At 69.7% G+C, this 115,343-nt stretch carries 97 protein-coding genes and 2 pseudogenes (2 of these 99 running past the window's edge); 38 read left to right on the top strand and 61 right to left on the bottom strand.

The features are described from left to right. From AOM45_RS22295 to AOM45_RS22285, 3 genes are all read left to right on the top strand, one after another. Positions 1-811: the 3' portion of a heparan-alpha-glucosaminide N-acetyltransferase domain-containing protein gene (locus tag AOM45_RS22295; RefSeq protein ID WP_035909001.1), read on the top strand. Its footprint begins 410 nt before the window's first position; 811 of the gene's 1,221 nt are visible here — the last part of the coding sequence; the start codon falls outside the window, past its left edge; it ends in the stop codon at positions 809-811. A 126-nt stretch (positions 812-937) separates the two neighbouring features. Further along, positions 938-1,597, top strand: a complete 660-nt coding sequence (locus AOM45_RS22290) for a response regulator (protein WP_030465343.1) — start codon at positions 938-940, stop codon at positions 1,595-1,597. Next, positions 1,594-2,700, top strand: coding sequence for a sensor histidine kinase (locus AOM45_RS22285; RefSeq protein ID WP_030465342.1), 1,107 nt, complete (start codon positions 1,594-1,596; stop codon positions 2,698-2,700). Before AOM45_RS22290 ends, AOM45_RS22285 begins: the two co-directional genes overlap by 4 nt. On the opposite strand, the gene AOM45_RS22280 is transcribed toward AOM45_RS22285, so the two are convergent. Then, complete coding sequence (locus AOM45_RS22280; protein WP_051782775.1) at positions 2,697-4,154, bottom strand: amidase; 1,458 nt, start codon at positions 4,152-4,154, stop codon at positions 2,697-2,699. The genes AOM45_RS22285 and AOM45_RS22280 overlap by 4 nt on opposite strands. Further along, the gene (locus AOM45_RS22275; RefSeq protein WP_081901830.1) at positions 4,151-5,635 is read right to left on the bottom strand and encodes an APC family permease; all 1,485 of its coding nucleotides are present in this window, start codon (positions 5,633-5,635) and stop codon (positions 4,151-4,153) included. Before AOM45_RS22275 ends, AOM45_RS22280 begins: the two co-directional genes overlap by 4 nt. 178 nt (positions 5,636-5,813) lie before the next feature. Here AOM45_RS22275 and AOM45_RS22270 point away from each other — a divergent pair, with 178 nt between their 5' ends. The 3 genes from AOM45_RS22270 to AOM45_RS49725 all read left to right on the top strand — a co-directional run bounded on the left by AOM45_RS22270 (position 5,814) and on the right by AOM45_RS49725 (position 9,618). Then, the gene (locus tag AOM45_RS22270) at positions 5,814-6,584 is read left to right on the top strand and encodes an SDR family NAD(P)-dependent oxidoreductase (protein WP_030465339.1); all 771 of its coding nucleotides are present in this window, start codon (positions 5,814-5,816) and stop codon (positions 6,582-6,584) included. Between the two features lie 69 nt (positions 6,585-6,653). Continuing rightward, positions 6,654-7,295: a TetR/AcrR family transcriptional regulator gene (locus AOM45_RS22265; protein ID WP_030465338.1), complete on the top strand. Its 642-nt coding sequence runs from the start codon at positions 6,654-6,656 to the stop codon at positions 7,293-7,295. A 22-nt stretch (positions 7,296-7,317) separates the two neighbouring features. Further along, a complete protein-coding gene (locus AOM45_RS49725; protein WP_051782773.1) occupies positions 7,318-9,618 on the top strand; it encodes an aminotransferase class III-fold pyridoxal phosphate-dependent enzyme in 2,301 nt (766 codons plus the stop codon). Between the two features lie 10 nt (positions 9,619-9,628). On the opposite strand, the gene AOM45_RS22255 is transcribed toward AOM45_RS49725, so the two are convergent. From AOM45_RS22255 to AOM45_RS22225, 7 genes are all read right to left on the bottom strand, one after another. After that, the gene (locus AOM45_RS22255; RefSeq protein WP_156093572.1) at positions 9,629-10,945 is read right to left on the bottom strand and encodes a hypothetical protein; all 1,317 of its coding nucleotides are present in this window, start codon (positions 10,943-10,945) and stop codon (positions 9,629-9,631) included. 32 nt (positions 10,946-10,977) lie between these two features. Continuing rightward, complete coding sequence (locus AOM45_RS22250) at positions 10,978-11,568, bottom strand: dihydrofolate reductase family protein (protein ID WP_030465335.1); 591 nt, start codon at positions 11,566-11,568, stop codon at positions 10,978-10,980. A 116-nt stretch (positions 11,569-11,684) separates the two neighbouring features. Beyond that, complete coding sequence (locus AOM45_RS22245; protein WP_030465334.1) at positions 11,685-12,122, bottom strand: hypothetical protein; 438 nt, start codon at positions 12,120-12,122, stop codon at positions 11,685-11,687. Positions 12,123-12,440: 318 nt separating this feature from the next. Then, entirely contained in the window at positions 12,441-13,298 is an 858-nt protein-coding gene (locus AOM45_RS22240; RefSeq protein ID WP_030465333.1) for a DUF2339 domain-containing protein, read from the bottom strand. Positions 13,299-13,476: 178 nt separating this feature from the next. Beyond that, entirely contained in the window at positions 13,477-14,085 is a 609-nt protein-coding gene (locus AOM45_RS22235; protein ID WP_030465332.1) for a DUF4360 domain-containing protein, read from the bottom strand. A gap of 442 nt (positions 14,086-14,527) precedes the next feature. Next, the gene (locus tag AOM45_RS22230; RefSeq protein ID WP_030465331.1) at positions 14,528-15,580 is read right to left on the bottom strand and encodes a hypothetical protein; all 1,053 of its coding nucleotides are present in this window, start codon (positions 15,578-15,580) and stop codon (positions 14,528-14,530) included. Then, positions 15,577-16,080, bottom strand: coding sequence for a SigE family RNA polymerase sigma factor (locus AOM45_RS22225; RefSeq protein WP_030465330.1), 504 nt, complete (start codon positions 16,078-16,080; stop codon positions 15,577-15,579). The genes AOM45_RS22230 and AOM45_RS22225 overlap by 4 nt, the downstream gene beginning before the upstream one ends. A gap of 122 nt (positions 16,081-16,202) precedes the next feature. Between AOM45_RS22225 and AOM45_RS22220 the strand changes: the two genes are divergently transcribed. Next, a complete protein-coding gene (locus AOM45_RS22220; protein WP_030465329.1) occupies positions 16,203-19,754 on the top strand; it encodes a S8 family serine peptidase in 3,552 nt (1,183 codons plus the stop codon). Positions 19,755-19,812: 58 nt separating this feature from the next. Here AOM45_RS22220 and AOM45_RS22215 read toward each other — a convergent pair whose 3' ends face one another. The 3 genes from AOM45_RS22215 to AOM45_RS22205 form a co-directional block, all read right to left on the bottom strand. Then, positions 19,813-20,325: a hypothetical protein gene (locus AOM45_RS22215; protein WP_156093570.1), complete on the bottom strand. Its 513-nt coding sequence runs from the start codon at positions 20,323-20,325 to the stop codon at positions 19,813-19,815. A 61-nt stretch (positions 20,326-20,386) separates the two neighbouring features. Beyond that, complete coding sequence (locus AOM45_RS22210; RefSeq protein ID WP_156093569.1) at positions 20,387-20,947, bottom strand: hypothetical protein; 561 nt, start codon at positions 20,945-20,947, stop codon at positions 20,387-20,389. Positions 20,948-20,959: 12 nt separating this feature from the next. After that, positions 20,960-21,529 carry a hypothetical protein gene (locus AOM45_RS22205; RefSeq protein WP_030465326.1) on the bottom strand — a complete coding sequence of 190 codons (570 nt, stop codon included), beginning with the start codon at positions 21,527-21,529 and terminating at the stop codon, positions 20,960-20,962. Between the two features lie 344 nt (positions 21,530-21,873). On the opposite strand from AOM45_RS22205, the gene AOM45_RS22200 reads away from it, so the two are divergent. Continuing rightward, positions 21,874-22,851: a peptidoglycan-binding domain-containing protein gene (locus AOM45_RS22200; protein WP_156093568.1), complete on the top strand. Its 978-nt coding sequence runs from the start codon at positions 21,874-21,876 to the stop codon at positions 22,849-22,851. Positions 22,852-22,894: 43 nt separating this feature from the next. On the opposite strand, the gene AOM45_RS22195 is transcribed toward AOM45_RS22200, so the two are convergent. Then, on the bottom strand, positions 22,895-24,430 hold the full coding sequence (locus tag AOM45_RS22195) for a GH25 family lysozyme (RefSeq protein ID WP_051782771.1): 1,536 nt from the start codon (positions 24,428-24,430) through the stop codon (positions 22,895-22,897). Between the two features lie 30 nt (positions 24,431-24,460). Then, positions 24,461-25,900: an FG-GAP-like repeat-containing protein gene (locus AOM45_RS22190; RefSeq protein ID WP_030465325.1), complete on the bottom strand. Its 1,440-nt coding sequence runs from the start codon at positions 25,898-25,900 to the stop codon at positions 24,461-24,463. A gap of 179 nt (positions 25,901-26,079) precedes the next feature. Here AOM45_RS22190 and AOM45_RS22185 point away from each other — a divergent pair, with 179 nt between their 5' ends. Together AOM45_RS22185 and AOM45_RS22180 are read left to right on the top strand one after the other, a co-directional pair. Continuing rightward, positions 26,080-29,151 (top strand): AfsR/SARP family transcriptional regulator, encoded by a 3,072-nt coding sequence (locus AOM45_RS22185; protein ID WP_030465324.1) that lies wholly within the window; start codon positions 26,080-26,082, stop codon positions 29,149-29,151. 80 nt (positions 29,152-29,231) lie between these two features. Further along, a complete protein-coding gene (locus AOM45_RS22180) occupies positions 29,232-29,765 on the top strand; it encodes a M15 family metallopeptidase domain-containing protein (protein ID WP_030465323.1) in 534 nt (177 codons plus the stop codon). A gap of 4 nt (positions 29,766-29,769) precedes the next feature. Here the strand turns inward: AOM45_RS22180 and AOM45_RS22175 are convergent, their stop codons facing one another. Continuing rightward, positions 29,770-31,563 carry an ABC transporter ATP-binding protein gene (locus AOM45_RS22175; RefSeq protein WP_236703796.1) on the bottom strand — a complete coding sequence of 598 codons (1,794 nt, stop codon included), beginning with the start codon at positions 31,561-31,563 and terminating at the stop codon, positions 29,770-29,772. Between the two features lie 120 nt (positions 31,564-31,683). On the opposite strand from AOM45_RS22175, the pseudogene AOM45_RS53835 reads away from it, so the two are divergent. Then, positions 31,684-31,941: pseudogene (locus tag AOM45_RS53835) on the top strand (antibiotic biosynthesis monooxygenase family protein); the annotation flags it as partial. A 97-nt stretch (positions 31,942-32,038) separates the two neighbouring features. Then, positions 32,039-32,653, top strand: a pseudogene (locus tag AOM45_RS52955) (ferritin-like domain-containing protein); the annotation flags it as partial. 513 nt (positions 32,654-33,166) lie between these two features. On the opposite strand, the gene AOM45_RS22165 reads toward AOM45_RS52955, so the two are convergent. From AOM45_RS22165 to AOM45_RS22130, 8 genes are all read right to left on the bottom strand, one after another. Then, complete coding sequence (locus AOM45_RS22165) at positions 33,167-37,102, bottom strand: family 43 glycosylhydrolase (protein WP_051782770.1); 3,936 nt, start codon at positions 37,100-37,102, stop codon at positions 33,167-33,169. A 473-nt stretch (positions 37,103-37,575) separates the two neighbouring features. Further along, positions 37,576-37,851, bottom strand: coding sequence for a LuxR C-terminal-related transcriptional regulator (locus AOM45_RS22160; RefSeq protein ID WP_081901828.1), 276 nt, complete (start codon positions 37,849-37,851; stop codon positions 37,576-37,578). Between the two features lie 101 nt (positions 37,852-37,952). Then, the gene (locus AOM45_RS22155; RefSeq protein ID WP_051782769.1) at positions 37,953-39,167 is read right to left on the bottom strand and encodes an ROK family transcriptional regulator; all 1,215 of its coding nucleotides are present in this window, start codon (positions 39,165-39,167) and stop codon (positions 37,953-37,955) included. Between the two features lie 45 nt (positions 39,168-39,212). Beyond that, the gene (locus AOM45_RS22150) at positions 39,213-40,220 is read right to left on the bottom strand and encodes a sugar phosphate isomerase/epimerase family protein (RefSeq protein ID WP_030465317.1); all 1,008 of its coding nucleotides are present in this window, start codon (positions 40,218-40,220) and stop codon (positions 39,213-39,215) included. Between the two features lie 13 nt (positions 40,221-40,233). Then, positions 40,234-41,370, bottom strand: coding sequence for a Gfo/Idh/MocA family protein (locus tag AOM45_RS22145; RefSeq protein ID WP_174517924.1), 1,137 nt, complete (start codon positions 41,368-41,370; stop codon positions 40,234-40,236). A 35-nt stretch (positions 41,371-41,405) separates the two neighbouring features. Then, complete coding sequence (locus AOM45_RS22140) at positions 41,406-42,428, bottom strand: substrate-binding domain-containing protein (RefSeq protein ID WP_030465315.1); 1,023 nt, start codon at positions 42,426-42,428, stop codon at positions 41,406-41,408. A gap of 13 nt (positions 42,429-42,441) precedes the next feature. After that, positions 42,442-43,467 (bottom strand): ABC transporter permease, encoded by a 1,026-nt coding sequence (locus tag AOM45_RS22135; RefSeq protein ID WP_030465314.1) that lies wholly within the window; start codon positions 43,465-43,467, stop codon positions 42,442-42,444. Further along, positions 43,464-44,972, bottom strand: a complete 1,509-nt coding sequence (locus AOM45_RS22130) for a sugar ABC transporter ATP-binding protein (protein ID WP_030465313.1) — start codon at positions 44,970-44,972, stop codon at positions 43,464-43,466. The genes AOM45_RS22135 and AOM45_RS22130 overlap by 4 nt, the downstream gene beginning before the upstream one ends. Positions 44,973-45,532: 560 nt before the next feature. Between AOM45_RS22130 and tatA the strand changes: the two genes are divergently transcribed. Further along, the gene (gene tatA, locus AOM45_RS22125) at positions 45,533-45,796 is read left to right on the top strand and encodes a Sec-independent protein translocase subunit TatA (protein ID WP_030465312.1); all 264 of its coding nucleotides are present in this window, start codon (positions 45,533-45,535) and stop codon (positions 45,794-45,796) included. Between the two features lie 10 nt (positions 45,797-45,806). On the opposite strand, the gene AOM45_RS22120 is transcribed toward tatA, so the two are convergent. Next, positions 45,807-46,094 (bottom strand): DUF3040 domain-containing protein, encoded by a 288-nt coding sequence (locus AOM45_RS22120; RefSeq protein WP_051782768.1) that lies wholly within the window; start codon positions 46,092-46,094, stop codon positions 45,807-45,809. A gap of 220 nt (positions 46,095-46,314) precedes the next feature. Continuing rightward, a complete protein-coding gene (gene xynC / locus AOM45_RS22115) occupies positions 46,315-47,574 on the bottom strand; it encodes a glucuronoarabinoxylan endo-1,4-beta-xylanase XynC (protein WP_030465310.1) in 1,260 nt (419 codons plus the stop codon). Between the two features lie 468 nt (positions 47,575-48,042). On the opposite strand from xynC, the gene AOM45_RS22110 reads away from it, so the two are divergent. Next, positions 48,043-48,783: a ribonuclease activity regulator RraA gene (locus tag AOM45_RS22110; RefSeq protein ID WP_030465309.1), complete on the top strand. Its 741-nt coding sequence runs from the start codon at positions 48,043-48,045 to the stop codon at positions 48,781-48,783. A gap of 50 nt (positions 48,784-48,833) precedes the next feature. Here the strand turns inward: AOM45_RS22110 and AOM45_RS22105 are convergent, their stop codons facing one another. The 3 genes from AOM45_RS22105 to AOM45_RS22095 form a co-directional block, all read right to left on the bottom strand. Continuing rightward, complete coding sequence (locus tag AOM45_RS22105) at positions 48,834-50,843, bottom strand: ABC transporter permease (RefSeq protein WP_030465308.1); 2,010 nt, start codon at positions 50,841-50,843, stop codon at positions 48,834-48,836. Beyond that, positions 50,840-52,264 carry an extracellular solute-binding protein gene (locus AOM45_RS22100; protein WP_030465307.1) on the bottom strand — a complete coding sequence of 475 codons (1,425 nt, stop codon included), beginning with the start codon at positions 52,262-52,264 and terminating at the stop codon, positions 50,840-50,842. The genes AOM45_RS22105 and AOM45_RS22100 overlap by 4 nt, the downstream gene beginning before the upstream one ends. A gap of 138 nt (positions 52,265-52,402) precedes the next feature. Beyond that, positions 52,403-53,134, bottom strand: a complete 732-nt coding sequence (locus AOM45_RS22095) for a FadR/GntR family transcriptional regulator (RefSeq protein WP_236703795.1) — start codon at positions 53,132-53,134, stop codon at positions 52,403-52,405. A gap of 74 nt (positions 53,135-53,208) precedes the next feature. Between AOM45_RS22095 and AOM45_RS22090 the strand changes: the two genes are divergently transcribed. The 3 genes from AOM45_RS22090 to AOM45_RS22080 all read left to right on the top strand — a co-directional run bounded on the left by AOM45_RS22090 (position 53,209) and on the right by AOM45_RS22080 (position 56,176). Next, positions 53,209-54,366 carry a mandelate racemase/muconate lactonizing enzyme family protein gene (locus tag AOM45_RS22090; protein ID WP_030465305.1) on the top strand — a complete coding sequence of 386 codons (1,158 nt, stop codon included), beginning with the start codon at positions 53,209-53,211 and terminating at the stop codon, positions 54,364-54,366. A 176-nt stretch (positions 54,367-54,542) separates the two neighbouring features. Beyond that, positions 54,543-54,932 (top strand): YciI family protein, encoded by a 390-nt coding sequence (locus AOM45_RS22085; RefSeq protein ID WP_030465304.1) that lies wholly within the window; start codon positions 54,543-54,545, stop codon positions 54,930-54,932. Next, positions 54,932-56,176: an RNA polymerase sigma factor gene (locus tag AOM45_RS22080; RefSeq protein WP_030465303.1), complete on the top strand. Its 1,245-nt coding sequence runs from the start codon at positions 54,932-54,934 to the stop codon at positions 56,174-56,176. The genes AOM45_RS22085 and AOM45_RS22080 overlap by 1 nt, the downstream gene beginning before the upstream one ends. Here the strand turns inward: AOM45_RS22080 and AOM45_RS22075 are convergent. The 3 genes from AOM45_RS22075 to AOM45_RS22065 form a co-directional block, all read right to left on the bottom strand. Further along, positions 56,154-56,825 carry a DUF4166 domain-containing protein gene (locus tag AOM45_RS22075; protein WP_030465302.1) on the bottom strand — a complete coding sequence of 224 codons (672 nt, stop codon included), beginning with the start codon at positions 56,823-56,825 and terminating at the stop codon, positions 56,154-56,156. The genes AOM45_RS22080 and AOM45_RS22075 overlap by 23 nt on opposite strands. Next, positions 56,822-57,532: a hypothetical protein gene (locus AOM45_RS22070; RefSeq protein WP_030465301.1), complete on the bottom strand. Its 711-nt coding sequence runs from the start codon at positions 57,530-57,532 to the stop codon at positions 56,822-56,824. Before AOM45_RS22070 ends, AOM45_RS22075 begins: the two co-directional genes overlap by 4 nt. Positions 57,533-57,604: 72 nt before the next feature. Beyond that, positions 57,605-58,240 (bottom strand): TetR/AcrR family transcriptional regulator, encoded by a 636-nt coding sequence (locus AOM45_RS22065; protein WP_030465300.1) that lies wholly within the window; start codon positions 58,238-58,240, stop codon positions 57,605-57,607. Positions 58,241-58,358: 118 nt separating this feature from the next. Between AOM45_RS22065 and AOM45_RS22060 the strand changes: the two genes are divergently transcribed. Further along, the gene (locus AOM45_RS22060) at positions 58,359-59,105 is read left to right on the top strand and encodes a GH12 family glycosyl hydrolase domain-containing protein (RefSeq protein WP_030465299.1); all 747 of its coding nucleotides are present in this window, start codon (positions 58,359-58,361) and stop codon (positions 59,103-59,105) included. Between the two features lie 63 nt (positions 59,106-59,168). Here the strand turns inward: AOM45_RS22060 and AOM45_RS22055 are convergent, their stop codons facing one another. Both AOM45_RS22055 and AOM45_RS22050 read right to left on the bottom strand, forming a co-directional pair. Continuing rightward, a complete protein-coding gene (locus tag AOM45_RS22055) occupies positions 59,169-60,332 on the bottom strand; it encodes a cellulose-binding domain-containing protein (protein WP_030465298.1) in 1,164 nt (387 codons plus the stop codon). 19 nt (positions 60,333-60,351) lie between these two features. Further along, positions 60,352-64,002 (bottom strand): glycoside hydrolase family 3 C-terminal domain-containing protein, encoded by a 3,651-nt coding sequence (locus AOM45_RS22050; protein WP_030465297.1) that lies wholly within the window; start codon positions 64,000-64,002, stop codon positions 60,352-60,354. Positions 64,003-64,158: 156 nt separating this feature from the next. On the opposite strand from AOM45_RS22050, the gene AOM45_RS22045 reads away from it, so the two are divergent. Next, positions 64,159-65,361, top strand: coding sequence for an ROK family transcriptional regulator (locus tag AOM45_RS22045; RefSeq protein ID WP_063756962.1), 1,203 nt, complete (start codon positions 64,159-64,161; stop codon positions 65,359-65,361). Between the two features lie 214 nt (positions 65,362-65,575). Here the strand turns inward: AOM45_RS22045 and AOM45_RS22040 are convergent, their stop codons facing one another. From AOM45_RS22040 to AOM45_RS22030, 3 genes are all read right to left on the bottom strand, one after another. Continuing rightward, complete coding sequence (locus AOM45_RS22040) at positions 65,576-66,343, bottom strand: DinB family protein (RefSeq protein ID WP_030465295.1); 768 nt, start codon at positions 66,341-66,343, stop codon at positions 65,576-65,578. A 338-nt stretch (positions 66,344-66,681) separates the two neighbouring features. After that, on the bottom strand, positions 66,682-68,046 hold the full coding sequence (locus AOM45_RS49715; protein ID WP_162185603.1) for a hypothetical protein: 1,365 nt from the start codon (positions 68,044-68,046) through the stop codon (positions 66,682-66,684). 114 nt (positions 68,047-68,160) lie between these two features. After that, positions 68,161-68,754: a PadR family transcriptional regulator gene (locus AOM45_RS22030; RefSeq protein WP_030465293.1), complete on the bottom strand. Its 594-nt coding sequence runs from the start codon at positions 68,752-68,754 to the stop codon at positions 68,161-68,163. 83 nt (positions 68,755-68,837) lie between these two features. On the opposite strand from AOM45_RS22030, the gene AOM45_RS53520 reads away from it, so the two are divergent. The 6 genes from AOM45_RS53520 to AOM45_RS22005 all read left to right on the top strand — a co-directional run bounded on the left by AOM45_RS53520 (position 68,838) and on the right by AOM45_RS22005 (position 72,933). Continuing rightward, positions 68,838-68,963 carry a hypothetical protein gene (locus tag AOM45_RS53520; RefSeq protein WP_269083655.1) on the top strand — a complete coding sequence of 42 codons (126 nt, stop codon included), beginning with the start codon at positions 68,838-68,840 and terminating at the stop codon, positions 68,961-68,963. Further along, complete coding sequence (locus AOM45_RS22025) at positions 68,960-69,781, top strand: SGNH/GDSL hydrolase family protein (RefSeq protein WP_051782765.1); 822 nt, start codon at positions 68,960-68,962, stop codon at positions 69,779-69,781. Before AOM45_RS53520 ends, AOM45_RS22025 begins: the two co-directional genes overlap by 4 nt. A 202-nt stretch (positions 69,782-69,983) precedes the next feature. After that, on the top strand, positions 69,984-70,466 hold the full coding sequence (locus AOM45_RS22020; RefSeq protein ID WP_201780039.1) for a hypothetical protein: 483 nt from the start codon (positions 69,984-69,986) through the stop codon (positions 70,464-70,466). A 259-nt stretch (positions 70,467-70,725) separates the two neighbouring features. After that, the gene (locus AOM45_RS22015) at positions 70,726-71,385 is read left to right on the top strand and encodes a helix-turn-helix transcriptional regulator (protein ID WP_030465290.1); all 660 of its coding nucleotides are present in this window, start codon (positions 70,726-70,728) and stop codon (positions 71,383-71,385) included. A 32-nt stretch (positions 71,386-71,417) separates the two neighbouring features. Next, on the top strand, positions 71,418-71,939 hold the full coding sequence (locus tag AOM45_RS22010; protein ID WP_081901825.1) for a DUF3291 domain-containing protein: 522 nt from the start codon (positions 71,418-71,420) through the stop codon (positions 71,937-71,939). Between the two features lie 235 nt (positions 71,940-72,174). After that, on the top strand, positions 72,175-72,933 hold the full coding sequence (locus tag AOM45_RS22005; RefSeq protein WP_174517921.1) for a Rossmann-fold NAD(P)-binding domain-containing protein: 759 nt from the start codon (positions 72,175-72,177) through the stop codon (positions 72,931-72,933). A 130-nt stretch (positions 72,934-73,063) separates the two neighbouring features. Here AOM45_RS22005 and AOM45_RS22000 read toward each other — a convergent pair whose 3' ends face one another. From AOM45_RS22000 to AOM45_RS21990, 3 genes are all read right to left on the bottom strand, one after another. Beyond that, complete coding sequence (locus AOM45_RS22000) at positions 73,064-74,509, bottom strand: hypothetical protein (protein WP_030465287.1); 1,446 nt, start codon at positions 74,507-74,509, stop codon at positions 73,064-73,066. A gap of 92 nt (positions 74,510-74,601) precedes the next feature. Then, the gene (locus tag AOM45_RS21995; RefSeq protein ID WP_030465286.1) at positions 74,602-76,743 is read right to left on the bottom strand and encodes a DEAD/DEAH box helicase; all 2,142 of its coding nucleotides are present in this window, start codon (positions 76,741-76,743) and stop codon (positions 74,602-74,604) included. A 45-nt stretch (positions 76,744-76,788) separates the two neighbouring features. Continuing rightward, the gene (locus AOM45_RS21990; protein WP_030465285.1) at positions 76,789-77,391 is read right to left on the bottom strand and encodes a TetR/AcrR family transcriptional regulator; all 603 of its coding nucleotides are present in this window, start codon (positions 77,389-77,391) and stop codon (positions 76,789-76,791) included. A gap of 74 nt (positions 77,392-77,465) precedes the next feature. On the opposite strand from AOM45_RS21990, the gene AOM45_RS21985 reads away from it, so the two are divergent. The 3 genes from AOM45_RS21985 to AOM45_RS21975 all read left to right on the top strand — a co-directional run bounded on the left by AOM45_RS21985 (position 77,466) and on the right by AOM45_RS21975 (position 80,977). Next, on the top strand, positions 77,466-78,347 hold the full coding sequence (locus AOM45_RS21985; protein WP_236703801.1) for an alpha/beta fold hydrolase: 882 nt from the start codon (positions 77,466-77,468) through the stop codon (positions 78,345-78,347). Between the two features lie 63 nt (positions 78,348-78,410). Continuing rightward, on the top strand, positions 78,411-78,971 hold the full coding sequence (locus tag AOM45_RS21980; protein WP_030465283.1) for a TetR/AcrR family transcriptional regulator: 561 nt from the start codon (positions 78,411-78,413) through the stop codon (positions 78,969-78,971). An 11-nt stretch (positions 78,972-78,982) separates the two neighbouring features. Continuing rightward, positions 78,983-80,977, top strand: coding sequence for an ABC transporter ATP-binding protein (locus AOM45_RS21975; protein WP_156093578.1), 1,995 nt, complete (start codon positions 78,983-78,985; stop codon positions 80,975-80,977). Here AOM45_RS21975 and AOM45_RS21970 read toward each other — a convergent pair. The 7 genes from AOM45_RS21970 to AOM45_RS21940 form a co-directional block, all read right to left on the bottom strand. Then, positions 80,941-82,266 carry an alpha/beta hydrolase domain-containing protein gene (locus AOM45_RS21970; RefSeq protein ID WP_030465281.1) on the bottom strand — a complete coding sequence of 442 codons (1,326 nt, stop codon included), beginning with the start codon at positions 82,264-82,266 and terminating at the stop codon, positions 80,941-80,943. The two genes, AOM45_RS21975 and AOM45_RS21970, sit on opposite strands and share 37 nt — an antisense overlap. Before the next feature lie 23 nt (positions 82,267-82,289). After that, on the bottom strand, positions 82,290-83,066 hold the full coding sequence (locus tag AOM45_RS21965; RefSeq protein ID WP_030465280.1) for an ATP-binding cassette domain-containing protein: 777 nt from the start codon (positions 83,064-83,066) through the stop codon (positions 82,290-82,292). Continuing rightward, positions 83,063-83,923 (bottom strand): ABC transporter ATP-binding protein, encoded by an 861-nt coding sequence (locus AOM45_RS21960; RefSeq protein WP_051782764.1) that lies wholly within the window; start codon positions 83,921-83,923, stop codon positions 83,063-83,065. The genes AOM45_RS21965 and AOM45_RS21960 overlap by 4 nt, the downstream gene beginning before the upstream one ends. 9 nt (positions 83,924-83,932) lie before the next feature. Next, positions 83,933-84,874: an ABC transporter permease gene (locus AOM45_RS21955; protein WP_030465278.1), complete on the bottom strand. Its 942-nt coding sequence runs from the start codon at positions 84,872-84,874 to the stop codon at positions 83,933-83,935. Positions 84,875-84,881: 7 nt separating this feature from the next. Continuing rightward, positions 84,882-85,712 carry an ABC transporter permease gene (locus AOM45_RS21950; RefSeq protein ID WP_030465277.1) on the bottom strand — a complete coding sequence of 277 codons (831 nt, stop codon included), beginning with the start codon at positions 85,710-85,712 and terminating at the stop codon, positions 84,882-84,884. Between the two features lie 24 nt (positions 85,713-85,736). Continuing rightward, positions 85,737-87,284: an ABC transporter substrate-binding protein gene (locus tag AOM45_RS21945; RefSeq protein ID WP_030465276.1), complete on the bottom strand. Its 1,548-nt coding sequence runs from the start codon at positions 87,282-87,284 to the stop codon at positions 85,737-85,739. A 95-nt stretch (positions 87,285-87,379) separates the two neighbouring features. Beyond that, positions 87,380-88,486, bottom strand: a complete 1,107-nt coding sequence (locus tag AOM45_RS21940; RefSeq protein ID WP_030465275.1) for an ArsR/SmtB family transcription factor — start codon at positions 88,484-88,486, stop codon at positions 87,380-87,382. Positions 88,487-88,752: 266 nt separating this feature from the next. Between AOM45_RS21940 and AOM45_RS21935 the strand changes: the two genes are divergently transcribed. Next, entirely contained in the window at positions 88,753-89,592 is an 840-nt protein-coding gene (locus AOM45_RS21935) for an SDR family oxidoreductase (protein ID WP_030465274.1), read from the top strand. Here the strand turns inward: AOM45_RS21935 and AOM45_RS21930 are convergent. Next, positions 89,543-90,895, bottom strand: a complete 1,353-nt coding sequence (locus AOM45_RS21930; protein WP_030465273.1) for an alpha/beta hydrolase — start codon at positions 90,893-90,895, stop codon at positions 89,543-89,545. The genes AOM45_RS21935 and AOM45_RS21930 overlap by 50 nt on opposite strands. A 176-nt stretch (positions 90,896-91,071) precedes the next feature. On the opposite strand from AOM45_RS21930, the gene AOM45_RS21925 reads away from it, so the two are divergent. Further along, the gene (locus tag AOM45_RS21925; protein ID WP_081901824.1) at positions 91,072-93,336 is read left to right on the top strand and encodes a PQQ-dependent sugar dehydrogenase; all 2,265 of its coding nucleotides are present in this window, start codon (positions 91,072-91,074) and stop codon (positions 93,334-93,336) included. On the opposite strand, the gene AOM45_RS21920 is transcribed toward AOM45_RS21925, so the two are convergent. Genes AOM45_RS21920 through AOM45_RS21895 form a run of 6 tightly spaced genes read right to left on the bottom strand, consistent with a single transcriptional unit; the run spans position 93,321 to position 98,451 of the window. After that, positions 93,321-94,514 carry a cation:proton antiporter gene (locus AOM45_RS21920; RefSeq protein ID WP_030465271.1) on the bottom strand — a complete coding sequence of 398 codons (1,194 nt, stop codon included), beginning with the start codon at positions 94,512-94,514 and terminating at the stop codon, positions 93,321-93,323. The two genes, AOM45_RS21925 and AOM45_RS21920, sit on opposite strands and share 16 nt — an antisense overlap. A gap of 31 nt (positions 94,515-94,545) precedes the next feature. Next, on the bottom strand, positions 94,546-94,776 hold the full coding sequence (locus tag AOM45_RS21915) for an anti-sigma factor family protein (RefSeq protein WP_030465270.1): 231 nt from the start codon (positions 94,774-94,776) through the stop codon (positions 94,546-94,548). Further along, complete coding sequence (locus tag AOM45_RS21910; protein WP_030465269.1) at positions 94,773-95,375, bottom strand: RNA polymerase sigma factor; 603 nt, start codon at positions 95,373-95,375, stop codon at positions 94,773-94,775. The genes AOM45_RS21915 and AOM45_RS21910 overlap by 4 nt, the downstream gene beginning before the upstream one ends. Positions 95,376-95,385: 10 nt before the next feature. After that, complete coding sequence (locus tag AOM45_RS21905) at positions 95,386-96,090, bottom strand: flavodoxin family protein (protein ID WP_030465268.1); 705 nt, start codon at positions 96,088-96,090, stop codon at positions 95,386-95,388. Next, positions 96,087-96,515: an SRPBCC family protein gene (locus AOM45_RS21900; protein WP_030465267.1), complete on the bottom strand. Its 429-nt coding sequence runs from the start codon at positions 96,513-96,515 to the stop codon at positions 96,087-96,089. Before AOM45_RS21900 ends, AOM45_RS21905 begins: the two co-directional genes overlap by 4 nt. A 13-nt stretch (positions 96,516-96,528) precedes the next feature. Continuing rightward, positions 96,529-98,451, bottom strand: a complete 1,923-nt coding sequence (locus AOM45_RS21895; protein ID WP_030465266.1) for a thiamine pyrophosphate-binding protein — start codon at positions 98,449-98,451, stop codon at positions 96,529-96,531. A 75-nt stretch (positions 98,452-98,526) separates the two neighbouring features. Between AOM45_RS21895 and AOM45_RS21890 the strand changes: the two genes are divergently transcribed. Further along, complete coding sequence (locus AOM45_RS21890) at positions 98,527-99,132, top strand: hypothetical protein (RefSeq protein WP_030465265.1); 606 nt, start codon at positions 98,527-98,529, stop codon at positions 99,130-99,132. Positions 99,133-99,245: 113 nt separating this feature from the next. Here the strand turns inward: AOM45_RS21890 and paaK are convergent, their stop codons facing one another. Further along, on the bottom strand, positions 99,246-100,544 hold the full coding sequence (gene paaK, locus AOM45_RS21885) for a phenylacetate--CoA ligase PaaK (protein WP_030465264.1): 1,299 nt from the start codon (positions 100,542-100,544) through the stop codon (positions 99,246-99,248). Positions 100,545-100,617: 73 nt separating this feature from the next. Further along, complete coding sequence (locus tag AOM45_RS21880) at positions 100,618-100,881, bottom strand: UBP-type zinc finger domain-containing protein (protein ID WP_236703794.1); 264 nt, start codon at positions 100,879-100,881, stop codon at positions 100,618-100,620. 56 nt (positions 100,882-100,937) lie between these two features. Between AOM45_RS21880 and AOM45_RS21875 the strand changes: the two genes are divergently transcribed. From AOM45_RS21875 to AOM45_RS51025, 3 genes are all read left to right on the top strand, one after another. Next, positions 100,938-102,605, top strand: coding sequence for an NAD(P)/FAD-dependent oxidoreductase (locus AOM45_RS21875; RefSeq protein WP_030465262.1), 1,668 nt, complete (start codon positions 100,938-100,940; stop codon positions 102,603-102,605). Next, positions 102,605-104,017: an ATP-binding protein gene (locus AOM45_RS21870; protein WP_030465261.1), complete on the top strand. Its 1,413-nt coding sequence runs from the start codon at positions 102,605-102,607 to the stop codon at positions 104,015-104,017. The genes AOM45_RS21875 and AOM45_RS21870 overlap by 1 nt, the downstream gene beginning before the upstream one ends. A 92-nt stretch (positions 104,018-104,109) precedes the next feature. Further along, on the top strand, positions 104,110-104,424 hold the full coding sequence (locus AOM45_RS51025) for a hypothetical protein (RefSeq protein WP_156093565.1): 315 nt from the start codon (positions 104,110-104,112) through the stop codon (positions 104,422-104,424). A 48-nt stretch (positions 104,425-104,472) separates the two neighbouring features. Here AOM45_RS51025 and AOM45_RS21865 read toward each other — a convergent pair whose 3' ends face one another. From AOM45_RS21865 to AOM45_RS21855, 4 genes are all read right to left on the bottom strand, one after another. Beyond that, complete coding sequence (locus AOM45_RS21865) at positions 104,473-105,681, bottom strand: cytochrome P450 (protein ID WP_030465260.1); 1,209 nt, start codon at positions 105,679-105,681, stop codon at positions 104,473-104,475. Positions 105,682-105,744: 63 nt separating this feature from the next. Next, the gene (locus AOM45_RS54105; protein ID WP_459178533.1) at positions 105,745-105,834 is read right to left on the bottom strand and encodes a hyalucidin A family RiPP precursor; all 90 of its coding nucleotides are present in this window, start codon (positions 105,832-105,834) and stop codon (positions 105,745-105,747) included. 15 nt (positions 105,835-105,849) lie between these two features. Then, the gene (locus tag AOM45_RS21860; protein WP_236703793.1) at positions 105,850-106,773 is read right to left on the bottom strand and encodes a cytochrome P450; all 924 of its coding nucleotides are present in this window, start codon (positions 106,771-106,773) and stop codon (positions 105,850-105,852) included. Between the two features lie 353 nt (positions 106,774-107,126). Continuing rightward, a complete protein-coding gene (locus AOM45_RS21855) occupies positions 107,127-108,146 on the bottom strand; it encodes an Lrp/AsnC family transcriptional regulator (protein ID WP_030465258.1) in 1,020 nt (339 codons plus the stop codon). Positions 108,147-108,256: 110 nt separating this feature from the next. On the opposite strand from AOM45_RS21855, the gene AOM45_RS21850 reads away from it, so the two are divergent. Beyond that, entirely contained in the window at positions 108,257-109,801 is a 1,545-nt protein-coding gene (locus AOM45_RS21850; RefSeq protein ID WP_030465257.1) for an AbgT family transporter, read from the top strand. Next, entirely contained in the window at positions 109,798-110,946 is a 1,149-nt protein-coding gene (locus AOM45_RS21845; protein WP_030465256.1) for a M20 family metallopeptidase, read from the top strand. The genes AOM45_RS21850 and AOM45_RS21845 overlap by 4 nt, the downstream gene beginning before the upstream one ends. On the opposite strand, the gene AOM45_RS21840 is transcribed toward AOM45_RS21845, so the two are convergent. Together AOM45_RS21840 and AOM45_RS21835 are read right to left on the bottom strand one after the other, a co-directional pair. After that, positions 110,939-112,411, bottom strand: a complete 1,473-nt coding sequence (locus AOM45_RS21840) for an amidase (RefSeq protein WP_030465255.1) — start codon at positions 112,409-112,411, stop codon at positions 110,939-110,941. The two genes, AOM45_RS21845 and AOM45_RS21840, sit on opposite strands and share 8 nt — an antisense overlap. Positions 112,412-112,430: 19 nt before the next feature. Continuing rightward, positions 112,431-113,345: a patatin-like phospholipase family protein gene (locus AOM45_RS21835; RefSeq protein ID WP_030465254.1), complete on the bottom strand. Its 915-nt coding sequence runs from the start codon at positions 113,343-113,345 to the stop codon at positions 112,431-112,433. Positions 113,346-113,568: 223 nt separating this feature from the next. On the opposite strand from AOM45_RS21835, the gene AOM45_RS21830 reads away from it, so the two are divergent. Both AOM45_RS21830 and AOM45_RS21825 read left to right on the top strand, forming a co-directional pair. Then, entirely contained in the window at positions 113,569-115,179 is a 1,611-nt protein-coding gene (locus AOM45_RS21830) for an ABC-F family ATP-binding cassette domain-containing protein (protein ID WP_030465253.1), read from the top strand. Further along, positions 115,172-115,343, top strand: the start of a protein-coding gene (locus AOM45_RS21825; RefSeq protein ID WP_030465252.1) for an ABC-F family ATP-binding cassette domain-containing protein. The gene runs 1,406 nt beyond the window's last position; the window shows 172 of its 1,578 coding nt (coding positions 1-172); the start codon lies at positions 115,172-115,174; the stop codon falls past the right edge of the window. Before AOM45_RS21830 ends, AOM45_RS21825 begins: the two co-directional genes overlap by 8 nt.

The following is a 115,343-nucleotide window of genomic DNA, read 5'->3' as shown; positions in this document are numbered from 1 at the left end:
GCTGGCCTTCGGCCTCAAGGTCCTGATCACCGAACCCGCCAGGGCTGCCGCGAAGGCCTACGACCCGCTCGCCCAGCTCGGCGGCGCGGGGCTGCTGGACCTCACGCTCACCGGCTTCTACCCCGCGATCCCCTGGATGGCCTTCATCATCGCCGGCATGGCGCTGGGCAGGCTCGACGTGACCTCCAGCGCCGTGCGCAAGCGGCTGGCCGTGTTCGGACCCGCCCTCGCCGTGTTCGCCTACGGCACCTCCTGGCTGCTGGCCCAGCTGATCGACGGCGTCCGCGAGGCCGCGGAGATGCAGAGCGCCAGGGGCCCCGGCTCGGGCTCCGGCATGGGCAAGGGACCGAAGGACATCGGCGCCATGGGTGACATGGGTTCCATGCCGCCCAACACCACCGGATCGGGCTGGTCGCTGCTGACCTCGGGCCCGCACAGCGGAATGCCGTTCGACGTCATCGGCTGCATCGGCGTCGCGATCACCGTGATCGTGCTCGCGATGATGGCCATCGACCGCCTGCCTCTGTTGCAGCGCCTGGCCGCACCGATCATCGCCGTGGGCACCATGTCCCTGACCGCCTACGTCGGCCACTTCCTGCTGTCGTCGCAGATGTCTGGAGCGTCCGGAGCCCCCGGGGACTCCATGACCGGCGTGACGGCCGGGTCCGAGGCCCAGGCGTCCTGGACGCCGGTGCTCATGTTCATCTTCGGCGCCATGGCCTTCGCCTTCATCTGGTCCCGCTTCTTCCGCAGGGGACCGCTGGAGTACCTGCTCAACCTCGCCACCAAGCCGGCGAAGTTCATCCGCTGAAACCCCGGCCGACCGGCTGGTCACAACCTTCCGGTCGGCCGGGCTTCACCCGCCAGTACCCGGATGGCGCTGCCGCACCGGTCTCGGCGAGACTGCACGCGTGCAGGATCCACAAAGGAGCGTTACATGATCCGGGTGGTCGTCGTGGACGACGAGGAGCTCGTGCGGACCGGTTTCCGCCTCATCCTCCAGTCGGCTGGAGACATCGAGGTCGTGGCGACACCCACCGGAGCGCAGGCGGTGCGCGAGATCAGTCTGCTCAAGCCCGACCTCGTGCTGCTGGACATCCGGATGCCGGACGTGGACGGCCTGACGATCCTGCGTCAGTTGCAGGGTCTCAAGCCGCCGCCCGTCGTGGCCATGCTGACGACGTTCGACTCGGACGAGTACATCGCCATGGCACTGCGGTCGGGTGCGGCCGGGTTCATCCTCAAGGACACCGGGCCCGAGCAGCTCGCGCAGATGGTGCGCACGCTCGTCAGCGGCGGTGTGGTGCTCTCCCCCAAGGTCACCCGCACCGTCGTCGACGGCTACCTCGGTTCCGGCGCGGGCTCGGCGGCCACCGAACAGGTCGAGCTGCTGACCGAACGCGAACGGGCCGTGCTCGTGCTGATCGCCGAAGGACTGTCCAACACCGACATCGGCGCCCGGATCCACGTCAGCGTCGGCACGGTGAAGGACCACGTCAGCGCCATCCTCACCAAACTGCGCGTGGGCAGCAGGGTGCAGGCGGCCCTCGTCGCGCAGCGGGCCGGACTGCTCGACGACACCGGAGAGTCGCGGTGAGCTCCAGCCGGTTCGTCGACGCAGGGGTGCTGGCGGTCGCCGTGGCAGAGGGAGTGCTGACCACGATCGCCGAGGGCACCCCGTACGGGGTCGTCACGATGGCGGTCGCCGTGCTCGCCCTCCTGGTGCGCGAGCGCTGGCCGCTGGCCGTCCTGCTGGCGACCTTGCCGGCGGTGCTGTTCCCCGGCACGATCGTTCCGGCGATCGTCGCCCTCTACGTGGTCTCGAGCCGCTGTCGTGACTCGTGGCTGCTCGCGGGGTGCGGGCTTCTCGCGACGGCCGGTTTCGTCTTCCCGATGTCGGAGTTCGCCCCGTCGATCTGGTATTTTCACACGCTGCTCGGCGTCATCTACGCCGCGATGACCGCGATCGCACCGATCCTCCTCGGACAGTTCCTGCTGTCCCGGCGCGAGCTGGCCCTGCGGCTGGAGGAGGTCAAGGAAGCGAGGGAACACGAACGGCGGCTCGACGCCGAGGCGATCCTGGCCCGCGAACGCAACCAGCTCGCCCGCGAGATGCACGACGTCGTCTCCCACCAGGTGAGCCTGATCGCGGTGCAGGCGACCGCGCTCATGGTCAGCACCCAGGACCCGAACGCCAAGCAGGCAGCCGGGAACGTGCGCCAGCTGTCGGTGAACACGCTCGACGAGCTGCGTCACATGGTCAACCTGCTGCGCGCCTCCGGGACACCGGCGACCGAGCTCACCCCGCAGCCCACGCTGACCGATCTCGAACGCCTCATCGGCAACAGCGCGATCGACGCACGGATGGTCGGCACCGCACCCGACGGTCTCGAACCACCCGTGCAGCGGGCCATCTACCGCACGATCCAGGAAGCGCTCACCAACGTGCGCAAGCACGCCCCCGGCGCCAGCGCCACCATCGAGATCAGCCACGACGACACCGATCTCACCGTCACCGTCACCAACACCCGGCCCACCAGGCCGAACCTCGCCCTGCCCAGTGCACGGCACGGGCTCGTCGGACTGCAGGAGCGCGCCACCCTGCTGGGCGGGAAGCTCCACACCGGACCGATGCCCGACGGTGGCTTCCAGCTGCGGCTGCGGCTGCCGCTCACGGCAGTCGGCACCGCGCACGTCTAACGCACGTGCACCGGGTCGACGGGGGTGATGACGCCGGCACGGTCCTCGATCGCTTGCGCGGCGTCCAGAATCCAGCTCTCCCGGAAACGACCGCCGATGATCTGAACCGAGCCCGGCAGTCCCCCGGCGACTCCGGTCGGAACGGTCGCCGCGGGCAGACCCAGGCAGGGCACGAAGGTCATGGGCCATTGTGCCCAGAGGAGCTGACTCGCTCGTTCGAGCGAAGCGAAGTCCGCGCCGTGTTCCGGCGCACGGGCCGCCGAGAACGGTGTCAGGAGCAGGGAGACGTCGGTGAAACGGGTTTCCATCACCGACAGGATCTCGTTGCGCCGGGTGTGGCCGCGCAGGAAGGTCTCCAAGGTCGCGTTGGGTCCCCAGGCGGCGTCCTCGACGGCGAAGTTGTACTCCATGGCCTGGCGGAGGTCCGCGCCGCCGAGCGCCACCATCTCGGCCGCACCGAGGCGGAGTTCTTCGAAGAGGAGAAGAAGCCAGAGCCGATGCGCCTCGAGGATCTCCGGGATGTTCACCTCGACCGTCCGGTAGCCCGCCTCCTCCAGCCACCGTGCCGCGTCGTCCACCGCGCGCAGGTTCTCCTGGCAGGTCTCGACACCGGGTATCTCGCGGACCACTCCGACCTTGGTCCCCGGCGGCAGAGCCGGTTCGTCCTGGTAGCCGATCGGCAACGATGCCGGGTCGCGCGGGTCGTGCACGGACATCGCTCGCAGAGCGATCCTCAAGTCCTCGACGTGCCTTGCGATTGGGCCTTCCACCGCCATGACGGTCTCCGCGATGGACGGGGCGTGGCTCACGAGCGACGGCGCGGACCACTTCGGGACACGTCCCGCGGTGGGGCGGATTCCGGTGACACCGCAGACCGCCGCGGGGTAGCGGATCGAACCACCGATGTCGTTCGCGTGAGCGATCGGAACGATCCCGGCCGCGACCGCCGCGGCGGCGCCTCCACTCGAGCCTCCCGGCGTGTGGTCCGCGGTCCACGGGTTCAGCGTCCGCCCGAACAGTTCGTTCTCCGAGAACCAGCGCAGGCCCCAGGCGGGCAGGTTGCTGCGCCCGACGAACACCGCTCCGCTCGAACGCAGAGCCGCCACCGGGGACGCGTCCTCCTCGGCCACGTTTCCGGCGCCTTCGACGATTCCGCACGTGGTGGCGTGACCGGCCTGGTCGGTGTTGTCCTTGATGGAGACGGGAACACCGTGCAGAAGTGCGGTGCGGTCCGCCTGCGGGCGGGCGTCGAGTTCGCGTGCCGTGGCCAGCGCTTCCTCCGCCGACACGCTGATCAGCGCGTTGATCCGGCCGTTCACGTCGTCGCAGCGTTCCAGGTGCGCTGTCGCCACTTCGGTCGCGCTGACGTCGCCGCGCCGCATCGCATCGCGAAGCGATGTCGCCGACCACCGCCAGAGGTCGCTCGGCATCTCGTCCCGGGTGCGACTCGTCACTGGTCATCTCCTTGTGCGTCTTCGTTGTCACGCGCGAGCAGTGCGATCGTCCTCGGCCGGACTCTCCGCAGCACGAGACCTCCGACCAGACCGAGGACGAGCACCGCGGGAACCACCGCCACGAGGGCGTCGTTGATCTCCTTCGGTGCGCCGGTGAGCACGTCGAGGTGCCGGACCACGACGTAGACGACCCAGGACATCAGGACGGCGGCGATCACCGAGCTGGCGATGAAGAAGGTGCGTCGCGCGATCGCCCGGCGACGCAGGAAGAACGCCACCGCGGCCGCGGCCGCCAGCCCCTGCAACACGATGATGCCGATGACGCCCGGCGTGTTCACCTTGATCAGCAGGTCCTTGAACGGATCGAGGCCCGCCAGCGCGAAGGCGATCACGACCGTCAGGGCGAGCACGCTCTGCACCGCGCCCGCGAACGCCGGGCTCCCCGCCCGGTTCGTGCGCGCGAACACCGTTGGCAGCGCACCACTTTCCGCCATGCCGAAGACGTAACGGTTGATGGCGTTGTGGAACGCGAGCTGGGCCGCGTAGACGCTGGTGACGATGAGGACGTACATCGCGTGCTCGGCCCACGGGCCGACGTACTCGCGAATGGTCACGAAGAACAGCGCGGAGCCCGCCTTCCCCGCGGCGGCCTGGACGTCGGCCTGCCCGAGTGCCTGCACCACGGTCCAGGAGATGAAGCAGTAGAAGAGAGCCATGAACGCGACCGCGATGTACGTCGCCCGCGGGATCGTGCGCGCGGGGTCACGTGCCTCCGCGCGGTACAACGCCGTCGACTCGAAACCCATGAACGCCGCGAAGCAGATCCCGAGGACCGCCAGCACGCCGCCCTGGAAGACGTTGCCCGGATCGAACGACGCGACACCGAGGCCCTGAGCGCCGCCCCTGACGACGACGGCGATCGCCATGACCGCCAGGATCGCGGTTTCCAGGCTGATCAGCACGACGAGCACCTTCGTGCCGACGTCGATCCCGAGTGCTCCCAGCACGAACACGGCCACGACCGCGATCACCGCGATCGCCCACCACGGAACACTCACGCCGAAGATGTTGTCGAGCGCCGCACTGGCCTGGGTGCCCAGAAGACCGTAGGTCCCGATCTGGAGCAGGTTGTAGGACACGATCGCGAGCACGGCGGCGGCGAACCCCGCGGTTCCGCCGAACGCGTGTCCGATGTAGACGAAGAAGCCGCCCGTCCGCCTGATCTGTGCCGCCATCGCGGTGAACCCGATCGCGAAGACGATCAGGACCACGCCGGCCAGCAGGTACGCGCCCGGCACGCCGACTCCCCCGATGGCCAGCGCGATGGGGGCGACGCCGGCCATGACCGTCAGCGGCGCGGCCGCGGAGACGACGGTCGCCGTCACGCCGACGGTACCGATCGCGTTCGCCCGCAGGGTGGCCGAGCCCGACGGCGACGGTGATGGATCCGAACTCGACGAGGTGGAGAGGTGTGCAGACATGGCGACCTCGATGCGGTAACCGGATGTAGTTCGTCGAGGATGGCTGTGCACTGCATCACAGTCAAGAGGTTTGTACGAAAATCGGCGGACCGCAGGTGCCCTGTACACCTTGTGGAAGTGCCATGATCTCGTGCACGATTCGTACGAACGTACGGGAATGCGGGAGAGGCAGGTGCGCATGAGGCCAGACAGCCGACCGGTGGCCGTCGTCACCGGCGCGGGCAGCGAGGACGGGATCGGCTTCGCCTGCGCCCGTCTGCTGGCCGAGGACCACGCGGTGGTGATCGCATCGACCACAGATCGCATCCACGAGCGCGTTCGGCAACTGGGCGGCGAACGGGCGGGCGTCGTGGGCTTCGTCGGCGACCTGACCGTCTCCGCGACCGCCGGCGCCCTGATCGCCCTCACCGTCCGGACTTTCGGGAGGATCGACGTCCTGGTGAACAACGCCGGCATGACGGCGGTCTCCGGCGCCGAGCAAGCAGCGCCGGTCGTGTCCACCACGGACGACGACTGGCGCGCGGCCATCTCGCGGAATCTGGACACGACCTTCTTCGTCACGCGGGCCGCGGTTCCCCTCCTCACGGACGGCGTCGGGCGGATCGTCAACACGGCGTCGGTGTCAGGACCTCTGATGGCCTATGCGAACGACGCCGCGTACCACTCGGCGAAGGCCGCCGTCATCGGACTGACCAGATCCACCGCCATCGACGTCGCATCCCGGGGCATCACCTGCAACGCGGTCGCCCCCGGCTGGATCGCGACAGCCGCTTCGACGGCCCACGAGGTGTCCATGGGCAAGGCGACGCCGATGGGTCGCCCTGGCACACCGGAGGAGGTCGCCGCGGTCGTCCGGTTCCTCGCCTCGCCCTCCGCGTCCTATCTGACGGGCCAGATGATCGTGGTCGACGGCGCCAACTCGATCGCGGAGGAACGAGGCGCGCGCTGACAGATCCGCGGAATTCCGAACAGCCCGGCTGTTTGCGCCCAAGATCACCGTAAGGGAAAGTGCACCAGCATGACGGGTACCGAAGATCTCCCCGATGACGTCAAGGGCATGCCTCCGAGCCGCAAGGGAGCCAAGCGCAAGACCGAGATCATCGACGCGGCGCTTCGCATCATCGGCAGAGACGGCATCCTGGCCGTGTCGATGAGAGCGGTGGCGGTCGAGGCGGCGGTACCGCTGGGAACCGTGACCTACTACTTCAGCAACAAGGAAGAGCTGATCGAAGCAGGCTTCCAGCGACACACGCAACGCGAGACCACGCGCATCGTCACCGCGATCGCACGCCTGGGCACGCTCACGCGGGCCGACGCTGCTCGCGGGCTGGCCGACTTCGTCATCGAGGGCCTGACCGAATACCGCGAACAACTGATCACCGAGTACCAGTTCCTGAACGCGTCGGTGCGGCGTGAGAATCTGCAGCGAGCGTCGACCGCGTGGTTGCAGACGCTGGCAGCGCACCTGGAGGAAAGACTCACCGCGTTTTCCTCGTCGATCCCGAAAACCGACGCGAAACTGATCCTCTCCGTGATCTCGGGCCTCGAGGTGGACAACCTGATCGCTCCGCTGGGGCCCGCGGACGAACGCGCCATTCGCGCGGTGATGGAAAGACTTTTCCAAGGCTTGGGGCAACTCTGGTCCCAGAACGAGGACTAGCCGACTCGGATTCGAGGTTCTGATGGAGAAAATCCTGCAAGCGAGCCGGCCGCGGTTGTCGCCGAGTGACGCCGCCGCGCTGCTCGGCGAGCTGTTCGGGGTCGCCGCGGACGACGCGCGGGATCTCGGCAGCGAGCGGGACCAGGCGTTCCTCGTGCTGTCCGCCGGGAGCCCGGTGAGCGTGCTCAAGGTGTCGAACCCCGCGGAGGATCCCGAAGTACTCGACATGGAGGCCGCCGCGGCGCTGCACGTGCACCGGATGGACCCTGCGCTCGGAGTGGCGCTGCCGTGGGCGGTTCCGGGAGCCCCCGACACCTGCCGTGCCGCGTGGAGCGACGGCGAGAACGTGTGCTGGGTGCGCGCGTACGACGTCCTTCCTGGCCAGGGACGGGTCAGCGCGACGACACTCGACGACCGCGCGTTGCGCGCCTGGGGCAGCACGTCGGCCCGGCTGGGCCGGGCCCTGCGCGGGTTCACACACCCGAAGGCGCACCGCACCATGCTCTGGGACGTCCAGCACACCGCCCGCACGCGGGAGCTGCTCGGGCACATCCCGGACGCCGACCGGCGGGCCACCGTGGAGCGGGTCATCGACCGGTTCGAGGAGGTCGTCGCCCCGGCGTGGCCGCGACTGCGTGCTCAGGTCGTGCACTGCGACTTCACCGTGGACAACGCGCTGACCGCCGCCGACGGCACGGTCACCGGGATCGTGGACTTCGGCGACATGAGCCACGCCACGCTGCTCACCGATCTGGCGTCGCTGCTGGAGTCCCTGGTGTCCGGACGGTCCGGCGCGGAGATGTTCCGCGCCGCCAGGCTCGTGCTCGACGGCTACGAGCAGGTGACCCCGCTGGAGCCGGAGGAGGTCGACCTGATCGCGGAGGTCTGGGCGGCCAGGGCGGCGCTGAACATCGTGATCAGCGAGTGGCGGGTGGCGCAGGGGCTCGAGGACCCGGTCTTCGCGAGGCGCTACAACGATCCCGCCGCGGCGACGATCGCGAGCCTGGAGGCGGTCGGCTGGGACGAGGCCCGCCGCCGGTTGGGAGGGCGCCGGGTCGAGGCTCCCACCGCCGGGTTGGCGCGGCGGCGTGATGCCGTCTTCGGCCCGGCCGCCGAGCCGCTGTCGTACCGCGAGCCGTTGCACGTCGCGTCGGCGCAGGGGGTGTGGATCACCGACATCGCCGGTCGGCGCTACCTGGACTGCTACAACAACGTGCCGTGCGTTGGCCACGCCCATCCGCGGGTGACGGCCGCGATCTCCCGGCAGGTGCGCCGGATCAACACCCACACCCGTTACCTGTCCGAGCCCGCCGTCGAACTGGCCGAGCGACTGGTCGCGTCGTGCCCGCCCGGCCTGGACACCGTGCTGCTGGTGAACTCGGGGTCGGAGGCCAACGACCTCGCCTGGCGCCTCGCTCGCGCCGCGACCGGCCGTGACGGGGCGCTGTGCACCGACTTCGCGTACCACGGCCTCACCGAGGCAGTGGCCGCCGTCTCCCCCGAGGTGTGGCTCGACGGGCGCGGCCCCGACCACGTGGAGACCTGGACGCCGCCCGACCCGTACCGCGGCACGGCGCTCGGCGAGGAGTCGTTCGAGGCGGCTCTGGAACGGCTGGGGGCACGAGGGCACGAGCCGGCAGCCGTCTACCTGGACCCTCTGCTCACCAGTGACGGCGTGGCCGATCTCGACCCGGCGTACGTCCGCGCGCTGCACCGCCGGGCGAAGGCGGCCGGTGCGCTGTGGATCGCCGACGAGGTGCAGTCCGGCCACGGGCGCACGGGCGAGACGCTGTGGGCGTTCTCCCGCTTCGGGATCGAACCGGACTTCGTCACGCTCGGCAAACCGATGGGCAACGGGCATCCGGTCGCGGCCGTGATCACCCGCAGCGACATCGTGCGGGCCACCGTCGGCCAGACCCTCATCTTCAGCACCTTCGGCGGCAACCCGGTCGCAGCAGCCGCAGCCCTGGCGGTGCTCGACGTCATCGACGACGAACGCGTGCTCGACCGGGTCCGCCACACCGGCGAGACCCTGCGCGCCGCGTTGCGGGAACTGGCAGGCCGCCACCCGGCGATCGGCGACGTCCGGGGAGTCGGACTCGCGGCCGGCGTCGAGATCGTGCATCCCGGCGGCACCCGGCCCGACCGCGCGACAGCGGTCACCGTCCGCGACGGCCTGCGCGACCGCGGCGTGCTCGTCGGAACGACCGGGAGGGCCGGCAACGTGCTGAAGATCCGGCCACCGCTCGCCTTCACCGACCGGGAAGTGCCGGTGTTCATCGACGCGCTCGACGCCACTCTCGCCGCGCAGCCAGGTCGGTAGGGACCGTCGCTCACTTCCCGGTTGTCAGCACATCGGCAGCTTTCTCCAGGACGGCGACGATCTCGTCGGCACGCAGCCGTACAGTGCCTTCGCGGTCGCCGACGCCGTCGATCCGGGTGCGCAGCCGGTACTGGACCGTGTTGTTCCGGTGCAACTCCGCCACCAGGTCGTCGGTGGTGGGACCCCAGTGCGCGAAGTCCGGCGACTGCCCTGCTCGGCAGGCGGCGGCGTTCACCCGCAGCGAGTGCGCGAACTGCGGCACGTACACCGTGTTGTCGAACGGTGTGGCGATGGCGCCGTCCAGCCACAGCGTGCAGGTGCGCAGTTGTGACCCGTCCGGGTCTGCCGGTCCGATCTCGAACGCCAGGCGTGACCGCTCTCCGATCAGGAGATCCGTTGCGCACCAACGCGAAACGTCGATGTCGAAGTCGAGCGCCGCGGTCACCGCGTCCAGCGTGGTCGCGGTCGCGTTCTCGTCGAGCGTGACCGGCTCTGGCAGATCGGCGAACCCCAGGTGTTCCAGTGTGGTGCGCAGGTTCGGGTAGTCGGGTGGCTGGTCGGTGTACACGCCGATGTTGCGCAGCGTCGGCACGTGCAGCCGGTCCGCACCAGATAGCCGGGTGCCCGCGAGGTAGAACCACGCGGACCTGTGATGGGGCGCTGCGTGGTCGGCAGGCCCCAGCTCGACGGCGAAGCTCTCGCGGTCGCCGTAGACCCCGGCGGTCCGCGTGGCGAATGCGCCGAGCAGCTCGTCGGCCAGGGCGCGCCACGCCGCCGGGTCCTTGCTCGTGACCTGCGCGAACCGGCTGTCGACCGAGATGTCGGCGCCCTGCCCGGCCAGCCCGAGCAGACCGTTCGCACTGTGGTAGCGCACCAGGTACTCCTCGTCGAGCATCCCGCGGTGCAACGCGGCCAGCGAGCGCGGGGTGATCGGCAGCAGCCGGAGCGCCACGGCGGCGTCGATCCGTTCGCCCCAGTGCCCCGAGCCTTCGAGCACCGCGGCCACCTCGGCCACGTACTCGTCGTCGGCGGTCAGCTCGCACAACACCTGCGCGGTGCGCACCCGGAACACGCCGCCGGCCAGGGGAAGAGCGGACCGCAGCAACGCGGCCGTGTCCGACGGCGCACGGCCGAGGCGGGCCAGCGCACCCAGCGACTCGACCGCGACGTGATCGTGCTCGCCGACCCCGGCCCGCAACATCCGTTCCGCGCGCTCCGGCTCGCGCTCGTGTTCGGCGATCAGCGCGCCGACGTCGGCGCCTTCGTGCCACACCAGGTACGGATCCCCGAACACCGCGCCCCGGAAATCACCCCACGCATCAGCCACCGCGTGAGGCTAACCGGGTCGCCGGACGATCTTCATGACTGTTCCCCGTCTCGACGGACCACGCGGTAGCGCAGATGCGTGACGTCTCGGCCTTCGAGCCGGCGCACGAGTTCCAGTTCGACGTGCCCGTGGCCGGCCGGCTCGAACAACCGCCGTCCACCACCCAGCAGCACGGGAACGACGTGCAGCTCGAGTTCGTCGAGCTGACCCGCTGCCAGCAACGCCTGCGCCGCACCCGCGCCGTGCACCATCACGGCCCGACCTCCCGCAGCTTCACGGGCCTCGGCGGCACACGCGTTGACGTCGGTGTAGAACTTCGCGCTGCCCGGCGGCTCGTCGGCCGGGTCGACGTGGTGCGTGAGCACGTGGATCGGCACCCCGTCGTGGTGGTCGCCCTGCCACCGACCAGCAAGCTCGAACGTGCGCCGTCCGGAGATCAGGGCACCGGTCGCCAGGGCCTCGGCGTACACCTGCCCGTTGACGCCCTCGGACATCCGGTCGTCGAGCCAGTTGAACAGCCGCCCTCCGTCGCGGCCGAGCTCCTGGCCCGGCCGGTCGTCCGGTCCGGCGATGTACCCGTCGACCGACATGGACATGTACAGCCGCAGTGGTGTCCTGGTCATCTTCGATTCCTTTCCTCCGGCCACCCTCACCCCCACGTCGATCGCGCGACACCGGATTCGACAACGAGGGAGTGCGGCCTTCAGTCCGAATGCCGACCACCGTCCTGAAAGGACTGTCAGCCCTCGGGCGGTGGCGCGAACACGAGTGGCCAGTCGTCCTCGTCGAGCCGGTCGAGCGGAGTCAGGTACACGAGGGTCGCGCCGGGCAGGGTGTCGCGGGTGGTCGTACCGGTCACCCTCAGCACCCGCACCGCGTCGGGGTCGTGGCGCGAGCGTTCCTTGAACAGGGTCAGGTCGACGTCGTCGAAGTGCCGGAGCATCGCCTCGTAGACCATGATGTCGACGGTCAGGTCACCGTTCTCCAGCTGACTTTCCGCCCAGGCGTCCGTCCGCAGGATGTAGGCGACCTCGTCTTCTTCGTCCACGTAACAGAATTCGCCGATCTTCGCGACGGCCCGCTCACCAGGCGAGCCCTCGGGATCGATGACGACGGCGAGGACCACCCTGTCCGGCTCGTTCGGATCGAGCCCGTCACGCAGCACAACCTCAGGCATGGGCAGGAAATCTACCGCTCGATCCGATGCCCGGGAGAAGGGCCGCCGGATTCGCGGGTCGCTCCCGAGGGCGCCGTTCGACGTCGATCGTCGAATGCACGTCGTGCGGGTCAACGCTCGGCGAACTGCGCATTGCCTGGTTGGTCGAGGCGGTCGCGGATGGCGACACCGGTGTCGACGAGGGGCTGCCCGCAGATGTCCGTGATCCGGATGTCGGACCCGCAGCCCGCATCCACAATGGAGTGTCGTTCGCCTGGCCTTGCGGCCATCACCAGCCGATTCGATCCGTTCGACGCCGCCGGAGTCGAACGGGCGGGTTCACGCCCGTACGCTGGCCGGCGTCGCGAGATCCTCGTGCCGCGAGTCGGCCGAGTAGTGGGCGACCGCGATCGCCCCGGTGATCGCCAGCACGAACCCGACGGTCGCGGCGTTCACGAAACCGTCGCGGACGTGGTCGTCGAGGTAGACCAGTCCGACGAACGACGACAGCGTCGTGTTGGTGGTGAACATGATCGCGGTGACCCCGGTCGGGCCGCCCTTCTGCAACGCCATCGCGAACAGCACCGCGGCGGCGAGTCCGTTGAGGACCATGGCCCAGACCGCTGGTTCCAGGACGACTCGCCACAGGGCGTCCGGCAGTTCGAACGTCCGCGCCGAGATGCCGACGACGCTGTAGGCGACACCGGCACCGAACGCCAGTGCCACGGTCGCCCAGACGTGGTGGTGGCGCCTGGCGTAGACGGCGATCGCCCCCACCGGAACCACCATGCCCACGAGGATCCACCGCCACTGCGGTGGCAGTGCCTGCGCGGGCCCCGGCTCCGCGGACACGCCCAGCAGGACCAGACCGGCCGCGCCGACCACCAGCGCACCCCATCCCGGTGCACGGAGGCGGTGGCCCATGAACGCGCTGATCGCGGCGGTCACGCCGACGCTGAACGCGAGCATCGACTGGACGAGGAACAACGGCAACCGGTGCAACGCGGCAGCCGCCAAAGCGAATCCCAGCAGATCCACACCGAGCCCGAGGAAGTACAACCACTGCCGGCGCAGAGCGATGAGATCGAGAGACCTTCCGCCGTACGCGCCCGCACGCCGGACACCCATGGACTCCAGGATCGATCCACTGCCCGACGCCAGGGTCGCCAGCACGGCGAGGAGGTAACCCAGTGCCATTCGTCCATTGTGTCAGCCGGTGTCCGTGGCACTGTCAACGTCCCCGGTGCAGGGCGCCTGATCGACAGGTGCCACGGCCCGCTGAGACCGTCTGACCAGGGGCGACTCGACGGGCTCCCACCTCGGCGCAGGGCTCGGAGCCACCACGGCTCCGAGCCCTGCGACCAGAGTTTTCCGCTTACGGGCAACGCTTCCAGGAGAAGTAGTAGTCCGTCTTGGCGTGGCCGTCGAGCGAGTCCATCGCCATGAAGCTGGCCTTCTTCGGATCCGACGTGCCCACGTTGACCCGCAGCTCGGTGTTGATGTTGAGGTTTCTGTTCACGCCACACGGCGGGTAGATGATCGGCGAGCCCACGTCCGTGGCCTGCCACTCGTCAGCCACCGGGCCCTGCCAGCTGTGACTGCGGTAGCCCGTGTCCGCCATGCCCTGGAAGTAGTAGGTGGACCTCAGGGAACTGGTGGCACCGCGTTCGAGGTGCAGGTAGCCGGCGTAGTCGACCTTCGAAATGCCGTAGACGAAGCCCTCCGGCGCGTTCACCCTGACACTCAGCTGGCAGTTCTTCCGGAAGTCCGTCGGCGTGGCACCGGGGCCGACCTTGGCCGCGTAGCTGCTGAAGACCACGTGGAACGCGGAGTTGTCCGGGGACACCGACACCGTGGTCGTGCCCCTGGGGCAGCCGCTTCCGTTGATCGTGTCGATGGTGACCGCGCCGGGTGGCGGGACGTCGGCCTGGGGGAGGACGACGGTGGACATCGCCATGGCCGCGGCGACAATCGCGTGGATCATTGGACACCTTCCGGCTCGTACGCTGGGCAGCGGCGGTGAAGATGTACCCAACCCGATGACGGCGGCTTGGTGGGTTTCCTGCCGCCTTGCGATTACCTGACGATCGGCCCTCGCCCGCCCTGTTCAGCCGGGTGAACCGGTGCGCCTGGATTTGTGCTTGGTGAAGGCGGTGGCCGGACGCCCCGGGATCAGGGGGTGTTTCTGCGGCAGGACGGCGTTGCGTCCGCGTTTCGGCGCCGACCGTCTGGTTGTCGCCCATCGTCTCGCCGGTGCCGATCGCGGACAGCTTCACGACGGTGGTCGCACCGGCTGCCCTGGCCTTTTGCGTGCTCGGCACCGGCGCTGCCCGGGGTGAACCCCGGGCAGCGCCGGTAGCGCCGCAGCTACACCCCGGAACCTGTACCCCCAGTGGTGAACGGCAACAGGTTCTGGTTGTCCCCTGTTACTGCGACAGGACCAGCCGGTTGGCGATGTCGTACAGCTCGGCCTGCGGCACCCGGCCGGCGATGATGATCGGGACTCCGTCGACCGCGTCGAGGACCCACAGCTGGTGGTAGCCGTTCTCGTCGACGTAGCGCGTCTCGTGGCCCTGCACGGGTTGTCCCGGTGCGCCGGTCGGGACGTTGGCGCCGACACCGCTGTTGACGAAGATCGTCGGCTGCACGGTGCACGTGCCCAGCCGGTAGCTCGTCATCATCTTCGGGTCGGACGGGCCCTGTTCGACGTCGAAGGCGCAGATCCGCAGCCCGTTGGGCAGCTCGCGCAGGCCGTACCTCGGGGTGACGGTCGTCGTGCCGGGGAACTGGACGTTCTCCGCGATCCGCCGGCCGGCCTCGACCAGTTGCTGTGCGGGCGCTGTGCTGCCGGGCGCGGCGTTCACGTTCACGTACATCGAACCGCCGTCGGGGTGTGCCACGTACAGCTCGTAGCCACCTGGCCCGGTGGACACCGAGCTCTCGACCCCGGGCTGCCCGTTGATCGTCACGGACTGGCCAGGGCCCGACTTGAACGTCGCCCGGTCCGCCGACACCATCCGCATCTGCTGGACGTCGACCTCCAGGACCTGGTTGTTGGCCGTGACGGTCAGCATGTACTCACCGCCGTACAGCGGCACGTCCGGCTTGTCCGCGCTGAACCCGACGTTGACCCGGTGCACGCGGTAGGCGACCGAGCCCGGTGGGAGCCAGCCAAGCGAGTAGGGCATCTTCAGGCCCGCCGCGGCCGGTGCGGTGGTGGTCGGGGCCTGGCTGCTCTGAGACCCGTTGGCGGGGGCGGCGATCTGGGCGTGCTCCGCGGGACCCGCCCGGTTCAGCACCACGGCGGTGACCGCTCCGAGGGTCAGCACGGTGGCTCCGGCGGCGACCGCGAACGGGCGGCTCAGCCCGGAGCGCCTGCTGTCGATGCGCCGTCGTGCCGCGGCGAGCACCGCGTCGCTGTCGGGCGCGTCGTGCTCACGCGCCACGAAGGTGTCCTTGATCAGGTTCTCGATGTTCATCCCGTCTCCCTGGCTTCCGCCATCTGCTCGATGGCCAAGCCGTTTCGCAGTGCCGCCAATGCCTTGTGGGCGTGTGCCCGGACGGTGGACTGGGCGCAGCCGAGCAGCTCGGCGATCTCCGGATCGGGCAGCTGCTCGTAGTACCGCAGCACCATCACGGCCCGCTGGCGCTTGGGCAGCCGCGCCAAGCGCTGCCACATGTCATCGCGCGCGGCGTGATCCGTTGCGAAATCGTCCGCCCGTGCCTCGTCGGGAACGTCACCCGACGCGATCACACGCGCAGACCAGCTATGTCGCCAGGACAGGTAACCGTTGGTCACCATCCTCAGCACGTACCGGTCGGGGTGATCCGCGCCGCTGATCCGTGACCAGTGCCGGTACACCTTGACCAGCACGTCCTGCACCAGATCAGCCGCCTGCTCTCGCTCGCCGGTGAGCATCGTGGCGTACCGCAGCAGCCGCGGTAGTTGCGCACGGGCGAAGTCGTCGTAGTCAGCCATCACCCTTGAAGACTCGCGTCGACGGCGCTCCGTTTACCGGCTTCGGCGAATAAACAGATTGATCCACTCAACGAGTCGTAGAGGTGAGGGGAACCACCAGCCGACGTCACTAGGGGCGATCTGTGCACAAACGCAGTTTCATCCACGCGGCGGTCTTCGCCGTGGTGGCCACCGGTGTCGCCGTCTCACCGGCAGCCGCGCAACCACCCGCGCCCGCGCCGGCCGAGGCGCCCAGGACGGTCACGCTGATCACCGGCGACAAGGTGACCGTGACCAGGAAGGACGGTTCCTGGGACGCGAAGATCCAACCGGCTGCCCGGCTCGGGCCGGCGCGGTTCATCAAGTCCGTCAGCGACAAGGGCGTCACGGTGATCCCGTCGGTCGCCGAGCCGCTGATCAGAGCAGGCAAACTGGATCGCAAGCTGTTCGACGTGACCGGTCTGATCGACCTGGGCTACGACGACGCCCACACGCCCGAGATCCCGCTGCTGGTCGAGTCCGCGGGCGCCAGGACGCTCGGCAAGATCACCCGTGAGCTGCCTTCGGTGCAGCTCTCCGCGGTGGCGACGCCGAAGGACAGGGCCGCGGAACTGTTCGGCAAGGCCGACGTGGGCAAGATCTGGCTCAACGGCAAGGTTCATCCATCTCTGGATGTGAGCGTGCCGCAGGTCGGCGCGCCGGCCGCCTGGCAGGCCGGGCACACCGGCGCGGGTGCGACCGTCGCGGTCCTCGACACCGGCTACGACCCGAAACACCCTGAGCTGGCCGGGATCGTGAAGGGCGAGAAGGACTTCACCGGCGAAGGCATCGTCGACAAGGTGGGGCACGGCACGCACGTGGCCTCGACCGTCGCCGGCCGGGGCGCCAAGTACACCGGCGTCGCCAGGGGCGCGGACCTGCTGATCGGCAAGGTCTGCCAGACCGGTGGCTGCCGGCTCGACGCGATCCTCGCGGGCATGCAGTGGGCCGCGGACAGCGGCGCCAAGGTCGTGAACATGAGCTTGGGTGGCGGGCCCGGCGACGGCGTCAGCGACCCGGTGGAGATCGCGCTCAACCGGCTCTCGGCCGAGAAGGGCACGTTGTTCGTGGTCGCGGCGGGCAACTACGGCCAGCGAACGCCGGTGTCCAGCCCGGCGTCCGCGGACGCCGCGCTCGCCGTGGCCAGCGTTAGCAAGCAGGACCGCTACAGCCTGTTCTCGCAGCCCGGACCGCGGTTCAAGGACTACGCCGTCAAACCGGACATCGCCGCGCCCGGCGAGGACATCGTGGCCGCACGGGCCGAGGGCACGCTCGCCGACCGCGTTGTCGACGAGCTCCACGCGCGGCTGAGCGGCACCTCCATGGCGACACCGCACGTGGCCGGTGCCGCGGCGATCCTGGCCGCACAGCACCCGGACTGGACCGGCCAGCGGATCAAGGCCGCGCTGATGGGCAGCGCGACCCCGATCGACGCCACGATCTACCAGCAGGGCGCCGGCCGGCTCGACGTCGGCAGGGCGTCCAGGCAGACGATCATCCCCAGCACGGGCAGCCTGAGCCTCGGTTTCGTGCGGTGGCCGCACAACCAGCCAGCGCTGACCAAGCAGATCACGTACAGCAACACGGGCGGCGCACCGGTTTCGCTGCGGCTGAGCGTGGACGTCCCGGCGTTCCGCACGAACGTCGACGAGGTCACGGTGCCGGCCAACGGTGAGGCCACCGTGTCGGTCACCTTCGACCACGCCGCGGCGCAGATCGGCGTCTACGGCGGCAGACTCGTCGCCAAGAGCGGCGACACGGTGATCCAGACGCCGGTCGGCGCGTACAAGGAACCGGAGAGCTACGACCTGACGACGAAGCTGATCGACCAGAACGGCGCCGCGCCGGCCGACGGCCTGCTGGCGAGCGCGATGTGGGTTCCGCTGGGCACCGGCCAGGACGATTTCGACCTGATGGGCAACAACAGCACCGTGCGGCTGCCCGCGGGCCGGTACGCCGTGCTGGGCACGATCCAGACCACGGCGCCCGGTCAGCCTCTGCCGACCAGCACCAGGGTGGCCGACCCGGAGGTCGACCTGCACAAGGACACCGTGGTCACGCTGGACGCCAGGAACGGCAAGAAGGTCACCGTGCAGACCGACGAGAAGGAAGCCCGCCCGATCTCCTGGACGAACGGGATGGTCGTCGACACCGGAGCACGTGGAGTCGGCTACTACAGCATGTCGGACTTCAACGACTACACCGTGCCCACCACCAAGCACACCAAGGAGTTCCGGTACTTCGACCGGATGAAGCTCGAACGGCCGCAGGTCCGGCTGACGGTCGACGAGCCCGAGTCGTTCGAGATCCCGGTGCAGTGGCTACCGGGCTCACCGCAGACGACCGACACCCGCGCACTGTCCGCTGTGGACGTTGGACACGCCACCCCCGCCGAGATCGCCGCGGCCGACCTCAAGGGCAAACTCGCGGTGTTCACCCTGGGCGACGGGGAAAGCCTCGAGTTCAGCCCGCGGGCACGGGCGATCGCCGAGGCGGGCGCGAACGCCGCGCTGTTCCACTTCTCCGGCAGCCCCGTGCGATTGACGGAAGCGCCACCACTGCCGTTGACGTACACGTTCAGCCCGGACGGCGCCCGGCTGGCGAAGTTGCCGAACGCGTCCGTGACGCTGACGGGCCTGCCGGTGAGCCCGTACCGGTACGAGCTGGTGTTCCCCAGCTACGGGGACGTTCCGGCGAACGTGACCTACCGGCCGCGCAACAGCGACCTGGCCACGGTGAAGACGACCTACCGTGCGCCGGTGGACGGTGTCGGCTACGCGGCGATGTTCGCCACCGACGGGAAGTACGAGCTGGAGGGCGCGTTGGAGTCGACGCCGACTCCGCTTCCCCGTGAGCGGACCGAGTACTTCTCTCCGGCGACGTGGGCGAACTCCGTGAGCGTGATCGCAGGCGGTGCCGCGCAGCAGTACGAGGCCGCCAAGCGGACCTTCAAGGCCGGGCAGAAGGCCACTGTGGACTGGGGCAAGGCCGTGATCGGGCCGGGTCTCACCGGGTCGGTGGGCTTCTTCTCGCCCGAGCCGCACCTGGCGTACCGCGCGGGAGAGAAGGTCAACGTCCATCTGCCGCTGTTCTCCGACTCGGCCGGCCACTCCGGGTTCCCCGACTCCGGTGACACCGGCGACACCGTGCTCTACCACGACGGCGAGGAGATCGCCCGCAGCGGACAACCCGGCAGCGGACAGTTCACGGTGCCCGCGGGCGCGGCGAACTACCGTCTCACCGCCGAGGCGAGCCGGAGCAACCAGGGATGGCCACTGTCCACGAAGGTCAGTGCGGAATGGGGCTTCCGGTCCGAGCACGCGACCGCCGCCACTGCCCTGCCGCTGCTGTCGATCGGTTTCGATCCCAAGCTCGACCTGACGAACCACGCGCCCCGCAACGCGTTGTTCCCGGTACCGCTGCGCGTCGACCGGCAGCCGGGCGCACAGGGCGGCAAGGCCGAGCCGAAGCAGGTCGAGGTGTCCCACGACGACGGGCAGACGTGGCAGCGGGTGCCGGTGCTGCACGTGAGCGGCACCTGGCTGGCGGCCATCCGGAACCCGGCGTCCGGGTTCGTGTCGCTGCGCGCGAACGCGGCGGACCAGGACGGCAACACGGTGACCCAGACGATCATCAGGGCCTACCGGGTGAAGTGACGCCAACGGCAGCCGGCCCGCGCCCTTCTCGGGCGCGGGCCGGCCGCGGACTGGTTGGTCAGCAGGCGAGGGAGATCCTCGGTGACTTGCCGGCCAGCGTGAGCGGGGAGCCGACGTAGCCGGCCTTGGTGAAGATGGCGACCCCGGCGCTCCGGTAGACGGCCGTGGTCCCCGGGCACGGAGTGGTCACGTCGTGGTTGAGCGCGGTGACCTTGGGCAGTCCCTTCCAGGAGTCGGGGCCGAGGGCGCCGTTGATCTCGATGGCGACCCCGACCTCGATCGTGTCCAGAACGCCGTCACACGACACCTTGATGTCGGCGCGAACCTTCCCGCCGGTGACGTACGGATTGGTGACGGATCCGCCGCAGGTGATGACCTCCTGCGCCCCGAACGACGCACCGGCGGTTCTGGTCAGGGTCACCGTGAACGACTCCGCACCGGCGGCCCCGGCAGCGGTGAGCGGAACCGACGGCCGGTCGGCGGCGGCGGCCGGGCCCGCCGCCAACACCGTCCCGGCGGCACACGCCACCGCCAGGACAACGGCGGAGAGGACTGTCCGAACACGCGGCATTGTTTTACCTCCAACTGTTGGGGTGCAAGGAATTCCGGTGCCGGTCGCGCAGGGCGGCGTGCTACGTCCGGCGAATGGGGTCGGTGTAGAAATCGCCCACCTGGTTGGTGCCACCGGTGAGCGCCACCTCGACGTGCAGGACCGTGTAGTAGGGCGCGCCGAACGCCATGGACTCGAGGCTCGTCGCCGAGCACGACCGGTTCGTCGCCCTTCCCGAGCAGGACTCCTGACCGACTTCCCGCCCGAAGTCCCAGGGGGTGTAGATGCCCTGGTAGACGCGCACGTTCATGAGGAGCATGAAGATGTCCGGCGCGGGGAGGCTGGGGTTGGCGCGGCTGCGGCAGTCCAGGTTCCAGGTGGCGGTGACCTTGTAGTTGGCGTCGATCGACGCCGGCCAGGCCACACTCACGTAGCAGAACGACTGCGGTGGCGTCGCCTGGATCACCGCGTTCGCGACCGAGGTCCCGTTCTGCAGGACGAGCACCGCCGAGCCGGTGCGGAAGCCGGTGCCCGCGAGCCCTCCCGGTGCTGCGGTGGCGGAGGGAACCGCGGTCAGTGCCAGCGCCGCGGCCAGTGCCGCGAGCAGCGTGAGAGGTCGCTGGAACAAGCGTGTTCGATGCATTGTCGTCCTTCCTCAGCAGCTCAGGAACGGATCCGGCCGGGTGGTGCCGAACCAGCCCCAGTCGGTGAGCGGGCTCCCGGCGTAGAAGGTCGCCTCGACGTACACGACCCCGTACCAGTAGGCCGGGAAGCAGGGAGCGAGCGTGTGGGAGAGGCCCTCCATCACGAGGGTCGAACTGTCCCCGCCGCGAAGGGGGATGTTCTCCGCCTTGTTGGCGAGCGTCCAGTTGTCGCCCTCGCTGAACCGGTAGTAGAGGTAGAGGTGCGCGAGGCCGCTCCTCCACCTGCCGTTGCACCGCATCTTGAGTCCGAAGTTGACAGTCGGCTTCGGGCTCCAGGTGGGCTTCCAGCCGTCGACGCCGCACACGACCTGGTCGTCGGGCACGTTGTTCAGCCCTCGGGCCGACGGACCGCTCGCGCCGAACCTCGTGGCCCGGAGCCCTTCCTGCGTAATCGCCGATCCCGGAGGGCTGATCGCGACGAGGTCCGCCGTCGCCGCGCCCACCGGTGGTGACACGGCGATCGACGCAGCCGCGACCAGGAAGGCGGCAAGGGCCCTGACGATGACGCGTCCACGTCTCATGGGAGTTCCTTTCTGTTCTGACGCTTCGCCGCGGGCATCAGCGTGGCCGCGCGCTTCCGCACGGCCACACCACGTTCTGCGAATCCGCTGATCAGCGGCGACGGGGCGGGCGACGCCGAGGTACGACGACCCGGCGCGCCTTCACCCGAATGAAGCAACGCACTGGTCGTTACGTTCCACCATTCGCGAACGATGCCCGGAGTAGACGGCGTTGTCGGGTTCGAGTTCGGAAGGGCGGAACTGTGGCGCTCGAGTCGGCACGATTCAGAGGCGACCCGGTGCTGGAGCGGATCGCGAGGAACGATACGTCCGCGTTCCTCCGCTTCGGTGCGAAGGGTGAGCACGTGCGGAAGGTCCAGTTCGCGCTCATCGACCTCGGGTTCGGCATCCCCGACGGCGCGACCGGCAACTTCCTCCAGCAGACCAGCGCGGCCGTCGTCGCCTACAAGACGTCGCGCGGTCTGACGCCGAACGATCCGGTGGCCGGCGTCGGGACGATCACCACGCTGGACCGTGAATGGGCAATGCCTTTTGCCGACCGGGACGAGTGGCTGTCCTGGCAGACCCGGCTGATCCCCGAGTTCAACTTCACCAGGGCGGACGAGCTCGCCCGCAGACGGTCAGGCCGGGGATCCGTGCTGAACCCGTTGTCCGCCTGGTTGCCGTCCGCCTTCCGCGACGGGATCTTCACCGCGTTGACGGCGCTGCTGGACCCGGCCGGCTCGCCGCTGGGACAGTTCACCCCCGCGGCGTCGTGGGGTGCGAGTCCGCTGGACACGTACCACTGCCACGTCGTGATCGACACGGCGAACGTGGGACCGGCCTGGCAGGGGTTCCAGGGGTTCGCGCGGGCGATCGACAACCGGGCGGACACGATGATGCGGCAAGCCGATCAGGCCGGTCCGCGGGGAACGCCGGCGTGGACGGCGGCCTATCGCGCGCTCCTCCTGGCGCCGGGCGACCCCAGCTTCACCCAGCGCATCGCCAACCTGCTGAACGACATCACGCAGGAGTCGAAGAACACCGGGGTTCCGGTCAAGCTCCTCTGGCACACGTTCGAACACGCTGCCTGGCGCCCGGTCGAGATCGGTTCGAACGATCCGCGCCGGGCTTGGCTGAACGTCGTCACGCCTGCGGCGGGGCCCGTCACGCAGTGGCCGTTCCCGGTGACGGATGTGGCGTTCGCCGCCAACGTCGCCCAGCTCGCCGGGCTGGCCGTCATCGTGGACAAGCCCGGGACGGTCACCGTGGCAGCACCGACGCGAACAGAAGCAGTCGCGCTCGCGGGCCTCGACCAGAAACGGATCGACGACGCGACCTGAGGCCGTGGGACTCGCGCGTCCCACTGCCTCCGGGGCAGAGCTCTCAGACGAACTGCTCCCAGCCCGCGCCGATCTGTGTGCCCGATCCGTACGGCGTGGAGTTGTTGCCGCCGTTGACATACAGCCACAACGTGCCGTCCGGGCGGGTGGCCACCAGGTCGGCGCGCGCGTCACCGGTGACGTCGCCGGCCAGGACCCGGTCGAACTGCTCCCAGGACACCCCGATCTGCGTGCCCGTGGAGTACGGTGCCGTGTCGCTTCCACCGTTGGTGTAGAGCCAGAGCGTGCCGTTGGGGAGGCTGCCGACCAGGTCGGCACGGGAGTCGCCGGTCACGTCGGCGAGCGCGAGGTGCCGGAACTGCTCCCAGCCGACCCCGATCTGGGTGCCCGACGTGTACGGCGCGGAGTTGCTGCCGCCGTTGAGGTACAGCCACAACGTGCCGTCCGGGCGGGAGGCGACGAGGTCCGCTCTGCCGTCACCGGTCACGTCGCCGAGGACGACGTGGCGGAACTGCTGCCAAGCCACGCCGATCTGGGTGCCGGTGCCGTACGGCGAAGTGTCGCTTCCGCCGTTGGTGTAGAGCCACAGCGTGCCGTCCTGACGTGCCGCCACGACGTCGGCTCTGCGGTCGCCGGTCACGTCACCGGCCAGGAACCACAGGAACTGCTGCCAGCTCACGCCGACCTGCGTGCCGCTGCTGTACGGCGCGGAGTTGTTGCCGCCGTTGAGATACATCCACAGCGTCCCGTCGGGGCGGCGCGCCACCAGTTCGGCCCGGCCGTCGCCGGTCACGTCGCCTGCGGTCACACCACTCGCGGTGCCTCCTCCGGCCAGTGCGGCGAGCTGCGCGACTGATCCCTTGAAGACCATGGAGTCGTGCGCCGCACCGCGTTTGCACGCGTCGATGTCGTACTGCCAGAACGTCCAGTTGGTGCCCCAGCCCGGCACCGACGGCGGCGTCGAGTTGCAGCTGGAGATGTCCAGCGGGTACCCGGCGAAGGCGGTGCTGCTGCCTGTGCACGGGTTCCACCAGTTGACGTTGGTGTAGATCATCGGTGTGCGGCCGATGCGTGCCTGGACCGTGGTCAGGAAGGTGCTGATCCAGGTGCGCATCTGGCTCTGGGAAAGGCCGTAGCAGTCGGGCGTGCCGGCCAGGTAGGGCCATTCCAGGTCGAGGAACGGCGGCAGCGTCCTGCCGTCCGCGGTCCACTGGAGGTTGTTCACGAAGTGGTTGGCCTGGCCGGCCGGGTTGCCGAGGTCGGGCCGGCCGAAGGCGTAGGCGCCCACGTAGAGACCGGCGGCCTTGGCCTCCCTGTTGTCCTGGTTGAAGTACGGGTTGACGTAGCTCGTGCCCTCGGTGGCCTTGACGAAGGCGAACTCCTCCCCCGCTGCCCGTCGGCCGGCCCAGTTGATGGTCTTGCCCCCGTCGTGGTCGTGGCTGGAGACGTCGATGCCGTTGACCGTGTAGCCGGGCGGAAGGGCGGCGACGTCGATGGTGCCGGCGTTCGCCTGGGTGGCGAGGAGCAGCTGGGCCACGAGAGTGAGTGCCAGGACGACGAGTGACGTGTGGGTGCGCATGACGGTTCTCCCTGTGTCTCGGTGCGGGGATCAGGCGAACTGTTCCCAGCCGCCGCCGATCAGGGATCCGCTGCTGTACGGCGAGGTGTTGCTGCCGCCGTTGACGTACTGCCACAGGGTGCCGTCCGGCTTGGTGGCGATGATGTCGTCGCGGCCGTCGCCGTTGGTGTCGCCGAGCAGCACGCGGTTGAACGACTCCCAGCCGACGCCGACCAAGATGCCGCTGCTGTACGGCGAGGTGTTGCTGCCCCCGTTGACGTACAGCGACAGCGTGCCGTCCGGCTTGACACCGAGAACGTCCGCGCGACCGTCACCGGTCACGTCGCCGGCCTCGACCGAGCTGAACGACTCCCACCCGGTGCCGATCAGGGATCCGGTGCCGTACGGCGAAGTGTTGCTGCCGCCGTTGGTGTACAGCAAGAGCGTGCCGTCCGGCTTGGCGGCGACCAGGTCCGCGCGGCCGTCACCGGTCACGTCGCCCAGGGTCACGTCGGTGAACTGCTGCCACGCAGACCCGATCACGATGCCCCAGTCGTAGGGCGAGGTGTTGTTGCCGTTGTTGGTGTACAGCAACAACGTGCCGTCGGGCTTCGCGGTGACGATGTCGGCGCGACGGTCGCCGGTGACGTCGCCGGCCACGAACCACGCGAACTGCTCCCACCCGCTGCCGACCTGCGAACCGCTGCCGTACGGCGTGGAGTCGTTGCCACCGTTGGCGTACAGCCACAGCGAGCCGTCCGGGCGGCGGGCGAGCAGGTCGGTCCTGCCGTCACCGGTCACGTCCCCTGTCGCGACACCGCCGGCTTTGGAGCCCTCGACGATCCGGTCGTAGCGGACCGGCCGGTAGTTGCTCGCGTTGCTCTGGGTCCACGTCCGCTGGATCGTGCCCTTGGAGCCGGTCTGCTCGATCACGACCGGCCGGGTGTGCGCCGAGTCCTCCCATCTGACGAACAACGCCACGTGGTCGACGGACGGGTTGTTCTCGTGGCGCAGCAACGCGTCACCGGGTTGCAGGGACGAACGCGGGATGTCCGTGGACACGTCGCCGAGGTTCCCCGTCCAGAAGTCGCTGCCCCGCTTGCCGAGCCCCCACGCCATCGCCACGAATCCCGAGCAGTCGGTCCGGTAGTCGCCGTAGGAGTTCCGGTAGCACCTGGACTGGCTGTAAGGCACGCCGCCCACGTTCAGCCAGCTCTGCGCGCGGGTCAGCACCTGCGAACGGGTGAGGCTCTTGTGTGCGCCGTTGTCCGCGCACGGCACCGGCGTCGTGGACACGGAGGCCACCATCCGGCCGTCGTCGGCCAGTCCCGGATAGCTCGGCAGCGGTGGGTTTCCGGCCGCCTGCCTGGTGATCGCGGTGGAGGTGTCCGGTGCCGCGACCGCGGCGACCGGGCCGATGGCGGCGAGGGCGACGAGCGCGGCGGTGACCAGGCCGACTCCCGTGCCCCGGCGGATCGAGTTCGTGTTCATGGCTGCTCTCCCCTTGGTGAACTTCGTGGAGGAACTTCGACGGGAACGAGCTTCTGCGGCCGCGCTGCACCTTTTCTGCACTGACGGCGCAACGCCGATACAGAGGGCTTGCAGCGGCGGTACGCTGCTGGACCGCGCCCGCGGCGGGGAGGCCGTGGCCCGTGAAATCGGGAGTCCGCATGGAATTCCACCTGCTCGGACCGGTGGAGGTGACACGCGACGACGGCACGGCCGGGCTGAAAGGCACCAAGATCCGCACCCTGCTGGCCGCGCTGCTGCTCGCTCCCGGACGGGTGCTGGCCACGAACCGGCTCGTCGACATCCTCTGGGACGACGACCCGCCACCGACCGCCAGGGCGTTGATCCAGACCTACGTCTCCACGCTGCGCCGCACGATCGGAGACACCGACGCGCAGGTCATCCGCACCGAGGCACCGGGTTACCTGGCCCGGATCGAGGACGGCAGCCTCGACCGGGACAGGTTCGACCAGCTCGTGGCCCAGGGACGTGCGGCGGCGGCCGGCGGGCGCCACCGCGAGGCGTCCAACGCCTTCCGCACCGCGGACGCCCTGTGGCGCGGGCCGGCGCTCGGCGGGGTGCAGAGCCGCGTCCTCGCGATGGAGGCCATCCGTCTGGACGAGCAGCGGATCACGGTCGTCGAGGCGCGGGTCGCCGCCGATCTGGCGCTGGGGCTCGCCGAGGAGCTGATCGGCGAGCTGACCGTGCTGGTGGGCCAGCACCCGACCCGTCCGACCCTGCGCGGCCACCTCATGCTCGCCCTGTACCGAGCAGGTCGCGCCGCCGACGCGCTCACCGTGTTCCGGCAGGGCAGACAGGCGCTGGTCGACGAGCTCGGCATCGAACCGGGGCCCGAGCTGACCCGGTTGCACGAGGGCATCCTGCGGTCCGATCCGGCGCTCCTCGGTCCCCGTGCCACGCCGCCCGGCTCCGTTCCCCCGCCTCCCATCGCACCGCGGACCGGCAACGGCCATCGTGTGCCACGCCAGCTCCCGCCCGACGCCGCCGACTTCACCGGCCGGCACGAACTGGTCGGCGAGCTCGCCGGTGTGCTCACCGGCGAGCACATCGGGCCCGTCGTCGCGGCGCTCATCGGTCCGGGAGGGGTCGGCAAGTCGGCGCTGGCCGTCCACGTGGCGCACCACGTGTCACAGGCGTACCCGGACGGACAGCTGCACGTGGACCTGCGCGGCACCAGTGGAGCACCGGCGTCACCCGCCGAGGTGCTGGGCCGCCTGCTGCGCGCGCTGCAGGCGGACGCCATCCCGGACGAGGCGGACGAACGCATGGACGCGTACCGCACCGTGTTGTTCGACCGCCGTGTGCTGATCGTTCTCGACGACGCCGCGAACGAGCAGCAGGTGCGGCCTCTGCTGCCGGGCACCGACTCGTGCGCCGTGCTGCTGACCTCGCGCAACCGGCTGGCCGGTTTGGCGGGTGCGCGGCACGTCGAGGTGGACATGCTCTCCTCCGGCGAGGCCGCCGCCCTGCTGGCCAAGGTCGCCGGCGCCGACCGGATCGGCGACGCCCCCGACGCCACCAGGGCCATCCTGACGTCCTGCGGCAACCTGCCGCTGGCGGTCCGCATCGCCGGAGCGCGGCTCGCCACCCGCAGGCACTGGACGCCGCACCTGCTCGCCGCCCGGCTGACCGACGAGCGCCGTCGGCTCGACGAGCTCTCCGCGGGCGACCAGCAGATCCGGGCGAGCATCGAGATGGGGGTGCACAGCCTCGAACCGGCCGCGCAGGCCGCGCTCCGCAGGCTCGGTCACCTGGGGATGGCGGACTTCCCGGCGTGGGTCGTCGCCTACGCGCTCGACGTCTCGATCGACGAGGCCGAGCAGGTGGTCGAGCACCTCGTCGACAACCACCTGGTCGACTACACGTTCGTCGACGACGCGGGCCAGGTGCGCTACCGGCTGCACGACCTGGTCCGCATCTACGCGCGCGAGGAAGCCGAACGGAGGGAAAGCGAGGCCGATCTGGTCGCTTCGACGGCTCGCGTGGCCGGGGGCTGGGCGGCGGTGCTCGAACTGCTGCGGGACCACGTGGTCGACAGCGTGACGTCCGGGGCGATCCACCCGCACGCGCCGGTCCCCGCAGGCGTCGCCGCGGCCGATCCGGACGTGGTCGGCACCGCGCTCGCGGACCCCCGGCGGTGGCTCGACGTCGAGCAGGCGTCCCTCGTGCTCGCCGTGGAGCGCAGCGCCGAGATGGGCCTGCACGAGCTGGCGGTGGCCGTGGCGTCGGTGCTGTGCGCGTCGAGCTACGCGCTGAACCGGGTGGAGGACCTCTGGGAACGCGTGCACCGCGCCGCCCTGAGAGCTGCTCGCACGGCGGGCAACGCGCACGGCGAGGCGGTGCTGACGGCCCAGCTGGGTCAGCTCCGGTACGAACAGGACCGTTTCGCCGAAGCGCGCCTGCACCTGACCGACGCCGTCGAACGGTTCCGCGACCTGCACGACCCGCGGGGTGAGGTGAGCGCCCTGAGCGCGCTCGGACTCGCCTGCCGCGAGCAGGGATACCTGCCAGAGGCCGAGCACTTCCTGGTCAAAGCCGCCGAGGCGTGCACGAGCCTGGAAGACGACTGCGCCACCGGCCACTGCCGGCGGCTGATCGGCTCCGTCTTCCTGGAGCGTGGCAACTTCGACGCCGCCGACGCCGCTCTGGCCGAGGCACTCGCGGCCTACCGGCGGGCGGGCAGCCGACGGGGCGAGGCGCTGACCCTGCGCACGATCGGGCTGACCCACCGGGCCTGCGGCAGGCTGGACGCCGCCGAGAGCGCGTTCGCCGCGGCGCTCGTCCTGTTCCACGACCTCGGCGACACCAAACTCGTGCAGTTCTGCCGGCGCGGGCTGGCCAAGACCTACCTGCGGCAGGGCCGGTTCACCGAAGCCCGCGAACCGCTGGACACCGCGCTCGTCGCGCACCGGGCCGAACGGGACAGTTGGTCGGAGGCGATGGTGATGCGCACGCTCGGCGAACTGGAACTGGCGTGCGGCAACGTCGACGAGGCCGCCAGGTGGCTCACCGGTGCGCTGAAGATCTTCCGCGACATGGAGGCGACGCTGTTCTGCGCCCGCACGCTGCGCGACCTCGCGCAGGCCGAGCAGGCCAGAGGCGACCAGGCCGCCGCCGAGACCGCACTCGCCGAAGCCCTGGAAACGTTCCACGCCCACGGTGCGCGCGAGTACGACGAGTTGACGGCTGGAGCGACCAGGACGCCGCTGTAATTCCGTTGCAGCGTTCTTACAGCGCCGGGACCGACCTTTTCGGTGGAAGTCGTTGCACCGCCAGCGTCGGAGACCCTGCGATGATCGTGCTGCCGCCCGACCCGTGCCTCGCCGGAGTCCCCGTCCGGGACAACGGCGAGGTGCTCGTGGAGGTGCGAACCTCGGCCCCGCTGCGCACCGCGGGGCCGGTCCACCTCCGGTCCGGTCTCGTCGACCGGCTCGTGACCGCTCAGACCCTGCTGCCCCGCGAGGTCCGGCTGCTGATCGTCGACGGCTACCGCCCACCGGCGCTCCCGTGCCGGAACCCGGCCTGCGCACTGGCTCCAGGACCGGACGTGTGCGTGACGCCGCTCCCTCACCTGACCGGTGGCGCGGTGGACCTCACCCTGGCGAACACGGACGGGCGGGCGAGCCCCGGCACGACTCTCCCTGCCTGCGGCACCGGTCCGATCCCGCCGCCGCATCACGAGCTCCGGCACCTGTTGTCGACGGCGCTGGGTGCGGCGGGCCTGGCCAACCACCCCGCGCGGTGGTGGCACTGGTCCTACGGCGACCGGTTCTGGGCGAGCGTGACCCGCGCCCCGCACGCCCGCTACGGCTGTTGCCCGCCTTGAGGCCTCAGCGTGTACTGACCGCCTCGTCGAGGAAGCCGCCGGACTGGTGGCGCCACAGCTTCGCGTACGTCCCGTCCACGTCGAGCAGTTCCGCGTGGGTGCCCTGCTCGACGATCCGGCCCTGGTCGAGCACGATCAGCTGATCCATCCGCACGACCGTGCTCAGCCGGTGCGCCACGACGATCGCGGTGCGGTCCTCCATGAGCCGCCACAGCGCTTCCTGGACCAGCACCTCGCTCTCCGAGTCCAGCGCGCTGGTCGCCTCGTCCAGCAGCAGGATCGGCGCGTCGCGCAGGATGGCGCGGGCCAGCGCGACCCGCTGCCGCTGTCCGCCGGACAGTTTGACGCCGCGTTCGCCGACCATCGTGTCGAACCCGTCGGGCAGCGCCTCCGCGAACTCCGTCACGTGCGCGGCGTGCGCGGCGCGGTGGATCTCGGCGTCGGTCGCGCCGGGCCGTGCGAACGCGATGTTCTCGCGCAGCGTCCGGTGGAACATGGCCGGGTCCTGGGGCACGTACCCGATCAGGCCGCGCAGGTCGGCCTGGCTCAGGCGGGAGATGTCCTGGCCGCCGATGAGGATGCGGCCCCGATCGACGTCCATCAGCCGCAGCAGCAGCCGGGTGAGCGTCGTCTTGCCACCGCCGGAGCGGCCGACGAGCCCGATCCGCGTGCCGGCCGGGATGTCCAGGTCGAGCCCGTCGAACAGCGGTTCGCCGCCGCCGTGCGCGAACACGACGTTGTCGAACCGGACCCGGGAGTCCTTCACGCGCAACGGTTCCGGGTGCACCGGGTCGAGCACGACCGGCGGGTCGAGCAGCAGTTCGGTGAACTGGGCCGCCTCGGTGAGAGCGCTCTCCACCTGCCGGTAGATCTGGTTGAACTCGAACATGATCCGCGTCGCGTTCCCGAAGTAGGCGAACGTCACCACGATCGCCTCCACGCCGAGCCCGTCGCTGAGCGCGATCGCGACCACGAGGCCGAACACGTTGGTGAGCACCGACAGCGGCGCGATCACGGTGTCGATGCGCAGGTTGTTGTAGTCCCACGACCGCAGTGCCAGCGTTCGCAGCTTGGCGGAACGGGTCCGGTGCTCCGCGCTCTCGCGCTGCTCGGCGGCGAACGCCCGCACCGTCTCCATGTTCGTGAGCGTGTCCGAGACGTGGCCGGACACCTGCGCGACGGCGGCCTCGCGCTCGTCGACCAGCCTCTGGCGGTGGCGGATGAGCGGCGCGACGACGAATCCGGTGACGAGGATCAGGCCGACCAGCACCGCGACGAGCACCGGGTTGTAGCGCCACAGCACCACGCAGGCGAAACCGAGCGGGATGAAGTTGGCGAAGATCTTGAACACCAGCGTGTCCACGAAGTCCTCGAAGCGGAACGCGAAACTCAGCACCCGTTTCGTGAGCGACCCCGCGAAGTTGTCGTGGAAGAACGCCGCGTCCTTGCGCAGCAGCTCGTCCATCGCGAAGGCGGACAGGTTCTCGATCCCGCGAGCGTCAACGCGGTTGAGGCAGTGCATACCGATGCGCCACAACAGTTCCGACAGCAGCATGAAACCGCCGAAGGCCAGCACGTACGGCAGGACGGTGCCGAGACTCGTGCCGCCGCCACTCGCGAGCTTTCCCACGAGCGCGCCCACCGCCAACGGCGCGAGGTAGAGCTGACACGTCACGCCCAACGCGGGTGACAGGAGTGCGCCCGCGGACATGAATCCGTGGCGCCGCAACTCCTTCCCGTACAGGCGCACGGCGAGCGGCACCGCGTTCTTGCGGAAAGGCCTTTCCGATCCTGACACGCCGTCCCCCTCCGGACACCTCGGCTTCCTCATGCTGCCGCAGAGAGCCGGGTCGCAGCGATCGAATATCGGCACCCGAGGGGTTGTCACAAAATCGGGCGCTGTCCTGTCTTCCTGGACGTGAGTCAATTCCTGGAGTCGAGCACCGGCATCAGCGAGCCGGTCGTCGTGATCAAGAACTACCTCGTGCCGGCCGGCGAGGCCGAGCACTTCGTCGAGGTGTACCGGGAGAACGCGCGGATCATGTCGGCCCAGCCCGGCTTCGTGCGCTCCCGCCTGCACCGGCCACTCGCCGACGGACCGCGGGCGCGGTTCGTCCACGTCGCCGAGTGGAGCTCGGGAACCGAACTGGACCAGGCCGTCGCCAACCCCGAGTGGCGTACCTCGGTGCAGCGCATGTTCGACGACCCCGGCCTGCACATCACCTCGGAACCCGCCTCCTACCGCGTCGTGGTCGAGTTGCGGCCCTCGGGCGGTGCGATCGAGACCCTCGAAGACCTCCGCCGCCACCTGCAGTGGGCGATCGAGCTGGAGCACGCGACCATCCCTCCGTACCTGCGCGCTGTACTCGCTGGACCCGAGCCGCAACGCCGAGGCCGTGCAGGTCGTGGGCAGCGTGCTCGCGGAGGAGATGCTGCACCTGGCGCTGGCGGCGAACCTGCTCAACGCGGTCGGCGGCGAGCCCCGGCTCGACACCCCCGCGCTGCTGCCGCCGTACCCGCACCCGCTGCCGCACGGCGACCGGTCGCTCCAGGTCCAGCTCGTTCCGTTCGGCTCGGAGGCCCTGGAGCTGTTCCTGCGGATCGAGCAGCCGGCCACGGCCGACGCACCGCCCGAAGCAGACTCCTACGAGACGATCGGGCAGTTCTACGCCGCTGTCGAGGCGGGGATGCGCAGGCTGTGCGGCGAACTGGGCGAGGACGCCGTCTTCTGCGGCGATCCGGCTCGCCAGGTCGGCGAGTTCCACCTGCGCGGTGGAGGTGGCGCGGTCATACCCGTGCACGACCTGAAGTCCGCTCTGGCGGCGCTGACCGAGATCACCGAGCAGGGCGAGGGAGCCGCGCGGACCGACGTCTGGGACGGCGACCGCGACGTCTTCCACCCCGACCGGGACGAAGTGGCGCACTACTACCGGTTCCAGGAGCTCAAGCACGGCCGCCGCTACCAGGCCGGCGACACACCGCAGTCGGGTCCGACCGGTGAGCCGATCGCGGTCGACTGGGACGCGGTCATGCCCATGCGGCCGAACCCGCGCACGACCGACCACCCGGAGGGCAGCGACATCCGCGTGGCCCAGGAACGGTTCAACACCACCTACTGCCTGCTGCTCAAGCAGCTGGAGGAGGCGTTCAACGGCGATCCAGCGCGACTGGGCGCCACCGTCGGCACGATGTACCAGGTGAAAGCACAGGCACAGGCGCTGATGACGATGCCGCTGGAGGACGGGACGGCGACAGCGGGCCCGACGTTCGAGTACGTGCCGCCCAGAACCTGCGAACCTGACCAGGTCCGTCGCTGCCCGATTGGCGCGAAAAGCACGTTCTGGCCATCTAGCGGCCCGAACGTGCTTCTCGCGCCAAAAACAGACAGCGCGCTTGCGGTGTCAGCGGGTGATGCTTTGGAGCGTCGGCACGACCTTCGCCATCGTGCCGTCCGAATTGAACCGGAGGCGGTCGATGGTCACCTCGCGATGGGTGCCGTCGCCGCCCGGGATGGCGAACCGGTGGTAGGCGATGTACCAGTCGTCGGTTCCCGGCGCCTGGACGATGCTGTGGTGTCCGGTGCCGAGGATGCCGAGTGACGGGTCCTTCTCCAGGATCACCCCGCGGTTCACCAGACCGTCGAGCATCGGGCCGGTCACCGTGGCGTAGCCGACCCGGTAGTTCTCGCTGCCGGTGTCGTCGATCGACCAGGTGAGGTGGTAGGTGCCGCCGCGCTTGGTCATGAACAGTCCCTCGCGGAAGCCGTCCAGCCCGGTGACGTGCTTGATCTTCGTGGCGTCGAACGAGGTCATGTCCGCGTTCAGCGGCACCACGTACGCTTCGCCGTTGCCCCAGTACAGGTAGCTCTGGCCGTTGTCGTCGGTGAAGACGGCCGGGTCGATGGCCTGGCCACCGTTGGGGTTCGACGCGATCAGCGGTTTACCGAGCACGTCGGTGAACGGGCCGGTGGGCGAGTCGGAGACGGCCACGCCGATCTTGGCGTCGGCGCAGAAGTAGAAGTAGTACTTGCCGTTCTTCTGCGCGATCGTCGGCGCCCAGGCGCGACTGTCCGCCCAGGACACTCCCGGTCCGAGGTCGAGGATCTTCTCGTGCTTCGTCCAGTTCACGAGATCCTTGCTGGACCAGGCGTTGAAGGACGTGCTCGACCAACCGGGGAAGCCGTCGGTCGTGGCGTAGATGTAGTAGGTGTCGCCGAACCGGACGATGTTCGGGTCCGCGTTGTAGCCGGGAAGGACCGGGCTGTTCATGACGGCCGCCCGCACCGTCCAGGTCCGCTTGCTCCGGTCCGCTCCGGTGACCGTGTAGGTGACGGGCTTGGTGAAGTCCTGCCTCGATCCGTTGCGGGGCGAGACCTTCGCGTCGTCCGCGACCTCGAGCCGGGGCGCCAGGCGGCGCAGGTCCGTGCCGGGCTTGACCGGCAGGAGAATGGTGCCGGTCTGGCTGTCGACGACCGCCGGAACCTTCAGCGCGTCCAGGGTCACCGACGCGACGGCCGTCTCGTTGCCCGGCAGCTCCAGCACTTCCGACGTGGTGAGGCCGCGGTTCCACACGGTGAAGCGGCTCATCTTGCCCTTGAAGTACTTGTCGGCGGCGTAGGCGGAGCGGCCGATGTAGTTCGACGTCGTGATGCCACTGCCCAGGTCACCCGGTTTCGTCGTGACACCGTCCACATGGGCCACTTCGACGCCGTTGTCGTACAGGCGCGCCTTCCCGCCGGCCAGCGTGTACGTCAGCGTGTGCCAGGTACCGCGGGCGAGGTTGCGCCCGCTGTTGGCGTTCTGCTCCGTCGACCAGTTGCCGGACGCGATGGCCGCCCGGTAGCTGTCCCCGCTGGCGAAGAGGTAGCCGTCACCGGCGCCGTTCGTGCTGTTGCCGAGGTTGAACAGGAAGTACGGCGTCTGCTGGCCGGGATCGACCCACACCCGTGCCGACACCGTGATCGCGTCGAGCCCGGTCATGAGGTTGTTCGGCAGGTGCACGTAACCGTCGGTGCCACCGAAGGCGAGGCCGTCCGACGAGCGGGTGACGTCACCGTGCAGCACACCGTTGCGCGCCTTGCCGGAGCCGTCCGCGACCGTCGTGCCGGAGCCTCCGGTGAGGTCGTAGTCGGCGATGACGCCCTTCTTGTTCGCGGTGACCGGCAACGGACCCTTGCGCAGCCGCTCGAGCTCCGCCTTCGTCACCGGCAGGACGGTGCCGTGCCGCGGGGCGCGCGGCAGCGAGTACTCCGCCGGGATCTGCCAGTTCGGGTTCGCCAGCGAGTCGGTGACGAACGGGATGTAGCCGCGGTTCGGCGTCTCGTCCATGAACGCGTAGAACTTCTTGCCGTCGTTGGACTTGAACAGCGTCGGACCCTCGACCCAGTCCGTGCCGAGCGGCGTGCGGATGCAGTCGTCGACCAGTTCCCAGTTGCGCGGCTTCGTGGTCGGCAGGTCGACGGCGCGCAGGTCCTTCGAACGCTCGAGCACGATGTCGCGCGTGCACTTGCCGATGACCTTCTCGTCGGTCGTGAGGCGGTAGTAGTAGTCGCCGTCCTTGATGACGGTCGAGTCGATGACGCCCTGGCCGGGGTCGTTCCAGACCTTCGGCTCGGTGAACGTCCGGAAGTCGCGGGTGGTCGAGTAGTACATCCGCGCGTACGACCAGTTGTTGTGGTCCGGGTCGTCGGCCGCGAACGGGATGCTCGCCCAGTAGACGATGTAGGCGCCGATGGTCGGGTCGTAGGTCGCCTCCGGTGCCCACGTCATGCCCGCGGTGTCCGGCGAGACGCGCACGTGCCGCTGCTCGGACCAGGTCACGAGGTCGGTGGACTCCCAGATCTCCAGGTACTTGCTGCCGTGCTGCTGAGCCTCTCCCCAGCCACGTCCGTCGTTGATCTGCAGGTCGGTCGCGACGAGGTAGAACTTGTCGCCTTCCGGGCTGCGGATGATGAACGGGTCGCGCACGCCGGTCTCGCCGTACTGCGACTTCAGCACGGGCTTGCCGCCGTTGAGCTCGTCCCAGTGCAACGGGTCGTCGCCCCGGCTCACCGCGAAGTGCACCTGCTCGGTGTCCTGAGTGGCCTCGCCGGTGAAGTACGCGAACGCGTAGCCTTCCTTCGCTTCCTGCTTGGGCAGCGGCAGCACCGTCAGGATGAAGTCACGGGTGCTGCTCGCCTTCCCCTTGGTCGCGCGGACGCTCAGATGTGCCTTGCGGGGCTTGGCACCGTACGGCGGGCGCGTCACCACACCGTCCGCGGAAACGACGCGCTTGTCGTCGCTGCGCCAGGTGAACGTGACGTCGCCCGCGCCCTTGGCCGGCAGCGTGATGTTGCCCCGGACCGCGTCCTGGTCCCAGATCACGATGTCCCGCAAGGCGTTCCGGACCTTCTGCCGGTCGGTGATGTCCGCGAGCACCGTCACGGTGAACGTGCGGGTGGCGGAGTATCCGGCGTAGGTGACGGTGGCCGTCAGCGTCACGGTCGCGTTGCCGGAGCCCGGCGCGGGCCGCGTGACCACACCGGTCGCCGACACCACGGCAGGGTTGCTGGAGGACCAGGTGATCGAGGAACCACCCGCGGCCCTCACCGGCAGGGTGAGGTTCCCGGTCACGGCGGAGGTGTCGCCGAGGCTGAGTGCGGCGGCGTCGGCAGCGGCACGGCCGGCGGCGGTCCGCTCGCCGAGCGCGTTCGCTTCCGCCGCCGTCACGGCACGGTCGTAGATGCGGAAGTCGCGGACCTGCCCCTTGAGGTACTTGTCCGCGCTGTACACCGAACGACCGAGGTAGTTGGCGGTCGTGGTGCCGCCGCCGATCGATCCCGGAGTGATCGTCACGTCGGTCTTGCGGGCGACCTCGATGCCGTCCTCGTACAGCACGGCGAGACCACCGGCGAGGGTGTACGTGAGCGTGCGCCAGCTGCCACGCGCGAGGTTGCGGTTGGTGGACACCGTTTGCTCGGTGGACCAGTTGCCGGAGGCGATCGACGTGCGGTACCCGTCACCGGTGGTGAACAGGTAGCCGTTCCCGGTGCCGTTCAGCGTGTTTCCCAGGCCCCAGACGAAATACGGGGTGCCCTGGTCGGTGGCGACGTTCACCTGGACGGACACGGTGATGTCCGTGAGCCCGCGCATGACGTTGTCGGGCAACCGGACGTGACCGTTCGAGCCGCCGAGGCTCAGCGCACCGTCCTGCCAGACGGCGTCACCGCTCAGCGTGCCGTCTCTGCCGTTGCCGGACGTGTCGACGACGGTGGTGCCGGAACTCTGGGCGAGGTCGTAGCGGACGACCAGTCCTTTGTCGACTGTCGTGTCCGCACCGGCGGCGTCCGTGACGCTCATCGACGACGCCGTGAGGGCTGCTACTCCGAGAACCACCGTCAATGACCGACGCCAGATCGTCGAACGATTCGAACGCATTCAGCCCTCCGCGGACCAACTTCGAGATGAACGGTGACGAGACTGCACTCGAGGAGTTCGGCTACTGCGGATCCGGCGCAGGCAGACAGTCACTGTTAGCGCTAACAATTTGGGCGAGAAGAATGCGGTGCACAGTGGTGGTCCCCTTCGCGTCGTCGCGACACCAGGCAGCCACCTGGACACCGCCCCGGCCCGCTCGCCGTGAGCGTCACTCACGCGGGCCGTGGAAAGTGACCCAGATCATGAGGTCTCCGCCACTGAACAGTCAAGAGATCACTCCCCCGACCCGGCCCGTGCGGACGACGAGCTGAGCCGCGGGACCTCGCCGGCGACACAGCCGAACCCACACGTCGTCCAGCCACCACGCGGGGTGCGCGGCGACGATCCCGCGCGGGTCAGCGGGAACCCGGCGACCGCTCGCCCACCGCCTGCGACGGCACCGCCAGCCACCTCAGCTCCGCCGCGAGCACGCCGAGCTGGAACCGGGACTGCACGCCCAGCAACGACTGCAGGCGCGCGATGCGCCGGTTCAGGGTGCGGAGGCTGACGTCCAGTTCACGGGCGATCGCGCGGTCGGTCGCGCCGGTGCGCATGAGCCGCAGCAGACGCCGGGTCGCCACCGTGGGTTCCTTGCCCACGGCCACGCGCGGTGTTACGCGGGTCACAGTCATGAGGCGACGGTAGGTGCGACTATTGGCGGATGTCAACCAAAAGTCCGCACTTTGCTGTCAAAGTGCACGTGCCTTACGGATGCGTGCCGCCATTAGATGGCCTACGAAGACAGCTCCACCTCCCGCGCCGAACCACTGGCGGCGACCTCGCCCAGCCGCGCGTCCAGCACCTCCGGTGACAACACGTGCCGCACCACCATGGCCGCCGCGCCCAGTGCGCCGGCGGTCTCTCCGGTGCCCGACGCGACGATCCGCAGGTTCTCCGTGGCCAGCGGGAGCGAGCGCCGGTAGATCGACTCGCGCACGCCCGCCAGCAGCATCTCCCCCGCCTCAGCCAGCAGGCCGCCGATGACCACCAGGGACGGGTTGAACATGCTCACGCAGCCGGCGAGCACCTCGCCGATGTCCCTGCCCGCCTGACGCACCACCCGGCCGGCCTCGAGGTTGCCGGCGCGGACCAGGTTCACCACGTCCGCCGTCGACGCGGCGGGATGGCCCAGGTCCCGCAGTTTCGCCGCCAGCGCGGGACCGGCGGCGACCGCCTCCAGGCAGTCGGTGTTGCCGCACCGGCACAGCGCTCCGCCACCCTCGGGCACCCTGATGTGCCCCAGGTCGCCTGCCGCGCCCGCCGCACCGCGGTGCAGGACGCCGTTGCTGATCAGCCCGGCGCCGATGCCGGTCGCCGCCTTCACCACGATCATGTGCAGCACGTCCGGGTGCGAGGCGGTGTGCTCGCCCAGCGCCTCCAGGTTGACTTCGTTGTCCACGAGCACCGGCACGTCGAACTCCGCCGTGATCGCCGCCGGCACGTCGAACCCGTCCCAGCCCGGCATGATCGGCGGGTTGTTCGGGCGGCCGGTGGAGTGCTCGACCGGGCCGGGCAGGCCGATGCCGACGCCGGCGATCTCGGCGGCGTCCACCGTCTGCAGCAACGAGCGCCAGGTCGTGACGAGGAACGGCAGGATCACCGCCGGACCGTCCGCCACGTCGAGGTCCACCTGTTCGACGGCGAGCAACCTGCACCCCAGGTCGGAGACCGCGACGGTGGCGTGGGTGGCGCCCACCTCGGCCGCCAGCACCAGGTGGGCGGCCGGGTTGAACGCGAACCGGCCGGCCGGGCGTCCGCCGGTGGACTCTCCCGTACCGCTCCCGGTCACGAGGCCCGCGGCCACGAGCAGGTCCAGCCTGGCCCGCACCGTGGAACGGGCGAGACCGGTCGCGGCCACGATCTCCGCTCGGGTGTGCGGGCTGCCGTCCATCAGCATGCGCAGCACTGCGGCCGGCGATCCAGCCTCTACACCCAAGGTGCTCTCCATCGAGCGATTGTCCCATCGGTACCGGAAGACAGCTCCGCGACCGGGTCAGCCGCCGGAGCTGAACGCCGCGTCGAACGACGCCGACGGCGGGTCGAACGCGTTGCGGCGAACGAACTCCAGCGCCTCGGGAGCACCGACGAGCCGGTCCATCCCCGCGTCCTCCCACTCGACGCTGATCGGCCCGGCATAACCGATCGTGTTGAGCATCCGGAACGACTGCTCCCACGGCACGTCGCCGCGCCCGGTGGAGACGAAGTCCCAGCCCCTGCGCGGGTCCGCCCACGGCAGGTGCGAGCCGAGCCGGCCGTTGCGGCCGTTGCCGACCTGGCGCCGGGCGTCCTTGCAGTCGACGTGGTAGATCCGGTCGCGGAAGTCCCACAGGAACCCGACCGGGTCGAGGTCCTGCCAGACGAAGTGCGACGGGTCCCAGTTCAGGCCGAACGCCGGCCGGTGCCCGATCGCCTCCATCGCGCGCACCGTGGTCCAGTAGTCGTAGGCGATCTCGGACGGGTGGACCTCGTGCGCGAACCGGACGCCGACCTCGTCGAACACGTCCAGGATCGGGTTCCAGCGGTCGGCGAAGTCCTGGTAGCCGGCGTCGATCATCGAGGCGGGCGCCGGCGGGAACATCGCGACGGTCTTCCAGATCGACGAGCCGGTGAACCCCACGACGGTGTCGACGCCCAGCCTGGCCGCGGCTCGCGCGGTCGCCTTCATCTCCTCCGCCGCCCGTTGCCGGACGCCCTCGGGGTCGCCGTCACCCCAGTTCCTCGCGGACAGAATGCCCTGGTGCCGCTCGTCGATGGGGTCGTCGCACACGGCCTGACCGGTGAGGTGGTTGGAGATCGCCCACACCTTCAGGTCGTGCTTGGCGAGGATCGCGAGCCGGTCCGCGACGTAGTCGTCGTCCTCCGCCGCCCGAAACGGGTCGAGGTGGTCTCCCCAGCAGGCGATCTCCAGGCCGTCGTAGCCCCAGCCCGCGGCCAGCCGGGCGACCTCCTCGAACGGTAGATCGGCCCACTGACCGGTGAACAACGTGATCGGACGTGCCATCTCGGTTCCCTCCTCAGACCTGCTGCCACGTGCGGGACGCCGCGCTGTCCTCGACGGCCGCCAGTACCCGCTGCACCTGGAGCCCGTCGGCGAACGACGGCACCGGATCGGTTCCCGCGGCGATGGCACGCACGAAGTCGACTGCCTGGTGCGTGAACGCGTGCTCGTACCCCAGCCCGTGCCCGGCAGGCCACCAGGCGCCGACGTACGGATGCGACGGCTCCGTCACGATGATCCGGCGGAACCCCGCGACGGCCGCGTCCTCCGTGCCGTCGAAGAACTGCAGCACGTTCATGTCCTCGAGGTCGAACGCCAGGCTGCCCGCCGAGCCGTTGACCTCGATGCGCAGCGCGTTCTTGCGGCCGTTGGCGAACCGCGTGGCCTCGAACGAGCCGAGCGCGCCGCCCGCGAAGCGCGCCAGGAAGAGCACGGCGTCGTCCACCGTCACCGGCCCCGTCCGGTCGGAGGCCGTGCCGGACAACCCGGAGTGGGACAACGCGAGCGGGCGCTCGGACACGAACGTCTCCATCGTCCCGGACACCTCGCGGACGGTGTCGCCGAGGATGAACTGGGCGGCGTCCACCACGTGCGCGCCGATGTCCCCGAGTGCGCCGGAACCGGCCTTCTCCTTGTCGAGCCGCCACGACAGCGGCGCGGCGGGATCGACGATCCAGTCCTGCAGGTACTGGGCGCGCACGTGGTGGATCTTCCCCAGCCTGCCCCGGGAGACCAGCTCTCTGGCCAGTCCCAGGGCAGGCACCCTCCGGTAGCTGAAGCCGACCATCGCGCGCACCCCGCGCCGTGCGGCGCGTTCGGCGGCCTCGGCCATGGCCACCGCTTCGGTCACGTTGTTGGCCATCGGTTTCTCGCACAGCACGTGCTTGCCCGCGTCCAGGGCGGCGACCGCGATCTCGGCGTGCGTGTCACCGGGCGTGCAGATGTCCACCACGTGCACGTCGTCGCGGTCGAGCACGGACTTCCAGTCGGTCACCGCCTCGGCCCACCCCAGATGTTCTGCCGCAGCCCGTGTCCGGTCGGCGTCCCTGCCGCACAGCACGGACATCACCGGCCGCACCGGCAGGTCGAAGAAGCGCGGCGCGACCCGCCACGCCTGGGAGTGCGCGGCTCCCATGAAGGCGTGGCCGACCATCGCGATGCCAAGCTCAGTCACGTTGTCCGGTCCTCTCAGGACTCGAAGGCGGTGGGCAGGTACCGGTCGACGTTGTCCTTGGTGACGACCGGGGCGTACAGCTGGACCTCGCGAGGGACCTCCACCTCGACCAGGTCGCCGAGGCTCTTGCCCTGCACCGCGAGCCGCGCGAGCCGGATGCCGTCCGCGCCCTGGGTGGACGGGTAGATGACGGTCGCCTTGTGCGGTCCGTTGTCCGCCTTGATCTCCCGCATGACGTTGGCCGATCCCGCGCCACCGACCATGAAGAACTCGTTGCGGCCGGAGTTCTTGATCGCGGCGGTGACGCCGACGCCCTGGTCGTCGTCGTGGTTCCAGATGGCGTCGATCTTGCGCGCGGCCTGGAGCAGGTTCGCGGCGGCCTTCTCGCCGCTCTCCACCGTGAACTCGGCCGCCACGCGGTTGCCGACCTTCAGCCCGCAGCTCGCGAGCGCCTCGGCGAAACCCTTGCTGCGGTCCTGGGTCAGCGGCAGCGAGTCGATGCCGGCGATCTCCGCGACCACGGCGTCCGTCTTGCCCTTGAGCCGCTCGCAGATGTAGTTGCCCGCGGACACTCCCATGCCGTGGTTGTCGCCCAGGACGGTGGACCGCGCGGCGAACGGGCTGTCGAACTGGCGGTCCACGTTGATCACGGTGATGCCGGCCTTCATCGCCTTGAGCGCGACCGGGGTGAGCGCGGCGCCGTCGAACGGCAGCAGGACGATCGCGTCCACCTTGTCGTTGATGAACGTCTCGACCTGACTGATCTGCAGGTTGACGTCGTTGGTGCCCTCGACGACGCGCAGCTCCACATCGGAGTACTTGCCCGCCTCCGCCTTGGCGGCGTTGGTGATCGCGGCCATCCAGCCGTGGTCGGCGGCCGGTGCGGAGAAACCGATGACGACCTTCTTGCCCGGCTCGTCGTTGGCGACCTTCACCCCGCCCTGGTTGCCGCCACCACTGTTCTGCGGCGTGTTCCCCGTGCAGGCGGTGAGGGCGAGAGCTAACGCGGCCAGAGCGGCGATTCTCTTGAGTGGCATGGTTTCCGGCTCCTCAGGTACGTCTTGCCAACCGCTGCTGAAGGAGGACGGCGACCACGATGATCGCGCCCTTCGCCACGGCCTGGGCGGAGATGGAGAGGTTGTTGAGGGTGAAGACGTTCGACAGCGTCGTGAAGATCAGGACACCGAAGACGGTGCCCGCGATCGTGCCGCGGCCGCCGGTGAGCAGCGTGCCGCCGATCACGACCGCGGCGATCGCGTCCAGTTCGTACAGGCCGCCGTGGGTCGCGCTGCCGGTCGTGGTGCGGGCGACGAGCATGACGGCCGCGAGCCCGCAGCACAGGCCGAGCAACGTGTAGAGCCACACGGTGTGCCGCCGCACGTCGATGCCCGCCAGCCGCGCCGCCTCGGGGTTGCCGCCCACGGCGAACGTCCGGCGCCCGAACGTGGTGCGGTTCAACAGCACCCACCCGCCCGCTGCGACCAGCGCGAAGATCACCACCAGCACCGGCACCCCGAGCACCGACGCGTCGAAGAACGCGGCGAAGCCCGGCACGTTCACGATCTGCGTCTTGCGGTTGGAGATGATCTCGGCTAGTCCGCGTGCGGCGGCCAGGCTCGCGAGGGTAGCGATGAACGCCACGACCCGGCCGTAGGCGATGAGCACGCCGTTGACCAGTCCGCACGCCCCACCCACCACCAACGCGGTGAAGACGATGACGATCCAGTGCGTGTTGTTCGCTATCCCTTGGGTGGCAAGGGTTGTCGCCCACACCGAGGACAGCGCGACGATCGCGCCCACCGACAGGTCGATCCCGCCGCCGGTGATCACGAACGTCATGCCGACGCTCACGACGCCGATCACCGCGGCGAGCCGCAGGATGGTGAGCAGGTTGTCGACGTCGGCGAACCGGTCGCCCGCGGTGACCACACCACCGATGCACAACAGGACCAGTGCGACCACGAGACCGGCGTTGCGCCCGGCCGCGGAGCCGAGCAGGCCGGAGGCGCCGGACTGCCGCACGGCCGGACTTCTTTCCCGTTTCTGCGCCGCCACGGCGGCGGTGTCCTCGCTCATGCGGCGTGTCCTTCCATGACCAGGTCGAGAACCCTGGACTCGTCGATCTCGTCGGCCGGACCGTCGTGGACCACCCGGCCCTCCCGCACCACCAGGACCCGGTCCGACAGGCCCAGGACCTCCTCGACGTCGCTGGACACGACGACCACGGCGACGCCGGAGTCCGCGAGCTCGCGGATGAGCTCGTAGATCTCGCTGCGCGCGCCCACGTCCACGCCGCGAGTCGGTTCGTCCAGCAACAGCACGCGGCACTCCCTCAGCAACCACCGCGCGAGCACGACCTTCTGCTGGTTGCCTCCGGACAGGCCGCGCACCACGCGGTCGACACCGGCCGGCCGGACGTCCAGCGTCTCGGTGAGCTTCGTCGAGCGGGCACGTTCGGCGCGGTCGTCGAGGAAGCCGAACCGGGCGAACGACGACATCGACGAGACAGTGATGTTGCGGTAGACGGCCTGGTCGAGCAGCAACCCCTGGCTCTTGCGCTCCTCCGGGCACAACCCCAGCCCCGCGCGCACGGCCGCGCCGACGCTCCCCCGCCGCAGCTTCCTGCCATCGACCTCCACGGTGCCCTCGGCCGCTTTCCTGGCGCCGTAGACGGTTTCCAGGATCTCCGAGCGTCCGGACCCGACGAGACCCGCGAGCCCGACCACCTCACCGGCGTGGACGGTGAGGTCCACGCCCGCGAAGCGGTCGCCGTCGGCCAGTCCGCGCACCACCAGCACCTCGGGAGCGGCGGGATCGACCGGTTTCCGTTGCGGGAACACGTTGTTCAGCACGCGTCCGGTCATCAACCCGATCAGTTCCGAGGTCTTGGTCTCGCGTGCGGACAGGCCCGTCGCGACGGTGCGGCCGTCCTTGAGGACGGTCACGCGGTCGCCGATCTCCCTGATCTCGGCCAGCCGGTGCGAGATGTAGACCACCGCCACCCCTTGGGCGGTGAGCTCCCTGATGATCCCGAACAGGACCCGCACCTCGTCCGGGTCCAGCACGGCCGACGGCTCGTCCATGATCAGCAGCTGCCCGTCCAGCGACAGCGCCCGCGCCATGCTGACGACCTGCTGGTGCGCCACGGACAACCGGCCGACATCGCGGTCGGGTGCGATGTCCGGGTGCCCCAGCCGGTCGAGCAGGGCACGAGTCCTGCGCCGCTGCTGTGCCCGCCGGGTGAAGCCGGCGGTGGACAGTTCGTGACCGAGGAACACGTTGTCCGCCACCGACAAGCCCGCCACCAGGTCCAGCTCCTGGTAGATGGCGGCCACACCGCTGCGCATCGCGGCGGTCGGGTTGCCGAACGACACGACCTCCCCCCGCCAGCTGATCTCTCCCTCGTCCGGCCGGTGCGCGCCGGACAGCACCTTGATCAGCGTCGACTTGCCCGCGCCGTTCTGCCCGAGCAGGCAGTGCACCTCACCCGCGCGGACCTCGAAGTCCACGCCCTGCAACGCCGTCACACCGGGAAAGCGCTTCACCAGCCCTCGGACCGACAGCAGGGCTGCGGCCGTCATCGGATCACCCCTGTCCACGAGCGGACAAGCGCGCGCGAGCTCGTCATTGAGTCCTCCGGGCCCCGGAAAGCGTTGTGCCTAAAGGGAATCTGACCTGCGGAGGCTTAAAGCTAATGAGCCGCTCTTTGCCTGGTCAAGGTGGGCGAAGTGGCACATATCGGCCAACTTTTCCCTTGACTGGGGCCGGTTGCTGAGCGGTCAGTCCGGCCACCACCGCCTCAGCTCCGCAGCGAGACCTGGAGGCTGCCGCGCGCACCCACCGCGTCGGGCGCGGCCCGTCCGGCGGTGCGGGTCTTCCCCGTTGCGACAGGGGGCCAGGTCGCGCCGTCCGGCTCCGGAGGTTCGCGCGTGCCGGCCGACTCGCTCGCGCTTCCGGAAAATCGACGCAAACGACCGAGTGACGACACCTCCCGACATACCGCCGATTCCGCGGATCTGTGACTACCTGTCCGTAATGGACAGTGCGGCGCACTGCCGTGATGTCCTGGCGGGACCGGGGTTATCGTGAGCACCGGGCCTGGCACGAGCGGGCTCGGTTCCGCACCCGGAGGAAGTGAGTCATGGGCAACCTCGGCGCCACCGAGCTGCTGATCATCGGCGCGGTGATCTTGTTGTTGTTCGGCAGCAAGAAGCTGCCCGAGATGGCCCGATCCCTGGGACGGTCAGCCAAGATCCTCAAGGCCGAGAGCTCGGGACTGCGGCACGACGAAGCACCGGAGACGGACGCCTCGCAGATCGCGACGCTTCAGCAGCAGGTCGACGACCTGCGTCAGCAGCTGAACGCGGCTCAGCAGGCGCCCAAGCCGACCCAGCAGCCTGGCTGAGAGCCGAGAGTCAGTCGCGGCGTTTGCGCCACGCGTGCACGAACAAGCCCGCGAACACGCTCACGCACGAGAGAGCCCCGAGCGCGATCAGCGGAACCGACGACCACGTCACCCCTGCCATCACGGCCAGCAGCCCGCAGAGGTAGACGGCGAACACACCGAGCACCCGCAGCGCCCGGTTGGACACGGAGGCCAGCGCGGACGGCCGGGTGAGTTTGGCGGCGAGCCTCGGGTCCTCCAGGGACAAGCGCTGCTCGATCTCGTCCAGCTCGCGTTGCTCGTGGTCTGCCAGCGCCATTGCGGGCCTCCTGGTCTGCCGTGCTCCGCACACCATCGCACCTGTCCCGGTGCCCTGCCAAGAGCGCAGGAACAGCGAAACGGAGTGGATTCCGCCGTACGGCCCAACGCGGGGCTGCCGGACGGGCAGATCGGGCACCTGTCCCCGCGGATCGGCTGCACGCACCCGCCTCGACGGCGCGTGCAGCCTGCGGGGAACCCCTGCACAGTTGCCGGACGACTCAGTTCAGGACGAACGTCTTGATGCTGCGGGCAGGCAACTGGGTGTTGAACGTTCCGTTCGACACCGTGAAGTCGTTGGAGCGCGCCAGGTTCGCGCTCGCACTCGTCAACCAGCTGGTGCCGGCCGCGGAACCGACGTCCCGGACGGTGACCACGTGGTCGACCGGCGACGTGTTCTTGTTGATGGCGACGATCACGATCCTGGACCCGCTCTTGTACGCCGAGATGTAGACGTTCGCCTGCGGGTTCGCGGTCGCGGTGATGCGCGAGTAACCGGGACGAACCCACTTCGAGAAGTGCGCCATGTTGGCGCCGCGCTTGCTGATCTGCCCGTCCTCCCGCATCGGCCCGTACGAGCGGCGGATGTACCACCACACGTAAGTCTGGAAGCGGCCGTCCACCAGCGCGCGGTGGATGTGCTCGCCGACATCGAGCGCCTGCGGCCACAGATCGGCGGAGTCGGTGCTGTTGGGGTGGTAGACCTCGGTCATCCAGAGCTCTTTGCCGCCGCCCTTCTGCTGGAAGAGCGGGTAGGGGAAGTCCGCGGTGCGGGTGCCGTAGAGGTGCGCGCCGATGATGTCCACGTTCGCCAGCGCGGCACCGTCGTTGAGAATGGGATCGGAGAGGTTCTTGCGGTACTGGAACGACTCGGGAGCGATGACCCTGGTGTTGATCGCGCCCGCGTTCTCGCGCAGGAACCTGACGATCTCACCGGACGTCCACGCCGTCCACTCCTGCGCGTAGTCCGGCTCGTTCTGGACCGAGATCCCGTACAGGTTCACCCCGTTGTTCGCCATGAACGCGACGAAGTCGTTGAGGTGCTGCGCATAAGCCCCGTAGGAGGCGTAGCGCAGCCGCTTGCCGCCGGAGAACGTCTCGGTCATCGAGGCGGGCGGATTCCACGGCGAGGCGATGACCTTGGCCCCGAGCTGGACCGCGCGCTTCGCCGTGGCGACCTCGCGACTCCAGTTGGCCCGGTCCTCGTGCACGGGGATGCGCAGAACGGTGAACCCGAGCTGCCCCGCACCGTTGCCGAACGCCGTTTCCCGCTGTGCCGCGGTGAGGTCGCTGATCCACACGGTGTGGTTCATGCCGCCGAAGCCGAGGATCGTCTGCTGCACGTTCGACGGCTCGACGACCACCGAGGTGGCCGCGGCAGCCGGTATCCCCACCGCCAGGGCCGGTAGCGCGACGCCCGCCGCGAGCAACGTCCGCCGGCGTAAAGGATGCGAACCCGCGTCTTCTGAGTGCTCTGTCATGACATCTCCACGAAGCGGTTCTCGTTCAGGATCGGAACACATCGGATGTCCGGCCGGTGATCACTGCCGGAGTGGAGGACAAACGCCCTGGGAACGCTCCCAGCAAACAGTCCTAACAGCGTTCACCCGCACCGTCAAGCAGCCGGCAATCGAATTCGTCGAATGAGAAAGCCGAGAGGGTCGGCACCTCTTGACGTTGCGGCGGGACTGAGCCGGTCGGTCGAGGTAGCTGCACCTCTTGCTGGGGAACCGAACAGCCGCGGCGCCCGCGGGGCGATGATCAACCTGGCCAATAGCGCATGAACTCACAAACTTCGCGCACTTTTCAGTCATTCTGTGCCGCCGGATTGTCACCTCGGCAGTTGTTGACGATTTCCTGCCGCCGCAGAACGGTTGTCTGCACTAGGCTCGAGCCGAGGTCTCATCGAGTTCACCGGCGGTCATCGCGAATCCGAGGGAGCTACCGACGTGGTCGAGACGCACGACATCGTTCGCCCGCCAGCAGAACTCAGCACCGCCCTCGCGGCGCTCGGCAGCGCGACGGCCAGCGCCGAGCTCAGTCGCATGGGCATCCGCAGCGCGTTCATCAGCGGGCCGACCACGGTGACGCCGGGGACGCGGGTGGCCGGGCCCGCGCTGACGCTGCAGTTCCTGCCGAAGCGGGAGGACCTCTACCCCGACGACGAGTACGCCGAGCCCGAGAAGCAGTTGCACCGGCACGTGATGTACCACGCGCAGGCCGGCGACATGATCGTCGTGGACGCGCGCGGTGACATGAGCAGCGGCGTGTTCGGCGAGATGATGCTGACCTACTTCAAGGGCCGTGGCGGTGTCGGCGTGGTGGTCGACGGGTGCCTGCGCGACGTCGGCGAGGCCAAGAAACTCGGTCTCGGACTGTGGATCCGGGGCGCCACACCGAACTACCACGCCCAGACCGGCATCGTCCCGACCGCCGTGAACGTGCCGGTGGCGTGCGGCGGCACGCTCGTCGAGCCCGGCGACATCGTCGTCGCCGACGACGACGGGGCGGTCGTGGTGCCGGTCAAGCTCGCGCCCGCGCTGGTCGCCGTCGCCCAGGAACACGCGGAGTGGGAGGAGTTCTCCCGGATCCGGCTGGCCGAGGGCGGCGACCTGCGGCGGTACTACCCGCTGTCCGAGGAAGCCCGGCCCGACTACGAGCGGTGGCGTGCCGAGCAGGGCAAGGGCTAGTTGCCTGTACGGGCACTGGTGCCGCAACCCTCCCCGGTTGCGGCACCAGCTCACCCCTTCACCGCCCCCGCAGTGAGGCCCTCGGTCAGGAAGCGCTGCCCGAACGCGTACATCGTCACGACCGGAATGCTGATCAGCAGCGAGGCCGCGGCCAGCTGTCCCTGCGGCACGACGTCACCGAAGATCATCGACTGCATGCCGACGGGCAGCGTCTTGTAGTCGTCCTTGGTGATGAACACGAACGCGAACAGGAACTCGTTCCACGCGTTGGTGAGCGTGAAGAGCGCGACCGCGAGCAGGCCCGGTTTCGCCAGCGGCAGAACGATTCGCAGGAACGCGCCGAACCTCGTGCAGCCGTCGACCAGCGCGGCCTCCTCGAGGTCCGCCGGGATCGACTTGAAGTAACCGACGAGCAGCCACGTCGCGAACGGCAGCGTGAACGTCGGGTAGGCCAGCACGAGCGACCACAAGGAGTCGTTGAGGCCGATCCCGCTCATCATCTGGTACAGCGGGATGAACAGCAGTGCGCCCGGCATCACGTAGGTGAGCAGGATCGTCACCGTGAAGCTCTCCGAACCCCGGAACCTCAAGCGCGCCAACGCGTAGCCCGCGAGTGCCGCGCAGATCAGGGCGATCACCGTGGACGCCACCGACACGAGGATCGTGTTGAGGTACCAGGTGCCGAACGCCCTGCCCGTGAACAGGTTCGTGAACTGCTCGGTGGTCCACGGGGTCGGCCACAGGTCGTCGGTGCGCGCCACGATCTGGTCGTCGGACTTGAAGGCCGTGACCGTCATCCAGTACAACGGCGCGAGCACGAAACCCAGCAGTCCCAAGAGCGCGATGCCCGAACTGGTGCCGCCGACCACGCGTGCGGCCAGCCGGTTGCCGCGTGCGGCGAGCACGGAGACGAGGCGTCCGACCGCGGCCGCGACCACCACGAACACGCCCAGCACGAGCGCGGCCTTCCACACGATGTGCGGCGACGCCCAGACCAGCACGAGCGCCGACAGCACGACGATCACCCACGGCAGCGCTCGGCGCTGGGCGGGACTCAACCGCCTGCGCCCCAGGTCACTCGCGCCGGGGAGGTCGTTGCGGCGCATCATCCGCACGAGAATCACCACGAGCACGGCGATGATCGGCAGCATCACCAGCGTCACCGCGGCGCCTGCGCCCAGTTGCAACTGCTGGATCGCCTTCGAGTACGCCACCATCACGTACGGCGCGGTGGCGTCACCCGGCCCGCCCTGGGTCATCAGCCAGATCAGGTCGAAGTTGTTGAACGTCCAGATCGACGACAGCAGCACCGTCACGATCATGACGTGACGCAGTCCTGGCAACGTGATGTGCAGGAACCGTTGCCACGGCGAGGCGCCGTCCACCATCGCCGCCTCGTAGAGGTGGCTGTCGATCGCTTTGAGCCCGGCGAGGAACGTCACCGTGAAGAACGGGATGCCCTTCCAGACGTTGACCAGGATGACCGACGGCATCGCGAGCGCGGGATCGGACAGCCACTCCGCCGGCCACCGGTCGACCAGCCCGATCGTGGCGAGAAACGGCCCGATGCCGGAATCGGTCAGCAAGGTGTTGACGCTGCCGAAGATCGGGTCGAACAGGGACCGCCAGGTGAAGGCCGTGACGACGGTCGGCACCACCCACGGCAGCAGGATCACCCCGGCGACGATCGCCCTGCCGCGGCGCATGTGGTGCAGCATCAACGCCGCGATGAGGCCGAGGGTCACCTTGAAGATCTCGGCGTACGCGGTGAAGACGAACGAGTTCAGGACTCCTTTGTGGAACAACGTGTCGCCGATGAGAGCGGCGTAGTTGTCCAGCCCCACGAAAACCGTCTCGGCGCCGTGGCGTTCCGTGGTGCTGGTGACGACCGAGTCCACGATCGGGAACAGGATCAAGGCCGCGACCAGCACCAGCGTCGGCCCGACGAACATCGCGGCCAGGCGCCAGTCGCGTCCGAGCAGCCGTTGCGACGGACTGAGCGAGGGCACCGGGCGCGGCGCCGGACGGACCGGCGCCGGCCGGGTGCGCAGGTCCGTCACTGCTTGTAGCCCTGCTGCTCGAAGATCTGGACGATCCGGGCGTGGGTCGCGGCGACCGCGTCCGCCGGTTTGGTCCCCTGGATGACCGACTGCATCATGTCGGTCAGCACGTAGGCGGCGGTGGCGGCCTGATCTCCCGGGCTCGGCGCCTGGGGGAACTTGAAGCCGGTCTTGGTGGTCATCGGGAGCGGTGCGCGGGTCTGCTCCCGCAGTGCGGGGAAGGCCGGGTCACCGCTGGTGTAGTACGGGTCGGAGTCCCACACCTTGTCCCACGAGGGATTCACCAGGCACGGCGCTCCCTTCGCGACACCGAGCAGCGCGGTCCCGCTGACCATGTACTTCGCCACCAGCTTGGCGAGGTCGGGGTTCTTCGCGCCCTTGAACACGACGAACGAGTTGGACTCGCCGAACGCGAGCGGCTTGTCGATCGCGGGTCCGGTGGCGCCGTTGAACGGGTGGGTGTTGCCGTAGACCGGGTTGTTCTTGGTCTTCGAGTCGGCGTAGACGCTGAACTGGTTGAGCGTGAGCCCCAGGATCTGGGCGAGCCAGTTCTCGTTGTTGCTCGAGTCGGTCCAGCTGCCGATCCCCGGCGGCAGCATCGGCGTGTACTTGGGGTTCGTGTAGATGTCGCCGATGAATGTGACGGCGGCGACGGTCTCAGGTGAGTTGAACACCACCTTCGTACCGGTGTTGTCCGCGATCGCCCCGCCGTAGGTGTTGATGACGTTCCCGATGAACCCGTTGGCGTCGCCCGAGCGGTTCACCGTGAGCCCCCAGCCGAAGCGCTTCTTCGCCGGGTCGGAGACCTCCAAAGCGTTGTCGCGCAACTCTTCCCACGTGTAGTGCGGCTTGAGCGGCAGGCCCTTCTCCTGGTACCAGTCCTTGCGCAGGTACATGGCGGACGCGATGAAGTGGTACGGGATCGCGAACCAGCGCCCGCCGAACACGCAGTAGTTGGTCGCCTCCGTCGCGGGCTCCCCGTAGAGCTTGCGCATCTCCTCCACCACGTCGGTGACGTCGGTGAGGGCGCCGAGGTTGTGCAGCTGCCCGACGAACCGCCGATCGCTCACGAAGGCGAAGTCGCGGCTGGTGCCCGCTTTCACCTCGGCGTCCATCTTCGCGACCATGTCGCCCGCGTCACCGGAGACCAGGTCGTTGCGGACCGTGGTGCCTGTGGCCTGCGCGAAGACCTGCAGCGACTTGTCCAGCGCCTTGTTCGCGCTCTCCGAGTACAGCTTCTGCGACAGCATCCCGACCGATCCGCCGCGCAGCGGGGCCGCCTGGTCGAGCAGGGCCTGCGGCACCTGGACATCCACCTGCGGTGTGGTGGGTCCGCCTCCCCCGCAGCCGGCGAGACCGAGCACGCCCAGCGCGCCCATCCGGATGAGGGTGCGTCGCGATAAGTCCGAATTCTCTTCCATGACACCAACTCCTCCCGCGTCCGGTCGAGCGGACGCGTGCCGACGGGGCGACGTTGCAACCGGCGGGACAGCGGGACGTGCACCCGCTGCCGGGTCGTTCATGTGGTGAAGCCGACGAACTTCGTGCACGGCACAGCGCTAGCGCCGCTTGGTACGCCGCCCCTTTTTCGCGAGGAGCGCAGAGTTGTTGGCCAGGTGTTTGCGCATCGCCGCGCGGGCCCGGTCCGGGTCACGCGCCACGAGCGCCTCGTAGATCTCCGTGTGGTCGGCGGTGGCCTTGCACAGCGCGTCCGAGTCCTCGTTGGTGATGCGCCGGCTGGCCGTGCCGAGCCAGCGGGCCGAGTACATGATCCGGTCCAGGATGCGGTTGTTCGCCGCCCGGCAGATCTCCATGTGGAACTCGTGGTCGACCTCGAGGTAGGCGTTGGGATCCCCCTCCAGCGCCGCCATCCGGCCGATCTCGTCTCTCAGGCGGTCCAGCGTGTCGTCGGTGACGATGGCCGCGGCCATCGCGGCGAGCTCGGGTTCGAGCAGCATCCGCATCTGGTCGAGCTCCTGCAACAGCTCGCCGACGACCTCGGCGGGCAGCCACTCGATCAGCAACGGGCTCAGGTAGTCCCACTCCGCCGGTGGGCGCACGACGACGCGACGACCCTGCGCCACGTCGACGATGTCCAGCGAGGCGAGGACTTTGAGCGTCTCCCTCGCCACCACGCGGGAGACCCCGAACTCCCGCGCGATGTCGAGCTCCGACGGCCCCCGGCCGTCGGAGATCTCGCCGTTGACGATGCGCCGGGTCAGGTGTGCGGCCACCTGCACCGGCAGAGTGCGGACCTTGACAACGTCCGGAGACTCTTGTCCCCTTTGCATGTCATCAGCTTATAGGACAAGTTACACATCGCGACAGAGTCCGTTCACCTGCACCACCCGGCGACGGGAGAGCAATGCGGATCGTGAACGTCACCACGGCAGTGGTCGCCTACCACGGTGAGGCCACGCTGGTCCGGATCGACACAGACGAAGGCCTCAGCGGGTTCGGCGAGGCCAATCCCGACGCCGGCGCGGGCGGCGTCGTCGGAATGATCAACTATCTGGCCCCGCTGCTGATCGGCGAGGACCCGCGCAACGTCGAGCGGTGCTGGGAGAAACTGCGCCGCGCCAGGGTCTTCGCGGGACCACAGGGCGGGGTGTTCGTGATCGCCCTGTCCGGGCTCGAGCTCGCACTGTGGGACCTCGCCGGAAAGGCCGCCGAGCAGCCGGTGTACAGGCTGCTCGGCGGGAAGTTCCGCGACCGGATCCGCCTCTACGCCGACTGCGGCGACGGCGACGACCCAGCGGGCTCGGTCTCCGGGTGCGTGGACCGGGCCCAGCGGATGGTCGCCGAGGGCTTCACCGCCATCAAGTTCGACGTCGACAACCTGCGCCACCCGGCCAAGTTCGACGACTTCAACCACACGATCAACGCCGCGGAGCTGCGGTCGATGGTCGAGCGCGTCGCCGCCGTCCGCGAGGCGATCGGACCGGACGTCGACCTGGCCATCGACCTGCACGCGCGCTACGACGTGCCGAGCGCGTGCCGGATCTCGCGCGAGCTCGAACCCTTCGACCTGATGTGGCTCGAGGAACCGCTGCCGGCGGAGAACGTCGACGCGCTGGTGCGGGTGCGGGACCAGACCCGCACGCCGATCTGCGCGGGCGAGAACCTCTACCTGCGGTGGGGTTTCCGCGAACTGCTCGAACGCGGCGCCGTGGACGTGATCGAGCCGGACGTGCCCAAGTGCGGTGGACTGGCGGAGGCCAAGAAGATCGCCAACCTCGCGGAGCTGCACTACGTCCCGTTCGCGCCGCACCTGGTGTCGACGCCGCTGGGCACGATGGCGACGTCGCACCAGTGCGCGGCCATTCCCAACTTCTACGTCCAGGAGTGGCACGCGCTGGAGGAACGGGCGGTGTGGGACAGCTACGTCCACGCCCCCGACGGAAGCGGCTCGATCGTGAAGGACGGCTACATCACGCTGCCCGACACCCCCGGCATCGGTGTGGAGCTCGACATGGACGGCGTGCGGGCACACGCCGTCGCGGGCTACGGGATCTTCGAGTAGCGGACCTCGGCGAACTCGGCTTCGGGCGCACGTCGTAGCGGCGTGCCCCTGAAGCCCGCGTCCGATCAGGACGCGACGAAAAAATGTGCCGGAGGATGTAGACGTGACGAGCGCGGCACCGACGTCTCCCGCGAGGATGGTCGTCCGGACGCATCCACGAGGCCGAGGAGCCGATGGTGAAGTACGTGATCCTGATCCACTCCAACCCGCAGCCGTGGGGGCACCCGACGCCCGAGTACCTGCCCCACTACCAGGACATGCCGCAGGCGGAGCGGGACCGGCTGAACTCCGAGTTCGAGAAGATGCTCGGTGAGCTGCACGAGAAGGGCGAGCTGATCGGCGGCGAGGCGCTGGCGGCGCCCGAGTCGTCGCGGCTCTACCGGTGGGCGGACGGGAAGCCGCTGGTCACCGACGGGCCGTACTCGGAGGCCAAGGAGCACCTGGCCGGTTTCTTCCTGATCGACGTGGACAGCCACGCCCGCGCGGAGGAGATCGTGGCCCGCTTCTCCGGTCCTGGCGAGACGGTCGAGCTGCGGCCGACCATGTGGCCCGGCGGGGACGCCTGATGGACCCGCGGGTGGTCGAGGACGTGTGGCGGCGCGAGTCGCCGCACGTCCTCGCCGCCCTGCTGCGCCGCTACGGCGACCTCGGCGACTGCGAGGACGCCGCGCAGGAGGCGGCCGAAGCGGCGGCACGGCAGTGGGACTCCGACGGCGTGCCCGACAACCCGCGCGGCTGGCTCATCCGGGTCGCGTCGCGGCGCCTGATCGACCGGTTCCGCGCCGACAGCGCTCGGGCTGGGCGTGAGGAAGCCGTGGCCGCGGCCCAGCCCGGCGACGCCCACCTCGCTCCCCCGGCCGACAACGGGCACGACGGCGACGACACGTTGCGGTTGCTGCTCCTGTGCTGCCACCCGAGTTTGAGCCGCTCCTCCCAGGTCGCCCTGACCCTGCACGCCGTCGCGGGCCTGAGCACGGCCCAGATCGCCGCCGCGTACCTCGTGCCGGAACGCACGATGACGCAGCGCCTGACCAGGGCGCGGTCGACCCTGCGGGCGGCGGGTGCGGTGTTCGGGCTGCCGACCGAGGCCGAGCTGCCGTCCCGCATCGCCGCGGTGCTCGACGTGTGCCACCTCCTGTTCACCGAGGGGCACACCCGTTCCACCGGCGACGCGGTGGTCGACTCCGACCTGGCCGAGGAAGCCGTTCGGCTCACCAGGCAGCTGCACGCGGCGATCCCCGACCACGACGAGGTGGCGGGTGCGTTGGCTCTGATGCTGCTCACGCACGCCCGCGCGGCCGCACGCACCGACGGCAGCGACCTGGTGCCTCTGGCCGAACAGGACCGTTCGCGGTGGGACCACGAGCGGATCGCGGAGGGCGTGCGCATCCTGGAGCGGGTGCTGCCCCGCGGGCACGTCGGCAGGTTCCAGCTCCAGGCCGCGATCGCCGCCGTGCACGCGGAAGCCACCACGTGGGAAAGCACCGACTGGCAACAGATCTGTCTGCTGTACGCCATGCTCGACCGGGTCGCGCCCAGCCCGGTCGTCACGCTCAACCGGGCGGTCGCGGTCGGGATGGCGCTCGGTCCCCAGGCCGGTTTGGCCGTCCTCCAGCCGTTGCTCGACGATCCGGCGATGCGGCGGCACCACCGCACCCACGCCGTGCACGCCCACCTGCTGGAGATGGCAGGCGACGTGGCAGGTGCCGTCGACGGCTACCGCCAGGCCGCCCGGCTCACGACGAGCCAGCCCGAGCAGCGCTATCTCAACGCCAGGATGCGCGACGTCAGACCCTCGCCTGCTCCCTGACCGGCTTGACGGCGTCCGGCACGAGTTCCCCCTCGGGGAAGGAACACGTGAAGGTGCCGTGATAGCCGAAGAGCGGTCCGAACCGGTGGTTGACGACCTCGACGTTGATGCGGAACCGGCCCAGGTCGTCGTCGTAGGACTCACGGACCTCGGCGGTGCCGGTCACGAGGCTGGGGATCCGGAAGTGGAGCGGACCTTCGTGGAAACGCTGCTCGCCGCTGCGGATCACGAGTCCGCCGCGTTCGTCCACGGACAGGTGCAGGTCGACGGAGACGTGCTGGTGCGTGCCCAGGTAGTCCACGACGCAGCCCCGTTCAGGGCTGTAGATCATGGTGGCGTCCCAGCGCCGGGGCCGGTCGAAGGTGAAGGTGCGGGCGAAGGTCACCGTCTCCCTGCCGAGCGAGTCGCGGTAGGGGAAGTTCTCGATGGTGAACGGGATGTCGTTGCCACGACCGGGAACGAGGATGTGGCGCTGGGCACCGAGCCAGAGGAACGGCCGGGTGAAACCGCGGCCGTGCCACACCCGGTCCATCGTGCCGGTGCCGACGCAGGCGACGCCGTCGTCGGTGGCGAAGCCGAACCGGCGTCGCAGTTGCGGGTGCAGGCGGTCGAAGTCGTCGCCGAGGGCGCGCTGGAAGATCGACGTCACGGATGCTCCAAAGTGGACAGGGTGGACGGCGCCACCGACGAACGGCGGTCAGGAGGTAACCGCCGGCACCTCCTGGCAGCCGGGGTCGACGGCGACGGCGGAACGAGCAGGACGCCGAGAGTGATGACCGCGGCGAGCACGACCGGCGCGGCCCACCAGGCGACGACGCAGACGGCGACTCTGGCTCCGGCGTCCAGCAGCGCCCGCCGAAGCGACGCCTCCGGCGGCACGCCGCGTTCGAGCCACAGTCGAAGCCGGTCGAACGACCAGGCCGTGGCCCACCCCAGCAGCAGCCGGAACGGCCGGTCGGCCAGCGCGCCCAGCCGGCCCCAGCCGGGCTGGTAGTCGTACCCGGTGAGGAACCGGATCCCCGCGCTGGTCGGCACGTACCGCCAGTAGCCCGCTCCGGAGCGGATCAACGACAACGGGTGCGCCGAGGCGAACCGCAGCGCGGACGTCCGCGAGCCGTCGGGTTTCGTGCGCTCACCGACGCTGACGCCGGTCCCGTCCACCGTCAGTCCGGGCAGGACGCGGACGGAGTACCGGAACCGCTGTGGCGCAGCGGGTTCCGCCTTCGGCAAGTAGTCGATCCTGCCGAACCTGAGGTCCCACCGCTGGTGCAGGTGCGGGTCCTGCGTCCGCCGCCACAGTTCGTCGAGATCGGCCCGGATCACCGCCTCCACGTAGAGCGCACGCCGCCGCGCCATGTGACCCCCTCACGTTTGAGCGATCGCTCAAACACGAGAGTAGCCAGATTTGAGCAGATGCTCAAACAGGCACTACCGGAGGTTCTTCGCCGTCCTGCGGAGTTTGCCGCGCAGTGCGCGAACCGCGACCGGACCGAGGTCGTCCACCACCTCGATCAGGACGCCCAGGCGGTCGAGTGCGTCCAGGGCCGCCTTCGCGCCGTCGGCGTCGACGCCCTCGTACAGCTCCAGTCCGATGAATCCCGCGCTCACCGCACGGGCGAGCCCCGCCGTGTCGATCAGCTCGGCCACCGGGGAAGCGGCCAGCAACCTGGTCAGGGTCCGCTCGATCGGAGTGATCCACAGCTGCAGGGACGCCGAGGTGGCCTCGGCGAGGTCGGGGTCGGTCTGCGCGCCGGCCAGCAGCTGGGCGAGCACCATGACGTTGCCCCGGTCGCGTTCCTCGGCGTGCAGGGTGCGGCCGAGTGCGAGGAGCTGCCGCAGGTCGGTGATCTCGTCGAGACGTTCGGCGAACGGCTCGGCCCTGGCCCGCGTCGCGGCGAGGCAGGCGGCCTTGAGCAGTTCGTTGACACTGCCGAAGTGGTAGAAGACCAGCGCCTGGTTCACCCCGGCGGTGGCCGCGATGCCCCGCGCGGTGGCGCCGGTCAGACCGTGCGCGCGGATCGTGTCGATCGCGCCGTCGATCAGGCGCTGTCGGGTGTCGGCCACCGCACAACCGTAGAGGTCGGCCGGGCGGACCTCCCGCACCGCGTTCCTCTCAGCGAGCCGGAGGTGTTGACGTCCCGGTATTGTGGGAGCGCTCCCAGAACCTGCGAGAGGAGTTTTGATGCGAAGGAACATCCGTGCCCTCACTGCTGCGGGCGCGTTGGTCGCGAGCATCTTCGTCGCGACCTCCGGTTCGGCACAGGCCGACACGACCATCTGCGACCAGTACGGGTCGACCACCATCCAGGGCCGTTACGTGGTCCAGAACAACCGGTGGGGCACCTCGGCCCAGCAGTGCATCAACGTCACGTCGACCGGCTTCCGGATCGCCACGCAACAGGGTTCCAGCCCGACCAACGGCGCCCCGGTGTCGTACCCGTCGGTCTTCCTCGGTTGCCACTACACCAACTGCTCCCCCGGCTCGACCCTGCCGAAGCAGGTCAGCCAGATCCGCAACGCCTCGTCCTCGATCTCCTACCAGTACGCGGGCGGCACCTACAACGCCTCGTACGACATCTGGCTCGACCCCACGCCGAAGACCAACGGCGTCAACCAGATGGAGATCATGATCTGGTTCAACCGCCAGGGACCGATCCAGCCCATCGGCAGCGCGGTCGGCAACACCAACATCGCCGGCCGTTCGTGGCAGGTGTGGCGCGGCAGCAACGGATCCAACAACGTCATCTCCTACGTCGCGTCGTCGACGATCAACTCGTGGTCGTTCAACGTGCTCGACTTCGTCAACGACGTGCGCGCCCGCGGGGCGATCACCAACTCCTGGTACCTCACCAGCATCCAGGCCGGGTTCGAGCCGTGGAACGGCGGCGTCGGCCTGGCCGTGAACAACTTCTCGGCCTCGGTGAGCTGACCGCGTGAGCAACAGCGGCCGGCACGGTCGGAAACCCGCCTGCCCGACCGTGCCGGCCGTTGCTCAGGAGCAGCCGATCCGCGACGACGCCAGCACGACGTCGTCGAACCACAGCGTGTCGTCACCGTTGCCGTAACTCTCCCAGCCGAGCCGGAAGTTCGTCAGGGCAGGCCGCCACCCCGCACGACGCAGCCACTGCGCGTCCACGTCCGGTGTGGACACCCCGTCCGCCCGCAGACCCGGCACCTCGGTGCCGTTGACCCAGGTCCGCAGTTCCGAGCCGGTGATCCCGAACTCCACGCAGGTCCACTGGTTCACCGCCAGCGGGGTGCTCTGGGCGACCCCGGCGGGGCTCTGCTCCGGCAGCGTGGCGTCGTCGGACTCGCGGTTCCACTGCAGGGCGCGGTTCTGGCCGCCCATCCGCAGGTCCTTGCCTCCGTCAGCGGTGTCCTTCATGGCCAGGAACGTCACGTGCGCCTCCGGCAGCGCGGTGGTGTGCCGGACGTAGAACCGCGTGTACAGCGCGGATCCTCCGGTACCCCGGGAGGTCGTGATGAACACGTGGTTGCAGTAGCCGGCCTTGCCGTTGACCCGGATCGACTTCGTGCCGCTGCGCGCCGTGGCGCTGTCGACGGTCGCGGTGCCGGTGCCCTGGCAGTTCGGGTAGTTCAGCGACCAGTCCCCGGCCGGGGTCGTCCCGGTCTGGTTCTCGAAGCCGTCGCAGAACGCGCCGCTCGGACAACCCGGTGGCGGGAGTTGTGGTGTCGTCGTTGTTGTTGTCGGTGGTGTGGTGGTTGTGGTTGTCGGTGGATTGGTGTCATTGCACCGCACGCCGTTCAGTGCGAAATCGGTCGGCGTTTCGTTGGCGCCCTGGAAGGTCGCCTGGAATCCGAACTGGACGGAGGCGCCGGTGGCGATGCCGCCGTTGTGCGCCTGGTTCTTCGCGGTCACGACCTTGCCCGACTGCGTGACGTCCGCGCTCCACCCGGAGGTGACGCGCTGGTCGCCGGCGAAGGTCCAGGTCAGCGTCCAGCCGGTGACGGGCGCGGCGTTGTTCGTCACCTTCACCTGGGCCACGAAACCGTTGCTCCACTGGTCGACCTGGTAGCCGACCGCGCAGGCGGGCGCGTCCGCCGCCTGCCCGGACACGGGACTCGCGACGATCACCGCCGCCATCGCGGCCGCCACCGCTGTCGTGATCAAGACACCGCTCGTGCTCCGGCGCATGTGTGTTCTCCTGTCCTGGTCAGCCGATGGCGACGCTGAAGATGTGCATGGCGGCCGCACCCTTGTTCGCGCCGTTGCTGATGTCCGGCAACGTCAGGTACCGCACCGTTTTGCCGGCCTGCAGCGGAATCGGGGCGTAGTAGAGGCTCACCCGCTGGTTCTGCCTGCCGGTGCTGGTGTTGATGTACGGCACGGTGGTGAGGATGTCGCCGCCGGTCGCCGCGTTGGCCCACCAGTCGGCGAACGAGACGGTGTGGGACTCGGTGGTGCCGTCGGTGTAGGTCACCGTCGCGGTGCCCGACGGGTTGCCGTAGTCACCGGTCCCGATCAGGCCCAGCGTCGTGCCGGAGCCGGAGATCTCGATGATCTGCCCTCCTGCCGGACCACCGGCCACCACGTTGTCCTCGGTGCCGGGCGCCGAACTGGGCCAGGTGAACTTCAGTCCGTTGTGGACGAACGTGGCGCCGGGCGTCAGGCTGGGCGTGGCGTTCGCCAGTGCCTGCGCGGAGAAGCTCGCCCCACCGCCGTCGATGTTGCCGGGTGCGGGGTTGGCGTCGTCGGTGATGGCCACGTTGTCGAACGCCGCCGCCAGCGACGGGTACGGCGGGTGCGGCAGGATCAGGACCGCCGAGTCGCTCGAGTTGCCGCGGCCGTTGACCGAGGTGAACTCCGCCTGGGCGGACACGCTGAACTTGCCGGGTCGGGTCGTGGCCGGCGCCGTGACCTGCCAGGTGGTGCGCACGGTCTCCCCGGAGGCGACGGTCGGGAACCTGGTCGGCGTGGTCGCCTGCGCGGTCCACCCGCTCGGCACGGTCAGCGTCATGACGACGTCGCTCAACGGCCGGGCGTTCGCCGGGTTGGGCAACGTGGTCGTGGCGGTGAAGGCCGTGCCCGGTGACACGCGCGTCGGCGCGGTGAGCGTGAACGGCTGCTTGACCACGACCGGTGTCGTGCCGGTGACGCCGTCGACGGTGACGCTGATGGTCGCCGCGCCGGGTGCCACCGCGGTGACCTCGCCGGTCCTGCTGACCGTGGCCACCTTCTGGTCGCTGCTGCGGTAGGTGACGCGCGCCTTCGTCAGGTCGGCGAACGACTCGTCGTTGTTGACCGCCTCGACGATCCGGTCCGCGATCACGTGCTCACCCGGACGCCCGGTGGTGTCGGCGATCCACGGGTTCTTGCCGGTCAGGTCGATGCTCTGCCCCGGCGCGAACACCACCTGGCCGGGCTGCACGGTGACGTACCGGACGTGCGGCTTGATCGTCCCCTTCACCGTCACCGGCCGTGAGGTGACGACGTGCTCGGCATCTGCTCCCACCCCGAACACGTACTGTCCGTTGTAGACGGTCTGCTTCTGCCTCTGCTGGTCCCAGAACGCCAGGTCGCTGATCCGCACCTGGATCGCGACGTGCTGCGTCTGGCCGGGCTTCAGCACGGCGGTCTTCTGGAACCCGGCGAGTCGTTTGCGCGGCAGTTCCACGCCGGGCACGGTGAACGGCGTGGCCGCGTACACCTGGGCCACCGTGGCGCCCGGCACCGAGCCGGTGTTGGTGACGTCGGCGTGCACGGTCACGCGCCCGTCCGCGGTGGCGGTGCGCGCGTTCGTCGTCACGTGCGAGTAGGCGAACGTGGTGTAGCTGCCGCCGAAACCGAACGGGAACGAGGGCGTGCCGGTGAAGTACTGGTACGTGCGGCCGAGTCCGCCGGTCTGGGACGGCGTGAGCCCGTAGTTCTTCATGTTCGGCAGCTGCGCGTCGTCCTTGTACCAGGTGAAGTTGAGCCGCCCGCTCGGGTTCTGCTTGCCCAGCAACACGTCGGCCAGCGCGGTGCCCTGGCTCTGCCCGTTGTAGCCGCTGAAGGCGATGGCCGGGAAGCTGCCCCGCACGTCTTCGACCGTGACTGGGCCGTTGGCCTGGATCGCCAGCGCCATCCGGTGGTTGCCGACCGCGCCGACCTGGTCGATCAACGAGCGGTAGGCGCTCGGCATGGCGATGGTGACGCGGTCCTTGCCTTCGGTGGCGAGGTTCTGGTCGGTGCCGACGAACACGATCACCAGGTCGGCCGTGGAGATCGCGGCCAGGGTCTGCGCCGAGCAGTTCGCCGGGGTCGTCGCCGTGGTGGACGTGCCGCAGGCGTCGAAGGTGACGGTGGCGCCGGGGTTCGCGGCCTTGACCGCCGAGGTGATGCCCTGCACCGGGCTCACCTTCACCGACGGGTCACCGGAGTAGCCGCCCAGGGTGACCACACCGGCCAGGTCGCCGACGACCACGACGTTGTTCAGCTTCGCAGGGTCGGCCGGCAGCAGCTTCGTTCTCGTGCCGGGGACGGCTTCGTTCTTCAGCAGCACCAACGAGTTCGCCGCGATCTTCGCCGCCAGTGCCTGGTGCGAGGGGTGCTCGACCTCGTCCTTGGTGATCTTGGTGTACGGCACGCTGCCGGGCGGGTCGAACTCGCCGGTCCGCATGCGCGTGGTGAACACGTGCACCAGCGCGTCGTCGATGACGGCCTCGCTGAGCACGCCGGCGTTGATCGCCTCCTGGATGTTGGCGACGGTGGCTTCCGCGCCCGTGCAGTTGAGCTGGGTGCCCGCGCGCAACGCGTACGCCTGCCCACCCGCGGCACCGGAGACCTTCGCCCCGGTCGCGGTGTTGGTCCAGATCGCCGTGCCGTTGACGGTGGCGGTGGTCCAGCCGGGCGGCGCCCAGTTGTGGCTGCCGGGCGCGTAGACGTCACCGACGGCACCGCAGTCGGACGTGCTGTAGCCGTTGAAGCCGTAGGTCCGTTGCGCCAGCGCGTTCGTCAGGTAGGTGTCGGCGGGCGCCGGAGTGCCGTTGACCGCGTTGTACGACGTCATGAGCCCGGAGACGCGCGCGTCCTCAATGAGGCTGCGGAACTGCGCGGTGTAGTAGTCGCGGATGTTCGCGTCGGTCGTGTCCGAGCTGTCCGCGTGCCGGTCGTTCTCCACGTCGTTGAGCGCGAAGTGCTTCGCGGTGGACGCGACCTTCAGGTACCGCGACAGGGGCGTCCCGGTGCGGCTCTGGCCCTGGTAGCCGTTGACGAACGCGCCGGCCATCCTGGCGACCAGGAGCGGGTCCTCGCCGAACGCCTCGTCGTTGCGGCCCCACCGGGGATCGCGGTCCATGTTCACGGTCGGCGCCCAGTAGGTCAGCGAGCCGTAGTTCGCCTTGTCGGGGCCGATGTTGTTCTGCGCCACTCCCCACAACGACTTGTCCAGCACGCCGCGGGCCTCGTCGGAGATCGCCGTCGTCGCCTGGTACATCAGCTCGGGATCCCACGACATGGAGCTCGCGAAGTTCGTCGGGAAGCTGGTGGCGCGCACGCCACCGCCGACGCCGCCGTCGTTCGTGTTGGCGCCCAGCAAGTTCAGCCCGTGCTGCCCTTCGCTCCAGTACGTGTACTGCTGCACGCCCAGCCGCGGGATGGCGGGCGCGCTGTTGGTGCGCAGCTGCAACACCTTCTCGCTCAACGTCATCCGCGACACGAGGTCGGCGGCCCGCTCGGCGAACGAGTGCCGGGTGTCCAGGTAGACGGGCCGCTCGCTCGCGGCCTGGGCCGGCACGGCGGGCACCACGAGTGCCGCGACCAGGATCGCGGCCACACCCGCCCATCCGCGCCGACGACCGTTGGAGAACATGAGTACCTCCGACATCGCACGTTGCTCTTGTCGTTTCGACGCCATTGGGCGGAGACAGCTAGCGCGGACCACAGAGTTCGCCTGTCTTGAGCGCTAAAACAAGGTCCATCCGGGTCTCCCGGCGGTCACTTAACGTCAAAGTCGGCCAAACCGTCCTGCTACCGTGACCGGATGCCGCGCCCTGTGCCCGCTGTCCGGACGACGCCGGACCCTCCGGTCAACCTGCGCAGCCTGGGCAGGGTGCGGGTCCTGGAGGCACTGATCGAAACGCGGCGGCTGTCGCGGCCCGATCTGGTGCGCCGGACCGGCCTCGCCCGCGCGACCGTCGGCTCGGTGATCGCCGACCTGATCCGGGCCGGCGTCGTGACCGACGGGGACGCGAACCGCGAGGACGGCCTGCGCACCGGCAGACCGGCACGCACCCTGTCGCTGAACCGGCACGCCGCCTACGCGCTGGGCGTGGACATCGGCCGTGATCACGTCCGGGTCGTGCTGTGCGACCTGTTCGGCGAGCCGGTGTGGGACCGCGACCTGCATCGCCTGGTGGACAACGACTCCGGCGAGGTGCTGACCGAAGCCGCGGAGCTGATCGCCGAGGCACGACGCGTCACCGGCATCCCGGCGGAGCGGATCCTGGGCGTGGGCATGGGCATCGCGTGCCCGATAGACCGGCACGGCACGTTGCTCGCCGAGGGCATCATGCCCGGCTGGATCGGCGTGCGCCCCACCGACGAACTGCGCGAGCGAACCGGGTTCGCGGTGAGGTTGCTCAACGACGCCAACGCCGCCGTGCTCGCCGAACACCGCCACGGCGTCGCACAACACTGCGGTGACGTCGTCTACATCAGGCTGTCCACCGGCATCGGCGCGGGCATCATCTCGGACGGCCGGCTGCTCCTCGGCGCGGGCGGCCTGGCCGGCGAACTGGGCCACGTCATCGTCGAACCGTCCGGCGCGATCTGCCGCTGCGGCAACCGGGGCTGCCTGGAAACCGTCGCCAGCCCGGCCGCGATAGCGAAGCTGCTGTCCGCCGAGCCCACCTCGACCGCCGAACTGATCGACCTGGTGCGCGCCGGTGACCGCGGCGCGATCCGCGCGATGGAGGACGCCGGCGACGCGGTGGGCCGCGCACTGGCGCAGGCGGTCACGATCGTCAACCCGGACCTGGTCGTCATAGGCGGCGAACTGGCCGCGGCCGGCGACGTGCTGGTGGCCCCCATCCACCGCGCCGTGCAGCGCAACGCCATGAGCTGGCACACCAGCGATCTGCGCGTCGTGCCGGGCGCACTCGGCGACAGCGCCGGTGTGCGCGGTGCTGCGGCGCTCGTGCTCGCCGACGCGCCCGAACGGCTGGCCGCCCTCGTCGCCGGTTGACGTCCGGGGCGGCGGTACCCGGCGTGCCCGGTCAGCGCCACCGACGCCGTCACCAGCGCGCTCCTCCTGCAACTCGCGGATCTCACCTCTGAGTTGCCCCGGCACCCACATGGCTTTCCGCTGACCGCGCGGCTCGGATGAACGCTCATGCCGATGAGCGTGCGGTCATTCGCGGCTACACCGCGTCACCACTTGGTCGGAGTGCACGCGGGAACTATTGCCGTTCAGGCACACCTGCCTCAAGCACCGCCAGGTCGCGCACCGCGTACCGGTGGTGCTCGGCTTCTTCCTTCAGCACAACCTTGAGGCAGCGGCGCACGACGTACTCCTGGTCGGGATACATGTCCGCCGGCTTGCGGCCGCACACTCGCTCGAGTTCGTCCGCGGTGAGCCCGTCGACGACACGCCGCATCGTGGCCATGCGGGCGAGCCGCGGCGCCAGCACCTCCTCGAGCGTCGGGGTGGCTTCGAGGGTGAGGCCGAGCTTCGCCGCCTCCTCCGGCGGCGTCCCCCCTGCGGGCAAGCCCAACGGGTGGTAGGGCGCTTCCTCCTCGAGCACGGCGTTGCCCAACCAGGCATCGCACGCGAACAGCAGATGCCGTTGCGTCTCGACGAACGACCACTCGCCGTCGACTTGCTCGTGCAGTGTGGCCTCGGGCAACTGCCTCGCCCGGCCGAGCGTCGCGTCCCACAGGGTCTCGATGGCGTCCCAAGCAGCCCGGTAGTCCTCGGGGGAAGCCGCCTCCCGCACCAGCACCCGCGCGGGATGCCGGCGGTCGAGCTCGGCCTCGACGTACGCGGTCACGTCGACGTCGTTGACGACGAGACGCTCGAAGTAGCCACCGAGGTAGACGTCGCTGCCGTAGCAGTCGACGATCTTCAGACCACTCACCTCGCAATCGCGGATCTCAAGACCATCGAGGTTGCACAGGTGGATACGAGCCCTGCGGAACTGGTCGCTCTGGGCGTACTCGGAAACCATCGAGGCAGTCTCGCTCAGTCATCACGCCAGCGCCACGTTCGGCAGTCGTCTGGGGCGGGCCCGTGACGGAAGGTGAAGTACAGCGTCGAAGTCGTGGCCACGGTGGCGTCCGAAGGTGCTGTGGCGAGTTCCAACCACGCGATCAGGACTGACCGCCCACACGCGCAACGACGTTCCTTCGTCAGCCGAAACGCACTCTTCTGCCGCTGATCGAGTGCGGAAACGGTGCTGCGCTCATGCCGATGAGCTGAGGTTTCGCTGCACCTGTCCTTGGCGTCTGCCGGTGTGTTGGCGACCGCGACATCGCCGGGTGAGCGAGACCGGGGAGAGAACCTGCCTCACAGCCCGGCTTGGTCAAGCAGTGCGTGCATGCGGTCAGCCGGCAGTACCGGGTTCGCAGCAGCGGCCTCGACGACCTCCGGGCTGTCGTCGATCAGAAGGCTTTCCAGAACTCGTACGGGGACGCGCCGATGACGGGCGGCGGCAGCGCGCACGTGCGCCTCGGTGTCACGGGCCAGGATCGCGATCACGTCGGCCGGCAGATCAGGACCTTTCGCCGCGAGAACACGGCGACTGGAATCCTCGGCGGTCGCCAGCCTGACGAAAGCCTCCGGAGGGAAGTTCGAGTGCTCCGTGTGCCCCCACCGGTGCTTGAGACCCTCACCGTGCTCGTGGACCAGACGTTCGAGCACGTCCCCTGGAGTGTCGGCGCGCCCTGCGACGATGTGCCGCACCCGGACGTCGTCGTGCGTGTACAGGCGCCGCACCACGTCTGCGGGCAGATCCGTGGACCTCGCGGCGCACCGCCGGAAGCACGGGATCGGTGAGTCGAGGTGGTCGAGGCGCTCGGCGAGCGGGCGAGAAGGCAGCCATGACGGCTCGTCCTCGTCCAGCAGGGCCAATGCGAACGTGACCTCGTCGAACACGTCCTCGCGTTCGGCGAGCAGCGCGGCGTGCAGTCGTCTGCGGTGGTCCTCTGGCAGGTCCTGGCGGAGAAGAACGCGTGAGCGGACGTACGGGCTCGGATCCTGCGCCAGCCGGTCGCGAGCCGGCTGCGGCAGGGTCGGGTTGACCGCCACCGCGCCACGCAGTTCCTCGTCGCCTGTCAGGCATTCCCGCACCGCCTCCTCCGTCAGCGTGGCGTAGGACGCCACTTCGGCGCGGGTGGCCTCGTCCGCCAGCAGCACGGCGTGCAGATCGGCAGGAGCAGACGGGTGGGGGTATCCCGCCGCGGCTTTGCGGACGCGGGGGTCGGGATCAGCCAGCAGTTCCCGTCGCAACGCGACGGGCATGGCCTCCCACGTCCCGGCGACCGCCGCACGCAAGACCGGGTCCTCGTGACGAGCGAGACCGACGAGCCCACCCGGACCCGCGTACGCGGCGAGGTCGTCGGGCCTGACCCTGTTGCCGACGCCGATCGAGTGGTCGACGAATCTGCTTCGCGCGTCACGGATGCAGGCATCGGGATGCTCGGCGATGCGCTGCCGGGTCGCATCGGACTGCTGTGGTGAGTCCAAGGCCAACGCTACGGTCGAGTCACCGGTGATCAGCAGACGCTCCACGACGGTGCTCGGCAGATTCGGTTGCCGCCACGCCATTTCCTTCGCCGCACGCGGGACGGCCGCGAGCCGTAACAGGACATCTGGCGGCGCAGCAGGGTTCGCCGCCAGCCCGTCCAGAACGTGGAGCAAGCCGTCGTCCATGATCGGCATGGTAGACAAGTCGCCACCTGGGGTCGGCAATTGGAAACACTCGCCATGATTCGAAACGCCAAGCCCGCAAGGAGGGCAGTTCCAAACGGATGCCGGTCGACAGCGCTACCGGGATTGATCCGAGGTAGGCGCCGGATCACCGTTCCGGGTTGCCCGATCACGCAGGAGTGCGGCCGCCCGCACACACCAGTCGTGGTGTTCCTGCTCGAACCGCCGACCACGCAAGCACGTCAGGTAGGGCCCGATCGGAGATCCGTCACGCAGGTAGGTCTCCTCGTCGAGATCCCCGCGGAATCGCCGCAGGAGCTTGTCGAGGATCTCCACCTTGGCTGCGGCAGCCAAGGCTCGTTGATCCAGTTGCGCGATCACCGGTGCCGCGTCGACGTGGTCGACGGCTTGGACCTTCACCAGCAGGTCGTCGCGGATGAACGACGGCTTGCTCCCAGCGGCGGCGAAGTGCGCCAGTTCGGCGAGGCCGGCGTCGGTGACCATGAACAGCCGCTTGTTGGGACGGGTTTGCTGGACCACCTCCCGGCCGCTGATCAACCCGTCGTTCTCGAGCTTGGACAGCTCCAGGTAGAGCTGTTGCGGCCGGGCGTACCAGAAGTTGGCGACGCCCACGTCGAACGCCTTGGCCAACTGGTAGCCGCTGTACTCGCCGGACAACAACGCCGCGAGCACGGCATGCCGCAGAGTCACCGGCGCATCTCCTCGTCGTCGACATGGGGCACGCTCATACTAGCCATGGTTATGATTAGTCATCATTCTGACTAGGGGGCGATGTGCCAGTCACTGAACAGGTCCGCACGGCGATGCGGGACATCCGGTTCCACGACACCGCGGGAACCAGGACAGCGGCACGTGGCGGCCTGGTCGTCATCGACGGCTCGACCCTGGCCAACCGATGAGGCCGCAGGAGCACGGTGCCCCGGAACCTGTTCGGAGCGGCAAGTACCTGCGCTACGTCGCCTTGGGCGACAGCCAAACGGAAGGCGTCGGTGACGGTGACGACATCGTGGGCCTTCGGGGATGGGCTGACCGGCTCGCCGAACACCTCGCCATCGACAATCCCGATCTCCAGTACGCCAACCTCGCCGTCCGCGGCCGCCGCGCGGGCGAAGTCCGGTCCGAGCAACTGGGTCCGGCTCTCGCACTGCGGCCCGACGTGGCCACCGTTGTCGCAGGAGTCAACGATCTGCTCCGGCTTCGAGTCGACACCGCCACGGTGGTCGATCACCTGGAAGCAATGTTCGCCGCACTCACCGACTCCGGAGCCCGCGTGGCGACCGTGACCTTTCCCGACCTCACGAGGATCATCCCCCTCACCCGACCGGTTCGCTCCCGCATCCTCGACATCAACGATCGGATCCGTACCGCGGCCGCCCGGCACGGAGTCGCCGTCGCGGAGATCGCTCGACACCCCTCCGTCGCCGACCGTCGGTTCTGGAGCGAGGATCGGTTGCACTGCAGCCCCTTGGGCCATGAACTGATCGCCGCCGCGGTCGCGCACGCCCTGCAGCTGCCGGGCAGCAACGATTCCTGGAACGAGCCCCCACCACCGTTGCCCACCCCGCCGTCAACGCAAGGGCGCGCTACCGCTGAACTGCGTTGGGCAGCCACCTTTCTCGGCCCTTGGCTCGGCAGGCGCCTGCGCGGTCAGTCTTCCGGGGACCAGCGCACGGCCAAACGCCCTCAACTCCACCGCATCGAGGGACTGCGGAGTTGAGTGTTGTTGACAGCTCGACATGCCCTGCTCGTGCGATCGGCTGGGCCAAGCCGTTCGACACGCACGGCACGATCACCAGGACCGTCGCCTGGGAGGTCGGCCACCCACCCGGTGGGCCGACCGGGGAGCCGGGCGAGGATCGTGACCCACGCGGATCGGGCCGCGACCGGGGACCGACCCCGGACAACCCCGGGGAGCGCCGGTGAGGTTCACCAGGTTGACCGCCGTGCTGCTGTGCGCGGTGCTGACCGCGGGCTGTCAGTCGTTGTGGAACGGAGGAACGACCGTGCGCACCACCGACGCCGCCGTGAAGTCCGGCACCGGCGAACTGCGAACCGACCTCGAGCCGCTCACCAAGCGGTTCGAGGCACTGGGCACTCCGCAGCAGGCCCGCTGGATGTCGGGCACCCTCGGCTCCGACCGCGCGCCAGGCCCGTCGACCTACTGGATCGACGCCGTGATCACGCTGCCGGAGAACAAGATCGACGAGCTGAGGTCCGCGTACAGCCCCGAGTCCGCCGGCAAGGCGCCGGACGTCGTCGATGGCCTGCGCGGTGAGCTGCCCAACGGCAGCTTCCTCACCAGTGATCGGCTCGACCAGGCTTTCACCGCCGACAAGTGGTTCGCCAAGGCCTACCTCGTGCCCGACGACCGCGCCCTCGTACTCGTCGCCACCGGGACCTGATGCCTGCGGCACACACCCGTTGCCATTCTCGGCGCGGACGGCGTCGAGGTAGGTGCAGCCGGTGGTACAGAAGTTCGCGCTCTCCTGCCGCTGGCCGGGTAAGGCGACGAGCAGGCGTCGAAGTTGACCACCAACTCGAACGCAATCGCCGTCGAACGCGCTGGCTCAGCAAGCCGTGGCGGCCGTCGCGGGGACGGCATCAGCACGGCTCGTCACCACGAATTCTAACGAAAACCTGCGTTGTTCTTAGAATGGTCGAATGGAGGACATCGAGGCGATCGTCGTGCTGCAGGACCCCGTCCGGCGGCAGCTGTACGAGTACGTAGTCGCCCAAGATCACGAGGTGAGCCGGAACGAAGCGTCCGAGGGCGCCGGGATCGGCCGCACGCTCGCCGCGTTCCACCTCGACAAGCTCGTCGACGCCGGGCTGCTCGCCACCGAGAGCCGGCGACTCACCGGGCGTTCGGGTCCTGGCGCCGGGCGGCCGGCCAAGCTCTACCGCCGGTCGGGCGCCGAACACCACGTCTCGGTCCCCGCCCGGGACTACCGCACCGCCGCCGACCTGCTGGCAGAGGTGGCGGACGGCGCCCGGCTGGATGTCGAGCTGCGGGCCGCTGCCGCGAGGGAAGGACGGGCCGTGCGGGTCGCCGCCGGACCGATCGAGGACCTCAACGCGGTGCGGACCGTTCTGTCCACGCGCGGCTACGAGCCGCGCACGGACGCGGACGGCACCGTCCTTCGCCTGGTCAACTGCCCGTTCCACGTCCTTTCGGAGCGGCATCCCGCGCTGATCTGCGGCATGAACCTGGCGCTGTTGGAAGGTCTCCTGGAGGACACCGAAGGACTGCGGGCCCGCCTGGATCCGCAGCCCGGGATGTGCTGCGTCACCGTCGAGAGTTCTAAAAATAATGATGATTGACATAGAGAGGTGGGGGTGGTGAGGTGGGTGGCATGGCCGGACACCACCTCGCCCAGCTCAACGTGGGCACCCTGAGACATCCGCTGGACGACCCGCGCACGCACGGCTTCACGTCGATGCTGGACACCTTGAACGATGTCGCCGACCGGTCGCCCGGGTTCGTGTGGCGACTGGTCGGCGACGGAAGCAACGACGCCACCGCGGTCCAGACCACCCTCGGCGCGGACGTCATCGTGAACATGTCGGTCTGGGAGAGTCGCGACAGCCTGTGGGACTACGTCTACCGCAGCGGCCACCTGGACGTGCTCCGACGCCGCGCCGAGTGGTTCGAACTGCCGAAGACGGCGTTCCAGGTGATGTGGTGGATCCCGGCCGGCCACGTGCCCACCGTCGAGGAGGCGGTCGAGCGGCTGCGACATTTGCGCGCGCACGGCCCGTCGCCCAGCGCCTTCGGGTTCAGGGACACGTACACGCCCGAGGACGCCGGTCTCGGCGTCGCAAACATCGACGGACACGACCAAGGCCCAGACCACCGGCTGAGCGCCACCGGGTGACCAGCACCGTCCGATGCACGACCTCGAGGTCAGGTCGCGACGTTCGGTGACCGCGATCGTGCGGTATCAGTGTTCTGAGCCGGTCTGCGGCGGCAGGGTGGTGGCCGCGGAGAGGACGCACAGGTCGCCGAAAGCCCGCAGCAGGTGTGCGTCCAAACTCTGTGCGGGGTCGTGGATCCAGGCTTGGACCGCGTGCTGAAAGGCGGCCCAGCCGGCCGCCGACGGCGTCCTGCACATGGCGTACGGCGGCGACTATGCCGATCCGGATGACCTCGTCCGCCGCGACCGCGCCGCGATCGAGGCGCTCGGCCAGCCGCTGGCCTGGTCCGGCAAGCCGTTCGTGAGCACCTCGGGCACCTTGGTGACGAAGGCCGGCCGGATCAGCACCGAGCAGGACGCGCCGGATCCCGGTTCGATCGCCGCCTTCCGCATCCCAGGCGAACAGGCTTGTCTGGGCTTCGCTGATCTGGGGGTCCGAGCCAGCGTCGTGCGACTCGCACCGACCGTGCACGGCCTGGGCGACTACGGGTTCATTCCAGCGCTCATCGCGGCCGCGCGCAGGTCAGGCGTCTCGGCCTACATCGGTGACGGTACCAATCGTTGGCCCGCCGTCCACCGCGCAGACGCCGCCGGCCTCTTCCGGCTGGCGTTGGAGAAAGCTCCCGCCGGGACCGTGCTGCACGGCGTCGGCGAAAGCGCCGTCACGATCAGGAGCATCGCGGAGCAGATCGCAGAAATGCTCGACATCCCCACCGCCTCGCTGACCATCGAACGGGCCGCCGAACATCTCGGGAACCCATTCCTGGCCAGGTTCTTCTCCCTCGACGTGCCCGTCTCCAGCGAGCACACCCAGGCACTCCTGGGCTGGGCGCCGCGGCACCCCACGTTGCTGGAGGACCTCGCGACCGGCGACTACTTCACCCCACAGGCCAGCCTCCGCGCAGAGAAGATCTGGTTACCGCACAACACTTCGCACGAGCACAGCCAGAGCTGACCTCGGTGACCGTCACCCGGCCCGGTGGCGGTGAGCTGTTGAAGACCACCAGCCGCTACACCAAGCCAGACGGCACCGACACCGACAAGATCCAGGTCAAGACCAGGGGCAGCAGCACCCGGTCGTTCACCTACGACGGCGCAGCCAGGTCGGGAAGTCCGGCAGCGAACGCGATGAGGCGACGTTGGAGGCGCTCGACGGGGGCGGTGGAGAGCAGGTCCGTGATGCGCCGCTGCTGCGCGGGGGTCGGCCGCGAGTACATCGGCAGGTCGCGCTGCCGCCCCAAGCCGGCCAGCCGCGGGTCGGAGTCGTGGAGGAGCTCGAGATCAGCGATGACTGCTTCCCACCCGCCGCGGCGGCGGTGGATCCACCAGGCCCGGCGGCGAAGTTCCGGGTCTTTGGCCGCCTTGAGCGGGGCCAGTTCGGTGGAGGTCCACAAGCCAGGGCTGCCGATGAGGACCTCGGCGGTCAGGCGAGCCACTCGCGAGTGGTCACCGGCCACCGACTGGAGCAACAACGGGATGTCCTCGGCGGTGGCACGGCCCCGCAGCAACGACAGACCGACTTTCCGCAGCGGAAGCTCCGTGCTGCGGACGAGGGCGACGACCTCCTGGCGTTCGACGGCGGTGCCGGTCTCGGCGAGGCCGAGGTAGGCGCGAGCGCGCACGATCGGCATGGCGGTGGAACGCGCGGACGTGGCGTAGACGATGGCCGGGTCGTGTCCCATTTCCTGCCAGCGACGACGCGCCCACAGACGGGTGAGCACCGAAGAGTCGAGCAGAAGCCGCTCCACGTCTACCGGGTCGAGCTGCGCGGCCGTCAGCTTCACCAAGGCCTGGGTGCGGCTCTCGGCGGACCGGTCGCGCAGCAGCACCCTGGCGATGACGTCAGGAGTCGCCGAGTCGGCGATGACCTCGATGAGCCGCCGACGGACCGCCTGGTCCCTCTCTCCGGGCAGCAGCACGACCGCGTCCGGCAGCCCGAGCAGTCCGGAGTCGAAGCTGTGCCGGAAGGCGGAGCGCCGGAGGTCGTGGTCCGCTGAATTCCTCAGACGGGCCCACACGTTCGCCTCACCGTGCTCGGCGACCAACGTGTGCAGGTACAGCGCCAGAACCTCGGAGCCCCGGCCGCGCTCCTCGATCCGACGCAACAGCGGCACCACGCGGTCGGCCTGATCCAACGTCCGTCGTCGCAGCACCTCACGCACAGCCACCTCGCGGATCACCCCGACGTGGTCGCTGACCCGGACTGCCAGCGCGCGATCGCTCACCGCGTCGAGCGAGGTGACCAACGACCGAACGGCGCGCTCACGCACGTGTCCGTCCGGGTGCATGCTGGCCAGCACCGCGACGACAGGCAACGGACTCGCCAGAACCTCGCTCGTCCACTGCTCCGACCTGCCCAGCGCCGGCCCCTCGTAGCGGAACTGGCGAGCATCGTGGTCGATCCGCAGCAACTCACGTGCGGTCACCGAGGTGAGCCAGGACGCGGTCTCGTCCAGAACGACCAGGTCGCCCTGCAAGGCCGCTGCGGCACTCTCACCCAGGCGGCTGCGGATCTGCGGCGGGTTCAGCATGCGGCCGATTCTGACGGCTGCACGTCCAACGGTCATCTGAAAATGAACGTGTCCACAAGCGGTTGCCGACGACGGCCCGGCGAGTTCCGAAGCTAAAGACCGAGGCGCTGCTGCTCGGCCTGCACCACTCGCTGTTCCACCGACACGGCCGAGTCCAGTGCGCTCGCGTGTGAGTGCTTCGTGTCGCTTTCGCGCGCGTAGTGGTCGAACAGCAGGGTCTTGTGGTCACGGATCTCCTGCACCCGCGCGTCCACGCTGTCCTTGACCAGCAACCGGTGCACGTGGACCTTGCGGACCTGGCCCATCCGGTGGCAACGGGCGATCGCCTGGTCCTCCGTGCTCGGCTTCCACTGCGGCTCGGCGATGATCACCACGGACGCGGCCTGGATGTTGAGGCCCACGCCGCCTGCCTCGATCTGGGCCGCCAGCACCGCGTGGCCCTCGCGCGCCGTGAACGCGTCCACCAGTTGCTGACGGGCCTGCGCCGACGTCGCGCCGGTCAGTGGGCCGAAGACTTCGACGTGGTCCGCGACCGTGTCCAGCACGTCGTGGAAGTACGAGAACACCACGACTTTCCAGCCGTTGTCCTTCGACTCCTCGATGATCTCCAGCAGGCGCTCCAGCTTCGCGGAGCCGCGGGGCGTGCCGGGCGTGTAGGCGGCGCGGCGCATCGCCATCAGGTTGCCCTCGCGCACCGCGTCGCGGTACGCGCGCCGGTCCTGCCTGCCGAACTCGACCCAGTCCTCCACCTCCAGCAGCTCGGGCAACTCCCCCAGCACGTCCTCCTGGTTGCGCCGCAGGTACACCGGTGCGACGACACGCCGGAACGCCTTCGCTCCCACCACCGCGTCGATCGCGCCCGTGCGGGCCGCGACGCTCGGCTGGAGGTAGGCGACCAGGTTGCGGAACTCCTCGACGCGGTTCTCCATCGGCGTGCCGGTGAGGAGCACGGCCCGCTCCGCGCGTTGCACGATGGTGTTGACCGCCTGCGAGCGTTGCGTGTCCGGGTTCTTCACGTAGTGCGCCTCGTCGACCACGACCATCGTCGGGCGGAACCTCTTCGGCAGCACCAGTTTCGGCAACGTGCCGAAGGTCGTCACGCCGACGCCGCCCTGCGCCAGCCACTCGCTGACGGCGCCGTCGCGGCCCGCGCCGTGCATCCGGTGCGGAACGAGGTCGCTGTGCCTGGCGATCTCGTTGACCCAGTTGACGACGACGCTCGCCGGGCAGACCACCAGGAACCCGCGCCGCCCCTCGGCGGCGAGGCTGGCCATCACCGCGACGGCCTCGATCGTCTTGCCCAGTCCCATCTCGTCGCCGATGATGACGCGTTTGCGGGCCAGCGCGAACTTGGCGCCGAACACCTGGTAGCCGCGCAGCGACACCTTCAGCAGACTCGTGTCCAGCGGGGTCGCGTCGACCTCGTGCTCGATGTCGGCCGGGACGAAACCCTTGGCGGCACTGCGATCCGGCACCGCGTCCGCACCGGCGACGTCGGCGAGGAGCGTGTTGTAGGCAGCCGCGTCGAGCTCGTAGTCGCGCCACAACGCGCGGTGGTCCAGGTCCGGCACGCGCAACTGCTTGCCCACCGCGCGCAACGCCGCCACGTCACGGCTGGCCAGCAGTGCGTCGAGCCGCTCGAGCGAGTCGACGGCGGCCTGGCGCTTCTTCCGCGACGAGAAGAACATCCACACCCGGCTCCGGGCGCGGGACGCGGCACGCAGGTCGGCGTCGACCCTGCCCAGCACGTCCGCGAGCGGCTCGAGCAACGGCCCGACGAGCTGGTTCGCCCTGCGCAGCTTGGACATCAGCTGCAGCAGCTCGGTCTGGACGCGGTCGGCGCGGTCGGGGTTCAGCCGGACCGTCGTCTCACGCGCGACACCCTCGACGACCGCACGGGCGACCCGCACGATCTGCTCGGCGGACTGCCGGCCGACTCCGTGCACGCGGTCGAGTTCTTCCGGGCGCGCCCCGGCGACGTCGGCGACGGTCCGGTACCCGGCGGCTTTCACCTTGCTCAGCCGCAGGTTCGCCTTCGTGTCGCGCAGCTTGTCCACCGGCATGGCGCGGATCTGGTCGGCCACCAGCGAGTCCCGCACCGCCTGGTACTGCGCGGCGGCGAGCGCGAGCAGCCGTTCCGGTTCCGCGCGCACCCCTGCCGCTTCGGCGCGGAACGCCTTCGCCGCGGCCAGCACCGCGCGAGCACGCCTACCGACCTTCGACGAGTCGTCCACCCGTGTCCTTCCGTCAGGCGGTCAGAGAGTACCGAAACGCGGTGATCACGAGCCGGGGAACAGGTGTCCGAGCCGGTAGTCGATGATCCGCGTCGCCTGCTTCATGTCGTAGGCGTCGACCAGGATCGCGCTGAGCAGGCCCGCGGTCATGGTCGCGAGCGCGTCGGCCTCCAGCCCGGCGTCGAGGTGCGCGGGAACCCTGCCGCGCTGCCGGCCCTGGTCCAGCTGGTCGGTGAGCAGGCGCACGAGGTGCGGCAGCATGGCCTGCTGATCGGGAGCCTGGCCGCCGCGGGTGACGTCGACGGCGAAGTAGGCGATCTGCACCGCGCACAGCATGCGGCTGCGCTCGTCGGTCGGGAGCACGGCGAACAGGCACGCGCGGATGACGGCGCGTTCGTCGCCGGTCCGCATCGCCTCGGCGATGTCTCGCCCTGACCGCTCGGCACTCAGTTCCGCGATGCGTTGCCAGGCGTACCGCAGCATCTGCTCCTTGGTCGGGAAGTAGTACTGCACCTGGAACATCGAGATGCCGGCCTCCGCCGCGACGGCCCGCAGCGTCACTGCCTGAAGGCCCTGCGTCGCCGCGATCCGGAAGAGCGCCTCCGTGATCTCCCGTCTTCTCTCGTCGTGGTCAACGCGTTTCGGCACGAGATCACTGTGCCACACCGACTCTGTTGGCCGGGCGGGCCGGCTGCTATAACATTGCATCTGCATTGGAAAAAGTGCTGGGGGTCGAGATGCTCGGAAAGTTCGTGGATCAGAAGGCGCAGGAGAAGTACTTCGCCACGTACGACGCGATCCTGCGGAAGTGGCCGGTTCCGTCCGAGGAGCTGGACGTCGAGACGCGGTTCGGGCCGACCCACGTCCGCCGTAGCGGAACCGGACAGGGCACGCCGATCGTGCTGCTGCACGGTGTCATGGGCACGTCGTTGTCCTGGTACCCCTTCGTCGCCGAACTGGCCGCGCGGCACACGGTGTACGCGGTGGACACGATCGGCGAACCGGGCCGCTCGGTCCAGACGCGTCCCGTGCAGAGCGGCCAGGACCAGGCGGACTGGCTCGCCGACGTGCTCGCGGGCCTGAGTCACGAGAAGTTCCACCTGGTCGGGATCTCCCGCGGCGCCTGGCTGGCGCTGGACCTCGCCACGCGTTCCGGCGACCGGATCTCGAGCGTGATCGCCATCGAACCAGGGGGCTTCGGGACCATCGGGCCGCGGTTCGTCCTCTGGAGCTTCGGCCAGATGTTCCGCTGGCTGCTACCGGCGCCGATCCTGCGCCGGATCTTCTCCGGAGATCCCTACGCGCGCCGCACCCTGGCCCCGCTGGTGATCCGCGGGCTCAAGTACAAACCGCACTTCCCGCCGCAGCACGTGTTCACCGACGACGAACTGCGCGCGATCGACGTGCCCGTCCACTTCGTGCTCGCCGAACGCAACGGCGTCTTCAACGCGCGCGAGCTCGCTGCCCGCGTCGAGGCACTCAATCCCCGCCTCCACGCGGAGATCGTGCCGAAGACCACCCACGCGCTGCCCCTGGAGGAACCAGAGCTCGTGATCTCCCGGATCCTCACCCTCGTCGCGGAGAATAGTCGTTTGACGGAGTGAGCGCTCACTCCGCATCATGGGTGCATGACACCAACAGCCGAAACCCGGCGAAGAGCACCCAGCATGAGCGCGGAGGACCGGCGCGCCATGATCGTGCACGCCGTGCTGCCGCTCCTGATCGAGCACGGCGCGAACGTGACGAGCAGCCAGATCGCCCGCGCCGCCGGCATCGGCGAGGGCACCATCTTCCGCGCGTTCAAGGACAAGGACGAGCTGTTCGACGCCTGCACGGCCGAGGCGCTCAGGCCCGATCACGTGCTCGACGCGATCGCCGAGATCCCCCTCGACCAGCCCCTGGAAGACCGGCTCGTCGAAGCCGCCGAAGCGCTCGGTGCCCATCTTGAACGGATGGGCGCGCTGATGGGAGCGCTGCACGCGTCCGGCCGGATCAAGCGCCGCGACCCCGAACGCAAGGGCGGCCGCCGCGAGTCGATGGCCGCCATCCGAGCGGCAATGGTCGAGCTGTTCACGCCGGAGCAGGATCGGCTGCGACTGCCGCCCGAGCAGCTCGCCGGTCTCTTCCTGACCCTGCTGTTCGGCGGCCGCCGAATGGCGTCGGACGACGCGCCCACCACGCGCCAGGTGGTCGACTTCTTCCTCCACGGCGCCGTGGAGGCCGGATGAACCCGGACGGTGTGGAGTTCATGCTGGGCCGGCGCGGTCGTCGGCGGCGTGCGGCCACCGTGCCGGACAGCGGGCTCACCGGACCGGTCGACATTCCCGAGGCGAAGCCGGAGGACGGACCGCGGGACCTGCGTTCCCGGCTGAAGCGCGCGAGGACGTCCGTGGCGGGGACCGTCCGCGGCCTGCCGAAGGTCGCGAAGCTGACGTGGCAGGCCAGCCCGGCACTGACGGTCGTCCTGACGCTGATCACGCTCCTGTCGGGCCTCCTGCCGACCGTGACCGCGTACATCGCGAAGCTGCTGCTGGACTCCGTCGTCGCGGCGATCCAGCACACCGGCACCACCGGCGACATCGCGCGGATCGCGTTGCTCCAGTTCGGCGTGCTCGCCGCGATCGCGATCAGCAGCGCGCTGACGTCGATCGCGCAGTCGCTGCTGCAGGAACGCATGACGCTGACCATCCGCCACCAGGTGATGGCGCACGCCAGCGAACTGCACCTCGCGTACTTCGAGGGCTCGACGTCGTACGACATGCTGCGCCAGGCCGCGCAGGAAGCACCGACGCGGCCGCTGTCGATGATGAACTCCGCCCTGGGCCTCCTGCGCACGCTGATCACGTTCGGCAGCATGGTCGCGCTGCTCGTCTCGATCAGCCCGGTGCTGGCCCTGGTCGCACTGCTGGCGCCGATCCCGGCGTTCATCTCCCAGTCGAAGTACGGCACGCGCGCGTTCTGGCTGACGTTCATGATGTCGCCGATCAAGCGCCGGATGGACTACCTGTCCTCTTTGGTCACGACGGACACCTACGCCAAGGAGACGAAGCTGTTCGGGCTCGGCCCGTACTTCGTCGACCGGTTCCGCCGGCTCGGCACCGTCTCCTACGAGCGGCAGCGCAAGCTCACGATCAACCGCAACATCAGCTCGACCTCCTGGGGACTGCTGAGCACGTTCGCGGGTTCGGCGATCACCCTGTACATCGCGCTGGAAGCGGTCGGCGGACGACTCACGCTCGGAGACCTCGCGCTGTACACGGCCGCCGCGGCGTCCGTGCAGACGTCCGTGTCCGGTCTCTTCACGGCCTTTTCGGGGATGTACGAGAACAACCTCTACCTCGACACGTTGTACCGGTTCCTCGCCACCAAGCCGGAGATCACGGCACCGGCGTCGCCACGCCCAATGCCGTCCACAGTGGAGGGACACATCGAGTTCGACTCGGTGACCTTCAGCTACCCCGGCGCCGAGGAGCCCGCGCTCGACGACGTGAGCTTCGAGATCCGCCCCGGCGAGACGGTCGCGGTGGTGGGCCGCAACGGCGCGGGCAAGTCGACGTTGTTCAAGCTGCTCTGCCGGCTCTACGACCCGACCGGCGGCCGCATCCTGCTCGACGGCGTGGACATTCGGGAGTACGACCCCGTGGAGCTGCGCACGCGGATCAGCGCGATGTTCCAGGACTACGTGACGTACCAGGGCACCGCCGCGGAGAACATCGGCCTGGGCGACCTGACCCGGCTCGAAGACCGGCCGCACATCGAGGACTCGGCCCGCCGCGCCGGCGCCGACGAGAGGATCGAGCGACTCCCCCAGGGCTACGACAGCCCGCTGGGCCGCTGGTTCGACCAGGGCGTCAGCCTGTCCGGCGGCGAGTGGCAGAAGATCGCGCTGGCCAGGGCGTTCCAGCGGGAGGCACCGATCCTGGTGCTCGACGAGCCGACGTCGGCGCTGGACGCGCAGGCGGAGCACGACCTGTTCGCGCGGCTGCGGGAACTGTCGGAGGGCCGCACGACGCTGTACATCTCGCACCGGTTCTCGACCGTGCGGCAGGCGGAGCGGATCCTGCTGCTGGAGCACGGGAAGGTCGCCGAGTACGGGACGCACGAGGAGCTGATGGCGGCCGGGGCCGGATACGCCGAGCTGTTCACGTTGCAGGCCAAGGCCTACCTCGACGAGGTGCCCAGCGGCGGCGACGGGAATCAGCGCCGCAGCTCCTCGGCGTCGATCGGCAGGTAGGTCTGCTCCTGCAGGTAGTGCTCCAGCCGGTCGGCGACCTTGCGCTGCCAGCGCTCGACGTTGCCGTACAGCTGCTCGAACCTGGCGGGGTCGAAGGGGATCTCGTTGCCGTGGTACCAGCTGGGGCGCCCGAGCGGGGTCGCCGCGGTCAGCGTGGACGTCGGCACGTCGACGTGGGTGGTCCGCCAGCCACCGAGCGCGTTGCCGTGCTCGTCGCGCAGGATCTCGTCGGTGTCCCCCTCGGTGGCGAGCACCATGCTCGGCGCGGGCGCTCGTCCGGTGTCCGACCAGTCCAGCAGCGCCTGCCACAACGCGTGGTACACGTGGCTGTTCGGAAAGGTGCTCCACCGAGCACCCGCGGGGAGCGGGCACCTGGCGAGCCGCTCGCGGTCGGCGGCGGACATCTCACGGGTCTCCCGGTGCGCCATGCCGGCCACCTCGTACAGGCGGAAGCTCGGGCTGTCGGCACGGCGGTGGCTCAGGCCGCGCACCTGCCCGCCGACTCCGCAGCGGCGGCGGACGCTCTGGAACTCGGCCTCACCGAGCACCTCGATGACGGGGACGTCGATGTCGGGCAGGGCGGGACCACCGGACGCTCCCGGCAGGTACCCGTCGAAGGCGGGCGCACCGCCGGTGAGCCGCAGCCGGTCGTGGTGGTGGCGGATGAACTCGCGCACCACGCCGCCGGTCTGGGAGATGCCGCCGAGGAACACCTTGCGCGCCTTGATTCCGGTGCCGGGCAGGCCTTCTCGCAGCGCGGCGGAGACCTGGGCGAGGATCTCCGGCGACTGCGGTGTCGCGTCCCACCACTGCCGCATGAACCTGTCGTACTCCGCCACCACCTCGGCGTAGTCCGCGTCGGGCGAGAACGGGATGGTGGCGGCGAACTGCTGGGAGAGCGGGCTTTCCGCGAACGTGAACGACCGGTAGCGGTCCGGGTCGGCGCCCGCGACCAGTCCCATCGCGGAGGGGGCCTGCGAGTCGATCTCGACCCAGACGTGGTTGCCCCGCATGACGAACCGGTTGATCGCGCGCCACACCGAGGTACCACCCCAGATGTGGCTGGCCTCGGCGATCACGGTGCCGCTGAAGCGCGCGAGGTCGGCAGGACGGCGAATCAGAATCCTGGTGCCGTAAGGAGTTCCGGCAGCACTGCCGGACACGAGGTACTCCTCCTGAACGTAGTCGTACCGCGCCATCCGGTCGGTGCCGTACGGCTCCAGCACGACCGCGCGGGAACCGGGGACGTCGGGGTGCGGGCCGGTGGTGGTGGCCGCGATGACGGACATGCAGGTCCTCTCGTGAAGTGCCGTCACAGGGAAGGTGCGGCGTCGAGCAGGGTTCGGGTGTAGGGCTGCTGCGGGGAGTCGAAGACGTCGTCGCGGCTGCCGAACTCGACCAGCGCGCCGGCCCGCATCACGGCGACCTGGTCGCTGATGAACTCGACGACCGCCATGTCGTGCGAGACGAACAGCATCGCGAACTTCCGCGCCTGCTGGATGTCCTTGAACAGGTTCAGGATCTGCGCCTGGACCGAGACGTCGAGGGCCGAGACGGGTTCGTCGGCGACGAGGAGGTCCGGTTCGAGCGCCAGCGCCCTGGCGATGGAGATGCGCTGGCGCTGGCCACCGGAGAACTCGTGCGGCAGCCGGACGAGACTTCCGCGGGCGAGCCCGACCTCGTCGGCGAGCGCGGCCGCGCGGTGCCGCCGTTGCGAGCGGGTGTGCAGGCCCTGCGCCCGGAACGGTTCGACGAGCAGGTCCTCCAGGGTCATCCGGGGGTTGAGCGAGTTGGACGAGTCCTGGAAGACCATCTGCATCGTCCGCCGGAACGTGCGCATCTTGCCGGGGGTCAACGAAGCGAGGGGCTGCCCTTGCACCGTCACCCTGCCGCGGTCGGGGGACAGCAGGCCGATCGCCATGCGGCCGAGCGTCGACTTGCCACTGCCCGACTCCCCCACCAGGCCGACCGTCTCACCGGCGTGCACGCGCAGGCTCACCGACGTGACGGCGGCCGTGCGACGGCGCGCGAAGAACGGACCGGCGGAGAAGTCCTTGCCCACGCCGTCGAGGTCCAGCACCACGGTCATCGCGCACCTCCTGCCATCGCACGGGTCTGTTCGAGCACCGCGCCGTCGATCGTGGGAAGCCGGTCGGGACGACGGCCGAGCCGGGGCGCCGCGTCGATCAGCGCACGGGTGTAGGGGTGCTCGGGCCTGTCGACGACCTGCGCGGTCGGGCCCTGTTCGACGACCCGTCCGTCGTACATCACCAGCACCTCGTCGCTGTGGCGGGCGACCAGCCCGAGGTCGTGGCTGATCAGCACGAGTGCGAGGTCGAGCTGCTCGCGCAGCCGCACGAGCAGTCCCAGGATCTGTTGCTGCACGGTGGGATCGAGCGCCGTCGTCGGTTCGTCGGCCAGCAGCAACCGGGGCCGGCACGAGATCGCCATCGCGATCATGACGCGCTGGCGCATGCCGCCGGACAGCTCGTGCACGTACGCGTCGAGCACCTTCCGTTCCCTGCCCAGGCCGACCTGCTCCAGCAGTTCGAGGGCCTGGTCGCGGGCTTCCCGGCGGCCCAGACCGAGGTGGTGGCGCAACGGGCGGATCATCTGGGTGCCGATGCGCAGCAACGGGTGCAGGGCGCTCATCGGTTCCTGGAACACGTAACCGATCTCCGCTCCCCCACGGGCACGTCGTCGTTTCGCCGGCTCGCCGAGCAGCTCCGTTCCGTCGAAGAACACCGAGCCCTCCGCGGTGATCTGCGGTGGCAGGATGCCCATGACGGCGGCGGCGGTGATGCTCTTGCCCGAGCCGGACTCGCCGACGACCGCGAGCGTCCGGCCGCGGTGGACCTCGAAACCGACCTCCTGCACCAGCGGGAGATCCCCGATGCGCGCGGAGAGCCCGGAAACGCGCAGCAGTGGCTCTGTTGTGGTGTGCACGCCGACTCCTCAGTAGCGGATGCGCGGGTCGAGCAGCGAATAGAGCAGGTCGATCAGCAGGTTCAGCAGGACGTAGACCACGGCGATGAAGAAGATGCAGCCCTCGATGACGGGGTAGTCGCGGCGTTGCACCGCGGTCAGCAGGAGCTGTCCCAGGCCGGGGACGGAGAAGACGGACTCGGTGACCACGGCCCCGCCCATCAACGAGCCGGTGGTCAGGCCGACGACGGTCACCATCGGCACCACGGCCGCGCGGAAGACGTACTTCCGGATCACCATGCGTTCGGGCAGCCCCATCGACCGTGCGGTGGTCACGAACGGCTGGTGCAGCGAGTCCAGCACGCCCGCCCGGCTGTAGCGGAACAACGTGGCCGCCTCCACCAGTCCCAGCGAGATCGCGGGCAGCGCCAGGTGGTGCAGGAACAGCACCGGGTCCTCGCTGAACGGGACGTACCCGGCGACCGGGAAGACCTGCCAGACCACGCCGAACACCGCGATCAGCAGGACGGCGAGCCAGAAGCTGGGCACCGCGATGCCGATCGACGAGCCGAAGACCAGCACCCGGTCGAGAAGGCCGTGCCTGCGGGTACCCGCGGCGATGCCGAGGAAAGGGCCGATCAGCAGCGCCACGGTGAGCGCGAGCACGGTGAGCTGCACCGTCACCTGCGCGTGCTCGAACACCAGCCCGGACACCCTGAGCTCGGCGAACAGCGAGTCGCCGAAGTCGAGCCGCACGACCCTGCCGAGCCAGCCGAGGAACTGGTCCCACAGCGAGGCGTCCAGTCCGAGCCTGCCGCGGACCTCCGCGATCTCTTCCGTGGTCGCGGAATCGCCCGCGATGGCCGCCGCCGGGTCGCCAGGTGCCAGCCGCAGCATCACGAACAGCAGCACCATCGGGACGGCGACGGTGGGCAGGAGCGCGCCGAGGCGCTTGAGGAGGTAGTTGGTCACGGGGTTCTCACTTCCTCGCCGACCGGGGGTCGAACACGTCGCGGAGGCCGTCGCCGAGCAGCACGAGCCCGAGCACCGTCGTCACGATGGCGAGGCCCGGGAACACCCCGATCCACCAGGCCGAGTAGAAGTACTGCTGGGCCGCCGACAGGCTCGTGCCCCAGCTCGGCACGTCCGGAGGCAGCCCGATGCCGAGGAAGCTCAGCGCCGCCACGGACAGCACAGTCACCGAGAACGCCAGCGCGGCCTGCACGATCGTCACCGACAGCGCCTCGGGTGCGACATAACGGAGCAGCACCCAGCTCGTGCGGGACCCGAGCGAGCGCGTCGACTCGACCATCGGCATCGCCTTCACCGCGAGCGCCGCACCCCGCACGACTCGAGTGACCATCGGGATCAGCACGACGGTGAGCCCGGTGATCATCGTGGCGACGCCGTCGCCGAGCACGCCGACCAGACTGATCACCAGCACGATCGACGGGAACGACATCAGTCCGTCCACCACCCGCATCACGACGGCGTCGACCCAGCGGAAGTACCCGCACGCAACGCCGAGCACGTAGCCCGTCACGACGGCGAGCGCGGTCGTCACGGCGCCGATGGCCAGTGACGTGCGGGCGCCGTGGACCACCATCGTCCAGAGGTCCCTGCCCTTCTCGTCCGTGCCGAACCAGTGGCTCGCGCTGGGCGGGCGCAACGTGATCGTGGGATCGACGCGGTAGGGGTCACCACCGAGCAGCGGGGCCAGCACGGCGAGGGCGATCATCAGTCCGAGCAGCGCCGCCCCCGCCATCGCGGTCCGATCGCGCACCAGGTCTTGGAAACGTTGTCGCAGCATGGGATTTCCTTCGTACGAGGCGAGCTAGCGGCCGAGCCAGACGTTGTAGAAGCCGCGGACCGTGCCGAGCGCCGGCGTGAACCCGCCGACCCGCGTGCTGGTGACGGCGAGGTTCCCCTCGAAGCCGAGCTTCACGAACGGCAGGTCGGTCCACACGAGCTCCTGCAGCTCGGTCCACGCGGCCTGCCGGGCGGGTGCGTCCGCGCCGGAGAGGATGCGGTTCATCAGCGCGTTCTTCGCCGGGGTGTTCCACCAGCCGGGGAAACCGGAGCTGAGGAACACCACCGTCAACGGGTCCGAGTAGCTGGTGCCGGTGGCGAGGAACAGGTCCCACTGCGCCGGGTCCGCGCGGCGGGCGGTGAAGCTGGTCTCGTCGGTGGCCAGCAGGGTGACGTTGATCCCCGCGGCGGCGAGCTGCTGGCGGACCAGTTCGGCGTGCGGATCACGGCTGGGCCGGTACAGGATCCGCAACGGCGTGCCGTCGTAACCCGCCTCTGCCAACGCTTTCCGCGCGCCCTCGACGTCCGGGGCCGCCCGGTAGACCTCGCTTCCTGCGGTCGAGTGCCACGGCGAGGTCTTCAGGAACATGCTGGAGTCGTCGATGAAGCTCTCGGTCGAGCCGAGGCTCTGCAGGGCGATCTGCGCCGGGTCGAGTGCCCGCTGAACCGCCTGGCGCAGCTCGAGGTTCGTCGCGGGCCCCTGCTTGAGGTTGAACTGCACGAGCCGGAACTGGCCGCCCGGCACGACGACCGGGTTCAACAGTCCGTCACGCCGGTAGCTCGGCAGCTGGTCCATGAGCGGACCGGACAGGGCGATGTCCACGGCGTCGGTCCTGAGCTGGTTGAGGACGTTGGACTCGTTGTAGGGGATGAACTTCACGCGGTCGGCGTAGGCGTTCTTCGCCCCGCTGGCCCCGTCCGGCGGTTCGGTGCGCGCCCGGTACCCGTCGAAGCGGTCGAGAACCACCCGCCGGTCCGGTACGAACTCGCGCAGCTTGTACGGTCCGGTGCAGATGATGCGCGGGAGGGGCTTCTTCGCCGGCACGTCGGCCACGAGTGACGCGGGCATGACGTAGGCGGCGGTGTCCGGAGTGGACAGCAGCGCGGGAACCGCGGAGCTGGGCTGCTTGAGCCTGATGACCACCGTCAGGTCATCGGCCGCGGACACCTCGTCGAGGATCTTGCCGAAGGTCGCGCCGGGACTGCTTTCCGCGTACCGGCGCAGAGATGCCGCGACGTCGTCCGCCCGCAACGGTTGACCGTCGTGGAACGTGACTCCCCCGCGCAGGCGGACCGTGTAGGTGGTGGCGCCGTCGTACCGGTAGTCCTCGGCCAGCCCGTTGTGCACGCCCATGCGGGAGTCGTTCTCCCACAGCCCCTCACACATGGTCGCGGCGGCGGACCAGTTGCTCCGCAGCGTCGAGTACACGGGATCCAGCGCGGTGGGCATGCCCGCGACCACCAGCTCCCCGCCGCGGCGAGGAGTCGCTGTGTCCACAGTGGCTCGTGCGGTGCATCCGGCCACTGTGGACACCACGAGTGCTGCGGCGAGCAGCTGGCGAGGCGTCTTCATCGGCACTCCTGGGGGGACGTCGGGCGGCGAGTGGCGCCAAGTATGCGTCCGTCCCCGTCCGGGAGCGCCCGGAGTTACCGCGGGTGCGGTAATGGTCAGCCGACGATGCCGGCGACCAGGTCGTAGCCGATTCCGTAGAGCCTGCTGGTCTGGATGCGGTGCTGGACGGTGCGCCCGTGCCGTGCGGACACGACCAGTCCCGCCTCACGCAGGCGCCGCAGGTGCCGGGACACCTGGGGCTGCGTCATCCCGGTCCGCCAGGCCAGCTCGGTGGTGGTGCACTGCTCGTTGATCAGGTGCCGGCAGATCTCCAGCCGCCCGGCGTCGGTGAGCACGAGCATCCGCTCCCGGATCTTGTCGAGGGTGTCGGCGCCCCTCGGCCCGTGCTGCTCCGCCGGGTACTGGACGACGACGGGCGGCTGTTGCTGCGACGGCCAGCCCTTCACCTTCTCGGCCTTGACCAGCAGGTGCGGGTGCGCGAAGTGGGACGGCACCAGCACCAGCCCGCGGCCGCGCACCGGCACCGCCGCCTGCTGGAGCTTGCTGAACTCGACCGTGTGCTCCGCGACGTCGATGACGGAGTTCGGCGCGAGCGACCCCACGACCAGAGGCAGCGGCTCCGTCCGCAACGACGCCTCGACCCGTTCGACCGACCGCTGGAGAGCAGGCTGGAGCCTGCGCCACAGCACTCCGAAGAAGGTCTCCGACGCCACGTGCAGCAGCCCGATCAACCGGCCGCGCAACCGTTCCGGATCCGCCACCAGCTCGGCGGCCAGCACACCGCGCCGCGTGGACCGCTCCCCGCACGCCCGGACGAAGGCCTGTGCATCGGCGGCATCGTGCAGCGGCCAGCCGAAGTTCTGCCGGAGCCCGAAGATCGCCATGCCGGCCATCTGGATGAACACGCCGATGTCGAGGCCGGAGATCTCAGCGAGTTCGGAGTCCAGGTCGCCGGAACCTCCTTGCGTCAGCGGCAACATCAGCCGGGTGCGGAACCGGGCCCACAGCGGCGCGAACGCGACGAGGTCCGCCGCCGCCGGTTCGGGCAGGTCGGTGAGCACCCGCCGCACCCACGGACCCCGGTCGGGGTGGTGCTCCGGTTCCGCGAGCACGTGCAGGCACGCCATCAGCTCGGCGGCCGCCGAACAGCGCGCCGACACCTCGGCCGGCCGCACGCCGTGCAGTCGCAGGAGGACGGACATGGCGGACGAGTGTAGACGTCAGGCCAGGAAATCCGGGGTGACCGCAGTGGCGGTCGTACCGGATCCGGGTGAGGGAACGTGTCGCTTCAGCTGTGGACACCCGCGTTCGGGCCGGCCGAATGACGTCCGGATCAGGCGTCGCGGTGCCGGCTTCAGCGACACGTCGGGCCCCTCGGGACCACCGCCGCTGTGCCGGCCCTGCTCGGCGACAGGCGCTCCAACCGCGAATGAGGGAGACCGGCGACCAAGACCGCGATACTTCTGGCATGACAGCAAAAGCGGGCGCGGTCGTCACCGGCGCCGGGCGTGGCGTGGGCAAGCTGGTCGCGAAGATGCTCGTCGAGCGCGGCTACACGGTGCTGGTCACCGACGTCGACGAAGCAACCGCCACCGCGACCGCCGCCGAGATCGGTGCGATCGCGCGGGTGCTCGACGTGCGGGACGACGTGGCCGTGCAAGCCGCGCGCGACGACATCGTCGCCCAGGCGGGCCGGCTCGACGTCTGGGTCAACAACGCCGGTGTTCTGGTGACCGGGCCCGCGTGGGAGCAGGACGCCGCCACCCGCGGGCTGATGATCGAGGTCAACGCCGTCGGGACCATCAACGGAACGGTCGCCGCGATCCAGGCCATGCGCGGTCACGGCGGGCACGTCGTGAACATCGTGTCCCTCGCCGGGATCACGGCCGTCGCGGGCGAGGCGGTGTACGCCGCTTCCAAGCACGCGGCCATCGGCTTCAGCCTCAGCACCCTCGCCGATCTCCGGCTGGCGGGAGTCCGCAACATCGACATCTCCTGCGTCTGCCCGGACGGCATCTGGACGCCGATGCTGCACGACAAGCTCGACGATCCGGCGGCCGCGCTGTCGTTCTCCGGCACGTTGCTGCAACCCGCCGACATCGCGGGAGCCGTCGCCGCCGTGCTCGGCAAACCCAAACCGGTCACCACCATCCCGCGGTGGCGTGGAGCGTTGTCCCGGTTCGCGGACACGTTCCCCCGGTTCGGGTTGCGCGCGATTCCGTTCATGGTCGCCCAGGGCCGCCGGACCCAGCGCAAGCTCAGTGACGCGGCGAGCGGTCGCCGAGGAACTCCGCCGGACGGAAGCTGACGAACGCGGCCGGGCCCAGGCCGAGCGACGAGGCGCGGGCCTGCAACCGGCGCGGGTCGGCGAGACCGTCCCAGCGACCCGTCTCGATGCGCTGCTCGACGGTGAGCACCGCCGTGACCAGTTCGGCGGGCGTGAAGGCGCAGTGCCCGGCGTGGTCGGTGTACGCCTGCCGGAGCAGACCGGAAGCACCGCTGTGGCGCACGTCTTCGGCGTACTCCTCCTGGTGCTGCGCCGGAACCAGGCCGTCGTCGGTCGTGTGCATCGTGAGAACCGGCATGGCCAGACGTCCGGTCAGCGTGGACGTCCTGAGCATCCAGTCGTACGCCGCAGGGTCGGCCGTCACGTTCGCGGTGCGCGTCAGCAGGTTCAGGTCGGCGTGCAGATCGACCCCTGCCCGCCCGTACAGCTGCGCCACCTGGGCGAGGCGGCCCGACTCGGCGAGTTGCCTGCCGTAGTTCACGCCCTTGTTCCACGCCGGGTTGCCGCCGGCGCTGCGCTCCACGTCGGCGCGGCCGAGCACGATGAACGGCAGGATCGCGCGCAGGTTCTGGTACTGCCCCGTCACCTGGGCGTCGACGTCGACGGGCTTCGGCTGCCCCGCGACCCACGACGGCTCCTGATAGAGCGCTGTGATCAGGGCGATGCGAGCGCGGCCGGCAGGGGTGGTCCAAGCCTGGTCCAGGGCGGCGATCATGCGGTCCGACGTGGCCGCGGCCTCGGCCGGGCTGGTGAACCGGACGAGCTTGACCTGCTCGCCGGGCAGGAGGAGCTGGGCGAGCGCGTGTGAGCCGTCCAGCTGGTAGTTGTGCAGGTCGATCCCGCCGCCCATCAGGCCGCAGGTCGCGACGGCGCCGTCGAGCCGCCGTCCGCCGCGTTCGGCGAGCTGCCCGGTGACCATGCCGCCGAACGACGTCCCGAGCGCGATGGCGCGGCGAGGCTTGCCGATGATCCCGGAGACCGCCTGGAGCGTGTCGAGACCGTCCTGGGCCGCGGTGTCGGCGACCCATCCCGGCCGTGAGTACGACGAACCGGCCAGCGCGTAGCCGCGAGCCAGCAGGGCCTCCGCGGTGGCCGGGTCGGGGCTGTTGACCGGCGGGTTGACCGGGGTGGGGTTGTAGCCGTGGCTGTAGAGCAGCAGCGTGCCGTTCCAGTTCGCCGGCACGTCGGCGATCCAGGTCGCACCGTTCGGCAGAACCCCGTCGTAGCGGGTCGCCGCTGCGGCTTGGGCCGTGGTGGGCACGAGCCCCAGCACGGCCATCGAGGTGATCACTGTGGCGATGAGCAGTCGTCGGACAGTCTTCACGCAGCACGACGTTAGGCAGATTTCTGACGGCCGTCAATGAAACAGCGAACTCCGATGCATCAAGATCCCAAGTGGACACTCATGACCAGGCGTCAGCGATCGAACACAACCCGTTGCCGCGTAACGGTTTTGTCCGCACTGCGATGTCATCGGCACCGGACCGGAAGGGGGCCGCAATGTCGCAGCGCCCTTGGCTGAGGACAGCCCTGCTCGCGTTGGTTCTGCTCGCGCCGTCGATCGTGGTGGTGTCACCCGCTGTCCAGGCGGCCACGCTGCCACCGAACTTCCAGGACCGGGTGGTGTTCAGCGGGCTGAGCAACCCGATCGACGTCGAGTTCGCCGCCGACGGACGCGTGTTCGTGGCCCAGAAGAACGGTGTGATCAGGGTTTTCGACGACCTGGCCGACACCACGCCGACGACGTTCGCCGACCTCTCCGCGAGCGTGCACGACTTCTGGGACCGCGGGATGCTCGGCCTCGCGCTGCACCCCGCCTTCCCGGCGAACCCGTCCGTGTACGTGCTGTACGCCCACGACCCGAGCGGGCGGTGGGGCGACGGCTGCCCGACCCCGCCTGGACCCACGACCGACGGGTGCCTGGTGTACGGGAGGCTGTCCCGGCTGACCGCGAACGGCAACACCACGACCGGCGCGGAGCAGGTGCTCCTCCAGGACTGGTGCCAGCAGTACCCCAGCCACTCCGTCGGCACGCTGCTGTTCGGCCGCGACGGCGCCCTGTACGTCAGCGGCGGTGACGGCGCGAGCTTCAACAACGTCGACTACGGCCAGTACGGCGCCAACTATCCCGGCAACCAGGCCAACCCGTGTGGCGATCCGCCGGGTGGCGTCGGGACCGCGCTCACGCCGCCGGACGCGCAGGGCGGCGCCTTGCGCAGCCAGAGCATGCGCCGGCCCAGCGGCCCCGCGACACTGGGCGGGGCGGTGCTGCGCCTCGATCCCACCACCGGTGCGGGCCTGCCGGACAACCCGTTCGCGTCCTCGGCCGACCCCAACGCGCGCCGCGTGATCGGCTACGGCCTGCGCAACCCGTTCCGGATGACCCAGCGGCCGGGCACCGACGAGCTGTGGATCGGCGACGTCGGCTGGAACGCCTGGGAGGAGATCAACCGGCTCACGACCGGCCGCAACTTCGGCTGGCCGTGCTACGAGGGTTCGGCGCCGCAGAGCGGTTACCAGAGCGCCGGCCTCACCTCGTGCTCGCAGCTGTACAACACGCCCGGCTCGGTGGCGGCGCCGTACTACGCCTACAGCCACAGCGCGTGCGTCGTGACCTACACCGGTTGCCGCACCGGCAGCTCGTCGATCACCGGCATGACGTTCTACCGAGGCGGTTCCTACCCGGCCGAGTACAACGGCGCGCTGTTCTTCGGCGACCACAGCCGCAACGAGATCTGGGCGATGATGCAGGGCAGCAACGGGCTTCCCGACCCCGCGCAACGCAGGTGCTTCGTGTGCGCGGACTCCTCGGGCGCGGCCGCGGGCCACCCGGTCGACCTGAAGATCGGGCCGAACGGCGACCTGTTCTACGTCGACATGGACAACGGCGCGATCCACCGGATCACCTACACCGCGGCGAACCAGGCACCGACCGCCCGCATCAGCGCCAGCCCGACGAGCGGTAACGCACCGCTGACGGTGAACTACAGCGGCACGGCGTCGACCGACCCCGAAGGCTCCGCGCTGACCTACAGCTGGGACCTCAACGGCGACGGGCTGTTCGGCGATGCCACGACACCGACGGCGAGCTACACGTTCACGTCGTCCGGCAACTACGTCACGTCGTTGCGCGTCACGGACCCACAAGGCGCCACCAACACGGCCACGGTCACGATCACCGTGGGCAACACCCCGCCCACCCCGGTGATCGACACACCGTCGAACGCACTGCGCTGGAAGGTCGGTGACACGATCGGCTTCTCCGGCCACGCGACCGACGTGCAGGACGGCACGGTTCCCGCGTCCGGACTCAGCTGGTCGTTGGTGCTCAACCACTGCTACAGCGCGAGCGACTGCCACGAGCACGTCGTCCAGACGCTCTCCGGTGTCGCGAGTGGACAGTTCGCGGCTCCTGACCACCAGTACCCGTCGTACCTGCAACTGCGTTTGACCGCAACGGACTCCGGCGGGCTGTCCACCACGACGAGTGTGCGGCTCGATCCTCAGACGGTCGTGCTCACGTTCAAGACCAACCCCGGTGGGCTCAAGCTGTCCGGGTTCGGGTTCAACGAGGGCGCGACGACCACGCCGTTCACCGCCACCGTGATCGTCGGATCGAGCAACTCCGTCAGTGCGCCCATGTCCCAGGTCGTCAACCGCTCCACGTACTTCTTCTCCTCGTGGTCGGACGGCGGCGCGAAGGACCACACGTTGATCGCGCCCGCGGTCAACACCACCTACACCGCCTACTACCGGAAGCGCTGACCGTCAGCGGACGCCACTCGCCGGGTCGACAGCAGGCCGACCGCGGCGGCCGGGAAGAGCAGCACCGACAGCAGTCCGGCGCAGGTGAGCGCGGCGGCCGTGACGGGCGACATCAGGCCGACGGCCACGCCGATCTGGGTGGCGGTGACGATGAACGGCAGCGAGGTCGCCTGCAGCAGTGCCACCGCGTACACGTCGCGGCGCGGCAGTGCGCGCGCGTGCAGGAACGCGGGCAGTCCGCGAGCGAGCAGCAGCGCGACGAGGAACAACGGGACCCGCGCGAGCGCCCCGGCGTCCGCGAACAGGCCGCCCAGGTCCAGCCGCAGACCGCTGGTCACGAAGAAGACCGGGATGAGGAAGCCGTAGCCGATGGCCTCCAGCTTGATCCGGAACCGCGGGTGCGAGGTCGTGTCCCGGTCGACCACGCCGACCACGACACCGGCGAGGAACGCGCCGAGGATGCTCTCCAGCCCCAACCCCTCGGCGAGCGCGACGAACGCCACGAGCAGCAACACCGCCGCACGCACGCGGATCTCCGCGGTGGTGTCCTGCAACCGCGACAGCACGTCGCCCAGCCGCCGCGACCGGCCGGCGAAGGCGATCACCACGCCGGTGAGCACGACGAGTCCCGCGAACAGGCCGAGCAGCCCGAACCGTCCGCCGAGACCACCACCGGACATGGAGAACGCCAGCGACAGCAGGATGATCGCCGCGAAGTCCGCCACGGACGCACCGGCGACGGCGACCTGTCCCGCGTCGCTGTCGACCCGGCCGGCGTCCTTGAGGACGGGGACGACCAGGCCGAGCGAGGTCGCCGACAGGGTGACCGCCAGCAGCAGCGGGCTCTGCACCCAACCGGCCGCGTGGAAGGCGAACCCGGCGGCGAGCCCTGCCGCGAGCGTGACGGCGTAGCCGAGCAGCGCCTGCCCGCTCAGCCGCCGCACGTCGATCTCCAGACCGGCGAGGAACAGCAGGAACGCGAGACCGAGCAACGCGACGATCTGCACCGGGAGGTCGATCTCCACCCAGCCGAGCCCCGACGGCCCGACGACGACTCCCGCGACGATCTCCAGGACGACGGCCGGCACGCGCAGTGCGGGTGCGAGGCCGAGCAGCAACGGTGCCGTCAACGCGATGGCGGCGACGATCAGCAGGTTGACGAACTCCACATCCGGCATGGGAGTTCAGTGCCCGCGAGCAGGCCGGACGTTACGCCCTGGGGAAGTTCCGGAACGCGTCGAGCAGCCGGTCGCGCGTGTCGCCGGACAACGTCTCCGGCGGCAACTCACCCAGTTCGGAGATGGTGGTGCGGAACTGGTCGAGGTAGCGCTCGCAGCCGGGGCACTCGGCGAGGTGGGCGACGAAGTCACGTTCGGTGTCCTCGTCCAGCGCGCCCTCCAGGAACGCCGTGACGAGCTCGACGAACTCCTCGCACGTCATGCTGCTCCCCCGAGGTACTTCTCGACGTGTGCGCGGACCGCCGCGCGGCCCCGGTGCAGCAGCACCCGCTGGTTGGCTGCCGAGATCTCCAGCATCGCACACACCTCCTCGGACGAGTGACCGTCGACATCGCGCAACGTCACCACCACGCGTTGTCGTTCCGGCAGCTGGTCGAGTGCCCGCGCGACCACGTGGCGAAACTCGTCGCCGAGCACCCACGGCTCGGGAACCTCCCGCCAGTGCCCCGGATAGTCGTCACCGGGCCCGCGGAACCGGTCGGGGTCGACGGTCGGCCCGCCGTCCGGCTCCAGGCTGGTCCACGGCACCGTCCGCTTCTCCTTGACGCCGCGCTTCTTCGCCGTGTTGACCAGGATCCGGTACACCCACGTGCGCAACGACGACGCGCCCTGGAACCCGGCGACACCGCGGATCACGGCCAGCCAGGTGTCCTGGACGACCTCCTCCGCCGAGGCGTCGGTGGACACGAACGACCGGGCCAGCCTCAGCATCGACGCCGACCAGCTGTCGAGCAGCCGCGCGAACGTCGCCTCGTCACCGGACCGGAGTCCGGCGACGAGCACGTCGTCCGCGGGCAGCATCCACGGGAATCTACCGGTACTCGGGGTTGTCGAAGTCGTAGCGACATCCCGCGTCCCACCCGGAGCGCTGGTTGCCGTGCGCCGGGATCCCGCCCGCGTCCTTGAGCATGCGGGCCAGGTGCAGCAGGTTCCACGTCATGAACGTGGTGTTGCGGTTGGTGAAGTCGTTCTCCGGACCACCCGATCCGGGGTCCAGGTAGGACGGTCCGGGCCCGGCCTCGCCGATCCAGCCGGCGTCGGCCTGCGGCGGGATCGTGTAGCCCAGGTGCTGCAGGCTGTAGAGGATGTTCATCGCGCAGTGCTTGACGCCGTCCTCGTTGCCGGTGATCAGGCAGCCGCCGACACGGCCGTAGTAGGCGTACTGCCCGGCGTCGTTGAGCAGGTGCGAGCACGCGTAGAGCCGCTCGATCACCTGCTTGGTCACGGAGCTGTTGTCGCCCAGCCAGATCGGGCCCGCGATGACCAGGATGTCCGCGGCCATCACCCGTTCGTAGATCTCCGGCCAGGCGTCGGTCGCCCAGCCGTGCTCTCTCATGTCGGGCCACACCCCGATGGCGATGTCGTGGTCGATCGCCCTCAGGACCTCGACCTGGACGCCCTGCTTCTCCATGATCGCCCGGCTGAGGTCCACCAGGCCCTCGGTGTTGCTGCGGTCCGGCGACCGCTTGAGCGTGCAGTTGATGAACAACGCCTTGAGGTCGCTGTAGTCGGTCATGCGTAACGCTCCTTCAACGCGGTCAGGCCCGGCAGGAAGATGCCGTCGCGGACCTGGGAGATCACCTGGGGTTCGTCGGTCGCGTCGCAGTCGAAGTCGGCCGTCCACTCGACCAGCGACATGGTGTCGGACGCGGGCGTCACCCGCAGGCCGGAGACGTAGCCGCGCACGGGCAGTCCTGCGGTGTCCTCGAACGCGTACCGGGTGCTGCGTTCGGCGTCGTCCAGTGCGACGAGCCGTTCGCGGTGCCCGCCCGCCGCGGGGAACACGCGGACGGCACCCACCCGGTCGGCGGGATCACCGCCTTCGATCTTCGCCTCCGGCAGGAACGGGTGCCAGGAGCCGATCGCGGAGAAGTCCCTCAGCAGCTCCCACACCTCCTGTGCGGGGGCGTCGAGCACAGCGCTGGTCACGATCCTGGGCATGCGGAAACTCCTTCTACAGCAGTTCGGCGTCTTGTTCGACGCACAACAGGGCGGGTCCGTCGGTGGTGAAGAGCTCGGTCATGGCCTCGTCGAGCTGGTCGCGCCGGTCGACGCGGATGCCGGTCGCGCCGCAGATCCGGGCGTACGCGGCCCAGTCCGGGTTGTGCAGCGACGTGTGCCAGACCGGGTAGTCCTCGGCGCGCTGCTCCTTGCTGATCTTGCCGAGGGCGTTGTTGTTCAGCAGCACGTGCTTGATCGGGATGCCGTACTTGACCGCGGTGGTCAGTTCGGTCGCGTACTGACCGAACCCGCCGTCGCCCGTCACGGCGACGATCGGACGGCCCGGCGCGGCGGCCCACGCGCCGATCGCGGCCGGGTAGCCGAAGCCGATCGACCCGAGGTAGCCCGACATGAGCACCGGCTGGCCCTTGGACTCCAGGTAGCGGCCGAGCGAGTAGGCGTGGTTGCCGACGTCCACCGTGACGACGGCGTCCGCGCTCAGGTGCTGTGACAGCGCCGCGAACACCGCCGCCGCGGACACGCCACGACCGCGGTCGTCCGCGGCACGACGGGACTTCTCGTGCCGCCAGATGTCCCACCGCGCGGCGACGTCCGGTCGCTGGTCGGTGGACTTCACCTCGTCCAGCTCGTGCACCAGGGCGGCGAGCGTGAGGGCCGCGTCGCCGAGCACGTCGCAGGTGACGGCGTCGAACCGGCCGATCGCCGCGTGGTCGTCGTCGATCTGCACGATCGGCTTGTAGGGCGCGATTCCCGTGTGGTTGGCGAAGGAGGCGCCGACCACCACCAGCAGGTCGGACTCGTTCATCAGCCAGCTCGCGACGGGTGTGCCGCTGCGGCCGAGCACGCCACCGGCCAGCGGGTGCGAGTCCGCGACGAGGCCCTTGGCCTTGAACGTGGTCAGCACCGGCGCGTTGAGGCGTTCCGCGAGCATCCGGACCTCGGTGCGGGCCGCCCACGCGCCGTGCCCGGCGATCAGCACGGGTCGTCGAGCGTCCCGGACGAGCGCCGCCGCCCTGGTCAACGCCGCGTCGTCGGGCCGGGTGCGGCGATCGGACAGCCTGCCGTCCGGCATCGCGGCCTTCGCCTCGGACGGCAGCACCTGCACCTCGTCCGGCAGCACGAGGTGCGCGACACCGCGTCCGTCGATCGCGTGCTTCACCGTCAGCGCGGCGAGCTCCGCGTGGTCACTTCCACTGTGGACGGTGGTCGTGGACACCGAAACGTCCTTGAACACCGCGGAGAGGTCGACGTCCTGGAACGCGCCGCGGCCGAGCACCTTCGACGGCACCTGCCCGGAGATGGCGACGACGGGTGCCTGGTCGAGCTTGGCGTCGTACAGCCCCGTCAGCAGGTTGGTCGATCCCGGTCCGGCGATGGCGAAGCACGCCGCGGGCCGGCCGGTGAGCTTGCCGTACGCGCTGGCGGCGAACGCGGCGGCACCCTCGTGCCGGATCCCGACGTAGGTCAGCTCACCGCGTTCTTCCGCGCGCCGCAACGCCTCGGCGAACCCGAGGTTCGAGTGGCCGACCATGCCGAACACGTGCGTCACCCCGTGCGCCACCAGCGTCTCGACCATGACGTCCGCGACGCTGCGAGGCCGTTGCGCCAGATCCGGCAGCTCGACGTAGACGCCGTCGTCGCGTTCCTCGACCTCGAACGCCGGTACACCGTCGGAGAAACCCGAGGGTGGTTTGCCCGTCAGCGGGTGGTAGTCGTAGCCGTGCCACGGGCAGCGCAGCCAGCCCTTCTCGATCGCGCCCTCCCCCAGCGGACCGCCCTGGTGCGGGCACCGGTTCTCCAGCGCCCCCAGCCCGGCCCCGCACCGCGACAACGCCACGGTGCGCCCGTCCACGACGACACTGCGCACCCGCCCGTCCTGCGGGACGTCGGCGGGATCCACCCGATGCCACGACATGTAACGCCTCCTCGGTGAGCCGACACTGAGCACTCAGTGCCCGCACCCGTGACCGGCGTTACACGAGGAGACGAGATGACTTTCGAGACCACCCGCCGCGCCCTGCACGGCGTCGCGGAACTGCTCCTGGCGGGCCCGCAGTTCGACCGCAGCGGCACGATCCGGCTGCGGATCACGCCAGGCGGCTTCGGCACGGTCGCCGAACCTGACCTGTGGGTGGAAGGCGACCAGCTCGTCACCAACGGGGTGCGGCTACCGCTCAAAGGCACGTGTGAGGACCTGGCGGCGGCCGCGGGACTGCGCGTCCGCACGCTGAACGACGTGTACCACGACGGCTCCGGCGTCACCCCCGGCGAGGAGCTCGACGTCGATCCGCAGGCAGCCCGGCTGATCGCCGACGCGTTCGCCGCCGGCGACCGGGCGCTGCGCGAGTTCGCGCCGGACCAGACCCCGGTCCTCTGGCCGGAGCACTTCGACCTCGGCATCGCCGTCGACGAGGTCAACTACGGCATCTCGCCCGGCGACCGGCACATCACCGAGCCCTACGCGTACGTCGGGCCGTGGCGGCAGCGGACCGGATCCTTCTGGAACACCACGTTCGGCGCCGCCCGCCCGCTGGCGCAACTCGACTCGATCGCCGGGTTCTTCGCCGACGGGCGTGCGGCGGCCGCGAAGGACTGACCCGGCTACGGGGTCCGTCCCATGCCGAGGATCGCGACCTCCGGGTGGTTGATGAGCGCGGCAGCCGGCTTCGCTCACAGAGCCCTTGTCGCGGAACGGCTTCCCCGCGTCACCTAACGCGCGGGCCGCCGGTCCACGATCCGCTTCATCTTGCCCACGGACCGCTCGATTCCTCCCGGCGCGACGACATCCACCGCCACCGTGACACCGATGGAGTTCTTGACGAGCCTCTTGAGCTCAGCCCCCGCCTCCCCGGCCACAACACCCTCGCGGTGCTCGACCACCACCGTCAGGTCGTCGAGGTTGCCCGTGCGGCTGAGCACGCACTGGAAGTGCGGCGACAGCGCGGGAATCCGGAGGATCAGCTCCTCGATCTGGGTCGGGAAGAGGTTCACGCCGCGCAGGATGATCATGTCGTCGGTGCGGCCGGTGATCTTCTCGATCCGGCGCATCGACCGCGCGGTGCCCGGCAGCAGCCTGGTCAGGTCGCGGGTGCGGTAGCGGATGACCGGCATCGCCTGCTTGGTCAGCGAGGTGAAGACGAGCTCGCCCTCCTCGCCGTCGGGCAGCACCTCGCCGGTCACCGGGTCGATGATCTCCGGGTAGAAGTGGTCCTCCCAGACGTGCAGGCCGTCCTTGGTCTCCACGCACTCGCTCGCGACGCCCGGCCCGATCACCTCGGACAGGCCGTAGATGTCCACGGCGTGCATGTCCAGGCGTTGCTCCATCTCGCGGCGCATGTCGTTCGTCCACGGCTCGGCGCCGAAGATGCCGACCTTCAACGAAGTGCTGCGCGGGTCGACGCCCTGGCGCTCCATCTCGTCGATGATCGAGAGCATGTACGACGGCGTGACCATGATGATGTCCGGCTCGAAGTCGCGGATCAGCTGGACCTGGCGCTCGGTCATGCCGCCGGACACCGGAACGACCGTGCAGCCCAGTCGTTCCGCGCCCGCGTGGGCACCCAGTCCGCCAGTGAACAGGCCGTAGCCGTAAGCGTTGTGCAGAACGTGTCCGGCGCGACCGCCGGCGGCGCGGATGCTGCGCGCCACCACCGCCGCCCACATGTCCAGGTCGTCGCGCGTGTAGCCGACGACGGTCGGGCGTCCGGTGGTGCCGGAGGACGCGTGGATGCGCACGACCTCGTTGCGCGGCACCGCGAACATGCCGAACGGGTAGTTGTCGCGCAGGTCCGCCTTGCCGGTGAAGGGCAGCTTCGCCAGATCTGCCAACGTCTTCACGTCGTCGGGGTGCACGCCCGCCGCGTCGAAGGACGCCCGGTAGTGCGGCACGTTCTCGTAGGCGTGCCGGACCGACCACCGCAGCCGGTCGAGCTGCACCGCCCGCAGCTCGTCCACCGACGCCGTCTCGATCGGCTCCAGATCGCCCGGCCGCGGACTCAGGTCCAGCATCTTTCCACTCCCTCGTCGGTGCGGCCGCAGATCAGGTCACGCCGGCACGCACGGCCCGTGCGACCGCCTGCGGTCACACGACCATGTCGTCCACGAAGCACCAGCGCCAGGTCTCCCCCGGCTCGAACGACCGCATGACCGGGTGTCCCTCGTCGGCGAAGTGCTTCGAGGCGTGCTTGGCGGGCGACGAGTCGCAACAGGCGACCTTGCCGCAGCCGAGGCACAGCCGCAGGTGCACCCACCTGCCGCCCACGGCCAGACAGTCCTCACACCCCTCCGGCGTGGACGGTGCGGGCTCAGGACCCAGCTCGGCGACGTGTTCGCAAGTAGTGGCCACGGCACGAAGGTACCTCCAAAGACCGCATCGGCGAGTTCTGGTGTTTGACTGAGCACATGACGACAGCCGACCGCGTCGCGCGGCCCTCGATCCTCACGGTGGACGACGACCCGGCCGTGTCGCGGGCGGTGGCGCGCGACCTGCGCCGGATGTACGGCGAGCACTACCGCGTCGTGCGGGCCGAGTCCGGGCCGCAGGCGCTCGAGGCGCTGCACGAGATCAAACTGCGCGGCGAGGAGGTCGCGGCGTTGCTCGCCGACTACCGGATGCCGCAGATGAACGGCATCGAGTTCCTCGAACAGGCCATGGACGTGTTCCCCCAGGCACGCCGTGTGCTGCTCACCGCGTACGCCGACACCGACGCCGCGATCCAGGCGATCAACGTCGTGGACCTCGACCACTACCTGCTCAAGCCGTGGGACCCGCCGGAGCAGAACCTCTACCCGGTGCTCGACGAGCAGCTGCGCGCGTGGGCCGTGAGCGACCGGCAGCCGCCGCAGCGGGTGCGGGTGGTCGGGCACCGCTGGTCGCCGCGTTCCTACGAGGTGCGCGACTTCCTGGCCCGCAACAACGTTCCGTTCCGCTGGCACGCGCTCGACGAACCGGAAGCACGCTGCCTGCTGACCGCGGCGCACCAGGACGGGACGACCCTGCCGGTCGTGGTCACCGCGCAGGGCAAGGCCCTGGTCGACCCGTCCGACGCGGAGCTCGCCGCCGAGGTGGGCCTGAGCACGCAGCCGTCGGCCGAGTTCTACGACCTGATCGTCGTGGGCGGCGGGCCCGCCGGGCTCGGTGCCGCGGTGTACGGAGGGTCGGAGGGACTGCGGACCGTCCTGGTCGAGCGGATCGCGACCGGTGGCCAGGCCGGCACCAGCAGCCGCATCGAGAACTACCTGGGCTTCCCCGACGGGGTGTCCGGCGGGCAGCTGACCGAACGAGCCCGCAGGCAGGCGGTCAAGTTCGGCGTCGAGCTGCTCACCACGCGCGACGTCGTGGCCCTCGAACGCCGGGGAGCCGCTCGCGTCGTCCGGTTCGGCGACGGCACCGAACTCGCCGCCCACACCGTCATCCTCGCCACCGGCGTGTCGTACCGGTTGCTCGACGCGCCCGGCCTCGGCGAGCTGACCGGGCGGGGCGTGTACTACGGCGCCTCGACGACCGAAGGCCCGAACTGCGCCGGCCAGGACGTCTACCTGGTCGGCGGCGCGAACTCCGCGGGCCAGGCCGCCGTCTACTTCTCCGGGCACGCGCGCAAGGTGGTGATCCTGGTGCGGGGTGACGGGCTGGAGCAGTCGATGTCGCAGTACCTGATCGACCAGCTCTCGGCGATCCCGAACGTGGAGGTGCGCCCGCACACCGAGGTCTGCGGCGGCACCGGCGAGGACCACCTCGAGACGCTGACGTTGCGGCACAACAAGACGGGCGAGACGACGACCGTCCAGGCGAGCTGGCTGTTCGCGTTCATCGGCGCCGCCCCGCGCACGGACTGGCTGGACGGCACGCTGGAGAGGGACGAGCGCGGCTTCCTCCTCGCCGGACCCGACCTCGGCGGCTCACCGCCCGGCTGGGACCTCCAGCGGGCGCCGTACCACCTGGAGACCAACGTGCCCGGCGTGTTCGTCGCGGGCGACGTCCGAGCGGACTCGGTGAAGCGGGTCGCGTCCGCGGTCGGTGAGGGCGCCATGGCGGTCACCCTGGTCCACCGCTACCTGGAGAGGTCGTGATGGAGAGGTTCACCGCAGCCGGCCTGCGCGAGCTGTTCCTGTTCGAGAAGCTCGACGACGAACAGCTGGCCTGGCTGGCCGAACACGGCCACGTCGAGACGCGTGAGGCGGGCACGCCCGTGCTCACCGAAGGCGAACCCGCGACGTGCTTCTTCGTGCTGCTCGAAGGAACTGTCGCCCTGTGCCGCAACATCGGCGGCCAGCGGATCGAGGTGAGCCGCAGCAGCCTGCGCGGCTCGTACTTCGGCGCCACCCAGGCCTACCTGGAGCTCGACCAGCCGACCTACCAGATGACCGTCGAGTCGATCACCGCCACGTCGATGCTGCAGTTCGACGCCGACGAGTTCGGGCCGACGGTCCGCGCGTGGTTCCCGATGGCGATGCACCTGCTGGAGGGCCTGTTCTGGGGCATGCGCAACACCCAGGCGACGGTGGGCCAGCACGAGCGGCTCACCGCGCTCGGCGCACTGTCCGCGGGCCTCACCCACGAGCTCAACAACCCGGCCGCGGCCGCCGTGCGCGCGACCGCGGCACTGCGCGAGCGGGTCGCGGGAATGCGGCACAAACTCGCCCTGCTCGCCCAGGGCGCGATCGACCCGTCCGTGCTGCCGACCCTGGTCAAGCTCCAGGAGAAGGCGGTCGAGCGGGTCGCCAAGGCACCGAAACTCAGCCCGCTGGAAACCAGCGACGCCGAGGACGAGGTCACCGACTGGCTGGACGAGCACGGCATCACCGGCGGCTGGGACGTCGCACCCGTCCTGGTCGCGGCGGGGCTCGACGTCGAGTGGCTGGAAAGCGCGCTCACGCCGTGCCCAGCGGCTGTCACCGCACCCGCCGTGCACTGGCTGCGGTACACGGTCGAGACCGAGATGCTGATGAACGAGATCGAGGACGCCACCACCCGCGTGTCCACTCTGGTCGGTGCCGCCAAGCAGTACTCGCAGATGGACCGCGCACCGTTCCAGGTGGTCGACGTGCACGAGCTGCTCGACTCCACGCTGGTGATGTTCGGCGGGAAGCTCGCGGACGTCCAGGTCGTCAAGGACTACGACCGGACGCTTCCCCGCATCTCCGCGTACGCCGGCGAGCTCAACCAGGTGTGGACGAACGTGATCGACAACGCCCTGGGCGCGATGAGCGGCTCAGGAACGCTGACCGTGCGGACCTTCAGGCAGGACAGGCACCTCGTCGTGGAGATCGGCGACACCGGCCCCGGCATCCCGGCGGAGGTGAAGAACCGGATCTTCGAACCGTTCTTCACCACGAAACCGGTCGGCCAGGGCACCGGGCTGGGGCTGGAGATCTCGTGGCGGATCGTGGTCAACAAGCACCACGGCGACATCCGAGTGGAGTCGGTTCCCGACGACACGCGGTTCCAGGTGCTGCTGCCCTTGGAAGCCGCCGGACAGTGACTCGCGGCGCGGGCAGGACCGGTTTTCCCGGACCGTGAGCCTCAACGCCGGGCGTCCGGTCACCGCACGGGTGGCGGCACTCGGCGCGCTCCATGTGGCCACTGGTCGTTGTGCGGGCGGCGGCACTCGGCGCGCCCCATGTGGCCACTGGTCGTCGTGCGGGCCGCGGCAACTCGGCGCGCCCCGTGCGGCAACTGGTCACCGCACGGGCGGCGGCACTCGGCGCGCGCTTCATGCGGCCGCTGGTCACCGCACGGGCCCCCGGCACTTGGCGCGCCCCATGTGGCCACTGGTCGTCGTACCGGCCGCGGCACTCGGCGTGCTTCATGTGTCAGCTGGCCGTCGTCGTGGCTGGTTCGGCTTTGAGCGGTAGTCCGCGGTCGAAGGTCCGCAACGTTGTTGTTTGAGTTTAGTCTTCACTGAAGCAATAGTGGCGAGCGCACACCCGTCAGCACTCACCCGCCCCGGACGGACACCCGCCCGTCGAAGCCGAGCGGCACCGGAACCGGCCCTATCGCCATCGTCGGCACGGCCGCCCCCGGCAGGTCGATCCGGTAGGTGGTGCACAGCAGGCGGCACAGCAGAACCAGTTGGCACAGGCCGAGTCCGGCGCCCACGCAGGCGGTCGGTGCCCAACCGAACGGCACGTAGTGCTGGCCTCCCGCGGGGCCGTGGGGCGCGCTGGGCAGCCAGCGGTCGGGGTCGAACTCCTCCGGGTCCCGCCAGTACCGAGCGTCCTGGTGCACCATCGCGGGGCTGAGCACGAAGTGCTGGCCGACCTCGAGGTCGTGGCCAGCCACCCGCAGCGGGGTGCGCACGCTGCGGGTCAGCATCGTCGGGGACGTCCAGCGGCGCAGCACCTCCTTCACGAACCGGTGCGTGACCGGCGCGGACCGGGTGCCGGAGCGGTACAGCTCAGCCGTGGTGGTCGCGGCGAACTCGGCGGCCAGGCGGTTCGCCCAGTCGGGGCGGGTGACCAGCTCGTACATCACGCAGGCTGCGGCCGCGCCTGGTGGGCCGGCGATGGCGGTGAGCACGGCGGTGACGGCGTCGACGGCGCGGTCCATGCCGAGGTCGCCGAGCAGGTCGGCGATCGGCTGTGTCAGGTCCTGCGCGGCGCGGGTCCGGCGGCGCAGTGCGCGGCGGACCACCAGGCCCGCCTTGACCTGGATCGACAAGGGCCGCCACGACCGCCACCACGGCGGGTCCTCCTCGGCCTCGCCCATCAGCCTGGCGAGTTTCGCGATCGCGTCCTCGGTGATCTTCGCGCTGTCCTGCGGGGAGAGACCGTCGAGCACGATCGGGAGCAGGGAACGGAAGCTGACTTCGTGCGCGAGCCACGGCAGGTTCAGCAACGGGCCTGTCCGCGCGCGCAGCAACGAGTCCATCCGCGCATCGAGCGCCGCCAGGCCTTCTTCCCCTGACAGGGTGCGCAGTTGTGCCATCCAGGCCGACCGCACGCGCTTCCAGGAGACCGGGGTGCTCGGCCGGCGCAGCAGCAGGTCGAGCAGGCGGTCGGGCAGGGTGAGGTCGGCGTAGTTGTCGGTGTTGGCCTGGGCGGCGGCATCGGCGTCGAACACCATGAGCTGCCGTTCGGTCTGCCAGAAGACCCCGCCCGCGGCCGCACTCGGCCCGCGCAGGTCGCGCAGCACATCCGTGTCCATCGCTGCTCCGGTCGCCGTGGGCGCGGGGAGCGGTCCCGGTGCGGTCGCGCTCCCCGCCGTCGGTCAGATGTGGTGGTACAGGTACCAGCGGTACTGGCGGTCGGACTTGCGGATGTTCAGCGCGGACAGAGCGGCGCGGAAGATCTTCGACACTGGAATCACCTCCCCTCAGGCGGAAACCGGTTCCAGCAGCAGGTGGAACCGCGGGGGCGCCAGCGCCGCCGAGACCTGGGGCCGCGACGTTGGTGCGGTGACGCCGAGCCGGTAGGCCGAGGTGATCAGCCCGACGAGCGTTTCCGCGACCTGGGTCGCGACACCGGCGCCGGTGCACGCGTGCGGTCCCCAGCCGAACGGGATGAACGCCTCCTGCCCGGCACCGGTGGCCCACCGGCCGGGGCGGAACTCGTCCGGCTCGCTCCAGTGCGCGGGATCGCGGTGCACGAGGTAGCTGCAGACGACGACCTCGTCGGTCGGTTTCGCGGTGACCGCGGCGAGCCGGTGCTCCCGGCTGGGGGTCCGGCCGAACTGCCACGCCACGGGCCACAGCCGCAGGGCCTCGCGCACGACCCACGAGGGGTGCGCGGGCTCCGTCGTGCCCACGAGGTAGATCGACCAGCCGAGCAGGAAGCCGATCGAGCCGGCGACCGCGAAGAGGCAGGAGAGGAACACCTCGGCGAGGTCGGCTTCCGGCGTGCCCTCGGCCGCCGCGTGGGCGACGACGTCCAGCAGGTCGGCGGGCTCGGCCGCGGGACGGGCGCGCCGGGCAGCGAGCTCCGCGCACAGGACCCTCGTCACTCGGGCGCGAAACCGGTGGCGGGCGAGCCAGGACCAGCGGTCACGCGCTCCGGCCAGCACCGCCCGTTCCACGACCTGGTCCACGGTCTCGCGCAGGGCCGCCGAGGGTGCGTCACCGATCAACGCCGGGCGGAAGAGCTCGTACACCAGACGGTTTCCCGCGTCCGGCCACTCGCTGCGGGGTGCGAGCTCCGCGACGAGCGCCGGGAGCTCGTCCTCGTGGTCCACGGCGTACCGCCGCAGCAGCACCCGTGCGGCCCGGCCGATTTCGACCTGGGCCGACCTCGGCGCGAACATTCCCGTCCTGATCCGGAAGAAATCGGAATGCTCCCGGAAATTTCCTTCGCTGTTCGCGAGCACCTCTTTCGCGAGCACCGGATCGGAAACGTAGATCTCGCCCCGACTCTTGGTGAAAACCGAGCCTCGGTCGCGACGGAGTTCACGGAGTTCGGTGAGAGGATCGAAATCCGGACCGAGTGCCACGGGCGCTCCCCTCACGAGAATCCAGCAGGGAACAGTGAGGTCAGCTAACCGTTGCCGCGCAAAGGCGTCAACACTTCATCGCGGCAGCAGCCGGATGGCCGCGCACCACTCGCCTGCGTTCGGTCGCCGATCTCGACCGAATGGCGCCATACACGAATTTGCAGGGGTCATAAAACTGCCGGTGGGTGGAACTCCCCCAAACCGGACACGGTGTCGCGGTCGAGCCAGTAACGGCGCGGCTCCGAGAGGTAGACGTCGACGCTGACGGCACGAATTCCCGGAATTCCCGCCAGTTCCGAGTCGACGAACGCGGCCAGCGCGGCGCGATCGGCCACGAGACCCGTGCACAGGACCGAGATGTCGCTCGCGACGTGGACGCTGACCCGGGTCTGGGGCAGTCCGTCGAGGCTGCGCATGACGGCGGGCGTCTCCCCGGGAGCCACCCGCAGGCGCAGCAGGAACGGAGTGTGGAACCCGAGCCACTCCGACACGGACTCCAGTCGTGGGCGCACCCACTTCTCGTCGAGGACGCGGCGGACCAGGCGGTGTGCCGTCGAGGTGGACAGGCCGGCGACGCGACCGATGCTCGCCGCGGAAGCCCTGGCGTCACGCATCAGCAGTGCCACCACGGCACGTTCGGCGTCGGTGAGGGGTTTGCCGGTCGCGGTCGCCGTTCCCTCCGTCCGGTCCCCGGTCAGGCTGAGCAGCTCGGCCCGTTCGGCGTCGGTGAGGAAGCCGGGGTCCCAGGTGGCGCCGCGCCGCAGGGTGGTCAGGGCCGGCAGGGCGTTGACCCGGCGCACGCCCCGGAGAGAGAACAGGCGGTCGATCGCCTCGCTGGTGGCGGCTTCCGACGGGGCGTGCACCACCGCGTAGACCGGGTAGTCGCCGGAGATCTGCGCCAGGAGCTGCACGTGCGGCACGGCGCGCAGCCGGCCGAGGACGGCGAGCGGGGTGGCACCCGTGACGTCGAGGAACAGGTGTACCGGCATCGCGGTGGAGTGCACGCCCCAGTCGGCCTGACCGATCACCCGGATCATCCGCGCGTCGTGCAGCCGGTTGAACCGGCGTTTGAGGGTGCTCGCGTCCGCGGACAGCACTTCACCGATGTCGTCCCAGGTGGCGCGCGGCGCCAGGTGCAGCGCGCCGACGAGGCGGCGGTCGAACTCGTCGAGCTTCGGAGGAGCCAAAATCCCACCTCGTGTGCCAGTAATTCCCACTGAATCGGTTATAAACTAGCGAATCCACCATCAGGTGGCCATCGTGTGCCGAAACATCCCCAGCGTCCGACGAGGTACCGATGACCACCACCGCCGCCGAACCGCAGTCGAGAGTTCTGCGCGCCGCGTTCCGCTGCGTCGCCGCCATCGAGAAGGCCGGCAACAAACTGCCCAACCCGTTCTGGCTCTTCTGGCTGTTCGCGGGCGGTGTGGCCGTGCTGAGCGCGGTGCTCGCGGCGATGCACGTCCGCGCGGTGAACCCGGCGACGAACAAGGTCGTCGAGGTGGCCAGCCTGCTCAGCAGGGACGGGCTCACGCTGGTCGTCGCGGACGCTGTCGAGAGCTTCGCGAGTTTCCCGCCGCTGGCCACGATCCTCACGGTGATGCTGGGGATCGGCGTCGCCGAGCGGAGCGGGCTGCTCTCGACGATGCTGCGGCGCATGGTCGCGCGGGTGCCGGCCAAGTACCTGACCTTCGCGCTGTCGCTCACGGCCATGGTCAGCCACGTCGTCGGCGACGCCGCGTACATCACGCTGATCCCGTTGGGGGCACTCATCTTCCGCGCGGCGGGCCGCAGCCCGGTGCTCGGTTGCATCGTCGCCTACGTCTCGATCTCCGCGGGCTACGACGCGTCGCCGTCGCTGACCAAGACCGACGTGCTGCTGTCGTCGATCTCCACCGCCGCGGCCCGCACGATCGACAAGGACTACGTCGTCACGCCGGTCTCCAACTACTTCTTCGGCCTCGCGTCGTCGTTCCTCATCGCGACCGTGATCACGGTCGTCGTGGAGACGGTCCTCGCCCGACGCGCGGACCTGGAGGCGGACCAGCCGAGCACCGACCTCGACGCCACCGAACGCGACGCGATGACCGTGACGCCGCGGCAACGCCGCGCCCTGCGGGTGACCGGCCTGGTCGCGCTGGGCTTCATCGCGCTCCTGGTGGTCTCGCTGGTCCCCGCGTCCTCACCGTTGCGCGGCGAGGGCGGCGGCATCGTCAACTCACCGGTGATCGCCGGGATCGCGGTGGTCCTGGGCGTGTTCTTCGCCGTGGTCGGCGCCGTGTACGGCCGCCTGACCGGAACGCTGCCTGCCGCACGTGACGTCGTCGCCGCCATGGCCGACGGAGTCCGCTCGATGGCGCCGATCCTCGTGCTCTTCTTCGCGATCTCGCAGTTCCTGGCCTACTTCAAGTGGACCAACATCGGCGAGGTCCTCGCGATCACCGGTGCCGAGGCGCTGCGGGACCTGAGGTTGCAGGGCTGGGTCGTGCTCGTCGGCATCGCGGTGCTGATCACCGTGATGAACCTGGTCATCACCAGCGGATCCGCGCTGTGGTCGCTGGCCGCGCCGGTGCTCGTGCCGATGCTCATGCTGGTCGGCATCGACCCCGAGACGACCCAGGCCGTCTACCGCGTCGCCGACTCCGTCACCAACTGCGTCACCCCGATGAGCCCGTACTTCGTGATGGCGCTCGGTTTCGTCCAGCAGTACCGCAAGTCGGCGGGCATCGGCACGCTCGCGTCGTTCACCATCCCCATCGCCGCCGTGGTCTGGATCGTCTGGGTCGCGTTCTTCGTGACCTGGTACCTGCTGGGCATCCCGTTCGGAGTCAGCGCCGCATGACACACGACATCACGGCAGACGTCGTCGCCGACATCCTCTCCCTCGTGGACCACGAGACCTCGAGCCTCGACCTGGCGGGCCTCGCCGCGGGGCTGGACCACCTGCTGGACCTCGCCACGGCCCGGCTCGGACCGCCCGACGTCCAGCAACGCCACCCCGGCCACGAGCACGGCGACACCGCCACGTTGACCTACACGGGCACCGATCCCGGACGCGTCGCGTTGATCGGCCACTACGACACCGTGTGGCCGACCGGCACGCTCGCCGACTGGGCGCCACCTGTGGCCGGTAGCAGGCCGAAGCTCGGCGGACCGGGCATCTTCGACATGAAAACCGGTCTGGCACAAGGCATCTGGGCGCTGAAACTGGCCAGGGACGCCGGCGGACCGGTGCCGACGGTGACGTTCGTCTTCAACGGCGACGAAGAAATCGGCTCTCCTTCGTCACGGCCGATCGTCGAACGCGCCGCCTCCGAAGCCGACGCGACTCTGGTGCTGGAGCCCACCGCCGACGGCGCGGTCAAGACGGCCCGCAAGGGCACCGGAACCTTCACCGTGACCGCCACCGGCATCGAGTCGCACGCCGGACTGGCCCCCGAAGCAGGAGCCAGCGCCGTCCACTCCCTCGCCGAGTTCGTCACCGCCGCGTCGGCGATCGCCGCGCCCGCCGCGGGCACCACCGTCAACGTCGGCCTGATCAACGGCGGCACCGGCGCCAACGTGGTCGCCGGCCGTGCCACCGCGACCATCGACGTCCGCGTGCGCACCCACGAGGAGAAGGACCGAGTGGACGCCGAACTGAAGGCGATCAGGATCAGCGACCCCCGCGTGCGCATGGAGATCACGCGCGGGTGGAACCGGCCACCGATGGTCCTGAACCCCGCGTCGGCGCAGCTGCTGGACCTGGCCCGAGCCGTCGCGCACGAGCAGGGCCACGGCCTGCGCGACGCCGCGGTGGGTGGCGCGAGCGACGCGAACTTCGTCGCCGCGCTCGGCCTGCCGGTGCTGTGCGGGCTGGGCGCCGTCGGCGGCGGCGCCCACGCGCGGGACGAGTTCATCTATCCCGACACCGTCGCACCGCAGACCGCACTCCTCGCCGGGATGCTGACGCGGCTGGCGACCGGGGAGCCGCGCTTGTTCAGCTGAGCTCCGGCACCCGGTCGGCCCACGGCAGCGCTTCCTCGAGCTGGGCCGCGAGCTTGATCAGCAGCGACTCCCCCGCGAGCGGCGCGACGAACTGCACGCCGAGGGGCAGTCCGTCCGCGGTCCAGTGCAGCGGCAGCGAGATCGCGGGCCGGCCGGTGATGTTCGCGAGCTGCGTGTACGGCACCCAGCCGAGGTTCTCGGAGATCATGTCGTCGACGAGCTTGGTGTGCTTGAGGAACCTCGCCGTGCGGGTCTTCAGCAACGCGTCCGTCGCACGCTGCAACGACACCGGCAGCTCGAACGCGCCGACCTTCGGCGGTGGCGTCGCCAGGGTCGGGGTCAGCAACAGGTCGTACGACTCGAAGAACACGCTGAGGCGGCGGGTGTGCTCGTGCCGCCGCTGCACCGCGTCCACGTAGTCGACGCTGCTCGTGGCCCGGCCCAGCGCGGCCATGAGCAACGTGTCGCGTTCGAACGCGCTGTCCGGCGCACCGGTCAGCCTCTTCGCGTCCGCGACCTTCCACGCGAGGTTGACGAACCACGTGAGGAGGAAGTCCTTGGCCAGCGCGGCGTCGTCGAACGGCGCCTGCGGCAGTTCCTCGACGTGGTGACCGAGATCGGTGAGCACGCGGACGGCCGCCTCCACCGCCGCGAACGCTTCCGGGTGCGGGTTCGGGTTGATCGCCGACGGCACCCGGACGCCGATGCGCAGCTTCCCCGGTTCCAGGCCGACGCACGACGCGAACGACGACGACGGCATCGCAGGCGAATACGGTCCGGACGCCTCACCGCCGCAGATCACGTCGAGCATCGCCGCGGTGTCGCGCACCGTGCGCGAGACGACGCCCTGCACCGCCGCGCCGTGCATCATCTCGGCGGTCTCCGGCCCGAACGGCGTGAGCCCGCGCCCCGGCTTGAGCCCGACGAGGCCGCAGCACGCCGCCGGGATCCTGGTCGAGCCACCACCGTCGTTCGCTCCGGCGCACGACACGATCCCGGCCGCCACCGCGGCCGCCGAACCGCCGGAGGAACCGCCGGGAGTCCGTTCCAGGTCCCACGGGTTCCGCGCCGGGCCCCACACGACCGACTCGCTGATCGCCTTGGCGCCGAACTCCGGCAGGTTGGTCTTGCCGAAGATCACCAGACCGGCGTCGAGCCAGCGCTGGACCACCGTCGAGTGCTCCGCGACCCGGTGCGCCTTCAGCGAGCGCGATCCGTTCGACGTCGGCAGGCCCGCGTAGTCCTGGCCGAGGTCCTTGATCAGGAACGGCACGCCGGCGAACGGACCGGTGAGATCGTCCGACGGCTCGGCGGGGACGTCCCTGACGATCGCGTTCAGCTTCGGGTTCACCGCCGCGGCGCGTTCGGTTGCCACAGCGAGCAGTTCGGCCGCGGACACGTGCTTGTCCGCGACGAGCCGGGCCAGCCCGGTCGCGTCGTACTTCCGGTACTCGTCGAAGTCCACGGGCACAAAGTAGCTGGCGTCAGTCCAGTTCCAGAGCCTTCATCGCGGCGCGGACCCCGGTGTCGACGGCGGCGCGCAGCACGTGCGGGCGCCGTTCGGTGCGGCCGACCCTGGCGCTGCCCAGCGGTGGCCGGATCTGCAGGCACTCGGGATGCGAGGCGAGCAGGTCTTCTTCTTCCGTCCTGATCTCGACGTGACGCAGCCACGGCTCGATGGCACCCGGAGCGTTGCGGGCCATCCAGCGCGTCAGCACCAGGCGTTCGGCGCGGGTCGGCGGCATAGCGAACTCGTCCTCGCGCCGGGTCCGCAGGGCGATGACGTGCGTGGCCTTCTGCTCGAGCGCGGTCTTCACCGGGACGGTCGCGGTCAGCCCTGCGTCGATGTACGGGCGGCCGTCGATCACGACGGGTGCGCCGGTGAGCAGCGGCATCGCGGTCGACGCCCGCAGCGCGGCCTGCAGGCTCGGGGTGTCGCGGACGTGGTCGTGCAGGTCGGCGGCCTCACCGGACAGTCCGTCCGTGGCCATCGGGTGGAACTCCACGGCGTTGTCCACGATCTCCTGGAAGCCCATCGGGACGACCTGGGTGTAGATGGTGTGGATGAGGTGGTGGGTGTCCACGACGGGCCGCCGGGTGAACGCGCGCCGCGGGTTGATGGTCGTCCGCATGACGGCCGGGTCCCACCACGCGTGCTTGCTGCGGTCCGCGCGGCCGCACAGCAGCCAGGCCGCGTTGAGCGATCCCGCCGAACTCCCGTAGACGGCGTCGAACAGCGGCAGCAGCCCGTGTTGTTCGATCGGGATCGTCATGCCGCTGGAGTAGGCACCGCGCGAGCTGCCGCCCTCGATCAGCAGCACGAGCCGCGCGTCGTCGTCCCGGTGCCCCGGCACGCTTTGCCGCTGCCTCCGTTCGTGCAGCAACTCGAGAACACTCATCACACAGCCGAGTGAACCACGGTCGGACTTTCCTGTTGCGAGGCCCTGCTAACGTGGAGGACGAGATCAACGCCCCTGACCGAGGAGCTCGACGTGCTGGTGGGTGAAGACGACATCTCCGGGTGAGCCCGGGATGTGACAGGCCATCGACAGCGGTGGCTGTTTCGTCGTCCCCTTTCCACTCGTGCGACTGTCGTTCGCGCGCAGCACTTTCCGAGGTCTCATGTCCGACGCTTTCATCGTCGTGTCCAGCCTGTCCTTTTCGTGGCCGGACAACACTCCTGTTTTCGACGGCCTGTCCGTCACGGTGCCCGGCGGCCGCACCGGTCTCGTCGCCCCGAACGGCGCTGGCAAGTCGACGTTGCTCAAGCTCGTGGCGGGTGCGCTGACGCCCGCCGCGGGCAGCGTGTCCGTCGACGGCGTGCTCGGCTACCTGCCGCAGGACCTGCCGCTCACCGCCGAGCTGACCGTGGCCGAGGTGCTCGGCGTCGCACCCGTCCTGCGCGCGATCCGGGCCGTCGAGTCCGGTGACGCCGACGAGGAGCACTTCACCACCATCGGCACCGACTGGGACGTCGAGGAACGCACCCGCGCCCAGCTCGACCGGCTCGGTCTCGGCGACCTCGCGTTCGACCGACGGCTGGACACGGTGAGCGGTGGTCAGATCATCTCGCTGGGCCTCGCCGCGCAGCTGCTCAGGCAGCCGGACGTGCTGCTGCTCGACGAGCCGACCAACAACCTCGACCTGGACGCCCGTCACCGGCTCTACGACGTGCTGGACGACTGGCGCGGCTGCCTGCTCGTGGTCAGCCACGACCGCGCGCTGCTCGACCGGATGGACCGGATCGCGGAGCTCGACGGCGGCGAGATCCGGTTCTACGGCGGCAACTTCAGCGCCTACGAGGAGGCGGTCGCCGCCGAGCGCGAGGTCGCGGAGAAGAACATCCGCAGTGCCGAGCAGGAGGTCAAGCGCGAGAAGCGGGAGATGCAGCAGGCCCGTGAACGCGCCGCCCGCCGTGCCTCGAACGCCCAGCGCAACCTGTCGAGCGCCGGTCTGCCGAGGATCTTCGCGGGCAACATGAAGCGCAACGCCGAGGTGTCCGCGGCCAAGGCCGACGGCACGCACGCGGCACGGCTGGGCGCCGCCAAGACCCGGCTCGACCAGGCCGAACGCGCGTTGAAGGACGAGCTGAAGATCAGCCTCGACCTGCCGCAGACCGCCGTGCCCGCCGGGCGCACGCTCTTCGACGGCTCGGGCATCCGGGTGCGGGAGCTGTTCGACGGCCTCGACCTCGTGATCCGCGGTCCGGAACGCATCGCGCTCGCCGCCCCGAACGGCGCGGGCAAGTCGACGTTGCTGCGGGTGATCCACGGATCGCTGACGGCGGACAGCGGTGAGGTGAGGCGTGCCGACGGCCGTGTCGCGTACCTGTCGCAGCGCCTGGACCTGCTCGACGACGCCCGCACGGTCGCGGAGAACCTGGCCGCGTTCGCCCCGGCCATGCCGCCCGCGGACCGGATGAACCTGTTGGCGCGCTTCCTGTTCCGCGGCGCGCGGGCACATCTGCCGGTCGGGGTGCTGTCCGGTGGGGAACGGCTGCGCGCCACGCTCGCGTGCGTCCTGTTCGCCGAACCCGCGCCGCAACTGCTGCTGCTCGACGAACCGACGAACAACCTCGACCTGGTCAGCGCGGGACAGCTGGAGAGCGCGCTGAACGCGTACCGGGGCGCGTTCGTCGTGGTCAGCCACGACGAGCGGTTCCTGAGCGAGGTGAAGATCGACCGCTGGTTGCGCCTGGACGGCGGCAAGCTGCTGGAGGCCGGACGTGGCTGAGGCGGCACTGGTCGCGCACGACCTGGTGCGCGGCTTCGGCGGCCGCCGCGTGCTGGACGGCGTGTCGCTCACCGCGGCTCCCGGCAGGCGCATCGGCCTGATCGGCGAGAACGGCACGGGCAAGTCGACGTTGCTGCGCCTGCTCGCGGGCGTCGACCAGCCTG

Source organism: Lentzea aerocolonigenes, from assembly GCF_000974445.1.
Classification (GTDB): Bacteria; Actinomycetota; Actinomycetes; order Mycobacteriales; family Pseudonocardiaceae; genus Lentzea; species Lentzea aerocolonigenes.
This window is presented reverse-complemented; position numbering and strand designations above follow the sequence as displayed.

Excerpts from the sequence above, each read along its gene's own strand:
- AOM45_RS22120 (WP_051782768.1), bottom strand. The coding sequence starts at position 46,094 with ATGGCGCTGGCAGACCACGAGCAACGCGAGCTGGACGAGATCGAGCAG.
- AOM45_RS22150 (WP_030465317.1), bottom strand. The coding sequence starts at position 40,220 with ATGGCACGTCCGATCACGTTGTTCACCGGTCAGTGGGCCGATCTACCG.
- AOM45_RS21860 (WP_236703793.1), bottom strand. The coding sequence starts at position 106,773 with ATGTTCGCGCCGAGGTCGGCCCAGGTCGAAATCGGCCGGGCCGCACGG.
- AOM45_RS22005 (WP_174517921.1), top strand. The coding sequence starts at position 72,175 with ATGGCGTACGGCGGCGACTATGCCGATCCGGATGACCTCGTCCGCCGC.
- AOM45_RS22240 (WP_030465333.1), bottom strand. The coding sequence starts at position 13,298 with ATGGCACTGGGTTACCTCCTCGCCGTGCTGGCGACCCTGGCGTCGGGC.
- AOM45_RS22015 (WP_030465290.1), top strand. The coding sequence starts at position 70,726 with ATGGAGGACATCGAGGCGATCGTCGTGCTGCAGGACCCCGTCCGGCGG.
- AOM45_RS21915 (WP_030465270.1), bottom strand. The coding sequence starts at position 94,776 with ATGACGTGCGAGGAGTTCGTCGAGCTCGTCACGGCGTTCCTGGAGGGC.
- AOM45_RS22045 (WP_063756962.1), top strand. The coding sequence starts at position 64,159 with ATGCCGCGCCCTGTGCCCGCTGTCCGGACGACGCCGGACCCTCCGGTC.
- AOM45_RS22070 (WP_030465301.1), bottom strand. The coding sequence starts at position 57,532 with ATGGCGCGGCGGCGTGCGCTCTACGTGGAGGCGGTGATCCGGGCCGAT.
- xynC (WP_030465310.1), bottom strand. The coding sequence starts at position 47,574 with ATGACAGAGCACTCAGAAGACGCGGGTTCGCATCCTTTACGCCGGCGG.
- AOM45_RS22050 (WP_030465297.1), bottom strand. The coding sequence starts at position 64,002 with ATGTCGGAGGTACTCATGTTCTCCAACGGTCGTCGGCGCGGATGGGCG.
- AOM45_RS21835 (WP_030465254.1), bottom strand. The coding sequence starts at position 113,345 with ATGAGTGTTCTCGAGTTGCTGCACGAACGGAGGCAGCGGCAAAGCGTG.
- AOM45_RS21875 (WP_030465262.1), top strand. The coding sequence starts at position 100,938 with ATGACGACAGCCGACCGCGTCGCGCGGCCCTCGATCCTCACGGTGGAC.
- AOM45_RS22025 (WP_051782765.1), top strand. The coding sequence starts at position 68,960 with ATGAGGCCGCAGGAGCACGGTGCCCCGGAACCTGTTCGGAGCGGCAAG.
- AOM45_RS21950 (WP_030465277.1), bottom strand. The coding sequence starts at position 85,712 with ATGCTGCGACAACGTTTCCAAGACCTGGTGCGCGATCGGACCGCGATG.
- AOM45_RS22245 (WP_030465334.1), bottom strand. The coding sequence starts at position 12,122 with ATGCCTGAGGTTGTGCTGCGTGACGGGCTCGATCCGAACGAGCCGGAC.
- AOM45_RS22135 (WP_030465314.1), bottom strand. The coding sequence starts at position 43,467 with ATGAGCGAGGACACCGCCGCCGTGGCGGCGCAGAAACGGGAAAGAAGT.
- AOM45_RS21925 (WP_081901824.1), top strand. The coding sequence starts at position 91,072 with ATGTCGCAGCGCCCTTGGCTGAGGACAGCCCTGCTCGCGTTGGTTCTG.
- AOM45_RS49715 (WP_162185603.1), bottom strand. The coding sequence starts at position 68,046 with ATGGACGACGGCTTGCTCCACGTTCTGGACGGGCTGGCGGCGAACCCT.
- AOM45_RS21965 (WP_030465280.1), bottom strand. The coding sequence starts at position 83,066 with ATGACCGTGGTGCTGGACCTCGACGGCGTGGGCAAGGACTTCTCCGCC.
- AOM45_RS21970 (WP_030465281.1), bottom strand. The coding sequence starts at position 82,266 with ATGTCCGTCATCGCGGCCACCACCACCGGCCCGCACCCCGACGTCCCC.
- paaK (WP_030465264.1), bottom strand. The coding sequence starts at position 100,544 with ATGCTGGACCTGAGTCCGCGGCCGGGCGATCTGGAGCCGATCGAGACG.
- AOM45_RS22225 (WP_030465330.1), bottom strand. The coding sequence starts at position 16,080 with ATGGCTGACTACGACGACTTCGCCCGTGCGCAACTACCGCGGCTGCTG.
- AOM45_RS21940 (WP_030465275.1), bottom strand. The coding sequence starts at position 88,486 with ATGTCCGTCCTCCTGCGACTGCACGGCGTGCGGCCGGCCGAGGTGTCG.
- AOM45_RS22165 (WP_051782770.1), bottom strand. The coding sequence starts at position 37,102 with ATGAGCGTCACGGACGCCGCCGGTGCGGACACGACAGTCGACAAAGGA.
- AOM45_RS21830 (WP_030465253.1), top strand. The coding sequence starts at position 113,569 with ATGTCCGACGCTTTCATCGTCGTGTCCAGCCTGTCCTTTTCGTGGCCG.
- AOM45_RS22180 (WP_030465323.1), top strand. The coding sequence starts at position 29,232 with ATGATCGTGCTGCCGCCCGACCCGTGCCTCGCCGGAGTCCCCGTCCGG.
- AOM45_RS22190 (WP_030465325.1), bottom strand. The coding sequence starts at position 25,900 with ATGAACACGAACTCGATCCGCCGGGGCACGGGAGTCGGCCTGGTCACC.
- AOM45_RS21905 (WP_030465268.1), bottom strand. The coding sequence starts at position 96,090 with ATGACCGACTACAGCGACCTCAAGGCGTTGTTCATCAACTGCACGCTC.
- AOM45_RS21945 (WP_030465276.1), bottom strand. The coding sequence starts at position 87,284 with ATGAAGACGCCTCGCCAGCTGCTCGCCGCAGCACTCGTGGTGTCCACA.
- AOM45_RS22250 (WP_030465335.1), bottom strand. The coding sequence starts at position 11,568 with ATGACCAGGACACCACTGCGGCTGTACATGTCCATGTCGGTCGACGGG.
- AOM45_RS22095 (WP_236703795.1), bottom strand. The coding sequence starts at position 53,134 with ATGCAAAGGGGACAAGAGTCTCCGGACGTTGTCAAGGTCCGCACTCTG.
- tatA (WP_030465312.1), top strand. The coding sequence starts at position 45,533 with ATGGGCAACCTCGGCGCCACCGAGCTGCTGATCATCGGCGCGGTGATC.
- AOM45_RS21865 (WP_030465260.1), bottom strand. The coding sequence starts at position 105,681 with ATGGACACGGATGTGCTGCGCGACCTGCGCGGGCCGAGTGCGGCCGCG.
- AOM45_RS49725 (WP_051782773.1), top strand. The coding sequence starts at position 7,318 with ATGGAGAAAATCCTGCAAGCGAGCCGGCCGCGGTTGTCGCCGAGTGAC.
- AOM45_RS22235 (WP_030465332.1), bottom strand. The coding sequence starts at position 14,085 with ATGATCCACGCGATTGTCGCCGCGGCCATGGCGATGTCCACCGTCGTC.
- AOM45_RS22000 (WP_030465287.1), bottom strand. The coding sequence starts at position 74,509 with ATGCTGAACCCGCCGCAGATCCGCAGCCGCCTGGGTGAGAGTGCCGCA.
- AOM45_RS22080 (WP_030465303.1), top strand. The coding sequence starts at position 54,932 with ATGGACCCGCGGGTGGTCGAGGACGTGTGGCGGCGCGAGTCGCCGCAC.
- AOM45_RS22010 (WP_081901825.1), top strand. The coding sequence starts at position 71,418 with ATGGCCGGACACCACCTCGCCCAGCTCAACGTGGGCACCCTGAGACAT.
- AOM45_RS21980 (WP_030465283.1), top strand. The coding sequence starts at position 78,411 with ATGAGCGCGGAGGACCGGCGCGCCATGATCGTGCACGCCGTGCTGCCG.
- AOM45_RS22130 (WP_030465313.1), bottom strand. The coding sequence starts at position 44,972 with ATGACGGCCGCAGCCCTGCTGTCGGTCCGAGGGCTGGTGAAGCGCTTT.
- AOM45_RS51025 (WP_156093565.1), top strand. The coding sequence starts at position 104,110 with ATGTGGCCACTGGTCGTTGTGCGGGCGGCGGCACTCGGCGCGCCCCAT.
- AOM45_RS21890 (WP_030465265.1), top strand. The coding sequence starts at position 98,527 with ATGACTTTCGAGACCACCCGCCGCGCCCTGCACGGCGTCGCGGAACTG.
- AOM45_RS22160 (WP_081901828.1), bottom strand. The coding sequence starts at position 37,851 with ATGACTGTGACCCGCGTAACACCGCGCGTGGCCGTGGGCAAGGAACCC.
- AOM45_RS21845 (WP_030465256.1), top strand. The coding sequence starts at position 109,798 with ATGACACACGACATCACGGCAGACGTCGTCGCCGACATCCTCTCCCTC.
- AOM45_RS21870 (WP_030465261.1), top strand. The coding sequence starts at position 102,605 with ATGGAGAGGTTCACCGCAGCCGGCCTGCGCGAGCTGTTCCTGTTCGAG.
- AOM45_RS21900 (WP_030465267.1), bottom strand. The coding sequence starts at position 96,515 with ATGCCCAGGATCGTGACCAGCGCTGTGCTCGACGCCCCCGCACAGGAG.
- AOM45_RS21910 (WP_030465269.1), bottom strand. The coding sequence starts at position 95,375 with ATGCTGCCCGCGGACGACGTGCTCGTCGCCGGACTCCGGTCCGGTGAC.
- AOM45_RS22195 (WP_051782771.1), bottom strand. The coding sequence starts at position 24,430 with ATGCGCACCCACACGTCACTCGTCGTCCTGGCACTCACTCTCGTGGCC.
- AOM45_RS22230 (WP_030465331.1), bottom strand. The coding sequence starts at position 15,580 with ATGAACATCGAGAACCTGATCAAGGACACCTTCGTGGCGCGTGAGCAC.
- AOM45_RS22210 (WP_156093569.1), bottom strand. The coding sequence starts at position 20,947 with ATGCATCGAACACGCTTGTTCCAGCGACCTCTCACGCTGCTCGCGGCA.
- AOM45_RS22060 (WP_030465299.1), top strand. The coding sequence starts at position 58,359 with ATGCGAAGGAACATCCGTGCCCTCACTGCTGCGGGCGCGTTGGTCGCG.
- AOM45_RS21920 (WP_030465271.1), bottom strand. The coding sequence starts at position 94,514 with ATGCCGGATGTGGAGTTCGTCAACCTGCTGATCGTCGCCGCCATCGCG.
- AOM45_RS22275 (WP_081901830.1), bottom strand. The coding sequence starts at position 5,635 with ATGTCTGCACACCTCTCCACCTCGTCGAGTTCGGATCCATCACCGTCG.
- AOM45_RS22290 (WP_030465343.1), top strand. The coding sequence starts at position 938 with ATGATCCGGGTGGTCGTCGTGGACGACGAGGAGCTCGTGCGGACCGGT.
- AOM45_RS22090 (WP_030465305.1), top strand. The coding sequence starts at position 53,209 with ATGCGGATCGTGAACGTCACCACGGCAGTGGTCGCCTACCACGGTGAG.
- AOM45_RS22140 (WP_030465315.1), bottom strand. The coding sequence starts at position 42,428 with ATGCCACTCAAGAGAATCGCCGCTCTGGCCGCGTTAGCTCTCGCCCTC.
- AOM45_RS22265 (WP_030465338.1), top strand. The coding sequence starts at position 6,654 with ATGACGGGTACCGAAGATCTCCCCGATGACGTCAAGGGCATGCCTCCG.
- AOM45_RS22215 (WP_156093570.1), bottom strand. The coding sequence starts at position 20,325 with ATGCCGCGTGTTCGGACAGTCCTCTCCGCCGTTGTCCTGGCGGTGGCG.
- AOM45_RS21850 (WP_030465257.1), top strand. The coding sequence starts at position 108,257 with ATGACCACCACCGCCGCCGAACCGCAGTCGAGAGTTCTGCGCGCCGCG.
- AOM45_RS22185 (WP_030465324.1), top strand. The coding sequence starts at position 26,080 with ATGGAATTCCACCTGCTCGGACCGGTGGAGGTGACACGCGACGACGGC.
- AOM45_RS21935 (WP_030465274.1), top strand. The coding sequence starts at position 88,753 with ATGACAGCAAAAGCGGGCGCGGTCGTCACCGGCGCCGGGCGTGGCGTG.
- AOM45_RS22205 (WP_030465326.1), bottom strand. The coding sequence starts at position 21,529 with ATGAGACGTGGACGCGTCATCGTCAGGGCCCTTGCCGCCTTCCTGGTC.
- AOM45_RS21895 (WP_030465266.1), bottom strand. The coding sequence starts at position 98,451 with ATGTCGTGGCATCGGGTGGATCCCGCCGACGTCCCGCAGGACGGGCGG.
- AOM45_RS22145 (WP_174517924.1), bottom strand. The coding sequence starts at position 41,370 with ATGGTCGGCCACGCCTTCATGGGAGCCGCGCACTCCCAGGCGTGGCGG.
- AOM45_RS22155 (WP_051782769.1), bottom strand. The coding sequence starts at position 39,167 with ATGGAGAGCACCTTGGGTGTAGAGGCTGGATCGCCGGCCGCAGTGCTG.
- AOM45_RS22040 (WP_030465295.1), bottom strand. The coding sequence starts at position 66,343 with ATGGTTTCCGAGTACGCCCAGAGCGACCAGTTCCGCAGGGCTCGTATC.
- AOM45_RS22100 (WP_030465307.1), bottom strand. The coding sequence starts at position 52,264 with ATGGAAGAGAATTCGGACTTATCGCGACGCACCCTCATCCGGATGGGC.
- AOM45_RS22055 (WP_030465298.1), bottom strand. The coding sequence starts at position 60,332 with ATGCGCCGGAGCACGAGCGGTGTCTTGATCACGACAGCGGTGGCGGCC.
- AOM45_RS22270 (WP_030465339.1), top strand. The coding sequence starts at position 5,814 with ATGAGGCCAGACAGCCGACCGGTGGCCGTCGTCACCGGCGCGGGCAGC.